Source organism: Streptomyces sp. NPDC001828, from assembly GCF_042892175.1.
Classification (GTDB): Bacteria; Actinomycetota; Actinomycetes; order Streptomycetales; family Streptomycetaceae; genus Streptomyces.
Genome location: NZ_JBIATV010000001.1, coordinates 55000 through 167893, shown reverse-complemented (window position 1 = coordinate 167893; position 112894 = coordinate 55000). Strand labels below are relative to the sequence as shown.

The following is a 112894-nucleotide window of genomic DNA, read 5'->3' as shown; positions in this document are numbered from 1 at the left end:
GGGAGGCGTCGGCCTGGATCGGCACCACCTTGGGCTTGCCCGTGGTGGAGTCGTAGACCAGCTCTCCGTCCGCATCGCGAACGAACTCCGGTGCCATGCCGCTGATCGTGCGGACCTTGAAGGAGCCGAACGTCTGGGAGACCAGGAGGTCAAAGACAGTTTGGTTGACCCTGTCCTGGATCGGGATCATGGGTTCCACGACGCCGGTAACCCGGCCCTCCAGGTCGATGTCCGGAGCGAACCGGACCACCGGGGGGCGCTCGAACCCGTGCGGGCGCGACCCGATGACCTTGGGGCCTTCCTTCCCGCCCACCATCACGTCGTAGACCGTGGTGGCGTCGAACAGCCAGGCGCGGGTCTCCACGCCGTCCTGGGTCGGGACGCTCTCCACCTGGAGGGCCCAGAGCGGAAGTTCGTCGGCGGCCGGATCGTCGTACGCCGCGTACATCAGGCGCGGGGACACGCCCTTGATGACCGTGCGGGCCGGGTCCGCGACGTCCGGCAGGACCGTAACGAACGACTGGCCATAGGTGAGCGCGGCCCGCATGATCGGGGCCTGACGGGCATCCATCCGGTTGCCCTGCCACGCTTCCCACTCCGCCGGAGTCTGGGTGACCGGGCCGTCCGACTGACGCCGGTAGCCCTCCACCGCCAGCGACTGGGCAGGCGTCTTCACCAGGAGCGGAAGCCAGTTGGTGATGGCCCGCTTGGCCAGGAGCTTGTACTCATCCGTGGCAGAGCGTGGGGTGTAGGGGCCGTCATGGTCGCCGCGTATATAGCGGTCGATGCGATCCAGGCGTTCCCGCTCGCTCTTCAGGCGGGTGAAACCCAGCTCCGCCAGGCCCTCCGGGGTGTTGGTGTCAGGCATGCCACCCCTCCCAGGGTCAGAAGAAATAGACCTGGCCGGAGCGGTCAGGCGCCCGGGACTTCCCGGATTCGATCAGTCGGTGGCGGGCCAGGTCCGCAAGCAGTGCGGCGGCGTAGGCGTCCACCTTCAAGCCGGACTCCCGGTTGGCCTTGCCGAAGCTGAGGCCGTAACGGTTGGGGCGTCGGCGGGTGTTGAGGACGTGGCGCCGCAGGGTCTTGCCCAGCGGGAAGTCCTGGCCCAGGTGGCGGACCTTGCCCGACTCGATCGCGGAGACCAGCCGTTCGTTTGCTGCGGTCAGCTCCTGGAGCCCGGCGCGCATGTCGCGGCCCACGGCGGACTGGGGGCCGGCCTTGACCACCAGGCGGTCCCGGTAGTCCTCCGACCATGTGTCGATGTAGGACTCCCACAGGGCAGTGTCCGCGAAGAACGCCTGGACGTCGTAGCGCTCCAAGGCGTTGCGGACGGCTCCGTCCACGGCCAGGCGGTCCACCTGCCAGCCGTCGCCGGCCGGGCCGTCCGGCTTCTCCCAGACGGCCAGGGGAACGATCAGGCGGTCCCGAACGCGGACAGCCACCAGGCAAGTTGCATCGTCCGACTTGCCTCCGTCGAACCCGAGCGTGATCGTGTCGCCGTCTTGGAGGGTGTCCTCCACGGCGCACGCGTCCCATTCGTCCGGCGCGATCAACTGGTCTTCTGCGGTCACCAGTTGGTTCAGGAATATGCGCTGGGACCGGGAGCGCGGCATGTGGCCGGAGTAGATGGTGGAGACGATCCACTCCACGTCCAGCCAGTCCGCATCCCCCCGGGCCGCGATGATCCCGGCGCGGAGTTGGTCGGGGTCCGCCAGGTCAACCGGCGGGGCCTCCACGGAGTCGTAATACATCCCGGAGTCCCGGGACTTGCCCTCCGCGAACTTGGACCAGGCGTGCCAAGTCTGTTCGGCCACGGAGTCTTCACCCGGCAAGGGGGCGTTAGTGATCTCCATGGTTCGGGCGCCGCCGCCACGGGACTTGCCGACGTTGCCCGCAATGGTCATGGCCATTTCGTGGCCGCCGTTGGCAGAGATCCAGTGATGGGTCTCGTTCATGATCACGAACGTGGACCGGTAATCGGCCGCCTTCCAGCGCACGGGGCGAACTGGTGACGGCCTCAATCACCCCGCCTCCGGCGGAGTAGATGATCTCTTTGCCCAGGTCGATGCCGAACTCCGCGACGGCCTCCGGGGAGAACATCCCAGGGAACAGGCGCATCGTGTTGCGGGTCTGGTCCTTGCTCACCGCGCATACCTGGACCCAGGGGGCCGGGTGTGGGACGGCCTTGGGAATACCGTCCTCCCGCCAGCCGCCGAAACGGCACGGGCCGACGAACTCCACGGCCGCCAGGGAGGCCAGGAAGGGGTCCTTGCCCCAACCCTTCAGGCGTCGGATGGTGCCCTGGCGGCGGACGAACTCCCCCGCGTCGTTGATCTCGAACCAACGCAGGACGATGCGGACTTGCTCCGGCGTGTACCGCCAGGGCGTCCCCGCGTCGGGGCCGTCCGGCTGGCGCAGGTAGCGGGCGGTCCACAGAAGGACGTCCCAGCCCAGGGTCCGTGTCACGTCGGGGACGGTGTCCGGCCAAGTGCGGACCGGCGCTATGTCAGTCACCGGCCGCCGCCTTCCGGTAGGCGTCCATCAGCGTCACGCGGGCCGCTTCCGCCGGGTCTTCCCCGCCGGCCTCCCGCTCCAGCTCCACCCGGGCCCGTCGCCGGGCGCCTTCCGTGGTCAGAAGGTCCGTCATCGCGGACATGACTGCCTGAAAGAGCTGGGCGGAGAACTTGGTGGAGGCCAGGTTCCGAGACATGGCCTCCGCCACGTACACGGCGGTAAGCCAGTCGCTCTGTTCGTAGAACCTGGCCTGGCCGGAGTCCTTCAGGGACTTGAACCAGCGCTGGGCGATTGGGTGCCACTCCCCGGACGCGCGCGGAATGGTCGGGGCCTTCCCGGCCTCCGCCGTCACCAGTCCGGGGCCGTCCGGGGTGTTGCGCCTACGGCGTTGGTCGGAGCGCTTCGGCACGGGTCCGGGCATGGCAGGCACCCCCCGGGCGCGTCAGAGCCCAGGAGGGCGGTTACGGTGAGTTCAAATCGAGACCGTGGAGCCCTCCAGAGGGCTATTTCCGCAGGTCAGATGGCTTACGTAATGCCGGTCCAGGGTCCTGACGGACCCTGGAACCCGTACAGGGATCGAGCTGCTATCACGCTTCGATGCCTGTCAGAGATCCAAAGGGGGTCACCCCCACCCAATTCGGACATTGGGTTCAACGTGATCGAATCGGACATTGATCACATTCAGTGATCAAGCCTCAAAGGATCATCAACCCAAGTCCCCAGGATGACGCCGCCCAGGCCGAGCCCTACCCGGCCCCCGCCTCTGGGCCCTGGCCGCTGCCGCTTCACGAGCGGTCTTACGCGAGTGGTGCCAGGCACACAGCGTCTGAAGGTTGATCAAGTCATGGTTGTCGCCAGGCTCGATGTGGTCTACATCAGTACCCGGCTCCGGGCACCGTGGCCCATCCACCAGCCTGGCCACGCACTGGTAGCCATCACGCCGCAGCACAACCGCACGTCGCTTAGGCCAGTCACTGGGCAAGCGCGAACGTCGATCACTGGTCTCCCACGCCACGACGCCCCCACGGTCCAGTTGTGGGGTCGGCCGTCGCCGGCGCCCCGGTAAGTCAATCCCCCATCACAGCCGCGTAAGCCGGTCAAGGGGTCCGCGTGGACGGTCGCTCGGGCCGTCTCACGGGGAGTGTTCCCGCGACCCGCGCCCGGGTCGGGTACTGATCCCCTGTGCACTTACACCACACACGGAAGCTCAGAAGCGCTCAACCCTCCCGCTCAACCCGGAGGAGAGTTTGGGGAGCGGGAGGGGAGCCTTAAAGCGGACCACTCTCACCTCCACGTCTCACGCTGGAGTGTGGAGTGGGGAGCCGCTACATACACATGAACTGAGAGGCGTTACAGCCTCGTTGAGGACACGCGCCCCTCTCTCCGCTGAGGGAAGCATCAATGCCGCTTCCCAGTCCTTCTTCTCTACACACACAGATAGAAAAGAAGGACTGGGAAGGTGTTTTCCTGCTTCCGAACCACCCACATCGTCACCCTCTGACGTGGAACGATCACGCAACGCGAGAGAGGGCCGCCTGTGGCTGCGTAACCCAAACCGGGGTGAGCCGCTTTTCAATTGGCGTCCGGTCCCCCTGGTGCTTGGCAGGAGCAATAGTGACGCTCTTCAGAGCACATCGGAGCAACATCCGACGCTCCTCCATTGAGGACGCCTCCCAGGCATCAGTCAGGGCGTCACCATCCTCAAAGAGGAGCGTCAAGTCCGCCTCCCTGGCGAGTTCTTCCGCTTCCTCTCGCAGTGCGGCCACGTGGGCCTCCTGGCGCTCGCGCAGTTCCTCGTAGCGGTCCTCTGAAAGCCTTCCGCGCACATAATGGTCGTGATCGAGCTTGGCCATTCGTCGCTCTGCAACGTCCAGCTCTGCACTGACTTCCCTGCGGCGCGCATCTCGCTCAGGATCTTGGAGCGTGATCCATCTGCGTGCGATCTCGTCCAAAGCGGGGTCTCCAGGGCTGAGTGTGGATACATGGCTGCGCCACATGGCCTCGACTGCCCGCTCTACACGGGGACGCCTTGTGATCACCCCCAGGCAAGCTTCCTTGCCCAATTGCGACCACTTACGGCAGTGATAGCGGCCTCCCACTGCATTCCCACCGCCGCCCTCTTCTGGACCTCCGCAGTGGCCGCAACGAAGGATTTCAGTAAGCAGACAGGTGGTGTCCCTCTTCCCTCTGCCATCGGGCCGCGTACGGGCCGCCATATAGGCCATGATGATGGTTCGTTCCCCCGGCGTGACGACGCCCTGCCCAACGCTGACCGTGTTCCCCTTCTCATCCAGGTATGGACGAGACGTCTGGGTCCAATGGCCCGTGGGGTTGCCGTGTTCGTCCATCACCCGTTCACGATCGGGCAGGAGTCCGGCCCACAGCGCTGACTGAGCCAGCTTGGCCACCGTTGTAGCGGTCCATAGAAACCCACCGCGCGTACGCTTACCGGCCGCGTTCAAAGAAAGGGCAACTTGACGTGCTGAGACACCTTTGAGTAGGGGCTCAGCAATCATCTTGCGTGCCGTGGGGTATTCCTTTGGACTCCGCCGGACTCTCCCCTTGGCATCGTCCCGTTCTACGCCGAAGGGAAGGATCCCGCCCTGCCACTCCCCAAGAGCCTTGTGGGAGTCCTTCCCTTCCTTCGTCCGCCAGGTGATGTCCGCAGCCTCTTCACGGGCACGCTCAGCCAACACCGCAAATATGATGCGATGGCCGGCCACTGAAGAGTCCAGCCCCTCTTTCACGACTCGTAGCCGCGCCCGCCGCCGGTCCAGCTCATCCAGCGTCCCGCCTACGGCCCCCATGCCGCGACGGTCGAACCGGTCCAACTTCCTGACGTACAAGGTCTTGGAGTGCCCGGTCAGGACCGCTCCTAGCGCTGACTCCAGTTCATTGCGGCGTACGTACGTCTTGGAGGCACTGCGCTGCTCCCACCACACGGCACGGACCTTGCGATCCTCCCTGTGGGCGGCCTCCACCATGTCCCACGCGTGTTTGATCAACGTGGCGATGTCCTCTGACGGCTTGGACCGCCGGACGTAGAGGTCCGCCAGGTCTTTCGGGTCCATGCCCTCCACGTCGTCCAGAAACTGAGTCAGGTCCACGCCCTTGACGTTTTCAGTTCCCCGTGTCCACGGAGCTACCTCAATAGCTGTGCTCACCAACGGGCCCTCCCCGGTCAGGGCCCCGTCAGTCAGGGGCCACTGACCGCATCTACTGATGCCAGTTGCACACCCCATGACGTGGCGTGCGGTACGAAGACGTTGAGCAGGCCGTCGCGGCCCGCCGCCCGCTGCCGCAGGAACTCCTCGCAGTCCCCGGTCAGATCGGTGACCGTCTCACGGGAGCCGGTCGTGAGGTTCAGGACGTGGGTGGTGAAGGTGTCGGACATGCCTCCCATCTTCCCGCCGGCCCACCGGGTACACGCGGCAGCCGCACCGTCCGGATGCCCAACGGGCAAGATCGGGCGTCCGAGTGGCGAGACACCGTTGACCTCGTCCGGAACGGGTCGCTACGTTCACGCCATGTTGCGTACAGCCCTGCTCACCACGCGCGGTCACATCGACCTGCTGCGGGTGGCGTCCGCCGCTTGTTGTTGTCGCGGCTGCTGACGTCCTCTTCCGCTCCTGCGGCGCCCGACGGCCCCTTCTCCGGCCGGTCGCGGTTCTGACGTCCTTCCCGGCACCCTCGTACGCCTTCTTCTCCTCCTGAGCCCCGCCGCCGTCCGCTGACGCGTGCGGCCGGCCGGCCACGCCCCGCACCACCGCCCCGCACGGCCCCGCTCCGGCGTGGGCCGGGGCCGAGGTGCGGCGGCCGACGCTGCCCGGGGCCCGGGTTCCCCTCTTCTTCCGACCATGGAGCCTCCATGACCGTCGACCATGCCCCGCCGGACATATCCGTCCCGTCCGGTGAAGCCGCGGTGGCCGCGCCCGCCGGTCCAGTCCTCGAACCGGTCCTTCCGGCCGCCTCCCGGCGCGGCCCGCTGCGCTCGGTGCCGCGCTGGCTGCGGCGCACCATCGGACCGGTGACCCTGCTCGTGCTGTGGCAAGTCCTCAGCGCCACCGGGGTGTTGAGCCCCGACACCCTCGCCTCGCCCGGCACCGTGGCCCGCGCCGGAGCCGACCTGATCTCGGACGGCACCCTGCCGTCGGCGATGGGCATCTCGCTCCAGCGGGTGGCCGTGGGCCTGCTCATCGGCGGCGTGGCCGGAATCGCGCTGGCCCTGGTGTCCGGGCTCTCACGGCTCGGTGAGGACCTGATCGACGCCACCGTGCAGATGCTGCGCACCGTGCCGTGGGTCGGCCTGATCCCCCTGTTCATCATCTGGCTCGGCATCGGCGAGGCCCCCAAGGTCGCGCTCATCGCGCTCGGCGTGGCCTTCCACCTCTATCTGAACGTCTACGCCGGGATCCGGGGCGTGGACGCCCAACTCGTCGAAGCGGGGCAGGCGTTGGGCCTCGGCCGCTGGGGCCTGGTGCGCCATGTCGTGCTGCCGGGCGCCCTGCCCGGCGCGATGACCGGGCTTCGCTACTCGCTCGCCACGGCCTGGCTCGCCCTGGTCTTCGGCGAGTCGATCAACGCGGACGCCGGCATCGGCTTCCTGATGAACCAGGCCCGCGAGTTCTTCCGCACCGACGTGATCGTCGTCTGCCTGGTGGTGTACGCCTTCCTCGGCCTGCTCGCCGACGCCGTCGTCCGCACTCTCGAAAGGCTGCTCCTCCAATGGCGACCGACCTTCACGGGCCAGTGACCACCACGGCCACCGCCGACGCCGTCAGGGTCGAGGGGCTCACCCGCGCCTTCGACGGGCGGCCGGTCATCGACGGGCTCGATCTCACCCTGCGGGCAGGGGAGTTCACCGCGCTGCTCGGGCGCAGCGGCTGCGGAAAGTCCACCCTGCTCAGGGTGCTCGCCGGGCTCGACCGGGAGATCGAGGGCACGGTCCTCGTGCCCAAGCGGCGGGCCGTCGCCTTCCAGGCGCCCCGGCTGATGCCGTGGAAGCGGGTGTGGCGCAACGTCCTGCTCGGGCTTCCCGGCAAGCCCGAACGGGCCGTGGCCGAGAGCGCGTTGGAGGAGGTGGGGCTCGGCCACCGGTCCGGTGCCTGGCCCAAGACGCTGTCCGGCGGCGAGGCCCAGCGCGCCTCGCTCGCCCGGGCGCTGGTGCGCGAGCCCGATCTGCTGCTGCTCGACGAGCCGTTCGGCGCCCTCGACGCGCTGACCCGGATCAAGGCACAGCAGTTGGTCGCCGAGCTGTGGCAGCGGCGCGGCTGCGCGGTCCTGCTCGTCACGCACGACGTGGACGAGGCCCTGCTGCTCGCCGACCGCGTCCTGGTGATGCGGGACGGCGCCATCGCCCACGACACGCCCGTCCCGCTGGACCGGCCCCGCTCGGTCGGCGCGCCCGGCTTCGCGGCGCTGCGCTCCCGCCTCCTGGGCGAACTGGGCGTGGAGCAGCCCGCCGCGCCTTCCGCCGCCTCCGCCTCCGCCTCCGCCGCCTGATCCGGGCGCCGGAACCCCCTAAGAACCCCGCAAACCCCGCGAACTCTGCGAACTCTGCGAACTCTGCGAACTCTGCGAACTCTGCGAAGAAAGAACGTACTCATGCGACGCCACACCCTGCCCGTCCTGATGCTTCTGCCGCTCACCGTGCTCCTGGCCGCTTGCGGCGGGAACTCGGCCGCCGACACCAAGGCCGGGTCCGGCTCGGGCTCCGGCGGCGTCACGCTCAACGTCGGTGACCAGAAAGGCGGTTCGGAGGCCATTCTGAAGGCGGCCGGTGAACTCGACCACCTCGACTACAAGATCAAGTGGTCCACCTTCACCTCCGGCCCGCCGCTGCTCGAAGCGGTCAACGCCAAGGCCGTCGACATCGGCGCGGTCGGCAACACTCCCCCGGTGTTCGCCGCGGGCGCCAACTCCAAGATCAAGGTCGTGGCGGCCGCCCACGGCTCCTCCGCCGGCGAGTCCATCCTCGTCCCCGACGACTCGCCGCTGAAGCAGCCGTCCGATCTGCGGGGCAGGTCGATCGCCGTCGCCCAGGGCAGCTCGGCCCACTACCAGCTGCTCGCCGCGCTCAAGAAGGCCGGGCTCGGCATCGGGGACGTCAAGCTCAACTACCTCCAGCCCGCCGACGCCCTGGCCGCCTTCAACCGCGGCAAGGTCGACGCCTGGGCGGTGTGGGACCCGTACACCTCGCAGGTCCTCGGCTCGAAGAAGGGGCGGATCCTGACGACCGGCGAGGGCCAGGTCAACGGCCTCAGCTTCCAGGTCGCCGCGCCCGACGCGCTGGGCGACCCGGTTAAGGCGAAGGCCATCGGCGACTACATCCAGCGCCTCAACCGCGCCCAGGACTGGGTGTTCAAGCACCCGGAGGCCTGGGCGAAGGTCTGGGCGAAGGAGACCGGGCTGCCCTACTCGGTCGCGCTCGACTCGGTGAAGCGCTCCAACGGCACCCGGGTCCCGGTCGCCCTGGACGACGCCGCCGTCTCCTCCGAGCAGCAGATCGCCGACACCTTCGCCGACCTGAAGCTGATCCCGCGCCGCTTCTCCTTCAAGGACTACGTGGACACCCGCTTCAACGGCTCGCTGCCCCCCTCCACCACCGCGCCCCGCTCGTACGGAAAGGCCTCTTCCTGATGACCGTCCATCTGCACTGGTTCCTGCCCACCGGCGGTGACGGCCGGACCCTGGTCGACCGGCACGCCTACACCGACGGCGGCATCAAGCGCTCGCGGATCACCCCGGTGACCGGGGTGCGGGCGCCCGACATCGAGTACCTGGCCCAAATCGCCAAGGCGGCCGAGCAGTTGGGCTTCGAGGCGGTCCTGACGCCGACGGGCACCTGGTGCGAGGACGCCTGGCTGACGACGGTCGCGCTCGCCCAGCACACCGAGCGGCTGAAGTTCCTGGTCGCCTTCCGGCCCGGCGTCATCTCCCCCACGCTCGCGGCCCAGATGGCGGCGACCTACCAGCGCATCACGCGCGGCCGGCTGCTGCTCAACGTGGTGACCGGCGGCGACTCGACCGAGCAGCGGCGCTTCGGCGACCACCTGGACCACGACCGGCGCTACGCGCGGACCTCGGAGTTCCTGTCCGTCGTCCGCGGGGTGTGGAGCGGACTGCCGTACGACTTCGACGGCGAGCACTACCAGGTGGAGGGCGGCCTGACCGCGCTGCCGCCGGACCCGCTGCCGGAGATCTTCTTCGGGGGCTCCTCGCCCGCCGCCGGGCCGGTGGCCGCCGATCACGCGGATGTCTATCTGACCTGGGGCGAGCCGCCCGCGCAGGTGAAGCAGAAGATCGACTGGATCCGGGGGCTGGCGGAGGAACGCGGCCGCACGGTGCGGTTCGGCATCCGGCTCCACACGATCTCGCGCGACTCCTCGCGGGAGGCGTGGGCCACGGCCGACCGGCTGCTCGGCGACCTCGACGCGGAGACCATCGCGGCGGCCCAGCAGGCGCTGGGCAAGAGCGAGTCGGTGGGCCAGCAGCGGATGCTCGCGCTGCACAACGGCTCGCGGGACGGCCTGGAGATCTCGCCGAACCTGTGGGCGGGCGTGGGCCTGGTGCGGGGCGGGGCGGGCACGGCGCTCGTCGGCAGCCACGCGGAGGTGGCCGACCGGATCGAGGAGTACCACGACCTCGGGGTCGAGCACTTCGTCCTGTCCGGCTATCCGCACCTGGAGGAGGCGTACTGGTTCGGCGAGGGCGTGACGCCCGACCTCGCCGCGCGCGGGCTGCTTCCGACGATCCCGGCCTCGCCGCTGCTCGGCGTGCCCGCGGCCAACGGGCGCCCGGCCTCCGCGCCCGGCGGAGCCCCGCTGCTCGTGGGCGGCGGCCGCTGAGCCACCCCGGGGAAGATCCCCGCACCCCGCACGGTTGGCAGAACCGTGAACGACTTCGGGGTGCGAGACGTGGACGTGGTGGTCATAGGCGCCGGGCAGGCGGGCCTGTCCGGCGCCTACCACCTGCGGCGGGCCGGCTTTGAGCCCGACCGGGACTTCGTGGTGCTCGACCACGCGCCGAAGCCGGGCGGCGCCTGGCAGTTCCGCTGGCCCTCGCTCACCTACGGCAAGGTGCACGGCATGCACGCCCTGCCCGGCATGGAGCTGACCGGGGCGGCCGCCGAGCGCCCGTCGTCCGAGGTGATCGGCGCGTACTTCACCGCGTACGAGGACGCCTTCGGCCTGCGGGTGCACCGCCCCGTGGACGTGCGCGCCGTACGGGAGGGCGCGGACGGACGGCTGCTCGTCGCGACGTCGGAGGGCGCCTACGCCACACGTGCGCTGATCAATGCCACCGGAACCTGGGACCGGCCGTTCTGGCCGCGCCATCCGGGTCAGGAGACGTTCCAGGGGCGGCAGTTGCACACGGCGGACTATCCGGGGCCCGAGGCGTTCGCCGGGCAGCGGGTGATCGTGGTGGGCGGCGGGGCCTCGGGCACCCAGCACCTGATGGAGATCGCCGAGGTCGCGGCGGACACGACCTGGGTGACGCGCAGGCCACCGGTCTTCCGCGAGGGGCCCTTCGACGAGGACGCCGGGCGCGAGGCCGTCGGAAAGGTCGAGGAGCGGGTGCGGCTCGGGCTGCCGCCGAGGAGCGTGGTGTCGGTGACGGGGCTGCCCCTGAACGACGCCGTCCGGGCGGCACGCGCCCGGGGTGTCCTGGACCGGCTGCCGATGTTCGACCGGATCACCGAGCACGGGGTGGTGTGGGACGACGGGCGCGCGGTCGAGGCCGACGTCATCCTGTGGGCCACCGGGTTCCGCCCGGTCATCGGCCATCTCGCCCCGCTGCGGCTGCGCGAGCCGGGCGGCGGCATCCGCCTCGACGGCACGAAGGCGGTCAGGGACGAGCGCGTCCATCTGGTCGGCTACGGCCCCTCGGCGTCGACGATCGGCGCGAACCGGGCCGGCCGGTCGGCGGTACGGGAGATCAAGCGGCTGCTCGATCGCGAGCGGAGTCCCGAGCTCAGCCTGCGCTAGCCGTCCTTCTGCTCTGGTTCTCGTTGAACTCCCTTACGTTCAGGCGCTGTTGGGCATAGCTGTCGGTGAAGCGCGTGTCCCCGGGGGCCACCGTCACGAAGTACAGCCAGTCGCCCGGGGTCGGATTGACGGCGGCCTCGACGGCTTCCTGGCCGGGGTTGGCGATGGGGGTGGGCGGCAGGCCCTTGTGCTCGTAGGTGTTGTACGGGCTGTCGATCCTGGTGTCACCCGTCGTGGTGGCCAGCGTGGAGCGGTTGAGCGCGTAGTTCAGGGTCGAGTCCATCTGGAGGGGCATGCCCCGGGCCAGGCGGTTGCGGATGACGCGGGAGACCTTGCCCATGTCGGCCGTGGTGTCGGCCTCGGCCTGCACGATCCCGGCGATGGTGACGGTCTGATAGACCGTCAGGCCGCCGCCCTTGGCGCCCGCCGTGATGCGGTCCTGCCCGAAGCGCTTGTTGGCGGTCTCGACCATGTAGGCGAGCAGACCGCCCGGCGTCGTGTCGTCCGTGACCGGGTAGGTCGCCGGGAACAGATAGCCCTCGGGGTTGCCCTTGGCCTCGGCCGGCAGCTTGAGGTCGGCCGTCGTCGCGGCCCGCTTGGTCGTGCCGGGCGGCACATCGAGGCGCTTGTCGACGGCCGCGTAGACCTGGCTCGCCCGCCACCCCTCCGGGACGAGGAGGGTACGGGCCGGGGCGCGGGTCCCGCGCAGCACCAGGACGAGCACCACACCGGCCACCAGGAGCAGCGCGAACAGCAGCAGGAGCAGTCGGCCCCGGCGGGTCAGGCGGGGGCGTCTGCGGTAGGCGGTCTCGCTCATGGCGGCACGCTACCCCCACAGATCAGACAAACCAGACATCCGACGGGCGTCGACACGCACGGCAGGCGCGCTCCGGGGAACACACGAACAGGGGATCGGGTGTTCGCCAGTACGCGTGATCGTCACCGGATTCGTTGCTCGACTCCCTTGTGGCGAACGATGCTTGTAGGGCGCAAGCGACGGTCTGGAGACCGGAGTTGCGCGGTCCCACAGCGGCGTCTTCCCAGCGCCGCATCACCCGTACAAGGAGAAAGCACCACCATGAACCTCATCACCGACCTGCTCGCCGGCGTCCTCCACTTCATCGGCTGGCTCGTCTGACGATCGTCACGCCCGGCGCCGTCGCTCCCCGTCCCACGGGAGCGGCGGCGTCGCCGTGTGCCCAGGGGGCTCAGCTTCGGGCGGGGGCCAGCTGGGCGTCCCTGCGGACCAGTGCCGCGTACCTGCCGTCCTGGTCGAGCAGCTCCTCGTGGGTGCCGCGCTCGGCGATCACGCCGCCGTCGAGGACGACGATCTGGTCCGCGTCCCGCACGGTGGAGAGCCGGTGGGCGATCGTGATGGTGGTGCGGCCCTCGGACAGTGCGTCGATGGCCTGCTGGACCGCCTGTTCCGTCCGGGTGTCGAGCGCGCTGGTGGCCTCGTCGAGGATGAGGACCGGCGGGTCGCGCAGGATCGTCCGGGCGATGGCCAGGCGCTGCTTCTCACCGCCCGAGAACCGGTAGCCGCGCTCGCCGACCAGGGTGTCGTAGCCGTCCGGCAGCGAGGCGATGTGGTCGTGGATCTGGGCGGCGCGGGCGGCCGCCTCCAGCTCCCCGTCGGTGGCTTCGGGCTTGGCGAAGCGCAGGTTCTCGGCGACCGAGGCGTGGAAGAGGTACGTCTCCTGGGAGACCACGCCGACCGAGCGGGCCAGGCTGTCGAAGTCGAGCTCGCGCACGTCCACGCCGTCGAGCGTGACGCGGCCACCGGTCACGTCGTACAGGCGCGGCACCAGGTAGCTGAGCGTGGACTTGCCCGAGCCGGTGGGGCCGACGACGGCGAGGCTGCCGCCCGCGGGCACGGTCAGGTCGATGCCGGAGAGGGTCGGCCGCTCCTGCTTGTCGTCGTAGTGGAAGTCGACGCCCTCGAAGCGGACCGCGCCGCGCGCCTGGGGAAGCCGTACGGGCTCGGCGGGTTCGGTGATGTCGACCGGCAGGTCGAGGTATTCGAAGATCCGCTGGAAGAGGGCGAGCGAGGTCTGCATCTGGACGCCCGTGGACAGCAGGCTCACGGCGGGCCGGAACAGGCCCTGCTGGAGCGAGACGAAGGCGACGAGGGTACCGATGGAGACCGAGGGGCCGCCGGTCTGGAGGGCGAGGCCGGCCGCCCAGTAGATGACGGCGGGCATGGCGGCCATGACGATGCCGATGGTGGACATGCGCCAGCGCCCGGCCATGTTGGAGCGCACTTCGAGGTCCACCAGGCGCTCGGACTCGGCGGCGAAGTTCTGGGTCAGCGAGTCGGCGCGGCCCATGGTGCGGCCGAGCAGGATGCCGCTGACGGACAGCGACTCGGTGACCTCGGCGGCCATCGCGGCCATCTGCTTCTGGCGCTGGGTGGTGATCTTCTTGCGTTCGCGGCCGACTCTGCGGCTGATCCACACGAACACGGGGAGCAGGAGCAGCGAGACGCAGGTCAGGCGCCAGTCGAGCGCCAGCATCGCGACGACGGAGGCGACGACGGCGGTGAGGTTGGAGACCAGCGAGGTGGCGGTGGAGGTCACGGTCGCCTGCATGCCACCGATGTCGTTGGCGATGCGGGACTGCACCTCACCGGTGCGCGTGCGCGTGAAGAACGCGAGCGGCATCCGCTGGAGCTGGGCGTAGACGCCGGTGCGCAGGTCGTGCATGACGCGCTGGCCGACGGTGGTGCTGATGAGCGTCTGGAGCACGCCGAAGACGCTGTTGACGACCGCGGTGGCGATCATGCCGAGGGCGAGCAGGCTCAGCAGGCCCGTGCGGTTCTGCGGAATGGCCACGTCGAGGATCTCGCGCAGCAGGAACGGCGAGGCGACCGAGACGAGCGAGGAGGCGGCGACGAGCAGGCCGACGACGGCGAGCCTGCCGCGGTAGGGCCGGAAGAGGCCGAGGATGCGGCGGATCTGCGCCGGCTCCTGCGGCTCGGAGCCACGGGGCGGGGGTGTCCAGGTGGATTGTTCGGGGCGCATGGGCTCCTTCGACAGGTGTGAGGGCGTCCGCCCGGGGGCGGCGCGGCGGTGACTTCGGGAGCATAGCTCATTGTTACCTATACTCACAATGAACCAGGTCCTGTTATTGTTCCCGTATGCAGCCACACATTTCCCGGGCCCCCGACGCCGACGGCCTGCTGGCCGAGCAGTTGCTGCGGCTGACCCGCCGACTGCACCGGATCCAGAAGCAGCACCTGGAGCCGGTGGGCATCACGCCCGCGCAGTCCCGGCTGCTGCGCACGCTCGCCCACTGGAGCGAGCCGCCGCGCATGGCCGACCTGGCCGCCCGCCTGGAGGTCGTGCCGCGCGCCGTGACCACCCTGGTCGACGCCCTGGAGGAGAGCGGGGACGTGCGGCGGGTGCCCGATCCCACCAACCGCCGGGTCATCCGGATCGAGCTCACCGAGGCGGGCCGCGCCACGCTGCGCGCGTTGCGCAGCGCGCGCCGGGGCGCCGCGGAGGAGATCCTGGCTCCATTGGACGCCGGCCAGCGCGAGGTGCTCGGCGGACTGCTGACGGCTCTGGTGGACGGATCCCCGGAGCACCGCTGCTGACGGACCCGAGGAGGCCGTGGTCATGCCGCTGCTGGAGCCCGATCCGCGAAGCCTGCGCCCCACCGGACGGCGCGAGCCCTCCCCCGACCGGGTCCCCGACCGCCTGGCCGCCGGCACCCCGGAGCCGCTGCGCTCGGAGCTGATCGCGCTGCTCGGCGCGGACAAGGTGTGCTGGAAGGTCTCCGACCTGGTGCGCTACGCCTCGGACGCCAGCCCGTACCGCTTCGTGCCGCGGGCCGTCGTCGTCGCCGAGGACATCGACGACGTCTCCGCGGTCCTGTCGTACGCCCACGGCAAGGGCCGCGAGGTCGTCTTCCGGGCGGCGGGCACCAGCCTGAACGGGCAGGCGCAGGGCGAGGACATCCTGGTGGACGTGCGCCGGCACTGGGCGGGCGTCGAGGTGCTCGACGACGGGCTGCGGGCGCGGGTCCGGCCGGGGACGACCGTCGCCCGCGCCAATGCCGCGCTCGCCCGGCACGGCCGCGTGCTCGGGCCCGATCCGGCCAGCGCCATCGCCTGCACGGTGGGCGGGGTGGTCGCCAACAACGCCTCGGGCATGACGGCCGGCACCACCCGCAACTCGTACCGCACCGTCTCCTCGCTCACCTTCGTGCTGCCGAGCGGCACGGTCGTCGACACCGGGGATCCACGCGCCGACGAGGACCTCGCTCATGCCGAACCCCGGCTCTGCGCGGCGCTGTTGGCGTTGAAGGGGGAGATCGAGGCGGACCCGGAGCTCACCGCCCGGATCCGCGCCAAGTACACGATCAAGAACACCAACGGCTACCGCCTCGACGCCTTCCTCGACGGGTCGACGCCGGTCGAGATCCTGCGCGGGCTCATGGTCGGCTCCGAGGGCACCTTCGGGTTCATCTCGGAGGTCGTCTTCGACACGCTGCCCCTGGACCGGCTCGTCTCCACGGCCCTGCTCTTCTTCCCCTCGCTGCCCGCCGCGGCGGCGGCCGTGCCGCTGTTCAACGAGGCGGGCGCGATCGCCGTGGAGCTGATGGACGGCAATACGCTGCGGGCCTCCGTCAGCGTCAAGGGGGTGCCCGCCGACTGGGCCGGCCTGCCCAAGGACACCACGGCGCTCCTGGTGGAGTTCCGGGCGCCCGCGCCGGCGGCCCAGGAGGCGTACGAGCGGGCCGCCGCCCAGGTGCTCGCGGGGCTCGAACTGGTCGCGCCCGCCGCCTCGGTGACCAATGAGTTCACCCGGGATCCGGGGACGATCGCCGGGTACTGGAAGGCGCGCAAGGCGTTCGTGACCGCCGTCGGCGGCACCCGCCCCTCCGGTACGACGCTGATCACCGAGGACTTCGCGGTGCCGCCGTCGAGCCTGTCCGAGGCGTGTGCGGCACTGCTCGAACTCCAGGCGCGGCACGGCTTCGACGCCGCCGTCGCCGGTCATGCCGCGCACGGCAACCTGCACTTCCTGCTGGCCTTCGACGCGTCGAAGCCGTCCGACGTGGACCGCTACGCCGCGTTCATGGACGAGTTCTGCCGCCTCACCGTGGAGCGCTTCGACGGATCCCTGAAGGCCGAGCACGCCACGGGCCGCAACATCGCGCCGTTCCTGGAGCTGGAGTGGGGACCCAGGGCGACCGAGCTGATGTGGCGCACCAAGCAGGCCATCGACCCGGACGGGGTGCTCGCGCCGCGCATCGTGCTGGACCGCGATCCACGGGCGCATCTGCGGGGCCTCAAGACCATCCCGAAGGTGGAGCTCGTCGCCGATCCCTGCATCGAGTGCGGCTTCTGCGAACCGAGCTGCCCCAGCCGCGATCTGACCACCACCCCGCGCCAACGGATCGTGCTGCGCCGGGAGATGACGCGCCAGCCGGCCGGCTCACCCGTCGAGTCCGCGCTCCTCGACTCCTACGGCTACGACGCGGTCGACACCTGCGCCGGGGACTCCACGTGCGCCCTGGACTGTCCGGTCGGCATCGACACGGGCGCCCTGATGAAGGGCTTCCGGCACCAACGGCACTCCGCGCGCGAGGAGCGGATCGCGGCCCTCGCCGCCCGGAACTTCAAGGCCGTCGAGGCGTCCGCCCGGCTCGCGGTGGCGGCGGCCGACAAGATCGGCGACCGGCTCGTGGAGCGCGTCACGGGCCTCGCCCGCAAGGCCGTACGCCCCGACCTCGTACCGGAGTGGCTGCCGCGGATCCCCGGCGCCGCGAGCTCCAGGCTCCCGCGTACCGAGCGCGTCGGCGCCTTTGCGGTCTACTACCCGGCGTGCGTCAACCGCATCTTCGGCGAGCCCGACGGCTTCCGCGGGCCCTCGCTCCCCGAGGCACTGGTGGCGGTCTCCGAGCGGGCCGGGCGGCCGGTGTGGATCCCGGAGAAGGTGGCGGGCACCTGCTGCGCCACGATCTGGCACTCCAAGGGGTACGCCGAGGGCAACGTGGTGATGGCCAACCGCATCGTCGAAGCCGCCTGGGGCTGGACCGCCGGCGGGCTCCTGCCACTGGTGGTCGACGCCTCGTCGTGCACACTCGGGATCGCGCACGAGGTGGTGCCCTACCTCAGCGACGACAACCGCGAGCTGCACCGCGAGCTGACGGTCGTCGACTCGGTCGTCTGGGCCGCCGAGGAACTCCTGCCCCGCCTCACCGTCCTGCGTACGGCGCGCTCGGCCGTCCTTCATCCCACTTGTTCCATGCGGCACTTGGGGGACGAGGCGCAGCTGCGGGCCGTCGCGGCGGCGTGCGCGGACGAGGTGGTCGTGCCCGACGACGCGGGGTGCTGCGCGTTCGCGGGCGACCGCGGGATGCTGCATCCGGAGCTGACGGAGTCGGCCACCGCCCGTGAGGCGGCCGAGGTGCGCGCCCGGCCGTACGAGGCGCATCTGTCGGCGAACCGGATGTGCGAGGTCGGCCTTGAGCACGGTACGGGGCGTCGGTACTACTCCGTGATCCTGGAGCTGGAGCGGGCCACGCGGCCCGGCCCCGCGTACCTCCGGCGCAGCTGAGCGCCGGTCTGAGGGGCGGGCTTCGACGGCGACACGTACGTCCCCGCCCCTGATGGAACGTCATCAAGCCTTCCTGGGCCGGTATCAAGAGACCGGCGGGGCTCTTGCGCGCAAGCCGGACCTTCCTTCAAGGTCGCTACCTAGGTTCGGCAAAGGTCGCGCAAATCTCAGCCCATGGAATTCCTGTCGATCACCAGGAGGCTCGATGAACGACGCGGTACCGGAGCACCAGGACGTCAGCCGGCGCTCCGTTCTGTGGACCACGGGGGCGGCCGGCGCCGGGCTCGGGCTCGGCGCCTTCGGCGGCACGGCCGAGGCGGCGCAGCGGCCGGAGGACCAGCCGTCGCACCAGCCGCCGGAGCGGGCCGCCGCCAAGGAGCCTCCGCGTCAGGGCCGCACGATGATCGGGGTGCCGTTCCAACGGCGCTCGACCGTGCGGGTCGCGATGATCGGCCTCGGCAACCGCGGCGCCGCGATGACCGAGCTGTATCTGGCCGTGCCGGGCGTCCAGGTGGTGGCGCTGTGCGACCCCGTGAAGGCGAAGGCCGAGCGGGTCGCCGCCAAGGTGACCGCCGCCGGGCAGCCGGCACCCGCCGTCTACGTCCACGGCGACCACGACTACGAGCAGCTCCTGCGGCGCGGCGACATCGACTTCGCGCATGTGGCGACGCCCTGGGACTCGCACTTCGAGATCGCCAGGTCGGCGCTCCTGAACGGGGTCCATGTCGGCGTGGAGTGCCCGGTCGCACTCCAACTGGACCAGCTGTGGGCCCTGGTGGACCTCTCCGAGCGCACCCGCAGGCACTGCATGCAGCTGGAGAACTGCTGCTACGGGCGCAACGAGATGCGGGTGCTGCGGATGGCGCACGCGGGCAAGTTCGGGGACCTGCTGCACGGCGCGGGCGCCTACAACCACGATCTGCGCTCGCTGATGTTCGACCCCGCCTACTACGAGGGCCCCTGGCGCAGGCTCTGGCACACGCGGCTGCGCGGCGACCTGTACCCCAACCACGGCTTCGGCCCGGTCGCCAACTACATGGACCTCAACCGGGGCGACCGGGCCGTCAGCATCGTCAGCGTCGGCTCGCCCTCGCTCGGGCTCTCCCAGTACCGTGCCGCCAACCTGCCTGCCGGCGACCCCAGTTGGAAGGAGTCGTACATCGGGAGCGACCGCACCATCAGCCTGGTGCAGACCGCGAAGGGACGGGTGATCCGCCTGGAGCACGACGTGTCGACGCCGCACCCCTACAGCCGGATCAACAGCCTCGGCGGCACCAAGGGCCTCTTCGAGGACTATCCGGAGCGGATCTACATCGAGCCGGACCACAAGAACGACGAGTGGGGCGACTTCTCGAAGTACGCCGAGTGGGACCACTGGCTGTGGAAGGAGCACGCCAACCCGCCCGGCGCGCACGGCGGAATGGACTACATGCTGGTGTTCCGCCTGACGCAGTGCATGCGTCTGGGCCTCGTGCCGGACTTCGACGTGTACGACGCGGCGACCTGGACCTCGCCGGTGCCGCTGAGCCACCTGTCGATCAAGCAGCGCGGACTGCCGCAGGAGATCCCGGACTTCACCCGGGGCGAGTGGCGCAAGGCGCGTCCCGGCATGGACTCCGAGAAGCCCGCCGGAGCGTGAGGACGCGGTACTCCCGGCCCGCCCTGGGGCCGGGAGCACCGGGCGGTTCAGCAGTGCCGGACGTCCTCGGTCAGGGTTCCCTGGGCCGTCTTCAGACTGCGGTCGTAGCAGCCGTCCGAGCCGTACAGCCGGTAGCGCTCGGCGGAGGTGCCGGTCGCGTGGCGCTGCTCGCGCGGCACGTTCATCGTCCAGGAGGCATCACCCCGGTAGGCGTCGTCGAGGTGCGAGAAGGCCGTGGGACGCGCGCCGCGCAGAGTCACGGAATCCGCGCGGTCGCCCAGGGTGATGGCGGTGCGCAGCCGGCTGTCCGTGCCGATGGTCGTGGTGCCGTCCATCGTGTACGTCCGGCTGTCGCGCACGGTCGCCGAGGGACCCCGGCCGGAGGTCGTCACGCTCTGGTCGTCACGCCAACTCCCCTTGAGCGCATCGGTGTTCTCGCCCTCGGTCCAGCGGTGCGCCGAGTCGGCCGACACCGAGCGGGCCACGGTCGTGGTGACGCGGCCGTGCGAGGTGTCGAGGTATCCGGCGGTGGTGAGCCGGTGCTCGCTCTTCGCGTCGAGCCGCAGCTCGGGTGAACCCGGCCGGTACGTCGTGGAGTTGACGGGCGTCGACTCGTCGTGGCGGGTCAGCGCGCCCGTGACGACCTTGCTCCCCTTGTCCTGCCAGATGAGCAGATTGGTGGGCGTGGACCAGCCGTCCTGGCCCACGGGCACCCCGGCGACCGACACCTCGACCCGGTGCGGGCGTCCGTCGTTGAGCAGCGCGGCGTACGGCGTCAGGTCGTACTCGACGGGCTTGACGTCGAAGGCGCGGGGCGCGGGGACGACGTACCAGAGGAAGGGGTTGGACCAGCCGCCCGTCCACACGGTCGGGAACGGCGCCGCTATGCCGGCGAGTCGACCGTCCACCTTGATCTGGACCTCGCGGTTGGGTCCGGCCGGGGCCTTGCAGGAGTACGGGGCGGGTTCGGGCACGGCGAGGTACCAGAACTCCTCGCAGCCACCGCCCGAGCCGGTCGCGTACACCTCGGCCACGACGCGTTCGGTGTTGCGCGGCGTGGTGACCCGCGCGGTGTCCAGCGGGAGCACCGTGTCGGGGGTCGCGGCGGGCGGGGTGCGGCGGTCGGCGGCGTAGAAGGTGAGGGTCACCTTGACGTCGATGACGCCGGTGTAGGTGTCGTCGACGGTGTTGCCGATGAGCATCTCGACGGGCTGCGCGGAGCGGAAGGTGGGGCTGTAGCGGGTGACGTCCTTCTCGACGTTCCAGGCGATGCCGTCCACCGAGGGTTCCGGTGTCGAGGTGCGCAGCACCTCCGTGCCGCCCACGTGGAGGTAGCCGAGCCGGTCGTACTGACGCCCCTTGACCTTGCCGTCGAGGCGGAGCACCACCTTGCTCCAGCGGTCGCCGCAGCCCTGGGGCGGGGTGTAACTCCCCTTGTACGGCGTGAAGTCACGGAACTGGGCCTCGGCCAGGGTGACTTGGCAGGACTTCGTGTGCGGTGCGGCCACCGGCGGCGCCGCGGTCAGCGGGTCGTGCCAGTCGGTGCCGAACTCGGCGGGTGGCGAGCCGGCCGCGTGGGCCGGCCCCGCGCCGAGCAGCAGGCCGGCGGCCAGGGTGAGGCAGCCGAGCATGGACATGATCCTTCGTCGTCTCATGGACCAGGAGTGAAGCGCGAGCGCGGCCGGGACGCCAGACCCGAAGGGCGGCCCATGGCGGGTTCTGGGCCCCAACGCGGAAAAATCGATTGAAATCAGCAGCATGGAAGGGCGAACCTTGCACGGCTTCCACCCCTCGATGCAAGGAATCCCGGACGCCATGCAGATTCGCGATCTTCCCTACACGGATCCAGGCGAACCGGACGTCCGCTCGGGTCCCCGCTTCCTCTACTGGCTGGGCCGCAACCAGCTCGGCGGCCAGCTCAAGGCCCTCGGCTGGGGGCTGCTCCAGCAGTGCGGCATCGCCGGACTGCCGCTGACCGTCGGCTTCGCCGTCCAGGCGGCCATCGACCGCTCGGGCAGCCGGCTCGCGCTCGCCGCGGGTCTGAACGTGCTGCTCGGCGTGGCCATCGCGGTCGGCGAGACGATGCTCCACCGCACGGCGGTCACCAACTGGATCACCGCCGCCGCCCGGGTGCAGCAGCTCCTCGCGCGCAAGACGGCCGAGCTCGGCTCGGTGCTCACGCGCCGGGTCGCGGCGGGCGAAGTGGTGGCCGTGTCGACCGGTGACGTGGAGAAGATCGGATGGTTCGTGGAGGCGCTCTCGCGGTTCGCCGCGGCCGCCGCCGCACTGGTGATCATCTGCGTGGGGCTGCTGATCTACGCGCCCGCGCTCGGCATCGTCGTCGCGATCGGCGTACCCGTGCTCGCCCTGGCCGTCCTGCCGCTGCTGCCGCGCGCCACCAAGCGTGCGGACATCCAGCGCGAAAAGGCGGGCCGGGCAACGGAGTTGGCGTCCGACACGGTCGCCGGCCTGCGGGTGCTGCGCGGCATCGGCGGCGAGGAGCTGTTCCTCGGCCGCTACCGCGAGGCCTCGCAGGAGGTCCGCAGGGCCGCCGTGCGCAGCGCCCGCATGTGGTCGCTGATCTCCGCCGTCCAGGTGCTGCTGCCCGGCCTTCTGCTCATCACGGTCGTCCTGTACGGCGCGCACCTGGCGCTCGCGGGGCGGATCTCGGTGGGCGAACTGGTCACCGTGTACAGCGCGGTGACGCTGATGATGTACCCCTTGCAGCACTTCGAGGAGATCGCGATGGCCTACTCGTTCTCGCGGCCCTCCGCGAAGCGGGCGGCGCGGGTGCTCGCACTCCAGCGCGTCACCGACCCGGCCGGGACGGACACGGGGGTGCCGTCCGGGCGGCCGGCGGCCCTGCCGTCGGGCGACCTGTACGACCCGGCGACCGGGCTGCTCGCCCCCGAGGGCCGGTTCACGGCCGTGGTGTGCGGCGACCCGGACGCGGCCGGACGGCTCGCGGACCGGCTCGGCGGACATCCCGCCGAATCGGCCGGGGAGTCCTCGGTGCTGCTCGGCGGGGTGGCCCTGGACGGGCTGCCGCTGGAGGGCGCCCGCACGGTCGTCCTCGTCCAGGACAAGGACCCGGTGCTGCTCTCGGGCACGCTGCGGGAGCTGCTCGACGTGCCGTCGTCGGGGCAGGTCGGGGCGGCGGACGCGCTGGCGGCGGCGCAGTGCGGTGACGTACTGGAGGCGCTCGCGCAGGCGTCGGTGGACCCCGGGCAGGATCCGATGGACACCCGGATCACCGAGCGCGGCCGCTCGCTCTCGGGCGGGCAGCGTCAACGCCTGGCGCTGGCAAGGTCGTTGGTGACCGACCCGGAGGTCCTGGTCCTCGACGAGCCGACCTCGGCGGTCGACTCGCACACCGAGGCGCGGGTCGCGGACGGCATCAAGCGGCTGCGGGCGGGCCGTACGACGGTCGTGTTCACGTCGTCACCGCTCCTGCTCGACCTCGCGGAACGGATCGTGTTCGTGCACGAGGGCGAGGTCGCGTCGGTGGGCGTGCACCGCGAACTGGTGCACGCCGACGCCCGCTACCGCGCGGTGGTCACCCGCGAGACGGACGGCGACGCGACGAACGCGATGCCGGGGACGCCGTCCTCGGCCAAGCCCCGGACGACGCCCGGGACGATGTCCCGGGCGATGGAGAAAGTGGAGGAGTCGGCATGATCGGCGTGGCAGCACCGGAGTACGACCCGGCGGCCCCGCAGTCGGCCACCACCCTGCCGGTGGGCACCCCGGCGACGGTCCGGACGTACGTACGCGAGCTCATGCGGCGCCACCGCGGGGCGTTCACGGTCCTGGTCGCGGTCAACGCCGTCGCCGTGATCGCGTCGATGGTCGGCCCCTACCTCCTCGGCGGCGTCGTGGAGGACCTGTCCAACGGGTCGCGCGACCTTCAACTCGGCCGCGTGGGCGCTCTGTTCGCGGCCGCGCTGGTCATCCAGACGGTGTTCGTGCGGATGGTGCGGCTGCGCGGCGGGATGCTCGGCGAGGAGATGCTGGCCGATCTGCGCGAGGACTTCCTGGTGCGGTCGGTGGGGCTGCCGCCGAGCGTCTTGGAGCGGGCCGGCACGGGCGACCTGCTGTCCCGGATCACCACGGACATCGACCGCCTGGCCAACGCGATGCGCGAGGCCGTGCCGCAGCTCGCCATCGGCGTGGTGTGGGCGGCGCTGCTGCTCGGCGCGCTCGGCGTCACGGCCCCTCCGCTGGCCCTCGCGGTGCTGATCGCGCTGCCCGTGCTCGTGGTGGGGTGCCGCTGGTACTTCCGGCGGGCCCCGGCGGCCTACCGCTCGGAGGCCGCCGGGTACGCGGCGGTCGCCTCCGCGCTGACCGAGACGGTCGACGCGGGGCGCACGGTCGAGGCGCACCGCCTGGGCGCGCGCCGCATCGCGCTCTCGGACCAGCGGGTCAAGGAGTGGACGGCGTGGGAGCGGTACACGCTGTGGCTGCGTTCGGTGCTCTTCCCCGTGGTCAGCGTCACCCACATGACGATCATGGTGTCGGTGCTCACGATCGGCGGGGTCTTCGTCCTCAAGGACTGGATCACGATCGGCCAGCTCACCACAGGCGCGCTGCTCGCCCAGATGCTGGTCGAGCCGGTCGGGCTCATCCTGCGCTGGTACGACGAGCTGCAGGTGGCCCAGGTGTCGATCGGGCGTCTGGTCGGCGTCCGGGACATCGAGCCGGACGCGGGGGATGCGGGGGTGCGTCCCGAGGGGCGGCACGTCGAGGCGGACGGGGTCCGCTTCGGCTACCGCGAGGGCGTGGACGTGCTGCACGAGGTGTCGCTCTCGGTGGCCCCGGGCACCCGGGTCGCCCTGGTCGGCCCGTCGGGCGCGGGCAAGTCGACCCTGGGGCGGCTGCTCGCCGGGATCTACGCACCGCGCGAGGGCCGGGTCACGCTGGGCGGGGCCGAGCTGTCGCGGATGCCGGCGGAGCGGGTGCGCGAGCATGTGGCCCTGGTCAACCAGGAGCACCACGTGTTCGTGGGCTCGCTGCGGGACAACCTGCTGCTCGCCCGCACGGGTGCGCGGGACGCCGAGCTGTGGGCGGCGCTCGGGGCGGTCGACGCGGACGGCTGGGCACGGGCCCTCGACGACGGCCTCGCCACCGAGGTCGGCTCGGGGGGCCTGGCCCTCACCCCGGCACAGGCCCAGCAGATCGCGCTGGCCCGCCTGGTCCTGGCGGACCCGCACACGCTGGTCCTGGACGAGGCGACCTCGCTCCTGGACCCACGCGCCGCCCGCCATCTGGAACGCTCGCTGGCCCGCGTCCTGGACGGCCGCACGGTGGTGGCGATCGCGCACCGCCTGCACACCGCGCATGACGCGGACGTCATCGCGGTGGTGGAACGGGGGCGGATCGCGGAGCTGGGCAGCCATGAGGAGCTGGTGGCTGCGGGGGGTGCGTACGCGGCGCTCTGGCGGTCCTGGCACGGGTAGCCTGCGGCGCGCGGCAGGGGGCTCGGCACCCGGCACCGGGCCGGGGCCCGGCCCTGGCCCACCGGGGCTGGGCCCCGGGTCCCCTGTTTCCCTGCGGGTCGTGCTGGGTTGATCGTGCTTTCCTGCGGGCCGTGCTGGGCTGACCGTGCTTTCCTGCGGGCCGTGCTGGGCTGGTCGCGCAGTTCCCCGCGCCCCTTAGCGGCATCTCCTTGCCGGCGCCCTCATCGCCGAGCCCCTCGTGCGCTGTTCGCCGCGGGCCGTGCTGGGCTGGTCGCGCAGTTCCCCGCGCCCCTTAGCGGCACTCTTCACCCCGGCGGGGATGGCCCCCGAGGCGGGCCCGGGGTCAGATGAAGTTCAGGGCCCCCGCCGCCCCCACGCCGCCCAGCACCATGAACGCCGGCATCAGGATCTTCAGCTCCACCCAGCTGCCCGCACGGAAGCGCATGCCCTTGGGCGGGCCGAGGGGGGCCCAGCGCTTGCGGCCGAGCGGGATCGGCCACAGGATCGGGCAGCCCGAGACCGTCAGGGCGTCGCCGATGTCGTGGACCAGGGCGCCGAGAACGATCGGCAGCCCGAGCCACAGGTACTCCTGCCCGGGGCCGGTGAACAGCCAGTCCGAGCCGTTGCCGGGCTTGTCGAGGACGCCGGCCAGGATCCACGCGCTGGTCGCGCCGAGCAGCCACACCAGTACGTCGCTGGAGACGCGGGCGGCCCGCCACAGCAGGCCTTCGACCGCGAGGACGAGGTGGACGAAGAGGATGCCCAGGACCGCCCAGCGCCCGCCGAAGACCGCCGCCGCCGAGGCGCCCGCCCCTATCAGGACGGCCCACAGCCAGGTGTGGGTCAGCGTGCGGTGACCGCCGTTGCGGCGGGGGTCGCCGGGGCCCCGGGTCGCCTTGTAGACGGCGTGCGAGAGGTCGTCGACGATGCCGCACAGCGCCTTGGACACCGGCCCGAACGCGCGCGAGATCGTCGCCGACTTGTGGTCGAGGTCGGGCGCGAGCGCCGCCCCGGCCGTGATCAGGGCGCCCACGACGAGCACCGGCCACGGCATGGCGTGCCCGGCGGCGGCCGCGGCCGCACCCACTCCGAGCCAGGCCGCGGCCCCCGACAGTGAGTGCGCTGGTCCCATCATGACCGTGCCCCGCCCCATTCCTCTTGCTCATCAACCCAGTTGACGGCCCGTCCGTGGACGGGCCGAGCTGGCAGCCTACCTGCGATGATCTTCGCGCCGGTGGCCGGTTCCCGCTTCCGGCCCCGGGCCAGGCAAGATGGGGGCGTGACCCTTATCGATCAGCTGCCGCCGAGTGCCGACCCCGATGCCCTCTTCGAGGCCTTCTCCACCTGGGCCGAGGGCCAGGGCATCAATCTGTACCCGGCCCAGGAGGAGGCGCTGATCGAGGTCGTGTCGGGGGCCAACGTGATCCTTTCCACCCCGACCGGCTCCGGAAAGAGCCTGGTGGCGGCGGGTGCGCACTTCGCGGCGCTGGCCCGGGACGAGGTCACCTTCTACACCGCGCCGATCAAGGCGCTGGTCTCGGAGAAGTTCTTCGACCTGTGCAAGCTCTTCGGCACCGAGAACGTCGGCATGCTGACCGGTGACGCCTCCGTCAACGCGGACGCGCCCGTCATCTGCTGCACCGCCGAGGTCCTCGCCTCGATCGCGCTGCGCGACGGCAAGCACGCCGACATCGGCCAGGTCGTCATGGACGAGTTCCACTTCTACGCCGAGGGCGACCGCGGCTGGGCCTGGCAGATCCCGATCCTGGAGCTGCCGCAGGCCCAGTTCGTCCTGATGTCGGCCACGCTGGGCGACGTCTCGATGTTCGAGAAGGACCTGACGCGCCGCACCGGCCGCGAGACCGCGGTCGTCCGCTCGGCCACCCGGCCCGTGCCGCTCTCGTACGAGTACGTGACGACGCCCATCACCGAGACGCTGACCGAGCTGCTCGAAACCCGGCAGGCGCCGGTCTACATCGTGCACTTCACACAGGCCCAGGCGGTCGAGCGGGCGCAGTCGCTGATGTCGATCAACATGTGTACGCGCGAGGAGAAGGACAAGATCGCCGACCTGATCGGCAACTTCCGCTTCACCACCAAGTTCGGCCAGAACCTGTCCCGTTACGTCCGGCACGGCATCGGCGTGCACCACGCGGGGATGCTGCCCAAGTACCGCCGTCTGGTCGAAAAGCTGGCGCAGGCAGGCCTGTTGAAGGTCATCTGCGGCACCGACACCCTCGGCGTGGGCGTCAACGTCCCTATTCGCACGGTGCTGTTCACGGCCCTGACGAAGTACGACGGCACGCGCGTACGCACCCTGCGGGCCCGCGAGTTCCACCAGATCGCGGGCCGCGCGGGCCGGGCCGGCTTCGACACGGCGGGCTATGTCGTGGCGCAGGCGCCCGAGCACGTCATCGAGAACGAGAAGGCGCTCGCCAAGGCGGGCGACGACCCGAAGAAGCGCCGCAAGGTGGTCCGCAAGAAGGCCCCCGAGGGCTTCGTGGGCTGGTCGGACACCACCTTCGAGAAGCTGATCGGCTCCGAGCCGGAGCCCCTGACCTCCCGCTTCCGGGTCACCAACATCATGCTGCTCTCGGTGATCGCCCGGCCGGGCAACGCGTTCGAGGCGATGCGCCACCTCCTGGAGGACAACCACGAGCCGCGCAAGGCGCAGCTGCGGCACATCCGCCGGGCCATCGCGATCTACCGCTCGCTGCTCGACGGCGGCGTGGTGGAGCAGCTGGAGACGCCGGACGCGGAGGGCCGCACGATCCGGCTCACCGTCGACCTCCAGCAGGACTTCGCGCTGAACCAGCCGCTCTCCACCTTCGCGCTCGCCGCCTTCGACCTGCTCGACCCGGAGTCGCCGTCGTACGCGCTCGACATGGTCTCGGTCGTCGAGTCGACCCTGGACGATCCGCGCCAGATCCTCGCCGCGATGCAGAACAAGGCGCGCGGCGAGGCCGTCGGGCAGATGAAGGCGGACGGCGTCGAGTACGAGGAGCGCATGGAGCGGCTCCAGGACATCTCGTACCCGAAGCCGCTGGAAGAGCTCCTGTGGCACGCCTACAACGTCTACAAGAAGTCGCACCCGTGGGTCGGCGACCACCCGGTGTCGCCGAAGTCCGTCATCCGCGACATGTACGAACGGGCGCTCACCTTCACGGAGTTCACCTCCTGGTACGAGCTGGCGCGCACCGAGGGCATCGTCCTTCGCTATCTGGCGAGCGCGTACAAGGCGCTCGACCACACCATCCCGGACGACCTCAAGACCGAGGACCTGGAGGATCTGATCGCCTGGCTCGGCGAGATGGTCCGCCAGGTCGACTCCTCGCTCCTGGACGAGTGGGAGCAGCTCGCCAACCCCGAGGTGCAGACCGCCGAGGAGGCCCAGGAGAAGGCCGACGAGGTCAAGCCGGTCACGGCCAACGCCCGTGCCTTCCGGGTGCTCGTGCGCAACGCGATGTTCCGCCGGGTGGAGCTGGCGGCCCTGGACAACCTCACCGCGCTCGGCGAGCTGGACGGGGAGTCCGGCTGGGACGCGGACGCGTGGGGCGAGGCGATGGACAAGTACTGGGACGAGTACGACGACCTCGGGACCGGCCCCGACGCGCGCGGCCCCAAGCTGCTCGCGATCGAGGAGGACGCGGCGCACGGCCTGTGGCGCGTCCGCCAGACGTTCGCCGACCCGAACGGCGACCATGGCTGGGGCATCAGCGCGGAGGTCGATCTGGCGGCCTCCGACGAAGAGGGCCGCGCGGTGCTGCGCGTCACCGACGTCGGCGAACTCTGACCCACACCCCCTGTTCCGGAAGGACCGCGACGACATGACCAACCCGGCGGAGAGACTCGTCGATCTGCTCGACCTGGAGCAGATCGAGGTCAACATCTTCCGCGGCCGCAGCCCCGAGGAGTCCCTCCAGCGGGTCTTCGGCGGCCAGGTCGCGGGCCAGGCCCTCGTCGCGGCCGGGCGCACCACGGACGGCGAGCGCCCGGTGCACTCGCTGCACGCCTACTTCCTGCGGCCGGGCCGGCCGGGCGTGCCGATCGTCTACCAGGTGGAGCGGGTCCGCGACGGGCGGTCCTTCACCACCCGGCGGGTCACGGCGGTGCAGCAGGGCCGCACGATCTTCAACCTGACGGCCTCCTTCCACCGCCCGGAGCCCGGCAGCATCGAGCACCAGCTCCCGCCGCGCCTGGACTTCCCCGAGCCGGAGTCGCTGCCCACGGTCACCGAGGAGATCCGCGAGCACCTGGGCGCGCTGCCGGAGGCCCTGGAGCGGATGGCGCGCCGCCAGCCGTTCGACATCCGGTACGTGGACCGGCTGCGCTGGACGCCCGAGGAGATCAAGGGCGCCGATCCGCGCAGCGCGGTCTGGATGCGGGCGGTGGGCCCGCTCGGCGACGACCCGCTGGTGCACACCTGCGCGCTGACGTACGCCAGCGACATGACGCTCCTGGACGCGGTGCGCATCCCGGTCGAGCCGCTGTGGGGGCCGCGCGGCTTCGACATGGCCTCCCTGGACCACGCGATGTGGTTCCACCGCCCCTTCCGGGCCGACGAGTGGTTCCTGTACGACCAGGAGTCCCCGGTCTCCACGGGCGGCCGGGGCCTGGCGCGCGGCCGCATCTACGACCGCGAGGGCCACTTGCTCGTGTCGGTGGTCCAGGAGGGCCTGTTCCGCCCTCTCACCCCGGCCGCCGACTGATCAACTCACCTTTTTTCAGAAGGAGTTACCGATGAGCCTGTACGACATCCCGCTGCGCACCCTGACCGGCGAGCCGACCTCGCTCGCCGACTACGAGGGCCGGGCCGTGCTCCTGGTGAACGTGGCGTCCAAGTGCGGCCTGACCCCGCAGTACGCGGGTCTTGAGCGGCTGCAGCAGCAGTACGGCGAGCGCGGTCTGACCGTGCTGGGCGTGCCGTGCAACCAGTTCGGCGGCCAGGAGCCCGGCACGGCCGAGGAGATCGGCACGTTCTGCTCGGCCACGTACGGCGTGACCTTCCCGCTCCTGGAGAAGACGGACGTGAACGGCGAGGGCCGCCACCCGCTCTACAGCGAGCTGACGAAGACCGCGGACGCCGACGGCGAGGCCGGCGACATCCAGTGGAACTTCGAGAAGTTCCTCATCTCCCCCACGGGCGAGGTGGCGGCCCGCATCCGTCCCCGCACGGAGCCCGAGGCCCCCGAGGTCGTCGCCCTCGTCGAGGCGAACCTGCCCGCCTGACCCCCCGCGCGCGAAGGCGCCCCGCCCTCGTCCGAGGGTGGGGCGCCTGGGCCTCGACCGGATCTTCGGTCCGCGCTCCGCGCGTCAGCGGATCGGCATGCCCGCCAGGGTGCGGGCGATGACGAGCCGCTGGATCTCGCTGGTGCCTTCGAAGATGGTGTAGATGGCGGCGTCCCTGTGCATGCGCTCCACCGGGTACTCGCGGGTGAAGCCGTTGCCGCCGAGGATCTGGATCGCCTGACCGGTGACCTTCTTGGCCGTCTCGCTCGCGTACAGCTTGGACATCGAGCCCTCGGCCGACTCGAACTTCTTGCCCGTGGTCGCCATCCAGGACGCGCGCCACACCAGGAGCCGGGCCGCGTCGATCTGGGTGCGCATGTCGGCGAGCTGGAAGGCGATGCCCTGGTTGTCGATGATCGGGCGGCCGAACTGCTCGCGGGTCTTGGCGTATTCGAGCGCGTAGTCGTACGCGGCCCGGGCGGTGCCGACCGCCATCGCGCCGACGGCGGGGCGGGATGCCTCGAAGGTGGCCATCGCGGCGTTCTTCACGCGCTCGCCGCCGCCCGCCTTCGCCCTCTCGCGGGAGCGGGCGAGCCGCTCGTCGAGCTTCTCCTTGCCGCCGAGCAGGCAGCTGCCCGGGACGCGTACGTCTTCGAGCACGACCTCGGCGGTGTGCGAGGCGCGGATGCCGTGCTTCTTGAACTTCTGCCCCTGCGTCAGGCCCGGGGTGTTCGGCGGCACTATGAAGGAGGCGTGGCCCTTGGAGCCGAGTTCGGGGTCGACGACGGCGACGACGACGTGCACGGCCGCGATGCCGCCGTTGGTCGCCCAGGTCTTGGTGCCGTTCAGGACCCACTCGTCCTTGGCCTCGTCGTACACGGCCCGGGTGCGCATCGAGGCGACGTCGGAGCCGGCGTCCGGCTCGGAGGAGCAGAAGGCGGCGACCTTGACGTCGTTCACGTCGCCGTACATCTGGGGTATCCAGGTGCCGATCTGCTCCTCGGTGCCGTTGGCGAGGACGCCGACGGCGGCGAGGCCGGTGCCGACGATGGAGAGCGCTATGCCCGCATCGCCCCAGAACAGCTCCTCCATGGCGACCGGGATGCCGAGGCCGGTCGGGTCGAAGAACTGCTGCGCGTAGAAGTCGAGGGAGTAGATTCCCACCTTGGCGGCTTCCTGGATCACCGGCCAGGGGGTCTCCTCACGCTCGTCCCACTCGGCGGCGGCGGGGCGGATCACGTCCTTGGCGAAGCCGTGCAGCCAGTCCCGGACCTGCTTCTGGTCGTCGTTGAGATCCATCGTGAACTCGGCCATGTCCCCTCCACCACTCCAAGCGTTACTTGCGGTAACCGCAGTCTGTTACCGACGGGTAGCCGCTGTCAACCGACCACCTGCCCCGCAGCACCGCGACCGGGCGGAGTGTTACGTTGCGCAAGGCTTCCGCGACCAGGAAACCCACGGAAGACGCAGCACGGGACGCAGTACGGGCGGGGAGAAGACACCCATGGAGACCAGGCACCAGGCCGAACAGCAGCGCACGGCGGCGGAGCGCCGGCGGCGCGAACTGCTGGAGGCGGCGGACCGGGTGGTGCTCCGGGACGGCCCGCAGGCCTCGATGAACGCGATCGCGGCGGAGGCGGGCATCACCAAGCCCATCCTCTACCGGCACTTCGGCGACAAGGGCGGCCTCTACCGGGCCCTGGCCAAGCGGCACACCGACGCGCTGCTCTCCGCGCTGCGGGCCGCGCTCGACGCGCCGGCCGAGCGGCGGGAGCGGGTCGAGGCGACCCTGGAGACCTATCTCACGGCGATCGAGGCGCGGCCGCAGGTGTACCGGTTCCTGATGCACCCCGCCGAGGACGCGCCGGCACCCGAGTCCGAGCAGGGCTTCGACGTGGGCCGGCACTCGGCGCCGCTGCTTCGCCGCATGGGCGAGGACCTGGGCGTGGTCATCGCGGAACGGATCGACCTCGGGCCGGGCAGCGAGGTGCTGGCGCGGGTCTGGGGGCACGGGATCGTCGGCATGATGCATGCGGCGGGCGACTGGTGGCTGGGCGAACGCCCTTGCTCCCGCGCGGAGTTGGTACAGGCCCTGGCCGACCTCCTGTGGGGGCGCCTCGCGGCGGCGGGCGACCGGGTGGGCGGCCCGGGGTTCTGATTCCCCACCCCGCCCCTTCCCGAGACCCTCCGGGGGTGACGACTCCGGCTGCGGACCGCAGGGGCCGTGCGCGCAGTTCCCCGCGCCCCTGACGGGGCAGACCTTGGCGGGGTGCCCAACAGAGGCAGCCTCAGCGCGTCCGGCGTTTGAGGACGAGCGCCGTTCGGGCGCGGACCGGGGGCTGGGGCGGAGCCCCAGGGAGGTCAGCTCCAGCCGGCTTTGCGGATCGCGCGCTGCAAGCGGCGCCCGTGGCGGCCCGTTACGCGGTCGGCGTACACCACACCCTCCAAGTGGTCGCACTCGTGCTGGAGGCAGCGGGCGAAGAACCCGGTCCCCTCGACGCGCACCGGCGCGCCGGAGAGATCCACCCCCTCCACCACCGCGCGGTCGAAGCGAGAGGTCGGCGCCTCCAGGCCCGGCAGCGAGAGGCAGCCCTCGGGGCCGCGCACCTCGATGCCGTCCGCCTCCACCAGACGGGGGTTGACGACGTACCCCAGATGCCGGACGTCCTCGTCGTCGGGGCAGTCGTACACGAACACCCGCTGGGCGACGCCGATCTGGTTGGCCGCCAGGCCGACGCCGTCGGCCGCGTACATCGTGGCGAACATGTCCTCGACCAGGCGGCGCAGGGCGGGCCCGAAGTCCGTGACGGGTTCGCAGGGGGCGTGCAGCGGTCCGTCGCCGAGGAGACTCATCTCTCGTACGGAGCCGGAACTGCCGGGAATGGGGCGGTGGCGCATGGGCGCAAGAGTACGTTCCGGTGACCGGATGGCATTCCGGATGGTGGCGCGGTTCGGGCCGCTGACCGGATCTCGATAGGCTGACACCCGACCCAGGCGCAAGGAGGATCAAGGACGATGTCAGGACACGTTGGAGGTGCCGGGCCCCTGTCACCGCGAGCCAAGCTGGCCGTGACCGCGGGCAAGGCCGCCGCGGCGGTGTCGCGCGCGGCGGGGCGGGGCAGTGGATCGGTGATCGGCGGGCGCGTCGCGCTCAAGCTCGACCCCGATCTGCTCGGGCGGCTCGCCACTCATCTGGACGTCGTCCTGGTGTCGGCGACGAACGGCAAGACGACCACGACCCGGCTGATCGCCGAGGCACTGCGGGCCAGCGGCCCGGTGGTGTCGAACGCGCTCGGCGCCAACATGCCGGCCGGCATCACGTCGGCGCTCGCGGGCGGTTCGGACGCGAAGTACGGCGTGATCGAGGTCGACGAGAAGTACCTGGCGGGAGTCGCGCGCGATGTGACGCCGAAGGCGATCGCGCTCCTCAACCTCTCCCGCGACCAGCTCGACCGCGCGGCCGAGACCCGGATGCTCGCGGAGAAGTGGCGCGAGGGACTGTCCGGCTCCAAGGCCGTGGTCATCGCCAACGCCGACGACCCGCTGGTCGTGTGGGCGGCGTCCTCCTCCCCCAACGTGGTGTGGGTGGCGGCCGGTCAGGAGTGGAAGGACGACGCCTGGTCGTGCCCCGCCTGCGGCGGTGTGATGCAGCGTCCGGGCGACGACTGGTTCTGCGGCGAGTGCGGTTTCCGCCGCCCGGCGCCCAGTTGGGTGCTCAACGGCGACTACGTGCTCGACCCGCACGGCTCGGCCTGGCCGATCCACCTCCAGCTGCCCGGCCGCGCCAACAAGGCCAACGCCGCCACCTCCGCCGCGGTCGCCGCGGTGTTCGGGGTGCCGCCGCAGGTCGCTCTGGAGCGCATGTACCAGGTGCAGGCGGTCGCGGGACGCTACGACGTGGTCAGCTTCCAGGGGCGCGAGGTGCGGCTGCTGCTCGCGAAGAACCCGGCGGGCTGGCTCGAAACGTTTTCCCTCATCGACCCGCCGCCGACCCCGGTCGTCCTGTCCGTCAACGCCCGTGGCGCCGACGGCACGGACACCTCGTGGCTGTGGGACGTCGACTACACCCGCCTCGCCGGACACCCGATCTTCGTGATCGGCGACCGCAAGCTGGACCTGGCGGTACGCCTCGAAGTCGCGAACCTCGACTTCCGGGTCTGCGAGAGCCTGGAGGAGTGCGCGCAGCTGGCGCCGCCCGGGCGGATCGAACTCATCGCCAACTACACCGCGTTCCAGGACGTACGCCGCGTCGTCGGCAACTGAGCAAGGCAGGAGCAGCAAGCGACATGGCAGACAACAGCCTGCGCCTCGTGTGGGTCTACCCCGACCTGCTGAGCACCTACGGCGACCAGGGCAACGCCCTGGTCGTGGAGCGCCGGGCGCGCCAGCGCGGCCTGGACGTGCACCGGCTCGACGTCCGCAGCGACCAGCCGATCCCGACCTCCGGTGACATCTACCTCATCGGCGGCGGCGAGGACCGGCCGCAGCGGCTCGCGGCCGAGCGGCTGCGCCGCGACACCGGGTTGAGCCGCGCCGCCTCCAACGGCGCGATCATCTTCTCGGTCTGTGCCGGGTACCAGATCCTCGGCCACGAGTTCATCAACGACCTCGGTGAGCGCGAGCCGGGCCTCGGACTGCTCGACGTCATCTCGACCCGCGGCGAGGGCGAGCGCTGTGTCGGCGACGTGCTCGGCGACATCGACGAGCGGCTCGGCCTGCCCCAGCTGACCGGGTTCGAGAACCACCAGGGCGTCACCCACCTCGGCCCGACGGCCCGCCCGTTCGCCCGGGTGCGCCTGGGCAAGGGCAACGGCACCGGCGACGGCACCGAGGGCGCGTACAACGACACCGTGTTCGGCACGTACATGCACGGCCCCGTCCTGGCGCGCAATCCGCAGATCGCGGACATGCTGCTCAAGCTGGCGCTCGACGTGAACGCGCTGCCGCCGACCGACGACCGCTGGTACGAGGCGCTGCGCGCGGAGCGCATCGCTTCGGCGACGCAGCCGGCCTGACGCGCACGCACCCCGGCTGACGCACAGGCAGCCGCGCAACGCGCGAATCGGGCAAGGGCGACACCTCGTTCCGGGCGGCCGACGGTTCGTACGTTCGTACTACGTCCATCAGTCGGACCTCCGATTCGGCCCCGTCACCCTGCGCCGGTAGGGTGACGGGGATCCAACCGGACGACGTGGTCCGGTCGTCGGCCCACGTTGCAAAGGTTCTCCGGGCAATGCGAATTGGTGTGCTCACCTCCGGCGGCGACTGCCCCGGCCTGAACGCCGTCATCCGATCCGTCGTGCACCGTGCGGTGGTCGACCACGGCGACGAGGTCATCGGTTTCCACGACGGCTGGCGGGGTCTGCTCGAGGCCGACTACCGCAAGCTCGACCTCGACGCGGTCGGCGGCATCCTCGCCCGTGGCGGCACCATCCTCGGCTCCTCCCGCGTCCAGCCCGCGCATCTGCGCGACGGCGTGGAGCGCGCCAAGGGCCATGTCGCCGAGCTGGGCCTCGACGCGATCATCCCGATCGGCGGCGAGGGCACTCTGAAGGCCGCGACCCTGCTGTCCGAGGCCGGGCTTCCCATCGTCGGCGTGCCGAAGACCATCGACAACGACATCGCCTCGACCGATGTCACCTTCGGCTTCGACACGGCTGTGGGCGTGGCGACCGAGGCCCTGGACCGTCTGAAGACCACCGCCGAATCGCACCAGCGCGTGCTGATCGTCGAGGTCATGGGCCGGCACACCGGCTGGATCGCCCTGCACTCGGGCATGGCCGCCGGCGCGCACGCCATCGTCGTGCCCGAGCGCCCCTTCGACATCGACGAGCTGACCGAACTGGTCGGCCGGCGCTTCTCGGCGGGCAAGAAGTTCGCGATCGTGGTCGTCGCCGAGGGCGCCAAGCCGCGCGAGGGCTCGATGCAGTTCGACGTGGGCGGCACCGACGTCTACGGCCACGAGCGCTTCGCCGGCGTCGCCCGTCAGCTCTCCATCGAGCTGGAGCAGCGCCTCGACAAGGAGGCCCGGCCGGTCATCCTCGGGCACGTCCAGCGCGGCGGCACGCCGACCGCCTACGACCGGGTGCTCGCCACCCGTTTCGGCTGGCACGCCGTAGAGGCCGTCCACCGCGGCGAGTTCGGGATGCTCACCGCGCTGCGCGGCACCGACATCGTCATGGTCCCGCTCGCCGAGGCGACGGCCACCCTGAAGACCGTCCCGGCCGAGCGGTACGCCGAAGCGGAGTGCGTCCTCTAGCCTCCGCCGCTCCGGTCGCTTCCGGATTGTTTTGTACGCAATGAACCGCCCCCGCCCGCATCGCCGGCCGGGGGCGGTTCTAGTCTGGTGCGGGACAACCGGTACGAATCAGGAGTCAGCGGATGGATCACAGCGGGCACGGCATGGACATGAATATGGACCTGCCGCCGTTCACGCTGGCGCGGGGCCTCGAATGGTCGGCGGACTCCTTCTTCCTCATCGGGTGCCTGCTCGGGCTCGCCCTGTACGCGTGGGGTGTGGTCCGGCTCCGCAGGCGCGGTGACAGCTGGCCGGTCAGCCGGATGGTCTTCTGGACCGTGGGCGTCCTGACCATCGCGTTCGTCATGTGCACCAAGCTGAACGACTACGGCATGGTCATGTTCAGCGTGCACATGGTGCAGCACATGGTGATCAGCATGCTGTCGCCCATCCTGCTGCTGCTCGGCGCACCGATCACCCTCGCGCTGCGCGCGCTGCCGGTGTCCGCGACGCGCGGCCGCAAGGGTCCGCGCGAGCTGCTCCTGATGCTGCTGCACAGCCGGTACATGAAGATCATCACGCACCCGGCGTTCACCATCCCGCTGTTCATCGCGAGCCTGTACGGGCTCTACTTCACGCCGATCTTCGACTTCCTGATGGAGTCCAGGACCGGGCACATCGCGATGATGGTCCACTTCCTCGCGGTCGGCCTCGTCTTCTTCTGGCCGATCATGGGCGTGGACCCCGGGCCGCACCGGCCCGGCTATGTGATGCGGATGCTGGAGCTCTTCGCCGGCATGCCCTTCCACGCCTTCTTCGGCATCGCCCTGATGATGGCCAGCGAGCCCATGATCGGCACGTACAAGAATCCGCCCTCCTCGCTGGGCATCGACGCGCTCACCGACCAGCAGGCGGCGGGCGGCATCGCCTGGGCGTTCAGCGAGATCCCCTCCGTGCTCGTCCTGATCGCCCTGGTCTTCCAGTGGTACGCCACGGAGAAGCGCCAGGCCCGGCGCACCGACCGCGCCGCCGACCGCGACGGCGACCGGGAACTTCAGGCCTACAACGCCTATCTCGCCTCGCTGAACACGCGCGGCCAGTAGCGCCGGGCCCCGTCGCGGGGGGACCATGGTCCTCACGGCACCTGCCGGGAGGAAGGGGACGCGATGCCCCGTTCGACGAAGTCGATGATGGTGCTCACCCTGGTGATGCTGGTGGTGGTCACGGCGTACACGGTGGCGCTCGGCAGCAGCGGCTGGCTGTGGTTCGGCTGGGTGGTGCTCGGGCTCACCGCGATCGGGACGGCCGCGACGTCACGCAGCACCTGAGCCGCCGCACGCGGCCGGGCGGGCCCCGCGCGGTCAGCCGAGCCGTACGACGGTCTGCTGGGTCGCTCCCCCGGTGCCGCTGAGGTCACCGAAGGTGAGGCCGAGCGACGCTCCGGTGGTCGCGCCGGTGAGGGTGGCCGGCCGCGCGACCACCGAGGCGACGGCCCGCCTCCAGGTGAGGGTGAGCGACGTCCGCGCGCGCATGGGGTCGCTGACACAGATCACGGCGGTCCCGTCGCCGCGCTCGCTGATCATCACCGCGCACGGGGCACTGGCGGTGAGCGCGCCGACGGTGCCGCCGAGCCAGAAGTTGACCCCGGTGAAGCCGAGCGCGGGCACCGCGACGCCCTGCTGGCTGTCGGTGTTGGCCAGGACGGTGGGCCAGCCCGCGGCGGCGGCGCGTGCCGCGGTCTGGGCCGCTGAGGCGCCCGGCATCAGGACGTAGGCGTATCCGGCGCCGGACGGGTCGGTGCCGTGGTCGGCCCACAGGGTGAGGTAGCGGCGGCTGACCGGTGTCGTGGCGCTGCCCTTGTTGAGGTCGCTCCAGTGTCCGGTGCGCTCCTCGCGGCTGGCCCGTACGGTCGCCCGGCCGGGGAAGACGTAGCCTGCGTGACCCGCGAGGTGGGCCCAGGAGGCGCCGGTCAGGGTCGCCGACCAGGGGTAGGCGGACGGCTGGACGACACCGTCGACGGTCAGGGCGGCGGCGCCGGTCGGGCCGAGGTTGCGGTTGTCGACGGTCGACTCGACGGCGGCGCCGTCCCGGCAGGTGATGCCCGCGCCGAGGCACACGATCGCGTCGTCGAGGCAGAACCAGGACTTCTTGGCGACGAGGGTGCTCTGGAGCCCCTTGAGGTACTGGCCGATCGAGGCCCGCTGCCCGTCGGTGGCGCCGCCCACCCAGTTCACATCGGGCCGGGACGCTCCCCAGTCGCCGCCCGCCGCGTCCGCGAGGGTTTTGCGCGAGGCGGTGGTGCCGGGCAGCCGGTAGGGGTCCACGGTGGGCCAGAAGGCGTCGCTGTACTGCCCGTTGGCGTAGGTGTCGCCCCACCAGTACAGCATTCCGGAGCCGGTGTGCCAGCCGTGCAGGTTCTCGCCGTTGCCGGTCTCGTAGTACGTGATCCGCTTGTCGGCCATGCTGATCGAGGCGGCCCAGGTGGGGCGGCGGTGGGTGGCCCGGGCCATCTGGGTGAAGAGCCGGTGGCCGACGGGTTCGGCGATCGCGGGGAGCGCGCTGTCGTCGTCAACTCCCTTGAGCAGAGCGAGGTTGGGGACGGTGAGAAAGCCGTCGCTCAGCGCGGGGCTGTAGTAGTCGCGCCGCAGCCAGCCCTTGACGAGCCCCCGCCAGCGCGCGTTCTCGGCGCTGGAGGCGCCTTGGCCGAGCAGCACGATCGAGGCGAGGATCGAGTGGCCGCGCACATGGTCGTCCTGCTGGCGGGCCGCCGGGTCGCCCGCCGAGACGCCCCGGCTGATGGCCCGCCCGGCGACGCCGTCCATCGCGAGTCCGTTGTAGAGGAAGGGGGCCCAGGCGTTCTCGACCGCGTCGAAGACGATCTGCCGGGCCGGGTCCGAGACCGCCCAGGCGGAACCGGCGAGCAGGGCGAACAGCATCCCGAGGCCGCCGAGCATCACCGAGCCGTAGGAGGCGGTGTACGGCACGTAGGTGTGCTGGACGAAGGAGCCGTCCGCGTAGAGCCCGTCTCCCCCGGTCACGTACGGGAAGACCGGTGACAGCGCGCTCGCGGCCAGGGAGAGCTTCGCGGAGCTCTTGCCGAGGGCGCCGCGCAGGGCGAGCACCCGGCAGAGGTCGACGCGGTTGGCGCCGGTGCTGGTGCCGGCGTAGACGGCGACCGCACTGTCCGGCACGAAGTGGTCAACTGCCTTGAGATAGCTGGCAAGTTGGGCCGAGGTGAGGTGGTCGTACAGCAGGACGCAGATGTCGAGCAGCGCCTGGGGGGCGCCGATCTGCCAGTTGTACCAGTTGCCGTAGGTGGCCCTGTTCTCGTTGTAGACGTCGGCGTGCAGGTGGTCGAGGCCGGTGACGATGGCCGTGGCGAGGCCGCCGTCGCCGGTCAGGCCGGTGCCCGGCTGGCTGTAGGCCTCGGCCATGGTGCGCAGCCGGTTGTAGCTGTCGTTCATCCTGGCCGAGTAGCCGAACGACTCCTGGTCGGTGTCCGGATCGGGGTCGGCGTACCCGGCGTCGGGCCACAGCGATCCGTTCGACGGGGCCATGGTGGCGTGGAGCGAGGCGGCCGAGGTGCCGAGGTCGGCGAGCCTGGACCTGAACGGCTCGGCGGTGGGGGCGAAGCCGGATCCGAGGATCAGCGTGCGCCAGGTGGCGCGCAGCGCGTCGTAGGCGTCGGCGGCGCCCGCCCGCGGGGCGCCGACGGTCCCCAGGGCGAGGGCCGAGGCGCCCGTCGCGTACAGAAAGCCACGGCGGGACCAGGGAGCGGTCATGGGGACTCCAGCCCGGAGAGGGGGAAGGGGAGGGAGGGTTCACACGGCGACGTGAACGGTTTGTACACGCCGCACTTCGTTCGCTCAAGAACTCGCGCACAAATGATCGATTGATCGATCCGCCGCCGGGCCGGTCGACGGTGGTTACAGCGGCCCGGACCTCGCCCTACACTGGCCACCCTTCTGCATGGTGAGGAGCTCGCGGGTGCTCTACTACATCCTCAAGTACGCAGTTCTGGGGCCCCTGTTGAGACTGCTGTTCCGGCCCCGGCTGGAAGGACTCGAGCACATCCCCGAGGAGGGCCCGGCGATCGTCGCCGGCAATCACCTCTCCTTCTCGGACCACTTCCTGATGCCGGTGATGCTGAAGCGGCGCATCACCTTCCTCGCCAAGCAGGAGTACTTCACCGGGCCCGGCATCAAGGGCCGGCTGACCGCCGCGTTCTTCCGGGCGGTCGGGCAGATCCCGGTGGACCGGTCCGGCAAGGAGGCGGGGAAGGCCGCGATCCGGGAGGGGCTCGGGGTGCTCGCCAAGGACGAGCTGCTCGGCATCTACCCGGAGGGCACCCGCTCGCCCGACGGGAAGCTGTACAAGGGCAAGGTGGGCGTCGCGGTGATGGCCATCCGGAGCGGGGCTCCGGTGATCCCGTGCGCCATGGTCGGCACCTTCGAGATCCAGCCGCCCGGCCAGGTGGTGCCGAAGATCAAGCGGGTCTCGATCCGCTTCGGCGAGCCGCTCGACTTCTCCCGCTACGCGGGGATGGAGGGCGAGAAGGCCATCCTGCGGGCGGTCACCGACGAAATCACGTACAAGGTCATGGAGTTGTCGGGCCAGGAGTACGTGGACCGGTACGCGGCCGATGTGAAGGCGGAGGAGTCGCGCCGGTTCAGGGGCCTCATCAGCTGAGGCCGGACGGGCCCGGAAGTTCCCCGGAGCGCTCGGCCGTGGGCGGATCCGCGCAGGGCGAAACGCTCTGGCCGCCGTGATCGGCGCGGGCGTAGCGTCCGGTCCATGAGCAAGGGAACAGCGTTCGTCATCGGCGCCACGGGACAGATCGGGCGGGTCGCCGTGCGCGCGCTCGCCGAGGACGGCTGGCAGGTGCGGGCCGCCTCACGAGGCGGCGGCGGGGACGACGGCTGGCCCGGGGAGGTGCGGCGGGTCCGGCTCGACCGCGAGGACGGCGCCGCGCTCGCCGCGGCCCTCGGGGACGGCGCCGACGTCGTGGTCGACATGGTGGCGTACGGGCAGGACCACGCACGGCAGCTGACCGCGCTCGCCGGCCGGATCGGGTCGGCGGTGGTGATCTCCAGCGGCGCGGTGTACGAGGACGACAGGGGCCGCAGCTTCGACACCCAGGGCGAGCCCGACGGCTCGCCCCGCTATCCGGTGCCGATCCCGGAGTCGCTGGCCACGGTCGCCCCCGGCGGGGCGACGTACGGCACCCGGAAGATCGCCCTCGAACAGGAGCTGCTCGGCTCCCCGATCCCCTCCACGCTGCTGCGCGCGGGGGCGGTCCACGGCCCGTACGGCCGGACACCGCGCGAACTGTACTTCGTGAAGAGGGCGTTGGACGGGCGCCCGGTGCGGGTGCTCGCGTACAACGGCGAGAGCCGGTTCCACCCCGCGCACGTGTCCAACATCGCGGAGCTGATCAGGCTGGCCGCACACCGCCCCGGCGACCGCGTTCTGAACGCGGCGGACGGCGAGGCCCCGACTGTCGCCGAGATCGCCACGGCCGTCGACGCGGTCCTCGGCGTGAGCGGCGAGCTCGTCCTCGTGGACGGGCCGGCACCGCAGGGCAGGATCGGCAGCACGCCGTGGAGCACCCCGCATCCGATCGTGTACGACATGACGGCGGCCGAGCGGGAGCTGGGCTACCGCCCGGTGACGGGGTACGTGGAGTCGCTGCCGGCCACGGTCGAGTGGCTGGCCGGGCAGTTGCGGGGCCGGGAGTGGAGCGAGGCGTTCCCGGCCATGGCCAGGAACTACGCCGCCGTCGGCCTGTTCGACTACGCGGCCGAGGACGCGTGGCTTGCGGGACGGGCGTAACGGCACCGCCGGGGCGTCCGCGACCGGACGCGAGGCGCGAGGGAAAGGGGCGGCCGGAGCACTCCCGGCCGCCCCCTCACTCAACCAGTGAGCTCAACTACCGCCTACGGAACGGGCGTCGCGTGCGGGGTGCACGTGTAGTCGGCCTTGTCGGTCTTGCCGGTGAGCAGGTAGTCGTCCACGCGCGAGTTGATGCACGGGTTGACGAGACCGGTCACACCGTGCGAACCGGCGCCCTTCTCGATGACGAGACGCGAGTTCTTGAAGGCCTTGTGCAGCTCGACGGCACCGTGGAACGGGGTGGCGGCGTCATTGGTGGACTGCACGATCAGGACCTGCGGGAGGCCCTTGCCGGTCTTGACCTCGATGGGGTTGTGCTGCTTGGTGGGCCAGGTGGCACACGGCAGGTTCATCCAGGCGTTGGACCAGGTCAGGAACGGATAGTCCTTGTTCAGACGGGTGTTGTCCCGGTCCCACTTGCGCCAGCTGGTCGGCCACTTGGCGTCCGCGCACTCGACGGCCGTGTAGACCGCGTTGCCGTTCTCGGAGGCGATGTTGCCCGCGATGTCCGTCATGTCGGACGCGGCGGCCGCGACGACCGGCTTGCTGTTACCGGCGGCGTAGGCGCTGAGCGCCTGGGCGACCGGCACCCAGTACGAGTCGTAGTAGGGGGCCTTCTGGAAGAACCCGAGCAGCTCGGCCGGGCCGACCTTGCCGTCGAGCGGGCTCTTCTTGGCGTCGGCGCGCAGCTTCAGCCACTGCGCCTCGACCTGCGCCCGGGTGGTGCCGAGGTGGAACTTGGCGTCGTACTTGGCGACCCAGTCCTCCCACTCGTTCCAGCGGGCCTGGAAGGCGACGTCCTGCTCCAGGTTGGCCTGGTACCAGATGTTGTCCTGGTCCGGGTTGACCACGCTGTCCACGATCATGCGGCGGACGTGCGAGGGGAACAGCGTGCCGTAGACCGCGCCCAGGTAGGTGCCGTAGGAGACGCCCAGGTAGTTGAGCTTCTTCTCACCGAGCGCGGCACGGATGACGTCCATGTCGCGGGCGGTGTTCGGCGTGGTCATGTACGGCAGCATCCAGCCGCTGCGCTCGGCACAGCCGTCCGCGTACTCGGCGGCGAGCTTGCGCTGGGCGCGCTTGTCGGCCTCGCTGCTCGGCACCGGGTCGGCCTTGGGGCCCTTGGCGTACTCCTGCGGGTCCACGCACGAGATCGGCGTGGAGTGGCCCACGCCGCGCGGGTCGAAGCCCACGAAGTCGTACGCCTTCGAGGTGTTCGTCCAGAGCGGGTTCTTCTTGGTCACCCGGGTGGGGAACTGCATGCCCGAGCCGCCGGGGCCGCCCGGGTTGTAGACGAGGGCACCCTGGCGCTCGGCCTTGGTGCCGGTGCTGCCGATGCGGTCGACGGCGAGCTTGATCTGCTTGCCGTTGGGCCGGCTGTAGTCGAGCGGAACGCTGACGTAGCCGCACTGGATGGGCTTGGCGATCGCCCAGTCCGTGGGACAGTCCGTCCAGTTGATGCCCTGCTTGGCCGCCCTGTCGGCAGCGACCTGCGCGCCACGCGCCTCGGACCAACCGTGGTCGCGGTTGTCGGCGTTGGCGACCGGAGCCGCTATCGCGCCCACCATCAGCGTGCCCGCGATCAGTGTGCCGGCCGAGCCGAGCACTGCGGTGCGTCTCAAGTGGTACCTCCCCCTGCTGAAGTGCGCTGTCAGTCTCAGCGCTCCGTTTGGGCCTGTCGGGGGATCCTTTCGTCTGTGAGCCCACTGTGCACAGGCCGTACAGGTGTTTTTTTACCGAACCGATAGCCGGTGCGCGGTGTTCCGCTGAGCGGTCAGCGTGTCGCGAGGTGGCTTCGCAGGGCGTCGTCGAGGGTGTGGCGCAGCAGCCGGGCGTCCGGCGCGACGGCCGTGACGAGCAGCGCGGGCCCGGCGAGCGGGGTCAGTACGGCGTGGTCGCCGAGCAGCCGCGGCTCGGCCGGACGGTCGGCGAACTCCGGGTCGACGACGAGCAGTTGGCCCGCCGCGCGGTGCCCGCCGAGCACCGCCGCCCCGTCCCAGCCGCCGGGCGCCCCCGGCCCGTGGGCCAGCTCCTGGTCGAGGAGCGGGCGGCCCGCGCGGTGCACGGTGAGGCGGCTGACGAGGGTGCCGGGCGGCTCGCCGTGCCGTCCGAGCACCTGCTCCTCGCGGAAGACCAGCCGGGCGCCGGGCGCGAGGTCGATGCGGGTGCGCAGGGCGAGGTCGCTGCCGCCCGCCGAGATGAGCTGCTCGGGCAGCCAGCGCAGTTCGGCGCCCTCGCCGACGGTGAGCCGTACGTCGTAGTGGGCGCGCTCGCCGTCCCGGCCGGGCAGCGCGATGGTGGCGGCCGCCGAGTCGACGTGCAGCCTCGCCCCGTCGCGCGCCTCGGCCTCGACGGCGATCCGGTCGCCGCCCAGCGGTGCGCTCATCGCGCCGACGACGGTGACCCGGTGGTAGGGGCCGCCGGCCCGGGTGCGGCGCAGCGCCAGCGGGCCCTCGCCCTCCAGTACGGGCAGGCCTTCGGGGGTGGCGACGATACGGGCGGTGGCGCGCACCCCGCGCGCGCCGAGGGTCAGGCCGCCCATGCCGCGAGCTGCTCCCGCACCCAGCCGGCGACCTGGGCGACGCCCTCGTCGGACCTCAACGACTGGAAGACGACGGGAAGTTCGTCCCGCTGCTCCTTCGCGTCCCGGGCCATCCGCGCCAGGTCGGAGCCGACGTAGGGCGCGAGGTCGGTCTTGTTGATCACCAGCAGATCGGCGGTGGTGACCCCCGGGCCGCCCTTGCGCGGGATGTCGTCACCGCCGGCCACGTCGATGACGAAGATCTGGGCGTCGACGAGACCCTTGGAGAAGGTGGCTGTGAGATTGTCGCCGCCGGACTCGACGAGGATCAGATCGAGCGGTCCGACCGTGTCCTCCAGGTCCTCGACGGCTTCGAGGTTGGCGGAGATGTCGTCCCGGATGGCGGTGTGCGGGCAGGCGCCCGTCTCCACGGCCTGGATCCGCTCGGGCGGCAGCACGGCGTTGCGCAGCAGGAACGCGGCGTCCTCGCGGGTGTAGATATCGTTGGTGACGACGGCGATGGAGAGCTGGTCGCGCAGGGCCCGGCAGAGTGCGGCGACGGTGGCGGTCTTCCCGGACCCGACGGGCCCCCCGAGTCCGACGCGCAACGCCCTGCGGCGGCCGTCGGGCCGGTGGGCGTCGGCGCTGACGGGGGCGGGGCCTTCGTGGGAGTGGTCGAGGTGCATGGGGTCTCCAGGTCGAGTGTGCGCCTTGGGGCGCGAACGGGGGTCGGGGGTCGGGGCTCCCTGACGGGGCCGCGCCTCCTAGGACGCGAACAGCCGTACCGGCCAGGCCGCATGTGCCTCGGCCATGACGTCCAGGAGCGGGGCCGACGCCGCGGGCAGCGCGTCGACCCCGTCGAGGACCGCCTCCGCCGCGGCGAGGGCGGCCTGGCGGGCCACCGCGTCCAGCTCCGGCGCGAGCCGGGCGAGGACGCCCGTCGCGTCGAACGGGTCGAGGCTCAGCAGCCGGACGACCGCCGTGGCCGGCCCGCTCACCGCCTCGTACGCCACGCAGTGCCCCGCGTCCTCGGGCCCGAGCCCGGCCGCACGGGCGGCGAGGCCGAGCACGATGGGCTGGTGGGCGCCGCGCGGCCGGGCCGCGGCCAGCGCGTCGAGTTCGGCGGACGGCCAGGTGGCACGGGCCGCCCGCATCATCTGGCGGCCGAGCTTGCGGGCGGTGGCCCGCAGGGCGGGAGACGGGGTGCGGGCGTCGGCCGCCTCGTCCAGGAGGAGGGGGTCGAGGCCCGCGGCGGCCGCCGCCGCGAGCCCGGCGGCGGTGCGGCCCGCGGTGTGCAGCCGGCCCCGGCAGAACTCCGCGAGGTCGGCGGCGGTGCGGATGCGGCCCGCCTTGACGGCCGCCTCGGCACCGCCGGAGTGGGCATGGCCCCCGGCGGGGAAGCGGCCGTCGGCGAGGACGAGCAGGGCAGCGCGACTCATGTGATGACAGCCCGTCAGAAGAGGAAGTACCGCTGGGCCATGGGCAGTTCGGCGGCCGGAGCGGGCTCCACCACGTCCCCGTCGATGGTCACGGTGAACGTGTCCGGGTCGACCCGGACGTCCGGCAGCGCGTCGTTCTCGCGCATGTCCGCCTTGCTCACCCGGCGGGTGTTCTCGATGGCCACGAACCGCTTGTCCAGACCGAGCCGTTCGGGCAGCCCGTCCTCCAGTGCCGCCTGCGACACGAAGTTGAGGGAGTTGGCGGCGGGCGCCTTGCCGAGCGCGCCGAACATGGGGCGCGGCAGGACCGGCTGCGGGGTGGGGATCGACGCGTTCGCGTCGCCCATCTGCGCGTACGCGATCTGGCCGCCCTTGATGACGAGCTGCGGCTTGACGCCGAAGAACGCGGGCTCCCACAGCACGAGGTCGGCGAGCTTGCCGGACTCGACCGAGCCGATCTCGCGGTCCAGGCCCTGGGCGACCGCCGGGTTGATCGTGTACTTGGCGACATAGCGCCGCACCCGGTGGTTGTCGGCCCGTCCGTCACCGGCGAGCGCGCCCCGGCGCACCTTCATGACGTGCGCGGTCTGCCAGGTGCGCAGCACGACCTCGCCGATCCGGCCCATCGCCTGGGAGTCGGAGGAGATGATCGAGATGGCGCCGAGGTCGTGCAGGTAGTCCTCGGCGGCGATGGTGGAGGGCCGGATGCGGGACTCGGCGAACGCCAGGTCCTCCGGCACCGCCGGGTTGAGGTGGTGGCACACCATCAGCATGTCGAGGTGTTCCTCGATGGTGTTGACGGTGTGCGGCCGGGTCGGGTTGGTGGAGCTGGGCAGCACGTTGGGCTGCGAGACGACGGTGATGATGTCGGGCGCGTGCCCGCCGCCCGCGCCCTCGGTGTGGTACGCGTGGATCGAGCGGCCCGCGATGGCGGCGAGGGTGTCGCCGACGAAGCCGGCCTCGTTCAACGTGTCGGTGTGGATGGCGAGTTGGGCGCCGGTCTCGTCGCAGACGCTCAGGCAGGCGTCGATGACGGCGGGGGTCGCGCCCCAGTCCTCGTGAATCTTGAACCCGAGTGCGCCGCCGCGCAGTTGGGAGTGCATGGCCTCGCGCGACATGGTGTTGCCCTTGCCGAGCAGCCCGATGTTGACGGGCGCGTTCTCCAGCGCGGCGAACATGCGGGCCAGGTGCCAGGGGCCCGGCGTGATGGTGGTGGCCTTGGTGCCCTCGGCGGGCCCGGTGCCGCCGCCGACCAGGGTGGTGATGCCCGAGGACAGCGCCTGGTCGATGAGGGTGGGCGAGATGAAGTGGACGTGGGTGTCGACGGCTCCCGCGGTGAGGATCTTCCCGTTGCCCGCGATGATCTCGGTCTCGGGGCCGATGACGAGGTCGGGGTGGACGCCGTCCATGGTGTCGGGGTTGCCGGCCTTGCCGATCCCGGTGATCCGTCCGTCACGGATGCCCACGTCCGCCTTGACGATGCCCCAGTGGTCGATGATCACGGCGCCGGTGACAACGGTGTCGGGCGCGCCTTCGGCGCGGGTGGTGCGCGCCTGCCCCATGGATTCGCGGATCACCTTGCCGCCGCCGAACACCGCCTCGTCGCCCGACCGTCCGGGACCGCCCGAGCGGTCCTCCTCGATCTCGACGAGGAGTGCGGTGTCGGCGAGCCGGATGCGGTCGCCGGTGGTGGGGCCGAAAAGGTCGGCGTAGACGGCACGGTCGAGGTCAGTCATCGAGGGAGCCTCCGGTCTCGCCGCGCAGCCCGGGCACGATGCGCCGGCCGGCCAGGGGGACGAGCTCTACGTCTACGGGAATGCCGGGTTCGAAGCGGACGGCGGTGCCCGCGGCGATGTTGAGTCGCTTGCCCCGGGCAACCGTACGGTCGAAGTCGAGGCCCGGATTGGCCTCGGCGAAGTGGTAGTGGGAGCCGACCTGGACGGGCCGGTCGGCGGCGTTGAGTACGGTCATCCGCACGATCGGGCGGCCCTCGTTGAGGGCGATGGGGTCCTCGGCGAAGAGGATCTCTCCGGGAATCACGGCGGTCTCCCCCGTCAGACGATCGGTTCGTGGACGGTGACGAGCTTGGTGCCGTCGGGGAAGGTCGCCTCGACCTGGACGTCGTGGATCATCTCCGGGATGCCCGGCATGACGTCGTCGCGGGAGAGCAACTTCCGTCCGGACGCCATGAGTTCGGCGACGGTGCGGCCGTCGCGAGCGCCTTCGAGGATGTGCGAGGTGATCAGTGCGACGGATTCGGGGTGGTTGAGCTTCACCCCGCGGGCCCTGCGCTTCTCTGCCACGTCCGCGGCTACATGGATGAGCAGCCGTTCCTGCTCGTGCGGCGTCAGTTGCACGCTTTCCACCTCACACTCGTGCCCTTCCCGCCACGGACAGCCGTGGACGGGCCCAGCGAGCGTCCGGGGCGGAGACCGACCGGACCGGCACCTTCCGCCCGAACGCAGCGGAACCGTATCCGACTTCAACATCCTGTTGAGGACCATCTCCCGGCCCCTTGGCCAGCCATTGCACGTTAGGGCGCAAGTTTTTCCGGCGCGTTAACTGACACTTTAGAAAGCCATGATCATTAAAAGGGCGCCGAAGCGGGGTCAGTGCGTGTATAGGGCACCCACACGCGCCTCATGCGCCCCTCGCACCCCGCACTCCCGTCCTCAGTCCCCGATGCGCGGGTCCCGGTGCTCCGCGGCGATCCCGAAGCGCCGGGGTTCGGCGGGCGGGGCGGCCGGCAGATGGCGCACGGAGGACAGGGACGTGATCACCTGCTCCTCCGGCTCGGCCTCCAGTTTCTCCAGGTCGGCGGCGGACACCAGGGCGACGAGCGGCTTTCCGTGCCGCGTCACCACGACCCGCTCCCCGCCGTACACCACGCGGTTGATCAGCTCCGCGAGCTCTGCGCGGGCTTGCGTCACCGGAATCTCGTAGGCCATGCCGTCCAGCTTAGACGCCGCCCGACGGGGCCGACGAGATCAGCGCGGGACGGCAAGTGCGCAGGTCAGAGGCGCATCTCCGGATCTTGCCGGTATCGCGCCGACAGGCGGGCCGCCACTCGGGGCCCGCCGTCCGGCGCGCGGGCCTCAGGCGGCCGCGGCGCCCGCTTCCCACGCCGTCCTGGCCTCGACCGCGTATACGTCCACGTACTCCTGCTCGGACAGCCTCTGCACCGCGTACATGATCTCGTCCGTCACGGCCCGCAGCACCAGGCGCTCGTCCTCCATCCCGGCGTAGCGCGAGAAGTCCAGGGGCTCCCCGAACCGGAGGGTGACCGGTACGCGCCGGGGCAGCCTGCGCCCCTTCGGCTGCGCCTCGAACGTACCGATGATCGCGACCGGCACCACCGGGGCGCCGGAGCGCAGCGCCATGGCCGCGACCCCGACCTTGCCCTTGTAGAGGCGCCCGTCGTGCGAGCGCGTCCCCTCCGGGAAGACCCCCAACACCCCTTCCCCGTCCAGGACTTGGAGCGCGGTGTCGATCGCCGCCCGGGCCGCGTCCTTGCCGGAGCGGTCGACCGGGATCTGGCCGAGCGCGCGGAAGAACGCGGCCGTCGCCCGGCCCGTGAGGCCCGGCGCGGTGAAGTACTCCTGCTTCGCCAGGAAGGTGAGCCGGCGCCGCAGCGTCACGCCGAGCAGGAACTGATCGGTGAACGACTGGTGATTCCCCGCGAGGATCACCGCACCTGCCTCGGGTACCCGCCCGGCCCCCTCGACGCTCGGGCGGAACAGCCACCGCAGCAGCGGCAGCAGCACGAGACGGAATGCGAAATAGAACACTTCAGTGAGCCCTCTCCCCAGGTGACCCCCGCGCCGACGCACGCTAGCCATCCGGGGGATGCGCGGGGAGAGCGCCTAATGAGCCAGCCCGGGTCGTCAGCCGGGCCCCGTAACGGCGCGAATCTCCCGCTCGCTCACAGCGAAACACCCTCCGACCTGCCCCTTCTCGCAAGAAGCGACGACGCCTCTATCTGTGCGTTCTGTACGTCCTGTACGTTTCTCAAGAGGCCTTCCGGTCCCCCGGTCGAGGAGAGGTACGTCATGAACCACCGCCCTGCCGCCCGCCATGTACTCCCGCAGTTCGAGGAGCGCACCGCCCTCGGCACCCGCACGCTCGATCCGTACTCCAAGCTCTTCGAGGAGCGGATCGTCTTTCTCGGCACCCCGGTCGACGACGCGTCGGCCAACGATGTGATGGCCCAGTTCATGCACCTGGAGCACGCGGACCCGGACCGGGACATCTCGCTGTACATCAACTCCCCCGGTGGCTCGCTCACCGCGATGACCGCGATCCACGACACGATGCGGTTCGTGGGCTGTGATGTGCAGACGTTCTGTCTGGGCCAGGTGAGCTCGGTTGCGGCGGTGCTGCTCGCGGCCGGGACCCCCGGCAAGCGGGCCGTGCAGCCCGCCTCCCGGGTGCTCCTCCAGCAGCCCTCCATCGAGGAGCCGATGCGCGGCCAGCCCTCCGACCTGGAGATCCACGCGGCCGAAATCCTGCGCGGCCGGGCCCTGTTGACGGAGCTGCTCGCCCAGTACACCGGCAAGGACCCCGAGCGGGTGGCCGCCGACATCGAGCGGGACGTGGTCTTCGACGCCGCGGGCGCCGTGGCGTACGGGCTGGCCGACCATGTGCTCGAAAGCCGCAAGACGTCGCTGCGCGGCAGGTGAAGTGCCGTGCTGCCACCGGAACTTCCGCCGCTGCCGGCGCTCACGCGCGCCGAGTCCGAGTTCATCGACTCCTATCTCGCGGTGGTCGACCTGCTCGGCCGGATCAACCCGGCGCACGGCCATGACACCTACGCGGCCCTGCGGGCGGCCCAGGCCCTGGTCGGCCGGGCGGCCTCGCTCAAGGACGCGCTCACGCTGATGCACGCGCGCGGCGAGTCGCGGGTGCACGCTCAGACGCTGACGCGGGCGCTGCGCGTGCTGGACGGTGAGCGACGCGCGGGCCGCCTCACGGTGCCCCCGCAGTCGACGATGTGAGGAGGCCGAGTGGCGCCGGGGGTACCCGACGCGCTCAAGTAACGGGCGAAACGAACCAAACGGGCTACCCCCGTTCGGCTCACCGGAGGCCCTTTTCACTGACCCTTATGAGTCGCTTATGGCCTGTGGCTCCTGTGCTGAAACGATCCTTCCGTCGCAGGTAAGAGGCTCGTCAACCCCGTTCGGAGGAGCGTCCATCCGCCCCTGTCCACCCGAATGGGGCACTCGTGAGGAGCCTCACAGAAACCCGTTTTGGGCGGTAAATCCGACAGTCGGTGCGTGAAGATCCCTGAGACGACAAGCCCCCGCCACCGCGGCGGGGCGGTCCGGGCGGACGCCGAGTCCTGCCGCCGTTCCGGACGTCTGGTCGACAGGAGTGGACCGGCAGGAGTGGAGGACCCGATTTCTTCGGGGCGGCCGGACCACGGCCGTCCCTCGGGGTGAAGCCGTTCGCGCGGCCGGGCATCTTCGCCAGTCCGAACCCGACAGGTCATCCTTCGCAGGCGGTTTGACGAAGGGTTGCGCATGACTGCGCAGACACACGTCCCGTCCCTGACGGTCCGGCTCGGCACCGTCTGTGCGCTCGCTCTCGCCGTCACGGGCGGGACGACGCTGGCCCCGGGCAGCACGTCCGAGGCCAACGCCGCGGCCGTGGCCGCCCGGGCGCTCCATGTGGCCGCCTCGAAGAAGGGATCGCCCTATCAGTTCGGCGCCTCGGGGCCCTCTCGCTTCGACTGCTCGGGGCTCACGCTGTACTCGTTCAAGCAGGCGGGCCGCAAGCTGCCCCGCTCGGCGCAGCAGCAGTACAACAGCTCCCGGCACGTCACCGCGTCCTCCCGCAAGGCCGGGGACCTGGTGTTCTTCCACTCCGGAGGCAGCGTCTACCACGTGGGGATCTACGCCGGGAACGGCCGGATCTGGCACTCCCCCAAGACCGGTGCCGTGGTCCGTCTGGAACGGATCTGGAGCAACACCGTCTGGTACGGGCGGGTGGGCTGACACCCCGTCGGCCCGTCCCCGGCACGCGTCCGACGCCCCGGGGAGGCTCAGGCGCGCCCCGTGGGCCTACTGGCCGCTCTGGACCGACGCGGTCCACGGCAGGGCGATCCAGACCGTCTTGCCGCCGTCCGCCGTGGGCGCGACCGAGAGCCGGCCGCCGGACTCGGCCGCGAGCCAGCGGATGATCACCATGCCCCGGCCGTTGTCCTGCTGGACGGCCGCGGGCAATCGTTTCGGCCAGCGCGGGTGGCTGTCGGTGACGCCGATCCGCAACTCCGCCTCGCGCTCCAGATGGATGTCGACGGTGAAGGTGGGCGACTGGCCGAAGGTGTGCTGAACCGCGTTGGTGGCGAGTTCCGACACGATGAGCCGGACCGTGTCGGCGGCCTCGGCATCGGAGGGCAGGCCCCAGTCCGTGAGGATCCCGGCGACGTACCGCCGTGCCGCGGAGACCGAGGCGGGAGCGCTCGGCAGAGTGACGGTTGCTTCGAGGTGGTCTGCCATGGCGACGCTTTCCCTTTCCCACCCGGGCCGATTGTTGACTCGTGGCGGATGAGCGCTCGCGAAGACGACTACGGCCTCGGATTGTGCTTCGCGCCAGAGTGCCACTCATCGTGCCGGTCTCGGGTGCGATCCACCAAGATATGCATATATCTGTCGCTCAAAGCGGTGAACTGTCCGACGGCAGAGCGTATTTGGGCTCACACTTACCCATCGCCGGAGGCGAAGGAGGCGGCCATGGGGCATGGACCGGCGGTGCGCAGGCGCAAGCTCGGCGAGGAACTGCGCAAGCTGCGGGACGGCACGGGGCTCACGAGCGGGGCGGCGGCGTCCCTGGTCGGCTGGCACCAGTCGAAGGTGAGCCGGATCGAGACCGGACGCAGCGGTGCGAAGCCCGCGGACGTGGCCCGGCTGCTCGACGCGTACGGGGTCGGCGACCCCCAACTCCGGGCGCTCCTTGAGGCATTGGCCGACTCGGCGGGCAGCGGCGGGGTCGACTGGGCGCACGCGTACCGGGGTCTGCTGCCGCCGCAGTACCGCGACTTCATCAGCCTGGAGTCGCAGGCGCGTTCGGCGCGCACCCTGGAGACCTCGGTGGTGCCCGGCCTGTTGCAGACACCGGCGTACGCGCGGGCGGTGACGCGGGCCGCGCTCGGCGGACTTCCGCCGGACAAGGTGGACACGCTCGTGGAGGTGCGGATCGCGCGCCAGGAGGTGCTGCGCGGGGATCCGCCGCTGATGCTCAGCGCGGTCCTGGACGAGGCGGTGCTGCGCCGGCGGGTGGGCGGCCGGGAGGCCATGCGGGAGCAGTTGTGGCACCTGCTGGAGGTGGCCTCGCTGCCGCACGTGCGGTTACAGGTCATCCCCTTCCAGCACGGCGGCTATGTCGGCCTCACCGGGCCTTTCATTATGTTTTCCTTTCCGGCCATTTCCGATCTGGATGTGGTTGTTATCGACCACTTGACGAGTAGCCTCTATCTCGAGCGGAGAGAAGACCTTGAGGCGTACAGTGCCGCGTTCAAGACCGTCCAGGCACTCGCGCTTTCCTCCGAGGAATCGTCGGATCTCATCGCCAGAACGGCCCGGGAAGGACCGGGCTAGTTCCCGGCGAGTGGGGAGGCATGATGTCCGCACGCCCTGCGCAAGTTCCTTCCAGTACGTCCCTCACCGGTGCCACCTGGCGGCGCAGCAGCCGCAGCGTGGGCATGAACAACTGTGTCGAGACGGCCCGGCTCAATGGCGAGCTGCTTGCCGTACGCGACTCCCAACGGATCGACGGGCCCGCGCTGCTCTTCGGCGCACCCGCCTGGCAACGCTTCATCTCCACTGTCACGCAGTCGAGTTGACGGTTCGTCACGCCGTGGGCGCGGTCCTGAGGACCGTGCCCACCGCCATGTCGATCTGGCTTTCCGTCAGATCCGCCCGGGCGGTCAGCCTGATCCGCGAGATGCCGTCCGGCACCGACGGCGGACGGAAGCAGCCCACCACGAGCCCGGCCGCCCGGCAGTCGGCGGCCCAGGCCACCGCGGCCTCGGGTGAGGGAGCCCGCACGGAGACCACCGCGGCGTCGGGGCGTACCGCCAGGTGTCCGGCGGCGGTGATCCTGGCGTGCAGCTCGGCCGCGACGGCACGGGCCCGGCCCGCCAACTCCGGCTCCCGGCGCAGCAGTCGAAGGGCCGCCAGCGCCCCGCCGGCGGCCGCCGGGGCGAGGCCCGTGTCGAAGATGAAGGTGCGGGCCGCGTTCACCAGGTGACGGATGACCCGGGCCGGGCCGAGGACCGCGCCGCCCTGGCTGCCGAGGGACTTGGACAGGGTGACGGTGGCGACCGTGTCGCCGGCGCCCGCGAGCCCGGCGGCATGCGGCGCGCCGCGTCCGCCCTCGCCGAGGACACCGAGCCCGTGTGCGTCGTCCACGACCAGCGCGGCCCCGAACTCCCGGCAGAAGGCGGCCAGTTGGAGCAGCGGCGCGGCGTCCCCGTCCACCGAGAACACCGAGTCCGATACGACGAGCCCGGGCCCGCCGTGGGCGTCCAGGGCCTTGCGGACGGCCTCGGGTTCGGCGTGCGGGACGACCTCGGTGCGGGCCCGGGCGAGACGGCAGCCGTCCACGATGGAGGCGTGGTTGCCCGCGTCGGAGACGATCAGCGAGCCGTGCGGACCGAGCGCGGTGAGGGCCGCCAGGTTCGCCGCGTACCCGGAGGAGAAGACGAGGGCGGCCTCGAAGCCGCAGAAATCGGCCAGTTCGCGCTCCAGTTCCGCGTGCAGCGCGGTGGTGCCCGTGACCAGGCGCGAGCCGGTGGCGCCCGCGCCCCAGCGCTGGGCGGCGCCGGCCGCGCCCGCGATGACCTCGGGGTGCCGGGTGAGGCCCAGGTAGTCGTTGCTCGCCAGGTCCAGGAGGTCCTGGCCGGCGGCGCGCGGCCGCAGCGTGCGGACCAGACCGGCGCGCTCGCGGCGCTCCGATTCTGCGTCGATCCAGTCGAACGGCGCTCGCGGCATGGTGGAGTCCCTTTTTGTAGGCTGCCGACAGACCCTAGCCGGTGCCATGCCCGGTCATGGTGTGGCGATACACACACCTCAAACGGGCTGTGTTGTGGGATCCCTACCTTGGCCAGGGGCGGTGCCGTGCGCGAAGATCGGCGCCATGGACCTGCTGAACACGCTGGTGGACAAGGGGTTGCGGCGCGAACTGCCGACCCGCGAAGAGGCACTCGCCGTACTGGCGACCTCCGACGACGAACTGCTCGATGTGGTGGCCGCGGCCGGCAAGGTGCGCCGCCAGTGGTTCGGCCGCCGGGTGAAGCTGAACTATCTGGTCAACCTGAAGTCGGGCCTGTGCCCCGAGGACTGTTCGTACTGCTCCCAGCGGCTCGGCTCCAAGGCCGACATCCTCAAGTACACCTGGCTCAAGCCCGACGAGGCCTCGAAGGCGGCGGCCGCGGGCGTGGCGGGCGGCGCGAAGCGGGTCTGCCTGGTGGCCAGCGGCCGCGGCCCCACGGACCGCGACATCGCCCGGGTCTCCGAGACCATCGAGGCGATCAAGGAGCAGAACGAGGGCGTCGAGGTCTGCGCGTGCCTCGGGCTGCTCTCCGACGGCCAGGCCGAGCGGCTGCGGGCGGCCGGCGCGGACGCGTACAACCACAACCTGAACACGTCCGAGGCGACGTACGGGGACATCACGACCACGCACACCTACCAGGACCGCGTGGACACCGTGACCAAGGCGCACGACGCGGGTCTTTCGGCCTGCTCGGGGCTGATCGCGGGCATGGGCGAGTCCGACGAGGACCTGGTGGACGTCGTCTTCTCGCTGCGCGAGCTGGACCCGGACTCGGTGCCGGTGAACTTCCTGATCCCGTTCGAGGGCACTCCGCTCGCCAAGGAGTGGAACCTCACCCCGCAGCGCTGCCTGCGCATCCTCGCCATGACCCGGTTCGTGTGCCCGGACGTCGAGGTGCGGCTCGCCGGCGGCCGCGAGGTGCATCTGCGCTCGATGCAGCCGCTCGCCCTGAACCTGGTCAACTCGATCTTCCTGGGCGACTACCTCACCAGTGAGGGCCAGGCCGGACAGGCCGACCTCGACATGATCGCGGACGCCGGGTTCGAGGTGGAGGGCGCCGGCACCACGACCCTGCCGCGCCACCGCGCCGACGCGCTCGCCGCCTCGGGCTGCGGCACGGGCCCGGCGGGCTGCGGCTCGCACGAGGACAGCGGCTGCGGCTCCCACGAGGGCGGCGGCTGCGGGCCCTGCGGCGGCCACGGCGCGCCCGAGGTGCCCGAGGTGCCCGAGCAGGTGCCCGCCGACCAGGCGCGCACGGACCTGGTCGCGGTGCGCCGCCGGGGTGCCGGAACGGACCTCGCGCCCAATGCCTGAGCACTCCCCCGCGGACCTGCTCGAACTGGACCGCCGGCACGTCTGGCACCCGTACGGCCCGATGCCCAACCGGCAGGAGCAGCTCCTGGTCGAGTCGGCGTCGGGCGTGCGGCTCCGGCTCGCCGAACCGGCACACGGGCAGCGCGAGTTGATCGACGGGATGGCGTCCTGGTGGTCGGCCGTGCACGGCTACAACCACCCGGTGCTCAACGAGGCGGTGCGTGCCCAGCTGGACCGGATGAGCCACGTCATGTTCGGCGGGCTCACGCACGAGCCCGCCGTCCGGCTCGCCGCCCGGCTCGTCGAGATCACTCCCGAACCGCTCCAGCACGTCTTCCTCAGCGACTCGGGTTCGGTCTCGGTCGAGGTGGCCGTGAAGATGTGCCTGCAGTACTGGCGCTCGGTCGGACAGCCGCGCAAGCAGCGCCTGCTCACCTGGCGCGGCGGCTACCACGGCGACACCTGGCAGCCGATGTCGGTGTGCGACCCCGAGGGCGGGATGCACGAGCTGTGGCAGGGCGCGCTGCCCAAGCAGGTGTTCGTGGACGCCCCGCCGGCCGTGTTCGACGAGGCGTACGCGCGCGAGCTGCGCGAGGCGGTCGCACGGCACGCCGACGAGGTGGCCGCGGTGATCGTGGAGCCGGTCGTGCAGGGCGCGGGCGGTATGCGCTTCCACGCGCCGGAGTATCTGCGGGTGCTGCGCGAGGCCTGTGACGAGTACGGCGTGCTGCTCGTGTTCGACGAGATCGCCTCCGGCTTCGGCCGCACCGGTGCGCTGTTCGCGGCGGACCACGCGGCGCTCTCACCGGACGTCATGTGCGTCGGCAAGGCGCTGACCGGCGGCTATCTGTCGATGGCGGCGACGCTGTGCACCAGCCGGGTCGCCGAGGGCATCTCCTCGGGCGAGGTCCCGGTGCTCGCGCACGGGCCGACGTTCATGGGCAATCCGCTGGCCGCCTCGGTGGCGCTCGCCTCGATCGATCTGCTGCTCGGCCAGGACTGGCTGGGCGAGGTCAGGCGCATCGAGGCCGGGCTGCTCGACGGGCTCGGCGCGGCCCGGGCGATCGAGGGCGTACGGGAGGTGCGGGTGCTCGGCGCGATCGGCGTCGTGCAGCTGGACCACGAGGTGGACGTGAAGGCGGCGACCGCGGCGGCCGTGCGCGAGGGCGTGTGGCTGCGCCCGTTCCGGGACCTGGTCTACACGATGCCGCCCTATGTGACGGGCGACGACGATCTGGCGCGCATCTGCCGAGCGGTGTGCGCGGCGGCGCGGGAGGGCTGAGATGACGATTCTGGTAGTGAGCGGTACGGGCACCGAGATCGGCAAGACGATCACCACGGCGGCGGTCGCCGCCCTGGCGCTCGCCGGTGGCCGATCGGTGGCCGTCCTGAAACCGGCCCAGACCGGGGTCGCACCGGGCGAGCCCGGTGACGTGGCCGAGGTGCGGCGGCTCGCCGGCGAGGCGGTGACCGGGGCCGAACTGGCCCGGTTCCCCGAGCCGTTGGCGCCCAACACCTCGGCCCGCCGGGCGGGCATGACACCCGTCGGACCCCAGGAGGTGGCCGAGGCCGCGGCGAAGCTGGCCACCGAGCACGACCTGGTTCTGGTCGAGGGTGCGGGCGGGCTCCTGGTCCGGTTCGACGACGAGGGCGGCACCCTCGCGGACGCGGCCCGGCTGCTCGGTGCCCCCGTCCTGGTGGTGACGCCCGCCGGACTGGGCACACTCAACTCGACGGCCCTGACCGGCGAGGCCCTGCGGGCCCGGGACATCGAGTTCGCCGGGGTCGTCGTGGGCAGCTGGCCTGCCGAGCCGGACCTGGCCTCGCGGTGCAATCTCGCGGACCTCCCGGAGTCGGCCGGCGCGCCCTTGCTCGGCACCGTGCCCGAGGGCGCCGGACGGCTGGCGCCCGCCGACTTCCGTACCCGAGCGGCCGGTTGGCTCGCCCCGGCGCTCGGCGGCGTTTGGAGTATCTGATGGCTGTGTTACGGGCCCGCCTCGGGCAGCTCGTCGTGGACTGCGCCGACCCGGGGCGGCTCGCCCGCTTCTGGGCCGGGCTGCTCGGCGGGCGCCCGGTGGTGCGGGACGCCTCGTGGGCGTACGTCGATCCGCCGGGCGCCCCGCGCCTCGCCTTCCAGAAGGTGCCGGAGGCCAAGGCGGCCAAGAACCGGCTGCACCTCGACCTCGCGGTCGAGGACGTGCGCCGGGCGCGGGCGGCGGCCGTGCGGCGCGGGGCGGCGCCGGTGGGCGCGACGGTGACCGACGCCCAGGGGTCCTTCCAGGTGATGCGCGATCCCGAGGGCAACGAGTTCTGCTTCGTGGAGGGCGCCGACGGGTGAGCGGGCCGGGCGCGGGGACAATGCGGGTAGGGGCCGGTGCGGCGGCGTTGTCCGGGACGCGCGGCCCCGACCGGCCGCCCCACAGGCTCAGGAGGTCCGACATGGCGCAGCGCACCAAGATCGCCCCGGATGCCGTGCACCACCCCGTCTTCGCCCGCTTCTACGCGCGCTACAGCGAGGCCGTCGACCTGAGGGCCGGGATCTCCGCGTACCGCCGCGAACTGCTCGACGGGCTCTCGGGGCGCGTCATCGAGATCGGCGCCGGGAACGGGCTCAACTTCGCGCACTATCCGGCGGCCGTCTCCGAGGTGGTGGCCCTCGAACCGGAGCGCACGCTACGGCAGTTGGCGGTCCGCGCGGCGCTGCGTGCGGAGGTCCCGGTGGATGTGGTGCCGGGCTCGGCGGAGGCCCTTCCGGTCAAGAGCGAGGGCTTCGACGCGGCGGTCGCCTCGCTGGTGCTGTGCTCGGTGCGGGATCTACCGCGGGCGCTCGGCGAGATCCGGCGGGTGCTGCGCCCGGGCGGCGAGCTGCGGTTCTTCGAGCACGGCCGGGCCGAGGGCCGGGCGCTCGCGTCGGTGCAGCGGGGTCTGGACCGCACGGTGTGGCCGAGGCTGTTCGGCGGCTGCCACACGGCGCGCGATCCGCTGGGCGCGATCGAGGCGGCGGGGTTCGAGATCGTGGGCCACCGCCATCTGCGGGTTCCCGAGAAGGGCATCGCGATGCCTTCCTCGCCGTGTGTGCTCGGGGTGGCGCGGCGCCCGGCGCTCGGCCCGGACGAATGAGCCTGGTTTTTTTGCGCGGCAAGGGAGTTGGAACACCCTTATGCGGTAAGGGAGTTGGCACGGCCCGATGCCACACCACGGAGGCGGCCATGTCCACACCCGCGACGGCACACACCTACGGCAGCGAGCCCGCGGCGCCGGTCGCCGCACGGGCGCGCGGGCTCACCAAGGCGTACGGCAGTGGTGAGACCACCGTCCTCGCCCTGGACGCGGTCGACGTGGACATCGCGCGGGGCGTCTTCACCGCGGTGATGGGCCCGTCGGGCTCGGGCAAGTCGACTCTGATGCACTGTCTGGCCGGGCTCGACACCGTCTCGGCGGGCCAGGTGTGGGTCGGGGACACCGAGATCACCGGCCTCAGGGACCGGGAGCTGACCCGGCTGCGGCGGGACCGGATCGGGTTCATGTTCCAGTCGTTCAACCTGCTGCCCACGCTCACCGCCGCCGAGAACATCACGCTGCCCATGGACATCGCGGGCCGCACCCCGGACCCCGCCTGGGTCGACCGGGTCATCGACGCCCTAGGCCTGCGCGACCGGCTCGGACACCGCCCCGCGCAGCTGTCCGGGGGTCAGCAGCAGCGGGTGGCGTGTGCCAGGGCGCTCGCCTCGCGGCCCGAGCTGATCTTCGCCGACGAGCCGACCGGCAACCTGGACTCCCGGGCCGGCGCCGAGGTCCTGTCGTTCCTGCGGGAGGCGGTGGACGCGCTCGGCCAGACCGTCGTCATGGTGACGCACGACCCGGGCGCCGCGGGCCACGCCGATCTGGTGCTCTTCCTCGGGGACGGCCGCATCGTGGACCGGATGGAGCGGCCCACCGCGGCGGCCGTCCTGGAGCGGATGCGGCTGTTGTCCGCCCCGCCCGCCAAAACGGTTCGCCGCGCGCCGGGCGACGGTGATGGGATGAGGCCATGACCGAGTTGCGCATCCGGGCCGCCGGGCCCGAGGACCTGGACGCGGTGCTGGCCTTCTGGAAGACCGCCGCCGAGGGCACCAGCATCAGCGACGACCGGGCGGGCATCGAGCGCCTCGTCGCCCGCGACCCCGACGCCCTGATCCTCGCGGAGCGGGACGGCGAGCTGGCCGGCACTGTGATCGCCGGGTTCGACGGCTGGCGCTGCCATCTGTACCGGCTCGCGGTCCACCCCGGCCACCGCCGGGGCGGCATCGGCGGGGCGCTCCTGGCCGCGGCCGAGGACCGGTTCACCGCGCTGGGAGGGCGCCGGGCGGACGCGATGGTGCTGGTGCGCAACGAGCCGGCCCAGCACGCCTGGGCGGCCGCGGGCTACGGGCCCGAGGAGCGGTGGCGCCGCTGGGTGAAGCTGCTGGCCTGAGCGATCGGCCCCGGCTCTTCCTTTTGCCAGTGCTTTACCATGGGTGCATCTCCACCCACCGACTGAAAGGTGTGAGCGTCCGCCCATGGGCGAGCCTCCCAGTACCAGTACCGCCGCGCGACACCGCGCGCACCGCCTCCCTCTGCCCGATCATGGGACGGAGGTGACCCGATGACCGAAGTGCTCCTGCTCCTGGCGGCCGTACTGCTCTCGCTGGTGTGCGCGGTCTTCGTGGCGGCCGAGTTCTCCCTCACCACCGCCGAGCGCAGCGACCTGGAACGGGCCGTCGAGCGCGGCGAACGAGGTGCCTCCAGCGCCCTCAAGGCCGTACGCAGCCTCACCTTCCAGCTGTCCGGCGCCCAGCTCGGCATCACCGTCACCGGTCTCGTCATCGGCATGATCGCCAAGCCGTCGATCGCCAAGCTGCTCACCGGGCCGCTCGAATCGCTGGGCCTGTCCGGGACGACCGCGAGCTCGGTCGGCCTGGTGCTCGGCATGGTGCTCTCCACCGTTTTCCTGATGGTCGTCGGCGAGCTGGTCCCCAAGAACTGGGCCATCTCGTCGCCGGTCGCCGTCGCGAAGGTCGTCTCGGCCCCGCAGCGCGCCTTCAGCGCGGCCTTCCGCCCGTTGATCAGTCACCTCAACACCTCGGCGAACCACCTGGTACGCCGCTTCGGCCTGGAGCCCGCCGAGGAGCTGGCCTCCGCCCGCAGCCCCCAGGAACTGGTCGCCCTCGCCCGGCACTCGGCCAAGGAGGGCGCCCTGGAGGCGGACACCGCCGAGCTGTTCGTGCGGACGCTCAGCCTCGCCGAGCTCAACGCCGAGAACGTGATGACGCCCCGCGTGCAGGTCACCGCGCTCGACATCCAGGCCACCGCCGAGGACGTCGCGAACGCGACCCGCGCCACCGGCCTGTCCCGCTTTCCCGTCTACCGGGGCAGCCTGGACTCGGTCGTCGGCATCGCCCACATCAAGGACGTCCTGGCCGTCCCGGCCGAGCGCAGGCGGCTGCACCCGGTGACCGCGCTGCTGCGCGAGCCGCTGCTCGTCCCCGAGACGCTCACCGTGGACCGCCTCCTGGACCAGCTGTACGGCAAGCGCACCATGGCCGTCGTCATCGACGAGTACGGCGGTACCGCCGGCGTCGTGACCCTTGAGGACATCGTGGAGGAGGTCGTCGGCGAGGTCCGCGACGAGCACGATCCGCACGAGACCCCCGACCTCGCGCCGGCGGGCCAGGACGCGGACGGCCGCACCCTGTACTCCGCGGACGGCGCCGCCCGTGACGACCAGCTCGCCGTCATCGGCCTGCGCGTCCCGGACGGGCCGTACGAGACCCTCGCCGGTCTGGTGGCGACCGAGCTCGGCCGGATTCCACGGGTCGGCGACCGCGTGGAGCTCGCCGGCTGGCGCATGGACGTGGTCGACGCCGCCGGGCGGCGCGCGGCCCGCGTCCTGCTGCACGCGCCGCCGCAGACCGAGGGCGACGAGGACGACGAGGAGGCCGGCCGATGACCGCGATCCAGATTCTGATCGGCCTGGCCACCCTGGTCGTCAACGCCTTCTTCGTCGGCGCCGAGTTCGCCCTGATCTCGGTGCGCCGCAGCCAGATCGAACCCCTCGCCGAGGACGGCAACCGCCGCGCCCGCAGTGTCATTTGGGGCCTGGAACACGTCTCGGCCCTGATGGCCGCGGCGCAGCTCGGCATCACGCTGTGCACCCTGGTGCTCGGTGTGGTCGCCGAACCCGCCATCGCGCACCTGGTCGCGCCCGTCTTCGAGGCGGTGGGCGTGCCGGACGGGCTCATCCACCCGGTGTCGTTCGTGATCGCCCTGGCGGTCGCCACGTATCTGCACATGCTGCTCGGCGAGATGGTGCCGAAGAACATCGCGCTCGCCGAGCCCGCGCGCACCGCGCTGCTGCTCGGCCCGCCCCTGGTGACGCTGGCCCGGGCGCTGCGCCCGGTGATCTTCGCGATCAACGCCTTCGCCAACGCCATCCTGAAGCTGCTCAAGGTGGACGCCAAGGACCATGTCGCGGCGACCTTCTCGGACGACGAACTGGCCCGTCTGGTGACGGACGCGGGCGATGCGGGGCTGCTGGACGACCGGGCGGCCGAGCGCCTGCACGACGCCCTGGAACTGGGGCGCCGGCCGGTGCGGGACGTGGTGGTGCCGCTGGACGAGGTGGTGCGGGCCGCGGTCGGCACCACCCCGGAGGAGCTGGAGCGGCTCGCCGCGAGCTCCGGGTTCTCGCGCTTCCCGGTCGTCGACGAGGACAGCCGCATCCTCGGCTATCTGCACGTCAAGGACGCCCTGGACGCGGCGCCCCGGGAGGTGGCCTTCCCGGTCGCGGCGCTGCGCCCGATCGCCCGGGTCCGCGCGGCGAGCCCGCTGGACGACGTGCTGACCGCGATGCGGCGCAGCCGTACGCACCTGGCGGCCGTGCTCGACGAGGACGGCAAGCTGGCCGGTCTCGTCACCATGGAGGACGTGCTCCGCGAGCTGGTGGGCCCCCCGGCGGCCGCCGGCTGACCGGCCCCGCTCGACGGGTGCGGCTACTTGACGGGGTCGGCCGGGCCGGCCGGGTTCGTGGTCTCGGTGAGGCCAGGGCCCGGCAGGCCCAGCTGCGAGGAGCCGACCGCCATCAGGACGGCGAGCAGCGCGGCCATGCCGGCGGTCGCGAACGCCGCTGTCCAGTGGACGTCGAGCAGATTCGTCGCGCCCGCCGTGAGCACGGCGGCGAGCGCCTGGGCGAAGGTGCGGATGGCACGCTCGGCGGTGGCCTTCCAGAAGGCAGCGGTGAACAACATCGCACGCTCGCTCTCTCACCGGCCTCGTCCCGGCCGGGGTCGTAAAAGTTGATGTGCTCCTGGCATACCGCGTAACGCGCCCCGCCGACAGGGCCTCACCGGCCTCTTTGTGATCACGGTCCCGGCCAGGGGTTCCCATCGCCCCGAGCCGTTCGGCTACCGCGCGGTAGGATCGCTCCGCCATGGAGATGAATGCCTCATACACCAGCTTTGCCGCGATCGGCGACTCCTTCACGGAGGGCATGTCCGACCGGCTTCCCGACGGGTCCTACCGCGGCTGGGCCGATGTGCTCGCCACCCGCCTCGCGGCCCGCGCCCCCGGCTTCCGCTACGCGAACCTGGCGGTGCGCGGCAAGCTCATCGGGCAGATCGTCGAAGAGCAGGTGGCCGCCGCGGCCGCCCTGCGCCCGGACGTCATCACCCTGGTGGGCGGCCTCAACGACACCCTGCGCCCCAAGTGCGACATGGGCCGGGTACGCAGACTCCTGACGGAGGCGGTCGAGCAGCTCGCCCCGTCCTGCAAGCAGCTGGTGCTGATGCGCAGCCCGGGGCGCAACGGCCCGGTACTCGACCGCTTCCGGCCGCGCATGGAGGAGCTCTTCACGCACGTCGACGAACTCGCCGAACGGCATGGCGCGTTGGTGGTCGACCTCTACGGCGCTCCGGCGCTCGCCGAGCAGCACATGTGGGACTTCGACCGGCTGCATCTGACGGCGGAGGGGCACCGCAGGGTGGCCGAGGCCGTCTGGCAGACGCTGGGCCTGGACGCCGAGGACGACTGGCGCTCGCCGCTGGCGCCCCCCGCCCGCCCCGGCTGGGCCGCGAGCCGCACCGCCGACCTGCGCTTCGCCCGGCAGCACCTGGGGCCGTGGATAGGGCGCCGGCTGACCGGCCGCTCCACCGGCGACGGCCGCCACGGCGCGCACTACAGCGTCGCCGAGGGCCGGGCGTTCTGGGTCACTCCGCCGGAAGGGAAGCCGGTGGGACCGGTGTCGGAGTGGGTGCGGGTCGAGGACTGAGGGCGCCCGCCCAGGTCCGGTCCCGCCGCCAACTCGCGCTTACGACAAGGACACTGACGGGTCCTCAGGAACCCGGGCGCCGACGAACCGCGCGTCGCGGCGGACGCGGAAGCCGAGGGACTCGTACAGCCTGATGGCGCCGGTGTTGGCGGCCGCGGTGTGCAGGAAGGGGGTCTCGTCCCGCTCCCTGATCCCGGCGGCGACCGCGCGGATCAGGCGGGTGCCCAGGCCCTGGCCGCGGAAGTCCTCGTCCGTGCAGACCGCGCTGATCTCGGTCCAGCCCGGCGGGTGCAGCCGCTCCCCCGCCATCGCGATCAGCCGGCCCTCGCGGCGGATGCCGAGATAGGTGCCGAGCTCCACGGTGCGGGCCAGGAACGGGCCGGGCCGGGTGCGCTCCACGAGGGCGAGCATCTCGGGCACGTCGGCCGCGCCGAGCGGCACCGCCTCCTCGTCGTGGCGTGCGTCGAGGGACTCGTCGACGAGCTGAACCCCCGGCACGTCGAAGGTGATCTCCCAGCTCTCGGGCAGCGTGGCCCGCACCCCGGGCAGCGCCACCTCGGCGCCGGGCCCGACGAGGGCCGCGAGGTCCGCCCAGTCGGCGGCGTCCGGTTCCACGGGCAGTCCGAGCCAGGGCGAGACGTCGGTCTCGTAGCGCAGGACCCGGCCGCGCCCCTCGGCGAACCGCGCGTGCGGGCCGGCCAGCGCGGCGTAGGCGGGGTTGTCCAGGGGATGCGCCGGGATCTCGGTGCGGACGGACGCGTGGGACATGTTCTCCTCGCTCGGTGTTCGGGATGGGGCGGCCGGGGCTGCGCGTACCGCTCCGTGCGCGCCCCTAAGGGAAAGTTCCGGCTTCGCTCGCGCATTCCCGCGAGGCCGGATTGTTCACGCGGCCGACATGGCCCCGCGTGTTCGCCGAGTGATCGTTCTTGGCATGCTGTGCACATGTCGTCCTCCTCGCTCTCCGACCTCGTCGACGAACTCCTCGCCGTATCCGGCCCGCTGCCGATCGTCTCCGCCGGCGCCCCGGTCCTGCGGCGGCCCACCGAGCCGCTGGACGGACGCCTCGACGGCAAGCGCCTCGGCCGGCTGATCGAGGCCATGCGCGAGACGATGCTCGCCGCCCCGGGCGTGGGCCTCGCCGCACCGCAGGTGGGTCTGCCCCTGCGGCTCGCCGTCATCGAGGACGCGGCGGAGGTCTCGGAGGAGATCCGCGAGGTCAGGGGGCGTGTGCCACAGCCGTTCCGGGTCCTGGTCGATCCGTCGTACGAGCCCGTGGGGACCGGCCGGGCCGCGTTCTTCGAAGGCTGCCTGAGCGTGCCGGGCTGGGGCGCGGTCGTGGCCCGGCACGAGGCCGTTCGCCTGCGCGGGCTCGACGAGCGGGGCCGCCCGGTGGACGAGGTGTTCACGGGCTGGCCGGCCCGCATCGTCCAGCACGAGACGGACCACCTCGACGGCGTGCTGTACCTGGACCGCGCGGAGTTGCGCTCGCTGTCGTCGCGGGAGGCCATGGCCGGGCTATGGACCCAGCCCACCCCGGCCGCCGCGGCCGAGGCCCTCGGCTTCGAACTGGACAGCGGCCCCGAGGCGTGAGCCCCCGCGTCACCGGGAGCCGACCGCCCGTCGCGCTCCGTACGCCGCCCGCCCTCTCGTAGCAAGGCACAAACCGGGGTGGGGCGCTGGCCTGCAGAAATCGCCAGTAGACTCTGGACACGTGACTGCTGTGTCTGCGAAGCCTCGCATCCCGAACGTCCTGGCCGGCCGCTACGCCTCCGCGGAGCTCGCCGTCCTCTGGTCCCCCGAGCAGAAGGTCAAGCTGGAGCGCCAGCTGTGGCTCGCCGTGCTGCGCGCCCAGAAGGACCTGGGGATCGAGGTGCCCGAGGCAGCGCTCGCCGACTACGAGCGCGTCGTCGACCAGGTCGACCTCGCCTCCATCGCCGAGCGCGAGAAGGTCACCCGGCACGATGTGAAGGCCCGCATCGAGGAGTTCAACGCGCTGGCCGGCCACGAGCAGGTCCACAAGGGCATGACCTCGCGCGACCTGACCGAGAACGTCGAGCAGCTCCAGATCCGCCTCTCCCTCGAACTGATGCGGGACCGCACGGTGGCGGTCCTCGCCCGTCTGGGCAAGCTGTCCGGCGAGTACGCCGAGCTGGTCATGGCCGGGCGCTCGCACAACGTGGCCGCGCAGGCCACCACCCTCGGCAAGCGTTTCGCGACCGCCGCCGACGAGCTGCTCGTGGCCTACGGCCGCCTCGAGGACCTGCTCGCCCGCTACCCGCTGCGCGGGATCAAGGGCCCGGTCGGCACCGCCCAGGACATGCTGGACCTCCTCGGCGGCGACGCCTCGAAGCTGGCCGATCTGGAGCAGCGCATCGCGGGCCACCTCGGCTTCGCCCACGCGTTCACCTCCGTCGGGCAGGTCTACCCGCGCTCCCTCGACTACGACGTGGTCACCGCCCTGGTGCAACTGGCCGCCGCGCCGTCCTCGGTCGCCAAGACGATCCGGCTGATGGCCGGGCACGAGCTGGTCACCGAGGGCTTCAAGCCCGGCCAGGTCGGCTCGTCCGCGATGCCGCACAAGATGAACACCCGCTCCTGCGAGCGCGTGAACGGCCTGATGGTGATCCTGCGCGGCTACGCCTCGATGACCGGCGAGCTCGCGGGCGACCAGTGGAACGAGGGCGACGTCTCCTGCTCGGTGGTCCGCCGGGTCGCCCTGCCCGACGCGTTCTTCGCCTTCGACGGTCTGCTCGAGACGTTCCTTACGGTGCTCGACGAGTTCGGCGCGTTCCCGGCCGTCGTCGCCCGTGAGCTGGACCGCTACCTGCCGTTCCTGGCGACGACGAAGGTCCTGATGGCCGCCGTCCGGGCCGGAGTCGGCCGGGAGGCCGCGCACGAGGTCATCAAGGAGCACGCCGTGGCCTCCGCCCTCGCCATGCGCGAGCAGGGTGCCGAGCGCAACGAGCTCCTCGACAAGCTGGCCGCCGACGAGCGCATGCCGCTCGACCGGGCCCAGCTGGACGCGCTGATGGCGGACAAGCTGTCCTTCACCGGCGCGGCCGGTGACCAGGTGGGCACCGTCGTCTCGCGCATCGAGGAGATCATCAAGCAGCACCCCGCGGCGGCCGGTTACACCCCGGGCTCGATCCTGTGAGCCTGCCCCCGTGCTGACTCCCGAGGAACTCCAGGCCGCTCGCGACACCGTCATCCCCGACGTGATCGCGGGCGGTCTGTCCGTACTGTTCTGCGGCATCAACCCGGGCCTGATGTCGGGTGCCACCGGCCACCACTTCGCCCGCCCCGGCAACCGCTTCTGGCCGGTACTGCATATGTCCGGCTTCACACCACGGCAGTTGAAGCCCGCCGAGCAGGACGAACTCCTCTCCTACGGCCTCGGCATCACCAATGTGGTGGCCCGGGCCACCGCGCGGGCGGACGAGATCGACGCCGATGAGTTCCGCGAGGGCGGCCGGCTCCTGACGGCCAAGGTCGAGCGGTTGCGCCCCCGGTGGCTGGCCGTCGTCGGAGTGACCGCGTACCGCACCGCCTTCGGCGACCGCAAGGCCCGGATCGGCCCGCAGGAGCACATGATCGGCGCGACCAGAGTGTGGGCGCTGCCCAATCCCAGCGGGCTCAACGCTCATTGGACCGCCCAGACCATGGCCGAGGAGTACGCACGGCTGCGCCTCGCGGCGGAAGCCGGCCTCGACTAGCGGCTGCCCGGCACATCCTGCCGCCGCCGGGGCGCCCGGACCCTGCCGAGCCGGTGGACCCTTGCGGGGGCCGGTGAACCCTTGCCGGGGCGAACGGGAGAGGGCCGTGAACTCCCCTGCCGTGCCCGTGAGTTGAGGCCGAGCGAGCACTACGGCGGGTCCACCTCCGTCACCGCTACGCTCAGGTCCCAGCCCGGGCCCTCCGCCTCCAGATCGAGTCCTATCGCGATCCAGCGGCCGTCCAGCCGCCACAGGTGCAGGAAGTCGAACCCCACGGCGAACTCGGCCCAGGGCTCCGGTATCGCCTCGCCCGCGACCAGGCGGGCCTGAGCGCTCCAGAGGCTGATCCACTGCGGCTCCTCCCAGCGTCGGGTGAGCTCCGCCACCAGGGCGTCATGGTCGGCTACGCACTGGGCCCGCTTCTCCAGGCGTTCCGTCAGGTCCTCCCATTCCTCCTCGTCGGCGCTCAGGCACGAGCAGTGGTATCCCGGCCCGCTCACATCCGAGCCGCTTCGGCTGCGCTCCGCGGGAAAGTCCCGGGAGCGCAACCAGTCGATGTGCTGGAGATACAGAGCGGTGGTCATGCCGTCAGTAAAGCGCCAGGCACTGACAATTGGCGCGCCGTCAGGCTCGGCGGCGATGCCATTCGGTCAGGCGTCGCGCCGGCGCAGCGCCCACCAGCCGGCCCCCACCGCCAGCGCCGTCCACGCCACCAGGACCGCCATCCCGCTCCACGGCCCGAGTGCCCCGGAGGGGTGCTGGAGCAGAATCCGCTGTCCGGCCCGGTCGGGCAGGAAGTCGGCCGCTCCGCCTCCCTGCGACACGTCTCCCACCACGAACGAGACGATGAGGAACAGCGGCACGAGCACGCTGAGGGCGCCGGTGACACTGCGCAGCGCGGCGGCGACTCCGGCTGCCAGCAGGCTGATCAGGGCCAGGTAGAGGGCACAGCCGATGATCGCGCGCAGCGCGCCCGGATCGGCGATGCCTATGCCGAAGCCCCGATCCATCAGGGCCTGGCCGCCCAGGAAGCTGATCAAGCTGGCCACCAGGCCGACCACGAGAACAGAGCCGCCGACCGTCGCGAGCTTGGCCGCGTAGAACCGCGTTCTGTCGGGCACGGCCGCCAGGGATATCCGGATCCCGGCGTTCTTGTATTCCCCCGCCATCGCGATGACGCCGAAGATGATCGCGGCCAACTGGCCGAAGCTCAGGCCGTAGTAGGAGAACAGCACCGGATCGAAGTCCGTGCTGTCGGGCACCGGGCGGCCGAGCGTGCCGCAGAGGAGGAGGGACAGGCCCGCCGTCACCAGGAGGACCGCCAGCAGGGAGCCGACCAGGGAGCGCAGCGAGCGTATTTTGATCCACTCGGTGTGAAGGGCCGCGGAGAATGACATGGTTCAGGCCTCCTGGTTCAGGGGCGCGGGGACGGAGGTGTACTCCGCCTCGCCGGCGGTCAGATCGAGGTAGGCCTGCTCCAACGTGGCCTCCTCCTGGGCGAGTTCGAGGATCGGGATGCCCTCGCGGGCGGCGATCGGGCCGATGTCCTCGACCCGTGCGCCGTCCACCTCCCAGAGCCCGTCCTCCCTCTGGATCGGGGCGAAGCCCGTGCCGAGCAGGAGGGTCCGCAGCCGGCCGGCCTCGGTGGTGCGCAGCCGGACCTTGGGCCGGATCCGGGAGTCGATGAAGTCGCGCATCGGGGTGTCGGCGAGGAGCCGGCCACGACCGAGGACGACCAGGTGGTCGGCGAACGACGCGGTCTCGTTCATGAGATGGCTGGAGACGAGCACCGCCCTGCCCTCGCGGGCCAGGGAGCGCATCAACTCCCTTGTCCAGATGATCCCTTCGGGGTCCAGGCCGTTGGACGGCTCGTCCAGGATCACGACCGCCGGGTCACCGAGCAGGGCGGCCGCTATGCCGAGCCGCTGCCGCATCCCGAGGGAGAACGTCTTGATCCTGCGGCCCGCGACCGCCGCGAGCCCCGCTTCCTCAAGGACCTCGGCCACGCGGCCCGCCGGTATGCGGTTGCTCGCGGCGAGGGCCTGTAGATGGGCTCGGGCCGTGCGGGAGCCGTGCGCCGCCTGGGCGTCGAGGAGGGCGCCCACTTCACGCAGCGGCTCCGCCAGGTCCGCGTACCGGCGGCCGCCGATCAGGGCGGAGCCGGACGTCGGCCGGTCGAGGCCGAGCAGAATGCGCATCGTGGTGGACTTGCCCGCCCCGTTGGGGCCGAGGAAGCCGGTCACCCGGCCCGGCTCGACCGCGAAGGTGAGCCCGTCCAGCGCTCGGGTGCTGCCGTACTCCTTGCGGAGGTCTTGGACGTCGATCCGTGTCATGCCCCAAGCGTGGCCGTTCACGCAGGTCAGACGCCTCCCCCGGCAGAGGGGAGCTTCTCCCCCGCGCGGGGGAGCCGCCTGGATCATCGCGCTGGGACGATGGGCGAATGCACCGCACACTTCGCCCGCTGGCCCGTCCGGTCACCTACACACGATGGCTGCATCTGCTCATCCCCGTCGCGTTCGTGGCCATCTGGCTGTTCATCGACATGGATCACCCGTGGGTGGTCGGGCTGCTCGTCGTGCCGCTCGGGCTGATACCGGCGGTGCGGCTCGAAGAAGGCACACAGGCCCAGCTGCTGCTCACGCCCGGCGAGCGCGGCAGGCCCGACGCGTCGATCGCGGTCACGCCCTCGACCACCTGGCGCGACCGCTGGCGGACCGTGCTGTGGCTGGAGGCGCGGCTCGCGCTTTCGGCGGTGGCGATCGCGGGGACGATCTGGCTTCCGTCGGTGTCCGTGGACCTCGTCGCGCGGGGCTTCGGCGGCCGGCCGGTCGTCTTCGGGTGGCTGGCGCCCTGGCTGCCGCCCAGCGCCTGGCTCATACCCCTGGCGCTGGTGCCGCTCGCGGTCATGCTGGCGTGCCTGGTGCTGGCCGGAAAGCTCATCACCGTCATCGCCCGCACGTTGCTCGCGCCCTCGGCGACCGAGCGGCTCACCGCGCTGGAGGAGCGGACCGAGCTGCTTCTTGAGCGCAACCGCATCGCCCGCGAGATCCACGACTCCATCGGCCACGCGCTGACCGTCGCCGTGGTGCAGGCGGGTGCCGCGCGCGCCGCCGGGGACCCGGCGTTCACCGACCGGGCCCTCGCGGCGATCGAGGAGACCGGCCGGGCCGCGCTTGAGGACCTGGAGCGGGTGCTGCTCGTGCTGCGCGAGACGACCCTTCCGGCCAGCCAGCGTCCGACGCTCCTGGAGGCCGATCGGCTCATCGAGTCGGCCCGCGGCTCCGGTGCCGAGGTCGCCTCGGAGTTCTCCGGGCCCCTGGAGCTGGTCCCCGGTCCGGTGTCGCGGGAGGGGTACCGCATCCTCCAGGAAGCGCTCACCAATGTGCTGCGGCACTCGGGGCCGGTGCCCGTGCGGATCCGAATGGCCGTGCTGGGCAACCGACTTGAGATGGACGTGACCAATCCGCTGACCGGAGCGGCACCCGGCGGAAAGGGCGGCAGCGGTCTGCGCGGGATGCGGGAGCGGGCCGCGCTGCTCGGAGGGGAGGCGGAGACGGGGCCGTACGAAGGTGAGTGGCGGGTGCGGGTGCGGCTGCCGCTCGACACTCTGATCTGACGCGGACCCGACCACCCCGATACCGGCCCCGGCTCGGCTCCCCGGCGGGCGTTGTCCACAGGCCGTCCGGCTGCCTGCGGGCCTGCCACTAGGCTGGCCGGATGCCGGTAACCGTACTTCTGGTCGACGACGAACCCCTGGTCCGCGCGGGTCTGCGGGCCGTGCTCGAGGCGCAGCCCGACATCGAGGTGGTGGGTGAGGCGGCCGACGGCGCGGCGGTGATCCCGCTGGTGCGGCAACTGCGGCCGGACGTGGTCGCGATGGATGTGCGGATGCCGCTCCTGGACGGCATAGAGGCGACCCGGGCGGTACTGCGCACGGTCGAGGATCCGCCGAAGATCCTGGTCGTGACGACCTTCGAGAACGACGAGTACGTGTACGAGGCGCTGCGTGCCGGGGCCGACGGCTTTCTGCTCAAGCGCGCCCGGCCCGCCGAGATCGTCAACGCGGTCCGGCTGGTCGCGGAGGGCGACTCACTGCTGTTTCCGGCCGCGGTGCGGGCGCTCGCCTCCGAGTACGGCAACGGTGCCGCGCGCACCGCCCTGGCCGAGGTAGCACTCACCGAGCGGGAGGCCGCGGTGCTCCGCTTGATGGCGCGCGGGCTTTCCAACGCGGAGATCGCCGGCCAGTTGATCGTCGGCACGGAGACCGTGAAGACCCATGTCAGCGCGGTGCTCGCGAAGTTGGGCGCCCGGGACCGCACCCAGGCGGTCATCGCCGCGTACGAGTCCGGTTTCGTGGCTCCGAGCTGATGCGCCTCCGTTACCGGCCGCCGCTCGCCGTACACCTGACCAGCGAGTACGATCCGGCAGACACGCGCACGAGCTGGGAGGACACACGTTGGGGCGGCTGACCGGCGGGGACCCCTCTCTGCTGCGGAGGATCAACTCCGCGGTGGTGTTGCACGCCCTCAGGGGCGCGGAATCTCCCACACTGACCGATCTGACCCGGATCACCGGTCTGTCCCGGCCCACGGTCGAAGGCGTGGTCGACGGCCTGATGGAGGCGGGGCTCGTCGTCGAGTCCGCGCCCGAGGAGGGCGAGGCCCGGCGTCAGGGGCGGCCCGCGCGGCGCTTCCGGTTCCGTGCCGAGGCGGGGCATCTGCTCGGCATAGAGATCGGCCCGCACCGGGTGGCCGCGCTGCTCTCGGGGCTCGACGGCCGGATCTTCGGCGCGGGCTCCCGTGAGGTGCCCGAGACCGCTTCGGCCGACGAGCGCCTGGAGCGGGTCCGGATGACCGTCGCCGATGTGCTGCGCCGGGCCGGAGTGGCGCGAAGTTCGCTGCGGGCGGTCGGGGTCGGCAGTCCCGGGATCGTCGAGGCCGACGGCACCGTACGGCTGGGCACCGCGTTGCCCGAGTGGACGGGGCTGCCGCTGGGCGAGCGGCTGCGGCGGTCCTTCCGTTGCCCGGTCCTGGTCGAGAACGACGCGAACGCGGCGGCGGTGGCCGAGCACTGGAAGGGCGCGGCGGCCGATTCCGACGACATCGTCTTCGTCATGGCAGGCCTGAGCCCGGGGGCGGGTTCGCTGATCGGCGGCCGACTGCACCGCGGCTTCGGCGGCGCGGCGGGCGAGATCGGCGCGCTGCATCTGCTCGGCCGCGACGTCACCCCGGAGAGGCTGCTCTCGACGACGGGCGAGCCGCTGCACCCGCTGGACGAGCAGGCCGTCGCCGATGTGTTCGCGCTGGCCCGGCAGGGCGACGAGCGGGCGCAGGCCGCGGTGGAGCGGTTCCTTCAGCGCCTGGTCCACGATGTGGCCGCGCTGGTGCTGGCCCTCGATCCGGAGCTCGTCGTCGTGGGCGGCTGGGCGGCCGGGATCGACGGCGTACTGGAGCCGCTGCGCAGGGAGTTGGCCCGTTACTGCCTGCGGCCGCCCCGCGTGGTCCAGTCCATGCTGGGCGAGGCGGTCGTGGCGACGGGAGCGCTGCGGCTCGCCCTGGACCACGTGGAGGAAGAGCTGTTCGCCGTCGAGGGCACGGTGACCGCCCGGCGCTGAGGCGCCCCGCACCCGGGGCGCCCGCACAGCACGACGGCCCGCGGCTCCACCAGGAGCCGCGGGCCTACGGTTTCGGGGCCGGGGTGTCCGGTCAGGAGGCCCGGCGCTGCTGGCCGGGGTGGCTGATCTCCACGTCGCCCGAGTCGCCGAAGGTGAGGCGGCAGGTGTCGGCGCGGTAGGTGGCGACGGAGACGGCCATGGTGCGGCCCTCGGCGAAGTACCGGGTGGTCACGACGAGGACGGGGGCGCCGGGAAGCCGGTCCAGTTCCTTGGCGTCATCGGCGCGGGCCGAGCCCAACTCGACGGCCCGGTCCTGGCCTTCGAGGTCAAGGCGCTGGAGTTCGCGCAGTACGGCGCGGCCTCGGGCCGGGCTCGGGGGCACGTCGATAGCGGAGAGCTCGGGCACCGAGGCGGCCGGTACGTACAGGAGCTCGGCGGCGACGGCCTGGCCGTGGGCGACCCGGGTCCGGCGGACGATGTGCATCTCCTCGCCGCCGGCGGCATCGAAGAGGCTCCGCACCGCGGTGGGCGGCACGGCGGTCGTCGCGTCGGCGGTCTGCCAGTCGTCGCCGGGCGCACCGGGCCAGTCGTGCTGTGCGGTGGAGACCGAGACGGCCGTACGCGGCGGGGCGACCGTGGTGCCGACGCCCCGGCGGCGCTGGAGCCTGCCTTCGAGTTCGAGTTGCTCCAGGGCCTGGCGGAGCGTGGCGCGTGCGACGCCGAACCGGGCCGCGAGATCACGCTCGTTGGGCAGGATCTCACCCACCGCGAAGTCCGAGTCGAGCGCCTCGCTGAGTACCGTCTTGAGGTGCCAGTACTTCGGTTCCGGCACCGATTCCAGCTGCGTGGTCCCCACCCTGATCCTCCGCAATCGCCGTGTCCGCGGCGGCTTTCCGTGCCCTTGTTTATTAAAGGTTCCTGCACTAACTCTGCGACCATAGGGCGGCCCAACCCCTTGGTCAAGACCAATCCTCGTTCCGTTACGGAGCGCACACGAGAGTTGCCACAGGGTGTTCACACGACGTTCGCGCCGCCGTGCGGGCCGCGCGACAAAGGGCCCACTTCGGAAACTTCCGCGGTCCGGGCCGCGAACGGGAAAACCCGCCGGGCCGTCCCGCCGTCCGGTATGTCTCTTGAACTCCAAGCTACCGAGCGGTAGTTGTTGCTGACAGGACGTCTAATCGCGGATCGCAGGACAGGGAGCAGCCCCATGACCGCAGAGGTCTCGTTCACCATCGACACTCCCCTGGGGAGCCGCTCCACCTCGGTGGCCTATCGGCGCGAGGGCAGCGGCGAGCCGTTGCTGCTGCTCCACGGCATCGGCCATCACCACCAGGCCTGGGACCCGGTCTTCGAGCTGCTGACCGCCGACCGCGATGTGATCGCGATCGATCTGCCGGGCTTCGGCACCTCCCCCGCGCTGCCGGACGGCGTCTCCTACGGTCTGTCCACCGTCGTGCCGGTCCTCGCCGCGCTGTGCGAGGCCCTGGACATCGACCGGCCGCATGTCGCGGGCAATTCGCTGGGCGGTCTGCTCGCCCTGGAGCTGGGGCGCGAGAAGCTCGTACGCTCCGTTACGGCCCTGTCGCCCGCGGGTTTCTGGACGCCGTCCGAGCGGCAGTACGCGTTCTCCGTGCTGCGCACCATGCGGCAGGTGGCGAAGGCGCTGCCGCTCCCGGTCATCGAGCGGATGTCCCGCACGGCCGCCGGGCGCACCGCGCTGACCAGCACGATCTATGCCCGGCCGGCCCGGCGCTCCCCGGCGGCCGTGGTGGCCGAGACGCTGGCCCTGCGCAACGCGCCCGGCTTCCGGCAGACCCTGGCCGCCGGGCAGGGCGTCCAGTTCACGGACGATGTGCCCGGCGTGCCCGTGACCGTCGCCTGGGGCAGCAAGGACCGGCTGCTGCTGCGCCGCCAGGGCGTGCGTGCCAAGCTCACCGTCCCGGGCGCCCGGCTCGTACGCCTGCCGGGCTGCGGCCATGTGCCGATGAACGACGACCCGGCCCTGGTCGCCCGCGTCATCCTCGACGGAAGCCGCCCGGTCGGCGCGGGACCGGTCCGTCCGACGATCCAGCTCGCCTGATCGAGAGCGCTCCCGGCCCGGCCCCCGGGGGTCCGGGCCGGTTGTTCACCCGGTGTTCGCACCCGCGCCGCAGGCGCCCACTAGGCATGGCAGGGCAGCCAGCGACCACCCTCCCCAGGAGGCGACACCGATGCCCAACCGCCGTTCCGTACTGAAGGGTTCCCTCGCCGCCTCGGCGGGTCTCGCCCTGCCCACCGGGCTCGCCGCCGCGCCCGCGTTCGCCCGCTCCGGCCGCCCGAGCGCCTCCTGGGGCGTGCAGGCCGGCGACATCACGGGCTCGTCCGGGCTGATCTGGACGCGCTCGGACCGGCCGGCCCGGATGGTCGTGGAGACGTCCGCGACCGAGTCCTTCCGGCGCGCCCGCAGATGGCGGGGCCCACTGCTCGGCACGGGTACGGACTTCACCGGCACGACCGCGCTGCACGGGCTGCCGGCCGGCGAGCAGATCCACTACCGGGTCACCCTGTCCGACCCCGACGACCCGGACCGCACGAGCCGCCCGGTCACCGGCACCTTCCGCACCGCGCCCGACGGCCGGCGCGACGACGTGCGCTTCCTGTGGTCCGGGGACATCGCGGGGCAGGGCTGGGGCATCAACCCGGATCTGGGCGGCTACCGCGTCTACGACGAGATGCGGCGCCTGGACCCCGACTTCTTCCTGAGCAGCGGCGACAACATCTATGCCGACGGCGTGATCCTGCCGAGCGTCACGCTGCCGGACGGCCGGATCTGGCGCAATGTCACCACCGAGGAGAAGTCGAAGGTGGCCGAGACCCTCGCCGAGTACCGGGGGAACTTCCGCTACAACCTCCTCGACGAGAACGTCCGCGCCTTCAACGCCCAGGTGCCGTCCATCGTGCAGTGGGACGACCACGAGGTACGCAACAACTGGTACCCCGGGCAGATCCTGGACGACGTCCGCTACACCGAGAAGAACATCGACGTCCTCGCGGCCCGTTCGCGGCGGGCGTTCAGCGAGTACTTCCCGATCTCGACGCTCGGCACCGGTGACCGCGCGGGCCGGGTGCAGCGGGTGCTGCGGCACGGTCCGCTCCTGGACGTGTTCGTGCTCGACATGCGGACGTACCGCGACGCCAACTCCCCCGACCGGCAGCCCGACGACCGGGTCGGGATCCTTGGAGCCGAGCAACTCCAGTGGCTGAAGCGGGAGTTGGCGCGCTCGCGCGCGGTGTGGAAGGTCATCGCCGCCGACATGCCGCTCGGCATCGTCGTGGCGGACGGCGCCACCGACTTCGAGGCCGTCTCCCAGGGCGACCCGGGAGCCCCGCTCGGGCGGGAGCTGCAGATCGCGGAACTGCTGCGGTTCATCAAGCACCGCCGGATCACGGGCACGCTGTGGCTGACGGCGGACGTGCACTACACGGCCGCCACGCACTACGAGCCCGAGCGCGCGGCGTTCCAGGACTTCGCGCCCTTCTGGGAGTTCGTCTCGGGGCCGCTCGCCGCGGGCGGCTTCCCCGCGAACAGGCTGGACGGCACCTTCGGCCCGCGCCCGGTCTTCACGCACGCCCCGGCCGCGGCCAACGCCTCGCCCATGGAGACCCCGCCGAACTTCGGCGAGATCGAGATCGACGGGGCGTCGGGCGACCTCACCGTGCGGCTGAGGGCCCAGGGAGGTTCGGTACTCTTCACCCAGGTGCTGCGGCCGGGCCTCGTCGGCCAGTGAGGTCAACGGCCCGGGTGGGCAGGCCAGGAGGCGGAGGCGAACACTCCAGGCCACACCCCAGAGAAAACCGCCAAAAGAGCATCAGAAGCACACTTAACCCGTCAGTCACAAAACGTTCGTGATCACGCAACACCGCTGCGTCACAGTGATGCCATGACTGATATGCAAGGACAGATCTCCCCCAAGCCCGCCCGCCGCCACCACTGGCGGCGGGACCTCGTCGAACTGGCCGCGCTCTTCACGGCCGTGGCCGTCGCCGACGGACTCGCGAACCTGGTCGCGCACGGCCCCGACGGGCCCTTCATGCTGGGCGCTTCGGCCGTGGCACTCATCGCCACGGCCGCCTTCCACACCTGGTGGGCACGCCGCAACAGCCACTCACCCCCGCTTCCGGGCGCCGGCGATACGGGCGATACCGACGCCACGGCGGCCGACGGCGAGGGCGGGAGCGCGCCCCGCGAGACGGCGCTGTGGCGGATGCGGACGACCGTTCGGGACGCACCCGGCAGCCTCGCCGCGCTGTGCACCGTCCTCGCCGAGCAGCGCGTGGACATCCTCACGCTCCAGACCCACCCGCTCGCCGACGGCACCGTGGACGAGTTCCTGCTGCGCACCCCGGCCCAGCTGTCGGCCGCCGACCTGTCCCGGGCCGTCGCCGCGGCCGGCGGCGCCGACACCTGGACCGAGCGCGCCGACGCCCACGACCTGGTGGACGCGCCGACCCGGGTGCTCGGCCTCGCGACCAGGACCGCCCTGGATGCGGCCGAACTCCCGCTCGCGCTGCGCCAGTTGCTCGGGCGCTGCACCATCCACTCGCTGCCCGCGGTCTCCCTGACCGGCCGGGCCACCGGCGAGAGCGCCCCGGTCGAGGGCGTACTGGAGTCCACCGTCATGCGGCTGCGCGACCCCGGCGGCGGGGCCATCACCATCGAGCGGCCCCATCTGCCGTTCACCCCGACCGAGTTCGCCAGGGCTCGCGCGCTGGTCGAGCTGGACGCCCGGCTCGGCCCCCGCGTTCCGCGCGGCGAGGACGTCCTGACGCTGCCGGAGGGCAACGAGATCACCGTGCGGCGCGCCGCTCCGAGCGACCTCGAAGCGGCCAAGGCCATGCACGAGCGCTGCTCGGACCGCACCCTCGGCCTGCGCTACCACGGGCCGGTGGCCGACGCGGACCGCTATCTCGGGCATCTGCTCAGCCCGCGCTACGGCCGCACCCTGGCGGTGCAGACCGCCTCGGGGCGCCTGGTCGCGCTCGGGCATCTGCTGTGGGACGGCGACGAGACTGAGGTCGCCCTGCTCGTCGAGGACTCCTGGCAGCGCCGCGGCATCGGCGCCGAGCTGCTGCGCCGCCTCGTCGAGCTCGCCGTCGAGGCCCGCTGCGACAGCGTGTACGCCGTCACCCAGTCGTCCAACACCGCGATGGTCGCGGCGATGCGCGGGCTCGGGCTGCCCCTGGACTACCAGATCGAGGAGGGCACCCTGGTGGTCACGGCCCGCCTCGGCACGAGCACGCCGGTGGGCTCCGCCGCCCGGCACGGGCAGTTCGGGCAGGGCTGAGCCCCGCCCCGCGACGGCCCGCCGGGCCTTCGGCGCGACGTGGAAGTGCGGCCGGTCGCGGCCGGCCGCAACGCCACCCGGGAACTCCGGTCAGGTGTCCCGTCACGACAGGTGGTGACGCGGAGCCCTCCCTCGGAGAGGATGTCCGCATGTCAGTCACTTCCAGCAGCGCGCTGCCCCGCCAGGTCGCCGACGCCTATGTCGACGCACTCATCGAACTCGACCCGATCACCGGGAGCTATCTGGGCGTCCGGGCGAGCCACGCCCTCCTGCCCGACTTCTCCCCCGCAGGACAGTCGGCCCTGGCCGACCTGGCGCGCACCACGCTCGCCCGTCTGGACAAGGCCGAGCGCCTGCCCGGCGCCGACAGCGACGCCGAGCGGCGCTGCGGCAGGCTGCTGCGGGAGCGCCTGACCTCCGAACTCGGCGTGCACGAGGCCGACGAGGGCCTGCGCAAGGTGAGCAACCTCAGCTCCCCGGTGCACGAGGTCCGGATGGCGTTCACGATGACCCCGACCGAGACCGAGGAGGACTGGCGCGCCCTCGCCTCCCGGCTGCGTGCGGTGCCCGCCGCCATCGAGGGCTACCGCGCCTCGCTCGAACTGGGCCTCGAACGCAAGCTGTTCGGCGGACCGCAGGCCACCGAGACCGTCATCGGCCAGCTCGGCGAGTGGGTCGACACCGGCTTCTTCGAGGGACTCGCCGCCCCGGGCCCCGAGTCCCTTCGGGCCGAACTCGACGCGGCCGCCACCGGGGCTTCCGCCGCCCTCGCAGCCCTGCGCGACTGGCTGCGCGACGTGTACGCGCCCGGCATCGAGGGCGCCTTGGACACGGTGGGCCGCGAGCGCTACCAGCGCTGGTCGCAGTACTACAACGGCACCGCGCTCGACCTCGACGAGGCGTACGCCTACGGCTGGTCCGAGTACCACCGGCTGCTCGGCGAGATGAAGACCGAGGCCGCCAAGATCCTGCCCGACGCCGGGCCCTGGGAGGCGCTGGCGCACCTCGACGAGCACGGGGCGCACATCGAGGGCGTCGACGAGGTCCGCGACTGGCTGCAGTCCCTGATGGACGAGGCCATCGAGGCGCTCGACGGCACCCACTTCGAACTCGCCGAGCGGGTACGGAAGGTGGAGTCCCGCATCGCGCCGCCCGGCGGCGCCGCGGCCCCGTACTACACGGGCCCCTCCGAGGACTTCTCGCGCCCGGGCCGCACCTGGCTGCCCACCATGGGCGAGACCCGCTTCCCGGTGTACGACCTGGTGTCGACCTGGTACCACGAGGGCGTGCCGGGCCACCACCTCCAGATCGCGCAGTGGGTGCACGTCGCCGACCAGCTCTCGCGCTACCAGGCGACCGTCGGCCATGTCAGCGCCAACGCCGAGGGCTGGGCCCTCTATGCGGAGCGCCTGATGGACGAGCTGGGCTTCCTCACCGACCCCGAGCGCCGGCTCGGCTACCTGGACGCGCAGATGATGCGCGCCTGCCGGGTGATCATCGACATCGGCATGCACCTGGAGCTGGAGATCCCGGCGGACTCGCCGTTCCACCCGGGCGAGCGCTGGACGCCGGAGCTGGCCCACGCGTTCTTCAGCGCCCACAGCAGCCGGCCCGCCGACTTCGTACAGAGCGAGCTGATCCGCTATCTGTCGATGCCGGGGCAGGCCATCGGCTACAAGCTGGGCGAGCGCGCCTGGCTGCTAGGCCGGGCGAACGCCCGGGCCCGCCACGGTGACGCCTTCGACCCGAAGGCCTGGCACATGGCGGCCCTCTCGCAGGGGTCGCTCGGCCTCGACGACCTGGTCGACGAGCTCTCCAAGCTCTGAGGTTCCGGCGGGGGCGGCGCACTCGACGGGCCGCCCCCGCACGGGAGTTCAGCAACCGCAGTCGTCGGCGCCGACCGGGGCGGTCAGCGGGTCGGCGGCACGCCGTTCGCTGCCCTCCCACGTCTCGAAGGCGAAGCCCTCGCGCGCCCAGTACTCGAAGCCGCCCAGCATCTCCTTGACCCGGAAGCCGAGTTCGGCGAGGGCGAGGGCCGCGCGGGTGCCGCCGTTGCAGCCGGGGCCCCAGCAGTAGGTGACCACGGGCACGGACTTGTCCAGGAGCCGCTCGGCCTGTTCGGCGATCAGCGCGGTCGGCAGGTGGACGGCGCCGGGCACATGGCCCTGGTCCCAGGACTCGGTGGAGCGGGAGTCCAGGACGACGAAGCCGGGATCACCTCCGTCGGAGAGGGCCGCGGCCACGTCGGAGACGTCCGCGTGGAAGACGAGGGAGGCCCGGAAGTAGGCGGCGGCGTCGGCGGGAGCGGCCGGGGCCACCCGCAGGACCGGGTTGGCGGGGGCGGTGTGCTGTGTCGTCATGGCTGAAAATCTAGGTGCCGGTGATCCACTCCGGGAAGGAACGATCCCCGGGACAACCCTTGATCCACCGGGGATTTCACGGTTGTCTTGGCGGCATGAACGCGTATTCCCCGGACGCCACCGACTGGCGCATTCTGGAAGCCCTGCAGGCGCGGGGACGGGCCACCTTCGCCGAGCTGGCCCGGACCGTCTCGATGTCGGCGAGCGCCGTCACCGAGCGGGTGCGCCGCCTGGAGGAGGCCGGGGTGATAGCGGGCTACACGGCCGTGGTCGACCAGGAACGCCTCGGCCGGCCCATCCTCGCCTTCGTGCGGCTGCGCTATCCGAACGGGAACTACAAGCCGTTCCACGATCTGGTGGAGGCGACGCCGGAGATCATGGAGGCCCACCATGTGACGGGCGACGACTGCTTCGTCATCAAGGTCAACGCCCGCTCGATGAGCCACCTGGAGGAGATCTCCGGAAGGATCGGCACGCTGGGTTCCGTCACGACGAGCGTGGTGTACTCATCCCCGCTGCCCCGGCGCGCGATCGGCCACTGAGGCCGTCCCCTCGGTCCCGCGCAGCCGCACCGAGGAACCCGTGCGGTCCTTCACCACTTCCAGCTGGGCGGGGATGCGGCGACGCAGGTCTCCCACATGGCTCACGATGCCCACGCTGCGGTCGCGTTCGCGCAGCGAGTCCAGTACGTCGAGGACCTCGTCGAGGGTCTGGTCGTCGAGGCTGCCGAAGCCCTCGTCGATGAAGAGGGTGTCCAGGCGCGCGCCGCCCGCCTCGTCCGTGACGACGTCGGCGAGGCCGAGGGCCAGGGCGAGGGAGGCGAAGAACGTCTCTCCGCCGGACAGGGTCGCGGTGTCCCGCTCCCGGCCGGTCCAGGCGTCCACCACGTGCAGCCCGAGGCCCGAGCGGCCCCTGCCGCCCCGGGCGTCGGAGTGGACCAGGGTGTAGCGGCCGCCCGACATGCGCTGGAGTCTGGCCGTGGCGGCGGCCGCCACCTGTTCCAGGCGGGCGGCGAGTACGTACGACTCCAGGCGCATCTTGCGCTCGTTGTCGGCGGAGGTGCCCGCGGTGAGCCCGGCGAGCGAGGCCACCCGCTCGTACTCCTCGCGCAGCGGGCCGATGCCACGGGTCTCCTCGACGGCCCGGGCGCTCAGGGCGCGCAGTTCCGTACAGCGGGCCCGGGCCGCCGTGAGGGCCGACGCCGCGTCCCGCAGGGCGCGTTCGGCGGCGGCGGACTCGGCTGCCGCCTCCTCGGTGCGGGCGGGCGGGGCCAGCCCGGCCGCGGCCGTCTCCGGCTCGGCGAGGCGCGCGCCGACGGTCGCCTGCTGGTTCTGCCACGCGTCGAGCCGGTGCTGGATGTCCCGCTGGCCGCGCTCGTCGATCAGGGCGGCCGACGCCGCGGCGGGGGTGTCGAAGCCGGCCCGGAACGCCGCCTCGGAGAGCCGTCCGTCGGCCTCCTTGAGCCGCTGGGCGCTGTCCTCGACGGCGCGGACCGCCTCCGCCGCCTCGGCGAGGATGGCCGCGCGGTGTTCGAGCAGACCGGCCTGCTCCGCGACGCTGGCGGCACCCGCCCGCGCCTCGCTCAACTCGGCTTCCAGCGCGGCCTGTTCACGGTCGAGGGCCTCGCGGCTCGCGGTGCGGGCGGCGCTGGTCTCCTGTGCGGTGCGCTGAGCGGCCAGGCGCTGCTCGTACTCGCGCTCCGCCGAGGCGAGCGCGAGCCGGGCCTCGTGCAGCCCTCCCGCCGCCGCCCGCGCGGCACTGTGCTCCTGCTCCAACTCGCCTGCCGCTGCGGCCAGTTCGGCCGCACTCGCCGCGCCCGCCTCGGCCCGGGCGCCCGCGATCTCCTCGCGTACCGAGGAGAGGGCCGCCTCGGCCTCGTCCCGGACGCGCTCCGCCTGGCGGTACGCCCGCTGTGCGGTGTCCTCGGTGGCGCGGTCGACCTGGCCGGTGCCGGGGCGCGCGGGCGCGGGGTGCTCGGCCGAGCCGCACACCGTGCAGGGCTCGCCCTCCTTCAGGCGGGCCGCCAGCTCGGCCGCGATGCCGCGCAGCCGCTCCTCACGGAGCGTCAGCCATCGCTCGTGGGCGGCGTTGGCGCCTTCACGGGCGCTCTCGTGCCGCCTCTCGGCCTCGCTCAGGCGGCCTTGGAGCGCGTCGCGTTCGCGGGCGGCCGCGAGGCGGCGGCGGGCCGGTTCGAGCTGTCCGGCGAGGTGTTCCGCGCGGGCGGCGGCCTCGTGGGCGGCGTCGATCCGGGTCTGGTGGCCGAGCCGGGCGGTCTCCCAGCCCGTGAGCCAGGCCGCGGTGTCGGCGAGGACCTCCTCGTCGGCACGGGCCTGCCGGTCCAGGCGCGAGCGCTCCTCGTCGATCTCGGCGCTGCGCCGCTCGGCCCGGCGGGCGGACTCCAGGGCGCCGAGGTCCTGGCGCATCCGCCGCTCCAGGGCGGCGAGTTGATCGGCTCCGGCGTCCGCCAGGTCGGGGTGCAGCCGTTCCCGCGAGCGGTCCCGCTCGGCCGTCGCGGTGCGGTGGGACCGCTGGGCCTGCCCCTGCCATTCCAGGGCGGGCGCGACCCGTTCGGCCCTGCGGGCCGTGTCCAGGCGGGCCTTCAGCTCCTCCTGCTCGGGGCGGCGGGCCGCCAACTCCTCGGCGCCGGCGCGCGCTTCGGCGTACCGCGCCTGCAGGGCGGCCAGCTGCCGGGCCTCTTCGGCGAGCCGTCGGGCGGCCGCCTGCCTGCTCTCGGCGGCGTCCAGCGCGGCCGAGGTGATGTCGAGGCGTTCCTGGGCCCCGCTGCGCGCGACGGCCGCCCACTGCAGGACGGCGGAGGCGAGGCCGGGGTCTCCGGGCCGGGCGTCGGGCAGCGGCCAGGCGCGCGCCTCAGCGCTGTCGCCCGCGGCCTGCGCCATCCGCTGGGCGAGGGCGAGCAGCCGCTCGTCGCCCTCCTTGACCTGGCGTTCGGCGGTCTTGCGCAGCTCGGCGAGGCGGCCCTCCACGGCGGCGAACCTGCGGGTGTCGAAGAGCCGGCCGAGCAGCTTTCCGCGCGCCTCGGCGTCCGACCTGAGGAACTTGGCGAACTCGCCCTGCGGCAGCAGCACGACCTGGCAGAACTGCTCGCGGCTCATCCCGAGGAGCTGTCCGAGCTCCTCGCCGATCTCCTGGTGGGAGCGGCTGAGCGCCTGCCAGGCGCCGTCCGCCGGGTCGTACTCGCGCAGCCAGGTCTGCGCCTTCTCGGTGGTGAAGCCGCTGCCGCGCTTCTTGGGCCGGTCCTGCTGCGGGCGGCGGGTGACCTCCAACCGCCGTCCGCCGACGGTCAGTTCGAGCAGCACCTCGGTGAAGACGTCCGGTGCGGCGTGGTCGCTGCGCAGCGGCGTGCCGGGGGTCTGGCGGGCGCCGGGAACGGCTCCGTACAGGGCGAAGCAGACCGCGTCGAGCACCGAGGTCTTGCCCGCGCCGGTCGGGCCGTGCAGCAGGAAGAGGCCCGCCGTGGACAGCGCGTCGAAGTCGACCTCCTGGCTGCCCGCGAAGGGGCCGAAGGCGGTGACGCGCATGCGGTGCAGCCTCATCGGGCCACCTCGCGCACGCCGTCGTCCACCCGCACGGCGTCGAACGCCCCTTGCAGAACGGTCCGTTCGCGGGCGTCGGGGCCGCTGCCGCCGCGCACGTGAGCCACGAAGTCCTCCGCGATCTGCTGGTCGCTGCGGCCGCTGAGCCGTTGCGCGTACGAGGCCAGCGGGTCGACGTCGGCCCGTTCGGGGTCGAAGACGAGGCTGAGGGCGTGCGGAAAGCGCGCGCCGATCCTGGCCATGGCGTCGGCGGGGCGCACCGGGTCGGTCAACGTGGCCTCCACCCAGGCCTGTTCGTGCCGGGCCAGGGCCGGGTCTTCGAGGAGCTCCTCCAGGTGGCCGCGGATGCGGGCGAGCGGACGGGGCACCGGGCAGTCGATCCGCTCGGCCGTGACGGCGCCGTCGGCGGCGAGGTCGACCAGCCACATGGACTTGCGGTGGGTGGTCTCGGAGAAGGAGTAGGCGAGCGGCGAGCCCGAGTAGCGCACCCGCTCGGTGATCGTCTGGCTGCCGTGGAGGTGGCCGAGGGCCACGTAGTCCACGCCGTCGAAGACCCCGGCGGGCACGGCGGCCACTCCGCCCACGGTGATGTCCCGCTCGCTGTCGCTCGGCTCGCCGCCGGCCACGAAGGCGTGCGCGAGGACGACGGAGCGGGTGCCCTCGGGGCGGGTCGCGAGGTCGGCCCGTACGCGCGCCATGGCCGCGGCGAGCACCGCCTCGTGCCCGGCCTTGGGCGCGGCCAGCTCGTCGCGGACCAGGGCGGGCTCCAGGTAGGGCAGGCCGTAGCAGGCCACGTCGCCGATCATGACCGGTGTGCCGCAGCCGGCCGGGTCGGTGCGCAGATGGATGCCGGCCCGCTCGATCAGGCCGGCCCCGACGCCGAGCCTGCGCGCCGAGTCGTGGTTGCCGGAGATCATCACCGTGGGCACCCCGAGGCCGGCCAGGCGGTGCAGCGCCCGGTCGAAGAGGTCGACGGCGGCGAGCGGCGGCACCGCGCGGTCGTACACGTCCCCCGCGACCAGGACCGCGTCCACACCTCGGTCACGCACCGTCGCCACCACGTGGTCGACGAACGCGGCCTGGGCGACGAGCAGGTCGACCCGGTGGAAGGACCGGCCCAGGTGCCAGTCCGAGGTGTGCAGGAATCTCATGTTCCTCGAGGGTAACGGTGGGGTACGACAACACGGGCGGCAACGGGGACGTCCACCCTTCCCGGGAGCCTCACACGCCTACCCCTTTTGTCCCTGAAGTCCCTTTCCGAGGGCGCCACATGAGGTTTCCCTTTTGTCCTGGACGTCCCTTTCCTCGCACCTCAGTCGTCCCCGTACGCCTCTCCGCCGAGCTCCAGCGTCGCCGTGCCGGCGGTGGCGTCCGCGAGCCAGGCGCGGAAGGCCTCGACGTCGGCCTCGGGAAGCCCGATGTCGATGGTGACGGCCTCGGCGTACCGCACCTCGCGCACCGCGCGCCCGGACGCTCTCAGGTCGTTCTCCAGCTTGCCCGCGCGCTGGTGGTCGACGGTGACCGTGGCCAGGCGGAACCGACGGCGCACGATCGTGCCGAGCGCGTCCAGAGCCTCGCCGACGACACCTCCGTACGCCCTGATCAGACCACCCGCGCCCAGCTTGACGCCGCCGTAGTAACGGGTGACGACAGCGACGACGTAGCGCATCTCGCGCCGGGTCAGCATCTGGAGCATGGGCACTCCCGCGGTGCCGCCGGGCTCGCCGTCGTCGCTCGCCTTCTGCACGGAGGCGTCGGCGCCGATGACGTACGCGAAGCAGTTGTGGCTGGCCGTCGGGTGCTCCTTGCGGACGCGGGCCACGAAGTCCTGCGCTTCCTGTTCGGTGGCGGCGGGCGCGAGCGCGCACAGGAAGCGCGACCTGTTGATCTCGCTCTCGTGCACGCCCTCTCGGGCGATGGTCCGGTACTGCTCCTGCATTCGACCAGCCTAAGCGCCCCGCGCACCCGGCCCGCCCCGGCGGACCGGGGCAGGCCGGGGCGGGCCGGGTGGTGAAGGTGCCCCGGCCCTGCGTGCGGCCGCGCAGCTTCACCGTGATCGCCACCCACCCGCACCCTGCGGTGGACTCCACGTCGCCGGGTCCTCCGGGGCGGGGCCACCCACACGTTCACGACGGACTGACCGGACGCGCCGGCGTGCCGTCGTGATCAACTGGGGCCCGGCATCCGCACCCCGGGGAGAGGTCATCGATGAGCGCGTGGAACCAGGCACTCGACGCCGCGGGCATCCGCGACCCCGGGCTGCGCGACGACTACACGCGTCAGCGCGAACTGGTCGCCCGCTTCAAGCGCAGCGCCTATCTGGCCGCCCGACTGCTGCTGCCCCGGCCGCTGTTCCCGCACGTGGTGGCCATGACCGCCTTCATGCACCACAGCGACAACCTGCTCGACAGCGGCCCGAAGGAGGGCCGGGCGGCGGCGTACGACGCCTGGGAGCGCCGGGTCCGCGACGCTCTCGCCACCGGCGCCGCCGACCACCCGGTGATCCGCCCCGTCCTCAACACCCTGGCGGCGCATCCCGAACTGCGCGGCCACGTCGAGGAGTACCTCGTGACCGCCCGCGCCGACCTGGACTTCGCCGGGTTCGATACGGAGGCGGACCATCAGGCGTACATCGACGCGTACTCGCTGCCCGCGTTCATGCTCGTGGCCGGTCTGCTCGCCCCGCAGGGCGACAGCACGGAGTTCCGCGCGGCCTGCCGTACCTTCATCGACGCTAGCCAGCGCCTCGACTTCGTCAACGACCTGGCGGAGGACCTCGCCGACGGACGCCTCACCGTCCCGCGCGAGACGCTGGAGCGCCACGGGGTGACCCGCGAGGACCTGGAACAGGCCCGCGATCTCCCCGGCACCCGCGAGCTGATCGCCGCCGTCCTCGGGCAGGCCCGTGCCACTCTCGCGGCCAGCCGGCCGCTGGTCACGATCGTCCCGGCACCCGGAAGGCCCCTCGTGCGCGCGCTCATCTCGTTCGACGAGCTCACCAGCGCGGCCGCCGCCCGCAAGGGCGTGGAACTCCTGAAGGCACCGGCCCGCCCCTCGGCGACGGGGGCCGCGCGGGTGCTGCTGCGGGAGTACGCGCAGGCCCGGAGGCTGCGCCGGGGGCGCACCTCAGGGGCGCCGCAGGGAGCGGCGTCGCGCGGGTGACGGGAAGGCGGACGACGACCCAGCGGCGGCGCACCGCACACCCGGGCCGCACACCCGGGGCCGCTCGCCCGCACCGAACACCCCGGGCCGCACACCCGAACCGCTCGCCCCGGCATGGCGAGTCGGCCAGGACTGCCGCACGGCCGTGCGCGCACGGGCTTACGATCGGCGTCGGCCGCGCCGGTAACGCGTGCGCGGCGCCTGCTCCTGCTCCCGCCCTCGCCCCACTCCATGACCACCAGTCCCCCGAGGTAGCCACGTGACGCCGCTCCCGTCCCCGACCCGGCGCTCCGGCGGCGGGGAGCGGCCCAGCGGCGGCCGGGACCCGTACTACGACAACGCCAAGCTCCTCGCCGTGGTGCTGGTGGTCTGCGGTCACTTCTGGGAGCCGCTCGTCGAGCAGCCGGGGCAGCGCCATCTCAAGGCCCTCTACCTCCTTGTCTACGCGTTCCACATGCCCGCCTTCATCTTCATCTCGGGCTTCTTCTCACGGTCCTTCGACGCCCGGCCGCGGCAGATGCGGCGCCTGGCGACCGGGGTGCTCCTGCCGTTCGTCCTGTGGGGCGCCCTGCTCACGCTCTTCGACAACGCGCTGTCCGGCGCGCACGCGAAGATCCAGCCGCTCACCCCGGTGTGGATCACCTGGTTCCTGATCGCCCTCTGCCTGTGGCGCCTGAGCGCCCCGCTGTGGCGGACCCTGCGCGCTCCGGTGACCGTCGCCACCGTCCTCTTCCTGGCGAGCGGCGCGTTCTCGCTCGGCGCGCAGCTCTCCATCACGCGGGTCCTGCAGTTCCTCCCGGTCTTCGTCATCGGGCTCACCCTGCGCCCCGCTCACCTCAAGTGGCTGCGCGAGACCCGATGGGTGAAGGCGGCGGCCGTGGCGGTGTTCGCCCTGGCCGGCGCGGCGGCGTACTGGCTGGCCCCACGGCTGGGAGCGGGCTGGCTGTACCGCAGCGGCGGTGCGGCCGAGCTCCATGTCTCCTACGTCCACTGGGCCGCCCAGTCCCTCGCCGTCCATGCCACCGGGCTCCTCCTCACCGCGGCCTTCCTCGCCCTGGTCCCCAACCGCCGCACCTGGTACACCGCGCTCGGCGCCGGCACCATGAGCGCCTTCCTCCTGCACGCCTTCGCACGCCAGGCCCTGGTCCACACCCGGAGTTACGACCACCCCGTCCTGCACCACGCGGCCGGCCAGGCCGTCCTCACCGTGTTCTCCGTCGCCCTGGCCCTGCTGCTCTGCACCCGTCCCGTGGCCCGGCTCACCAGGCCGCTCGTCGAGCCGCGCCTCGACTGGCTCTTCGTGCGGGCGCAACCGGCCGAGACCTCCGGCGACGCACCACATGAGGGCGGGCGCACAGCGCCGCCGCACCAGGCGGACGTCGTGGGGCAAGCCCGCCGGAATGACACCGCCGACCCCGCGCGTTGACACCTCAGGACATCCCCGCCACACCCAGGAGAGCGCCGTGTACGCCGATCAGGACACCATCCGCAAGATCCTCACCGACACCGGCGACACCTGGGCCGTGGTCGGGCTCTCCAACAATCGAAGCCGTGCCGCCCACGGGGTCGCGGAGGTCCTTCAGCGTTTCGGCAAGCGAATCGTGCCCGTCCACCCCAAGGCGGAGACCGTCCACGGCGAGCAGGGCTACGCCTCGCTCGACGCGATCCCCTTCCCGGTCGACGTCGTGGACGTCTTCGTCAACAGCGAGCTGGCCGGGGCCGTCGCCGACCAGGCCGTGGCGATCGGCGCCAAGGCGGTCTGGTTCCAGCTCGGGGTGATCGACGAGGGCGCCCTGGAGCGCACCCGGGCAGCGGGTCTCGACATGGTCATGGACCGGTGCCCGGCGATCGAGATCCCGCGCCTGGGGTGAGTTGGACCGGGGCCCGCCCGCATTCGACGAGTGCGGGTATGTACCACTGAATGGCACACGCTCATACTGGCGCCAACCAGACCTAGGGGGAGGCACCAGTTGGGGGAGCTGATTCGTACCCGGGACGGGCGGGACTTAGCGGTTGAGAACTATGGGAACCCGAAGGGCAGACCGGTGTTCCTGCTGCACGGCACCCCGGGGAGCCGGCTGGGCCCGGCACCCCGCAGTGCGGTGCTCTATCGCCTCGGCGTCCGTCTGATCACGTTCGACCGGCCGGGCTACGGCGATTCGGACCGGCTGCCGGGGCGCCGGGTGGCGGACGCGGCAGCCGATGTGGAGGCCATCGCGGACGCCCTGGACCTCGACGAGTTCGCCGTCGTCGGGCGCTCCGGCGGCGCCCCGCACGCGCTCGCCTGCGCGGCGCTGCTTCCGGACCGCACGGCGCGGGCCGCGGCCCTGGTGGGGCTCGCGCCGCGCGACGCACAGGGGCTCGACTGGTTCGAGGGGATGACCGAGTCCAATGTCCGCGAGTACATCAACGCGGCTGCCGGGAAAGGGCAGTTGACCACGGCCCTGGAGATGCGGTCGATCACCATCCGGTCCGATCCGCGGCGCTCGGTGGACGACATGCGGCACGGGCTTCCCAAGCCGGACCGCGGCATCGTCGCGGACGCGGGCATCCGGGCGATGCTGGAGCGCAACTTCGAGGAGGGGCTGCGCAGTTCGGCCGACGGCTGGGTCGACGACGTGATGGCGTTCAGCACCGACTGGGACTTCCGCCTGGAGGCCATCACCGCGCCGGTGCTCCTGTGGCACGGCGAGCAGGACGTGTTCGCGCCCGTCCAGCACACCCGCTGGCTGGCCGAGCGGATCCCGGGCGCCCAGCTGATCGTCGAGCGCGGCGCTGCCCACTTCGGGGCGCTGCGGGTGCTCACCCGCGTGCTGAGCTGGGCCACTTGGTGAGTTCCTGAGGACAGGTGAGCCGGGGAGTGTCCGGGCCGTTGGGCCCGGGCACTCCCCCGCCCGTGTCCGTCACACCGGCTGCGGCTCCAGGTCCCGGTTGATCCGGCGCCAGGCGCGGGCCGCCTCGGCGATGGGGTGGTCCACGCCCAGCTGCTTGGCGGCCGGTTCCAGGATGGAGGCCCGCAGTCGCTGGGCCTCTTCCTCACGGCCCGCCGCGCGCAGGGTGATCGCCAGGTTGGAGCGGCAGGCGAGCACATCGGGATGGGCGGGCCCGAACCGTTCCAACAGGCCCTTGAGCGCGGTCCGTTCCCAGCGCTCGGCCAGGTCGGGCCGGCCCAGGTCGCCGTACGCGTTGGCGAGGTTGATCGCCGCGCACAGCGTGAACGGGTGCCGCGAGCCGAGGACTTCCTCCAGGGCCGCCCGCACGTCCTCGCCGCCCCGCGCCGCCTCCTCCGCGGCGCCGAGGCCCCGCTGGTAGATGTACAGGTTGTTGCGGCAGGCCAGGGTGAAGGGGTGCTCCTCGCCCAGGGTGCTCTGGTAGCCCTCGTAGGCCTGGAGGGCGAGGTCGAGGGCGGCCTGCTTGTCGCCGGTCGCCGAGAAGTCGGCGGCGAGGTTCAGACAGCAGGCGAGGGCGTCCGGCGCCTTGGTCCCGTAGCGGCCGCGGTAGCGGTTGTACGTTTCCTCGGTCAGCCGCTTCGCCTCGTGCGGATGCCCCGCCTTGCGCAGGGACACCGCGAGGCTCTTGGCGGTGCGCAGCGCCTCGGGCACGTCCGCGTTCAGGACGCGCTCGAACGCCGACACCACCGTGCGCAGCACCTGGATGGAGGCGGCGTACTCGCCGCTCTCGCGCAGATCCCTCGCGAGGTGGCCCTTGGTGGTGAGGGTGAAGGGGTGCTCCTCGCCCAGCAGGGCGCTGCGCCGCTCCACCGTCTCCTCGTCCAGCCGGCGGGCCGCCTCGCTGTCGCCGCTGAGCCGGTAGTCGATTGCGAGGTTGTTGGCCGCGATGAGGGTGCGGGGATGGTTCTCGCCGAAGATCTGGCGCAGCCCGTGGTAGATCCTCAGGTCCCGGGTGAGGGCCTCGTCGAACCGGCCGAGCGCGCGCAGGTCGGCGGCGAGGCTGCCGGTGGTGATGAGGATGCTGGGGTGGTCGTCGCCCGGGTGGTCCTTGTGCAGGACGCTGATCTGACGGGCGAGGGTGTCCTCGTCCATCGCCCGGGCCTCCTGGTACTTGCCCTGGGCGCGCAGCGCGTTGGCCAGCTCGAAGCGGATGTTGAGGGTCTGGAGGTCGTTCTCGCCGAGTTCGCGCGTCCAGACCTTGTTGAGCTGGGTGCCGAGCACCCGGGCGCTTTCGAGTTCGCCGCGCTTGAGCAGATAGCGGATGCGGTCGACCATGAGCTGGCGGACCTTCTCCTCGTCGCAGTCGGCGATGCCGGAGGCGCTCAGGTGCGGCCAGATCAGTTCGAAACTGGGCCAGCTCTTGGGGTCGTTGACGGGGTTGTCGCGGTCGACGCCCTCGACCGGGCGGGCCTCGGCGAGGATGCGGTGCACCTCGTGCTTGGCGGTGTCCACCTCTTCCTCGCTGAGCCCGGCCCGCACCGCCGCCTGGACGAGCCGGTGCACCTGGATGCTGCTGTCCGCCGGGTCGACCTTGGCCAGCGCGAAACGGTTCAGCGTCTGGATGACCTTGCCCAGCATGTACCGCTCGCGCAGGTCCGGGTCGTACGGCAGGAGCGACTCGAACATCGAGTCGCTGCCGATGAGCCGCATCGAGATGGGCTCGGCCGAGAAGAACGAGCAGAGCTCCAACAGGCGTACCGCCGCCTTGGATTCGTCGCGCAGGCGGCTGATCGAGATGTTCCAGGTGGCGCCGATCTGCTCCGAGTAGTCCTCGGGCTTGCCGAGCGAGAGGACCTTGGTGCTCTGCTCCCTGAGCTGTTCCACATAGGCGTCGACCGGGGTCGCGGTCTCGGCGAGCCAGGCGGCCGCGACCTCGACGGCGAGCGGCAGGTCGCCGACCGCGTCGGCGACCCGGTCGGCGTCGGCGACGGGCAGCTTGGTGACCCGGCGGCACAGGTGCTCGACGCTCTCGGGCCGGGTGAAGACCTCGACCTCGATGGCCTCCACATGGGTCGAGGCCGGCTTGTTGCGGCAGGTGGCGAGTATGTGTCCGTAGGTCTCGCCCGCGATGGGCTCCACCTCGTCCGGGAGCAGTTTCAGGGCCCGGTCGAGGTCCTCGACGTTGTCGAAGATCAGCAGCCAGCGGGAGTAGGGCGCGCCGCGCCGCAGCGCCTGGAGGGCGGCCGTCGCGGCCTCGGCGACCACGTCGCCGGCCCTGAGGTCCATCTCGGCGGCGAGCTCGGCGAGCGAGGACACCACCCGGTCGGGCTGTTCCGCCTCGATCCACCACACGAGGTCGTAGTCGGCGCGGAAGCGGTGGGCGTACTCGCGGGCCACCTGCGTCTTGCCGACGCCGCCGAGGCCGTAGAGGACCTGCGGGAAGCGCTGGGCGGAGCGGCTGTCCCCGCGCAGTTGGTCGCGCAGCCTCTCCAGGACGGAGGTGCGTCCGGTGAACCAGGCGTGCCGGGGCCGTACGTTCCAGATCTTGGGCACGCTGCCCGGATAGCGCGGCCCCACGGGCGCGGACGCGAGACCCGCGACCGCCTCGGCCCGGTCGAGCGCGTTGAGCACGGCTGCCGCCGCGTCGTTCTCGTCCAGGCGGACGAGGTCGATGACGCCGCGGTTGCTGAGCGGCGGGCTGAGCCGTACGTCGCCGACGCGCACCGGCAGGATGTGGCGGCGCACGCCCGCCTGGTCGAGGCCGCTTCCGGTCTCCCAGGAGCTCCTGGCGCGCTCGGAGTTGAGGTAGGCCTGCGAGACGACGGGCAGGACGCGGTAGCCGACCCCGGAGGTGAACTCGACCTCGGGGGTGCCCGTTTGGGGGGCGCGGACGTCGACCGGCACGACGTGGAAGCCCGCCGTGGTCAGCACGTGCACCAGCCAGTCCGCCCACATCTGGTCCTCGGCGACATGGGTGAGGACCAGGTTGGAGGGCGGCATGGGCCGGCGCCGGGTGTAGGCGGCGACATGGGTGAGCCGGTCGGCCTCGTCGATGGGCGGCAGCGAGTTGACCAGGCCCCCGGTGAGCACGGAGGTCAGGCGTTCGCAGGCGCTGAGCATGGAGCTGCTGACGTTGGGGGCGTCGCCGAAGGTGGCGAGGATCTCCTCGTACGCGTAGAAGGGGCGGTAGGGGACCTCCACCGTGCCCCAGTAGTTGCCGAGCTCCTCGGGGCTCAGGCCGCTGGGGAAGCCGGGGAAGCTCTCGCGGGCCAGCGCGCGGCCGGCGTCCGCCTTCTCCTTCTCGCCGTCGTCGATGCGCATCGGGACGGGCAGGATGCGGATGCGCCGCTCGTGGTAGCGCTCCTCGATGTCACGGGCCACCGCCGAGGCGCCGTCGATGCTCTGGTCGCTCAACGTGAAGCAGACGACGAGGACTTCGGGCATCTGGACGGTGCAGATGTCGGCGATGTCGCTGAGGCCGGTGCGGCTGTCGATCAGGGTGTAGTCGTAGTGCCGCTGCATGTCGTCGCGCATCGCGTCGAAGAACTGGCCGCCGCCGAACCGCTCGTGGAAGTCGTCCCAGTCCATCTTGCCGACGATGGAGGGGTAGTCGCGGTTGCGCCGGCCCGCCGAGAGGAAGTCCAGGCTGCCGCCCTGGGGGAAGTTCCAGTTCAGGGAGGTGGCGTGCGGGCGCACCCGGGCGTAGTCGCGGTGCCAGTCGGGTTCGCGGTCGGCGGGGCGCCGGGCCTCGTCCTGGTAGTCGGTGATCAGGTTGATCAGACCGGGGGTCGCCTCCAGGTCGGCGAGGTCGAGGAAGGGGTGGAAGAACCGGTGCAGGCCGGGCGCCTCCAGGTCCCAGTCCACCGCCAGTACCCGGTACCCGTTGGCCGCCAGGATCCAGGCGCAGTTGGCCAGCGCCATGGTCCGTCCGGTGCCGCCCTTGTACGAGTAGAACGTGACGACGGTCCCGTTGCGGTTCTCAGTCATCTGATGAGCCCTCCGCCTTATCACCGTGGTTCTTGTCCTGGTCCGTGCTCTGACCGCGGCCACTGGGGCCACCCGCGCCGTAGCCGATGCCGCCCGGCAGCACCCGGGGCATCGGCCCACCGCTTCCGGGCGGTGGATAGGTCGGCGCGTTGGCCTCGTAGTGTTTGACCGCCGCCTTCACGGCCCCCGGGATCGCCTTGCTGAAGGCCTCCAGTGTGGGCAGTCCGGCGCTCGGTGTGCGGTGCCCGTCGCTCTCGTCGACCCGGGTGGCGAGCGCTGTGTCGGTCTGCTGCGACAACTCCTCGTTGCTGGCGCGGGTCTGGGGGTCCGCCACGTTGCCGGGGACCATGACGCTGATCCAGGGCCGGCGGCTCGCGCCCAGCTGGTCGAGGAGTTCGCGGCGGCGCCGGGCGTCGAGGGCCCAGCGGTCCAGGAGCAGCAGACCGGGCGCGGGTGGGCCGGAGGCGAGGAGCCGCTGGGGCTCGGCCTCGAAGTCGCTGAGGTGCACGGTGTAGTTCAGGTTGCGTACGACGTCGACGGTGTGGTCGGCGAGCGGTCTGGAGGACGCCGGATGGTAGGGGTTCCAGTCGAGGGCCTCGGTGCCGTAGCAGTCCGGACTGCGTCCGGTGGGGAGGCTGGAGCGCGAGCAGGCGAGGACGGAGACCTCCATTTCCCGGGCGGGCCCGCCGGCCGGACCGAAGGCGGGCGGCACCTTGGCGTAGTCCTGGTGCGGGTCGCCGGGTTCCAGCTGGGTCTGCTGGGCCACGCTCACGATGCGTTTGGCCAGCCGGTAGACGGCGCGTTCGTACTGGTCCCGCAGGTAGTTGAGTTTGATGAGCCCGTAGAAGCCCTCGTCGGCGTACTCGTCGCCGAAGGTGGCGTGGTTGAACTGGAGCCGCTCGGCGGGCTGCGGCAGCCCTCGCGTCGGCACGGGCACCCATAGCGCGGGCACTATTCCGGTGACGGGGTTGCTGTTGTTGTTGCTGCTGCGCGCGTTCTGCGCGGCGGCGCGGCTGGAGAAGGCGAACCACTCCCGGCCGCACTGTTCGCTGAGGAAATAGCGCGGCGAATAGAGCGGTACGAACACCTTGCAGAAGGCCAGCGCCTCCGAGAGCCGTTCCTGCCAGCCCTCGCCGGGCTGCATCTGCTGATCCATGAAGCCGGCGCTGCCGGCCGGGAGGGGCGTCAGCTGCATCACATGGGCGCAGAGGTCCCGGAAGAAACGCTGGACCCACAGGTTGGGGTCCTTGTCCTTGGGGTCGCTCTTCGGCGTGTGCGCGTAGCTGAGGAAGAAGTATGGCTTCTGCTCGTCTCCCCCGGCCCCCACTGATCCCTGCACCACTGTCTCCCCCGGTCCAAGTGGATGGGACCTCAGTGTAGGAACGGAGGATTCTCCGGCGGAACAGAACGAACAAACCCATTGGCCGATCCACTCGCCGGGTTTCGATCAGATCATGACCGGAATCATGCGGAGCGCGGCGAGTGGATCAATCAAATGGGGGGAGAATTCGCTCAATTCGCAGGTGAATTCACTCGGCGCCGCCTTCGGCACGGGCCTTCCAGGCCGTGCGATGACGCCGTGCGGAGTCCTCCGCGGCGGTGAGCGCGCCCGCCGAGACGGCTTCGTCGCGCCAGCCCGACACGGTCTCGCCCATGCGTCCGACGAAACGTTGCCCCAGGTCGGTGAGGGATCCCGAGCCGAGCAGCACCTCGACGGCCTCCGCCGTCTGCTGCCGCCAGCGGGCGAACTCGGCCTCGGCGGCGCCGCGTTCGGCCGCGAGCCCGGCCGTCTCGCGGCGCACCCGCCAGAAGTCGGTCACCGCGATGTGGGCGTACGTTCCCTGGAGCAAGCCGCCGATCGGCCGGGGATCCTCGCGCCAGGGGGCGTAGTAGCGGTCGCGGTCGGCCTTGTCGTACAGGTCGACCGCGTCGAGGACGGCGGCGAGCTTCACATGCTGGAACTCGTGGACGATCAGCAGGGCGAGCTGTTCGGGCGAGGCGGGCCGGGCCACCCCGATCGCGCCCCAGGCGTCCTTGCAGGCGGCGCTGACATCGCTGCCGTCCGGCGCGTGCAGCGGCGTGATCAGGCGCAGCCCGGCGGCCACTCCGTCGGCGTAGGCGGGCAGTTCACGCCGGATCAGCGACCAGGCGCCGGTCAGGTCCTCGGACCACAGCTTCGCCTCGTCGGCCGCGAGCCGCTCGGCGACGGGCCACTCGTGGCAGTCGCGCAGCGGGTCGGTGTCCTCGATGGCCACGCTCCAGCCCTCGCCCGCGAAGAGGCGTACGGGGTGCCAGTGCGGAGTCAGGCCGTCCACGCCCTCGTGCCATCCGATGTCGAGCCGGCGCGCACCGGCCCGCACGGTGAACCCCTCGGCCCCCGCGCTCACTTCGGCGTGGTGAGCGGAGGTGCCGAGCCGTACGCTGCCGAACCCGGGCAGCCTCAGCGTGCCGGCGCGCAGCGGCACCGTGACGCTCCGGCCGAGCCGGGCGCGCAGAGCGGCGGTGGCCGCGATCTCGGCGAGGCCCGCGGCGGGTGCCACGCGGCCTTCGAGCACGCCGAGCGCCCAGGGCCGGGTGTAGGGGTGGGCGAGGACGCCGGCGAGTTCGTCGGGCACCTCGGCGTCGAGCTGGGTCAACAGCTCCCAGGCGGCGGCGGCTTCGCGGTCGGACGGGGCGATGCGCTGCTCGCTGACGGCGGCGAGCAGCTCCTGGTTGATGTCGAGCTGGGCGGCCGCCAGCCGCGTCACGGTGTCCGCGCCGCCGAACCCGGCGGCCAGCGCGTCGAAGTCGCCCTGGTCCAGCGGGAGTTCGGCCGGTGTCGGCGTCGGTGCGGGCACGGCCGCCTCCCGGTCCCGGATGGTGGTGACCAGGGCGAGCAGGTCGGGGCAGAACACGGAGGGATTGTCGAACCCGTCGCCGGTGCGGTAGCGGTGGGCATAGAGGCCGCCGCCGCAGGACTGGACGACCGGGCAGTCGCGGCACTGCTCGCAGAGCTGCTCGACGCCTTGCTGGCGGGCGAGCATGCCGGGGTGCTGGAGGACGTCGTCGAGCGAGTGCGTAAAGACGTCCATGCCGGTGGCCGGGGCCCCGTCGTACGACGTCTTGAGGCTGTCGGCCTGCTCGAAGGTGCCGTCGGTCTCGATCACGACGAGGTCGGCGGGCGCGAGGCCGAGCGACTCGGTGAGGCTGCTCTCGCCGCGCAGGGTGCGCAGCACGGAGTCGAAGATGCGGACCGGCACGGGGCGCCCGGCCGCGTCCCAGCGTCGGTAGACCGCGTCCAGCCAGTCGGCGTAGGGGGTGGCCGCGCCGCCGGGCCGGGGCGGCGGGGTGTCCCAAGTGGCGTGCGGCAGAAGGAAGTCGATGCGCGGGGGCGAGAGTGCGACGAGGGCGTCGTAGACGGCGACCGGGTCGTTCTCTACGTCGATGGTGCACAGCAGTCCGGCGAACAGGCGCCGGTAGCGCGGGCGGTTGAGGAGTTCGACGGCCCGGACGACCTTGGCGTGGCTGCTGCGGCCGTCCGCGTAGCGGCGGTGGCGGTCGTTGGCGGCCTTGTCGCCGTCGAGGGAGACGCCGACCTTGATGCCGAGTTCCAGGAAGAGTTCGCAGAACGTCTCGTCGAGCAGCACGCCGTTGGTGTGCATGCGCAGGTCCAGGGCACTCACTCCGCGCAGGGCCCGCTGGAGTTCCTCGGCGGCGCGGCGCAGCCGCTCGGGGCCGGCGAGCAGGGGCTCGCCGCCGTGCAGAACGACGTGAACGGTGGGGAGTCGATGGTGTCGGGCGTGCTCGGCGATACGGTTCGCCACCTGGGCGAGGATCTCCTCCGAGACGGCGCGGGGCTTGCCCCGCCAACTGGTGTCCGCGTGCTCGTAGACGTAACAGTGATCGCACGCCAGGTCGCATCGGCTGTGCACCTTCAGCACGAACTGCGACAGGGCAGGCGGAATCGGCCGGTCCATGGGTTGAGTCGTTCCGCCCGTCAGAGCGCCGACTGGAAGGCGGACGCGGCGGGGACCGTGGGGTTCCCGTACGCCGCCATCACCCGGGCCAGATTCACCGGAGCCCGGCCGGCGCCCTGCGCCGCCGCCCGCTGCACCAGGGTGAGCCACTGAGGGGCCGGCCTGTGGGGGGCGGGGCCGGGCCGTTCGGCCGCCGAGACGAGAGCGTCCACGTGAGCGCCTTTCGGGTCGTCGCGCCGTTCTCGCAGCGGGGTCTTTCTGGATCACTGCGGAGACACGGCTCGGAGAACGTGCATGGGTTCTGGTACGTCGCGCAATTCGGCCGCACGCCGTGCCCATGTGCGCTCAAGCGCCACGAGCGACTGGTCCGGCCACTGCCGCCTCCCCGGGACACCACAACTGCCTTGGCCCGTGCCCAGGTTCGGCGTTGGCGCGGAATCCACTCGCACGAGTGGTTTCGTCCAAGGTGAACTCCGCTTTTCGTCGCCCCCCGGAGTCGCGAGAGTGACGATAGCCAGCCTCCACCCGACGCGGCCCCCATTACCAGATACAGGGCCAAAATCGTCCAGAAGGTGATGTTGAACCGGTCAGGGTCCACCATCAACGCTAACAGGCCCTCGGGGAAAGGCCGTTGAGGCTCTCAGCGTTCGAACGGGACCGAGATGGCCATCGTCATGCTGACCGGCTCCGAGCCCGCATTGCGGTACGTGTGCGCGGCGTTGGCCTCGAAGGAGGCCGAATGTCCGGCGGGGACCGCGTAGTCGACGCCGTCGACGGCGAGGGTGAGCGTGCCCTCGGTGACGTGGAGCAGCTCGACGGTGCCCGCCGGATGCGGGTCCGAGTTGCTGCCGTCGCCCGGCATCAGGTGCCAGTGCCACATTTCGAGCGGGCCCGGCGCCTCGGTCCCGGCGAGCAGCGTGTTGTAGCTCCCCCGCTCGGTGGACCAGAGCCGGACGGCCTGGTCGGGCGGGACGATGCGCACCTTGGGGCCGCTCTCGTAGTCGAGCAGCGTGGTGATGCTCACGCCGAGCGCGTCACCGATCTTCACCACGGTGCCCACGCTGGGATTCGTCCGGGCCTGCTCGATCTGGATGAGCATGCCGCGGCTGACTCCGGCCCTGGTCGCGAGCGCGTCGAGGGTGAAGCCGCGCTCGGTGCGCCAGCGCTTGACGTTGCGGCCCAGTGACTGGGTCAGCAGTTCGAGGTCCGACACGTTCCGTCCATGAGGTGGGCCCCAGCGAGGCCGTCCAATATTTTTGATGACAGAGTTCAATACAGCGCACTATGGTGCGGTGCAAGCCATTGATCTCCTGTGCCACCGCACTGTACTGCGAGGCCCCCATGACAGCACTGTTCGCCCTGGCCACCAGCCTCCTGTGGGGCCTGGCCGACTTCGGCGGCGGGCTGCTCACCCGGCGGATGCCCGCGCTGACCGTCGTGGTCGCCTCGCAGACGCTGGCCGTGGTGGTCCTCGGCGCGGTCGTCGCCGCCACCGGCGGATGGCACGAGGCGGGCCCGCAGCTCTGGTTCGCGGTGGCGGCGGGCGCCGTCGGCCCGGTCGCCATGCTCAGCTTCTACAAGGCCCTCGCGCTCGGCCCCATGGGCGTCGTCTCGCCGCTCGGCTCGCTCGGCGTGGCGGTGCCGGTCGGGGTCGGGATCGTCCTCGGCGAACGTCCGGGCCTCCTGCGGTTCGCCGGGATCGCGGTGGCGGTGATCGGCATTCTGCTCGCGGGCGGCCCGGAGTTCCGCGGCACCGCGGTGCGCCGCCAGGCCGTGCTGCTCACCCTGCTCGCCGCCTTCGGCTTCGGCACGGTGATGGCCCTGATCTCCGAGGCGTCCACCACCGTGACCGGCCTCTTCCTCGCCCTCTTCGTGCAGCGCGTCACCAACGTGGCGGTCGGCGGCACCGCCCTGTTCGTCTCGGTACGGCGCGGCGCCCGGGCGCTGCCCGAGGAGGGCGGGTCCCGCGCGGTGTGGCTCGCGCTGCCCGCGCTCGCCTTCGTCGGCCTCGCCGACGTGGCCGCCAACGGGACGTACTCGATCGCCGCCCAGCACGGCCCGGTCACCATCGCGGCGGTGCTCGCCTCGCTCTACCCGGTGGTCACCGCGCTTGCCGCGCGCGGGGTCCTCAAGGAGCGGCTGCGCGCGGTGCAGGCGGCGGGCGCCGGGCTCGCGCTGGTCGGCACCGTGCTGCTCGCGAGCGGCTGATCAGGCCTCTTCGGGCGCCAACTCCGCGATGGCGAGGAGCTGTTCGGGGGTGACGCCCTCCGGGATGGGCACCGGCGCCGGCGTGCGCAGCGGCGGCTGCCAGCCGTTCTCCTCGTCCCAGGTCCGTACGATCCGCGCGGGCGCCCCGGCCACCACCGCGTGGTCGGGCACCTCGCCGCGCACCACCGCGCCCGCCGCCACGACCACGTTGCGGCCGAGCCGGGCGCCGGGCAGCACCACGGCTCCGGTGCCGAGCCAGCAGCCCGGCCCGATCTCCACCGGCTCCATGCGCGGCCACTGCTTGCCCACGGGCTGGCGCGGATCGTCGTAGCTGTGATTGGTCGAGGTGATGTAGACGTACGGGCCGCAGTACGTGTCCGAGCCGATGCTGACCGTCGTGTCGGCGATGACGTGGCTGCCCCGCCCGAGTACGACACCGTTGCCCAGGGTCAGGATCGGCTCGGCGCCGAGGTCGAGGCCGGGCATCATCCCGGCGGTGAGAGTGACCTGTTCGCCGATGATGCAGTGGTCGCCCAGCTCGATCCAGGGCTCGCCGAAGACCGTGCCCTGCGGGAAGGCGAGGCGGGTCCCGGAGCCGATCCTGCGGAAGCGCAGCCTCCCCGGGTGCTCGGCGGTGACCGCGCCCGCCTCCTTGAGCAGGGCCCAGCCGCCGTGCACCGCGCGGGAGGCGATGCGGCGCCGCCAGGCGGTCAGCGACGAGAACGTGTTTCTGTTCTTGGGCACCCGCTCACGGTACTCACCGCCGACCCGGCCGATCAGGGCCGACGCCTGTGATCTTCCGCTCAGCCCGGGACCCGCCGGGGCTCAGGCGCCGTGCGCCTTGCGGTGGTCCTCGGCCAGGCCCAGGTACATCAGCGCGTTCACCTTGATGCCCTCGCGCTCCTCCTCGGTCAGCTCGCGCCGCACCTTGGCCGGTACGCCCGCGACCAGCGAGCCGGGCGGCACGACCATGCCCTGCGGCACCAGGGCGTGCGCCGCGATCAGCGAACCCGCCCCGACATGGGCGCCGTTGAGGACGGTGGCGCCCATGCCGACCAGGACGTCGTCCTCGACGGTGCAGCCGTGCAGCACCGCGTTGTGCCCGACCGTGACCCGCTCGCCGAGCGAGACCGGGAAGCCCGGGTCCACGTGCACGGTGCAGTTGTCCTGGATGTTGCTCTCGGCGCCGATCACGATCGGCCCGCAGTCGGCCCGCAGGACCGCGTGGTACCAGACGCTCGCCCCCGCGCCCAGGGTCACCTCGCCGAGCACCACCGAGGTGGGTGCGGTGAATGCGGTCGGGGCGATCTCGGGCGTCTTGCCACCCACTGCCACGACCAACGCCTGCTCTGCCATGCGCCACTCCTTGTACGGATTCCATCGCGGTACGGATTCCATCGCGCCGGGAGTCACGCTAAGCGACCGCGCCTGGGCCCGCGCGGCCGGGGGCCCGCTTACGATCACGCGATGGCACTGTTCCGGATCGTCCGACGCACCCCGCTCGCCCCCGCCGAGGCCTGGCGGCGGCTCACCGACTGGCAACGGCACGCCGAGGGCGTGCCGTTGACCCGGATCACCGTGGAGACCCCGCCGCCGAGCGGGCCGGGCACGGTCTTCGTGGCCCGCACCGGTCTGGGCCGGCTGGGCTTCGACGACCGGATGGAGATCACCCGCTGGGAGCCGCCGGTCCCGGGCAGTCCGGGCGTGTGCCGCCTGGAGAAGCGCGCCCGGACCATCACGGGCTGGGCCGAGATCGAAGTGGGCGAAGTAGGGGAAACGGCGTCCGGGGAAGGTGAGCCCGGGCGGGGTGCGCCCGCGCCGGGCGCGTATCTGATCTGGCGCGAGGACCTGCGCGTACGCGGACTGCCGCGCGCCCTCGACCCGTTGACCGCCTACGCGGGGCGGCTCCTGTTCGGGCACGCCGTGAAGGTGCTCCTGAAGGACCGGGCACGCTGACCGGCCGCCCCGCCCACGGGGGCGATCAGTCGGCGGCGGGCACGTTCTCCGGCGTCGAGTTCGCCGCCTCGGCCTCCGCCATGGACTTCTTCGCCCGGTTCTTGACGACCAGCATCGAGGCGACGCCGATGAGGAGCGCGGCCACCAGGCCGAGGTAGGAGAAGTTCTTCAGCCAGGACTCGGCGACGATGCCGAGGTAGTAGATGACGGCCGTCGTACCGCCCGCCCAGCAGATGCCGCCGAGGACGTTGGCGATGAGGAACTTCCAGTACGGCATGTGCAGGACGCCCGCGAGCGGGCCCGCGAAGATGCGCAGCAGTGCGATGAAGCGGCCGAAGAAGACGGCCCACATGCCCCACTTCTGGAAGGACCGCTCCGCCATGGCGACATGGCCCTCGCTGAAGTGCTTGGGGAATTTGCGGCCGAGCCAGGCGAGCAGCGGCCTGCCGCCCTTGCGGCCGATCGCGTAACCGATGGAGTCGCCGATGACCGCGCCGGCCGTGGCGCAGGCGCCGAGCACGAGCGGGTTGATGTGACCCTGTTGCGAGGCGAGCAGTGCCGAACTGACCAGGACGATCTCACCGGGCAGCGGGATCCCGAGGCTTTCGACCCCGATGACCAGCGCCACCAGAAGATAGACACTGACGGCGGGGATGTTCTCCAGCCACTCCTGGATGTGCAACGCCGCATTCCTCCCGCTCGCCCCGGGCCGGAGCCCGGCATGCGCCCCCCTGGCGCACGCCGGGAAGCCTACCCGCTCAGCCTCGGCCGCCGGCCGGCGCCGATCCGACCCGGCCATGGCCCGTCAGGCGCGGCTCGCCCGCCGAGACACCCACGCTCACCTCGCGCGTTCCGGTGCCGAGCACCCAGGCGTGCCGGCCGCTGTCCCACGAGGAGAGCGAGCGCCGGGAGATCCTGACGGTCACCTCCTGGGCGCGGCCCGGCTCCAGGCGCAGCCTGCGGTAGCCGGCCAGGGCGCGGCGGGCCTGGTCGAGACGGAGGTCGGGCGAGGGGCCGAGGTAGACCTGGGCGACGGTGATGCCGGTGCGGGCGCCGGTGTTGCGCACGGTGAAGCGGACCGCGAGCCCGTCTCCGTCGGGCCGCACGCTCAGGTCCGTGTACGCGAAGGTGGTGTAGGAGAGGCCGTGCCCGAAGGGGAACAGCGGGGCCACGCCCTCGGCCTCGTACCAGCGGTAGCCGAGGTGGATGCCCTCGGAGTACTCCTCGGTGCCGTCCACACCGGGGTAGCGGCGCGGGTTCCCGGCCATGGGGTGGCGGTCCTCGGAGACCGGGAAGGTCTGGGTGAGCCGGCCGCCGGGGTCGCAGTCCCCGAACAGGACGGCCGCGGTGGCCTCGGCGCCCTCCTGGCCCGGGTAGTACATCTGCAGTACGGCGCCGACGCCGTCGAGCCACGGCATGGTGGTGCAGGACGAGGTGTTGAGCACCACCGCGGTGCGGGGGTTGGCGGCGGCGACCGCCTCGATCAGCTCGTTCTGGTGGCCCGGCAGGGCGAGGCCGGTGCGGTCGGCGCCCTCGGTGGCGTCCTCGTACGCGAACACGACCACGCCCGCGGCCGCGCGGGCGACGCGTACCGCCTCGGCGACATCGGCGGCGCGGGTGGCTCCGGTGGTGCGGCGCAGCCGGAACAGCTGGCCCTGGTCGCGGCCCTTGGCGGTGATGGCGAGCCGGTGGGCCCCGGCGGTCAGGCGCAGCGGTTTGCTGCGGCGGACCGCGAGCCCGTCGGGCGCGGTGCCGACAAGGCCGCCCGAGAAGAATTCGCCGAGGCCGGGGGCGGGCGGGAAGAGGTCGGTGCCGTCGAGCAGCACCTTGGGCCGGTCCCCCGAGTAGTGGATGACGAAGGTCCACTCGTCGTCGTCGGCCACGGTGAGCGTGCCGTCGTACGTCCAGGTGGCGCCGGGTTCGACGTGCTGGCCCTCGAAGTCGGCGCCGGGCGACGTGCCGGGCAGCGGCTTGCCGAAGAGGTCCTCGCCGAGCGCGTACGTGACGCGGGCGCCGTCGCCGGCCCGGGAGCGCAGCGCGTCGAGCGGGCTCTCGGCATGGTCCGGCACGACGTGCGCGCTGCCGCCGCCGCTGACGAACGGGATGCTTCCGGTGGGCCCGACGACCGCGATGGAGCGGGTGGCCGGCCCGGTCAGGGGCAGGGTGCTGTGCCGGTTGTGGAGCAGGGTGGCGCCGGCCCGCGCGACCTTGAGCGCGGTGCGCGCGCCGCGCCCGGCGTCGCGGTCCGGACGGGCGGGAGCGCTCCCGTCGAGCAGCGAGAAGCGTTCCATGACGGACAGGACGCGGCGCACCGACCGGTCGACCAGCGCCTGCGGAACGCGGCCGTCGCGCACGGCGGCCTTGAGGGCGTCACCGAAGTAGTCGCCGCTGGGCATCTCCATGTCGAGCCCGGCGCTGAGGGCCGCGACCGTGCTGTGGGCGGCGCCCCAGTCGGTCATCACCCAGCCCTCGAAGCCCCAGTCGCCCCGCAGGACGTCGGTGAGAATTGGCTTGTTCTCACAGGCGAAAGCCCCGTTGACCTTGTTGTACGCGCCCATCACGGCGCCCGCTCCGGCGGCCGCGGCCGCCTCGAAGCCGCGCAGTTCGAGCTCGCGCAGCGGCTGTTCGGCGATCCGCACGTCGATGGTCAGGCGGTCCTTCTCCTGGTTGTTCAGGGCGAAGTGCTTGACGGTGGCGATGAGCCCCTGGCCCTGGATCCCGCGGACCTCCTCGGCGACGAGGTCGGCGCTGAGCAGGGGGTCCTCAGAGAGGGTCTCGAAGTTGCGTCCGGCGTACGGGGTTCTGATGAGGTTGACCATGGGCGACAGGAGGACGTCCTGGCCCAGCGCGCGGCCCTCACGGCCGATGACCTCGCCGTACTCGCGGGCGAGCGCCGGGTCGAAGGCGGAGGCGAGCATGACCGGCGCGGGCAGGGCGGTCGCGTGCGCGGTGACGCGGACACCGGCGGGGCCGTCGGCGAGTCTGAGCGGGCAGATGCCGAGGCGGGGCACGCCGGGGACGTAACCGGCCTGGCCACGGCTGTTGGGATCGGCGGCGCCGTGCAGCAGGCTGATCTTCTCGTCCAGGGTCAGCCGGGCGAGCAGGGACTCCACCTTGCGGGAGGCCGGGGCCGGGGCGAGCGCGTGGGCGGAGACGGCGAGGGGGCCGGTCACGGCGGCCGCGACCATGGCGGCGCCGCCGAGCAGACGCAGTGCTGACCTTCGGGAAACGGTGTCGGACATGGACCGTCACTCCTTTGTGTGCGGGCACGACGTGGTGGACCGCGGCACAGCGGGCGGCGGGCCGACGTTCGAGGTGTGAACGCACTATGCGTCACGACCGAGTTGACAACCCGTCAGGCGCCACGAGGCGCCGGGAAACGTAGGACCGTCCGGCGGAAGAGTCAATGCGGGGACGGCGGGCTTGGGACACGACGAAGGCGCCCCGGCCGGAGCCGGGACGCCTTCGGGTCGCGCGGTCCGCGCGGAGGGGGTCAGGAGTTGGGGCGCAGGGTCCAGACGACGGTCATCTCGCCGGTCACGGCCTCGTCCGCGCGCTGGATCTCGATGTGGACCGGGAACTCGGGGCGCTGCCCGGCGTCCAGCTCGGCCACCACGTCGGCGATCGGGCGGCCCAGCGTGGCGGTCGCGGTGACGACGCCCTTGGCGAGCTTCTTGTAGCCGATTTCCGCCTTGACGGCGAGCGGCACGGCGCGGTGCATCTGGTCGCCGAAGGCGGCGATGACGATGGCCCCGCTGGCGGACTCGGCGAGCGTGAACATCGCTCCGGCGTGCGGTCCGCCCACGTGGTTGTGGTAGTCGGCCTGGTCCGGCAGCCGCACGACGGCTCGCTCGGGGGTGGTCTCCAGGAACTCCAGGTTCAGGGTGCGGGCCATGGGAACGGTCGCGGTGAGCATCTCGCCCACGGACATCTGATCAGCGCTCATGGGACCCGATGTTACCCATGGGTAGCCACCGTTGGCCATCCCCGGCGGGGGCGGCCGTAGCCGGAGCCGGGGCGCACCTCTATGGTTACTGGCCATGTGGCCAGGACAGCAGCCGCCCGGGGGCGAGCAGAACCCGCAGGATCCGAATCAGAACCCGTACCAGCAGCCGGGGTACCAGCAGCCGAACCCCTATCAGCAGCCGGGGCAGCAGCCGGCGCAGCCCGGGTACGGCTATCCGCAGCAGCAGCCCGCGCAGCCCGGATACCCGCAGCAGGGTTACCAGACGCCCAACCCGTACCAGCAGCCGACGGTGCCGCAGTATCCGGTGGGCGGCCCTCCCGGGCCGCCGCAGCCGCCGCAGAACAATGACAAGAAGAAGACCACGGTCATCGCCATCGTGGCCGCCACGGCCGTGGTCGTGGCCGCCGCCGTGACCGGCTTCGTGGTCCTCAAGGACGACGGCAAGTCCAGCACCCAGGCCGACGGCAAGGGCACGAAGTCGCCGTCGCCGTCGGGTTCCTCGGCCGCGCCCTCCTCCCCCGCGCCCAACCCGCGCGGCGCCGGCACCGACGTCAAGCCGGTCATCGCGGGCTGGAAGGTCGTGGTGAACCCCGCCAGGGGCGACGCCTTCGACGTACCGCCGGAGTGGGAGGTCGACAGCCCCACCATGAGCGTGGGCTGGTCGGACAAGGCGGACCCCAACGGGTTCGGCGGCATGATGATGTCCGCTCCCGCCTACTTCAAGTCCAAGTGGTGCACCGTCCAGAAGCCCGGCAGCCGCGACGAGAACACCGCTCTCGCCAGCGTCGGCACCAAGGGCGCCAACGGTGCCAAGTCGACCGGCGACGCGGCCGAGCAGGCCGACGACTGGCTGTACTACGCCTACACCCAGCCGGACAAGAACCACATCACCTCCGAGAAGCCGGTCCCGTACACCACCAAGTCCGGCCTCCAGGGCAGCGTGGTCCGCGCCAAGACCACCGGCGTGAAGAAGACGGACAAGTGCTCCACCGAGGGCCAGTCCGTGCTGTTCGGCTTCAAGACGCCCAAGGGCGACCTGGCCGCCTGGAGCCTCATCGCCAACACGGGCGTGCCCGGCGCGGTCGACGAGGACACCATCCAGAAGATCCTCAGCACCATCCGTCTGGTGCCGGTCACCACCTCCTGACACGGGCCGGCGGCAAACCGTTTGGCGGGCGGGGCCGGTGGCGGCGATAGTCCTTGGGTGACCTCCGCCGCCCTCCCCTCGCCCGCCCGGCGCCCGTCGTGGGCCGGCCGCAACTACAGCCTGCTGACCGCCGCCTCGGTGGTGACGAACCTGGGCAGCCAGGGCGCACTGATCGCGGCGGCGTTCGCGGTGCTGCAGTCCGGCGGCGGCGCGGGCGACGTGGGCCTGGTCGCGGCGGCCCGCACGCTGCCGCTGGTGCTCTTCCTGCTGATCGGCGGCGCACTGGCCGACCGGTTGCCGCGGCACCGGGTGATGGTCGCCGCCAACACCCTCAACTTCCTTTCCCAGGGCGCCTTCGCGCTCCTCGTGCTCACCGGCGACCCCCGGCTCTGGCAGATGATGGCGCTCACCGCGCTCGGCGGTGTGGGCCAGGCGTTCTTCGGCCCCGCGTCCGAAGGCATGCTGATGTCCAGCGTGAACGGCACGGACGCCGGGCGCGCGTTCGCGTTCTACCGGATGGCGATGCACGGCGCGGGCATCGGCGGGGCCGCGCTCGGCGGCGCCCTGATCGCCGCGTTCGGCGCGGGCTGGGTGCTCGCGATCGACGCGGCCGCGTTCGCGGTCGCGGGCGCGCTGCGGGCCTTCCTCGACGTGAGCCACATCCCGCCGCGCGAGGCGGGCGGCGGCATGGTCTCCGACCTCCGCGAGGGCTGGCGGGAGTTCGTCTCACGGCCGTGGCTGTGGTCGATCGTGGTGCAGTTCGCGGTGGTCAACGCCGTGGTCGCGGCGGCCGAGGCGGTGTACGGGCCGCTGGTGGCCCGCGACGAACTGGGCGGTCCCGGACCCTGGGGACTCGCGCTCGCCGCGTTCGGCGCCGGCACGGTCGGCGGGGCGTTCCTGATGATGCGCTGGAAGCCGCGCCGGCTGCTGCTCGCGGGCAGCCTGTGCGTGTTCCCGCTCGCCCTGCCCTCGGCGGCGCTGGCGGTGCCGCTGCCGGTCACCGCGCTCGCCGCGGTCATGCTCCTGACCGGCGTCTCCATCGAGGTCTTCGGCGTCTCGTGGATGACCGCCCTCAACCAGGAGATCCCGGAGGACAAGCTGTCCCGGGTGTCCGCCTACGACTGGCTCGGCTCGATCGCGATGGTGCCGCTCGCCACCGCCCTCGCCGGGCCGGCGCAGAGCGCGGTCGGCCGCACCAGCGCGCTGTGGGGCTGCTCGGCACTCGTCGTCCTGCTGACCGCCGCCGTGCTGTGCGTGCCCGACGTACGCCGTCTGACCCGGCGCGCCGAGCCGGCCGCCGTGGCCGGGTGCGAGGTGTCAGCCGATGCTGAAGGCGCCGTCGGGCGGCTCGGGTGAGGGCTGTGCCGCCGCGTCGTCGACCACACCGGCGTTCCCGATGAAGCGGCGCAGCGAGTCGCCGTGCTCGACCCGGGCCGGGAAGGCGTCCCCCGCCGTGCGCCGGGCGAGCGCCGCCACGTCCAGCGGCCGCGCCGAGGCGAGCAGCACGGCGTTGCCGAACCGCCGCCCGCGCAGCACGGACGGCTCGGCGATCAGGGCGACCTCCGCGAACACCGCCCGGAACGTGGCGAGTTGGGAGCGCAGGAAGACGAACGGAGCGCCGTCCGCGAGGTTGGCCGCGTAGATCCCGCCGGGCCTGAGGACCCGCTGGGCGATGCGCGCGTACTCGACCGAGGTCAGGTGGGCCGGCACGCGGGAGCCGCCGAAGACGTCCGCGACCAGCAGGTCCGCCGAGGCGGCGGGTGCCGCTTCGGCCCAGGCCCTGGCGTCCGCGGCGTGCGGCTCGATCCCGGTGTCCGGGGGCAACGGCAGGTGCTCGCGGACGAGTTGGAGGAGCGCGCGGTCGGCGTCGACGACGACCTGCCGCGAGCCCGGCCGGGTCGCCGCGACATAGCGGGGCAGGGTGAGCGCCCCGCCGCCGAGGTGCAGCACGTCCAGGGGGACGCCTTCGGCGGCCGCGCAGTCCACGACGTGGGCGAGGCGCCGCACGTACTCGAACTCGATGAAGGTGGGATCGTCGAGGTCCACGTACGACTGCGGGGCGCCGTCGACCGTGAGGAGCCAGGCGCGCTCGCGGTCGACGTCGGGCAGCAGTTTCGCGGTACCCCGGTCGACCTCCCGGATGACGGGTATCGGCTCGGCACTCGGGTCGTCGTTCACCCTCCCATTGTGCGCCCGGCCGCCGGATGCGGGCCGCCGGGCCCGGGCCGGTCCGGCGGACCCGGTCGCACCGCGCGTCCCGGGCGGGATCCGCGCGGACAGGGCCTAGGCGTCGGTCCACAGCGCCTTGACGGCCCGGACGTGCGAGGCGGCCTGCGCGCGGCCCGCCCGGGCGGCCGGGGCCCGGCGCGCGGGGTCGAGGCTGTTGCGCCCGAAGGCCCTTTTCGCCGCCGCGTCCGGAGTGATCAGCACGACCCGCGCACCCTCGGCGGCGAGGGCCGCGGCCTGGGTGGCGGGGGAGGCGAGCGGTCCGCCGCCGGCCGGGTTCGGCGCGATGATGACGACCCGCTCGCGGCCGGCGGCGAGGTGGGCGTTGCACGGGGAGTGCAGCCCGCCGTCGATCCACTTGCGCCCCTCGATGGTGACCGGCGGCCACACCAGCGGGACCGCGCAGCTCGCGGCGACCGCGTCGACGAGCGATACGCCGCCGTCCCGGTCGAAGACCCGGAACTCGCCGGTGTCCGCCGCGACCGCGGTGAGCTTCAGGGCGCGCTCGGGCCACTCGTGGGTGAGCAGCCGGCCGGCGATCACCGCCCGCCGGTCGGCCTCGCCCGGGGTGTCGGCGACGAGCGCCATCCGGCCCATCCTCACCCCGTACTCCTCGGGGGTGGCGGAGGAGAGCGCGGCCCGCGCGTAGCGGAAGAGCTTGCCGGGCCCCAGGTGTCCGGGTATCTCGCCTGCGGGCTGGGCGAGTTGACGTTCGTACAGCGCGGCGAGGGTGGCGCGGCGCGCGCTGAGGTTCACGGCGACGACCGCGCCCGCCGAGCTCCCGACGACGAGGCGGGCGTCGGTCAGGTCCACGCCCGCCTCGGCGAGGCCGCGCAGGATGCCGATCTCCCAGCCCACTCCGGTGAGGCCGCCCGATCCGAGTACCAGTGCCGTGTCCGTCATGATCGCAGTGTGCCCGAACGCCAACGGCCCGCCTCCCCCGGGGTGTTGGGGAGGCGGGCCGGCCGGTCAGAGGAGCGCGCCTACCGTTCCGGCGCCGACCGTGCGGCCGCCCTCGCGGATGGCGAAGCCGAGCCCCGGCTCCAGGGGCGTGTCGCGGCCGAGCTCGACGGTCATGGTGACCGTGTCGCCGGGCCGCGCCACCGCGAGCTCGCCGAGGTCGACGTCGCCGACCACGTCCGCGGTGCGGATGTAGAACTGCGGCCGGTAACCGGTGGCGATCGGCGTGGAGCGGCCGCCCTCGCGCGTGGACAGGACGTACACCTGGGCGGTGAACCTCCGGCTCGGTGTGACGCTGCCCGGCTCGGCGACCACGTGGCCGCGGCGGACCGCGTCGCGTGGCACCCCGCGCAGGAGCAGCGCGACGTTGTCGCCGGCCTGCGCCGAGTCCATCGGCTTGCCGAACGTCTCCAGGCCGGTGATCACCGACTCGACGTCCGCGCCCAGGACTTGGACCCGGTCACCGACGCGCACGGTGCCGCGCTCGACGGCTCCGGTGACGACGGTGCCGCGGCCCGTGATGGTGAGCACGTTCTCCACCGGCAGCAGGAACGGCGCGTCCACGTAGCGCTCGGGCATCGGCACATAGGTGTCCACGGCGTCGAGCAGCGCGCCGATCGCCTCGGTCCAACGCGGCTCGCCCTCAAGGGCCTTGAGGCCGGAGACCCGCACGACGGGCACGGAGTCTCCCCCGTATCCGTGCGCGGACAGCAGCTCGCGGACCTCCAGCTCGACC

The 112894-nt window shown here is 72.0% G+C and carries 101 protein-coding genes, 1 pseudogene and 1 riboswitch (2 of these 103 running past the window's edge); of the genes and pseudogenes, 55 read left to right on the top strand and 47 right to left on the bottom strand.

Annotated features, from left to right (window positions below):
- The 6 genes and pseudogenes from ACFYZA_RS00790 to ACFYZA_RS00765 all read right to left on the bottom strand — a co-directional run.
- Positions 1-868: the 5' portion of a phage portal protein gene (locus ACFYZA_RS00790; protein WP_388485998.1), read on the bottom strand. The gene continues 539 nt to the left of window position 1, outside the view; the window shows 868 of its 1407 coding nt (coding positions 1-868); its start codon is at positions 866-868; its stop codon lies beyond the left edge, outside the window.
- Between the two features lie 16 nt (positions 869-884).
- Positions 885-1814, bottom strand: coding sequence for a hypothetical protein (locus ACFYZA_RS00785; RefSeq protein ID WP_388485996.1), 930 nt, complete (start codon positions 1812-1814; stop codon positions 885-887).
- Between the two features lie 25 nt (positions 1815-1839).
- On the bottom strand, positions 1840-2466 hold the full coding sequence (locus ACFYZA_RS00780) for a hypothetical protein (protein WP_388485994.1): 627 nt from the start codon (positions 2464-2466) through the stop codon (positions 1840-1842).
- Positions 2467-2506: 40 nt separating this feature from the next.
- Complete coding sequence (locus tag ACFYZA_RS00775; protein WP_376207678.1) at positions 2507-2935, bottom strand: hypothetical protein; 429 nt, start codon at positions 2933-2935, stop codon at positions 2507-2509.
- Between the two features lie 1090 nt (positions 2936-4025).
- Positions 4026-5621, bottom strand: a complete 1596-nt coding sequence (locus tag ACFYZA_RS00770) for a recombinase family protein (RefSeq protein ID WP_388485992.1) — start codon at positions 5619-5621, stop codon at positions 4026-4028.
- A 134-nt stretch (positions 5622-5755) separates the two neighbouring features.
- Positions 5756-5908, bottom strand: a pseudogene (locus ACFYZA_RS00765) (YjbQ family protein); the annotation flags it as partial.
- A 474-nt stretch (positions 5909-6382) separates the two neighbouring features.
- Here ACFYZA_RS00765 and ACFYZA_RS00760 point away from each other — a divergent pair.
- From ACFYZA_RS00760 to ACFYZA_RS00740, 5 genes are all read left to right on the top strand, one after another.
- Positions 6383-7267 (top strand): ABC transporter permease, encoded by an 885-nt coding sequence (locus ACFYZA_RS00760; RefSeq protein WP_388485990.1) that lies wholly within the window; start codon positions 6383-6385, stop codon positions 7265-7267.
- Positions 7240-8016 carry an ABC transporter ATP-binding protein gene (locus ACFYZA_RS00755; protein WP_388485988.1) on the top strand — a complete coding sequence of 259 codons (777 nt, stop codon included), beginning with the start codon at positions 7240-7242 and terminating at the stop codon, positions 8014-8016. The genes ACFYZA_RS00760 and ACFYZA_RS00755 overlap by 28 nt, the downstream gene beginning before the upstream one ends.
- 102 nt (positions 8017-8118) lie before the next feature.
- Positions 8119-9153: an ABC transporter substrate-binding protein gene (locus ACFYZA_RS00750; RefSeq protein ID WP_382587899.1), complete on the top strand. Its 1035-nt coding sequence runs from the start codon at positions 8119-8121 to the stop codon at positions 9151-9153.
- On the top strand, positions 9153-10361 hold the full coding sequence (locus tag ACFYZA_RS00745) for an LLM class flavin-dependent oxidoreductase (RefSeq protein WP_388485986.1): 1209 nt from the start codon (positions 9153-9155) through the stop codon (positions 10359-10361). The genes ACFYZA_RS00750 and ACFYZA_RS00745 overlap by 1 nt, the downstream gene beginning before the upstream one ends.
- Positions 10362-10406: 45 nt before the next feature.
- Positions 10407-11501 (top strand): NAD(P)-binding domain-containing protein, encoded by a 1095-nt coding sequence (locus tag ACFYZA_RS00740; protein ID WP_388485984.1) that lies wholly within the window; start codon positions 10407-10409, stop codon positions 11499-11501.
- Here ACFYZA_RS00740 and mltG read toward each other — a convergent pair.
- Both mltG and ACFYZA_RS00730 read right to left on the bottom strand, forming a co-directional pair.
- Positions 11488-12318: an endolytic transglycosylase MltG gene (gene mltG / locus ACFYZA_RS00735; RefSeq protein ID WP_388485981.1), complete on the bottom strand. Its 831-nt coding sequence runs from the start codon at positions 12316-12318 to the stop codon at positions 11488-11490. The genes ACFYZA_RS00740 and mltG overlap by 14 nt on opposite strands.
- 391 nt (positions 12319-12709) lie before the next feature.
- Positions 12710-14521 carry an ABC transporter ATP-binding protein gene (locus ACFYZA_RS00730; RefSeq protein WP_388485979.1) on the bottom strand — a complete coding sequence of 604 codons (1812 nt, stop codon included), beginning with the start codon at positions 14519-14521 and terminating at the stop codon, positions 12710-12712.
- 116 nt (positions 14522-14637) lie between these two features.
- Between ACFYZA_RS00730 and ACFYZA_RS00725 the strand changes: the two genes are divergently transcribed.
- The 3 genes from ACFYZA_RS00725 to ACFYZA_RS00715 all read left to right on the top strand — a co-directional run bounded on the left by ACFYZA_RS00725 (position 14638) and on the right by ACFYZA_RS00715 (position 19706).
- Positions 14638-15096 carry a MarR family winged helix-turn-helix transcriptional regulator gene (locus ACFYZA_RS00725; RefSeq protein ID WP_382587909.1) on the top strand — a complete coding sequence of 153 codons (459 nt, stop codon included), beginning with the start codon at positions 14638-14640 and terminating at the stop codon, positions 15094-15096.
- A 22-nt stretch (positions 15097-15118) separates the two neighbouring features.
- Positions 15119-18067 carry an FAD-binding and (Fe-S)-binding domain-containing protein gene (locus ACFYZA_RS00720; protein WP_388485977.1) on the top strand — a complete coding sequence of 983 codons (2949 nt, stop codon included), beginning with the start codon at positions 15119-15121 and terminating at the stop codon, positions 18065-18067.
- A 205-nt stretch (positions 18068-18272) separates the two neighbouring features.
- Entirely contained in the window at positions 18273-19706 is a 1434-nt protein-coding gene (locus ACFYZA_RS00715) for a Gfo/Idh/MocA family protein (RefSeq protein WP_388485976.1), read from the top strand.
- 47 nt (positions 19707-19753) lie between these two features.
- Here the strand turns inward: ACFYZA_RS00715 and ACFYZA_RS00710 are convergent, their stop codons facing one another.
- On the bottom strand, positions 19754-21361 hold the full coding sequence (locus ACFYZA_RS00710) for a peptide-N4-asparagine amidase (protein WP_388485974.1): 1608 nt from the start codon (positions 21359-21361) through the stop codon (positions 19754-19756).
- 160 nt (positions 21362-21521) lie between these two features.
- Here ACFYZA_RS00710 and ACFYZA_RS00705 point away from each other — a divergent pair, with 160 nt between their 5' ends.
- Both ACFYZA_RS00705 and ACFYZA_RS00700 read left to right on the top strand, forming a co-directional pair.
- Positions 21522-23384: an ABC transporter transmembrane domain-containing protein gene (locus ACFYZA_RS00705; protein ID WP_388485972.1), complete on the top strand. Its 1863-nt coding sequence runs from the start codon at positions 21522-21524 to the stop codon at positions 23382-23384.
- Positions 23381-25162, top strand: coding sequence for an ABC transporter ATP-binding protein (locus tag ACFYZA_RS00700; protein ID WP_388485969.1), 1782 nt, complete (start codon positions 23381-23383; stop codon positions 25160-25162). Before ACFYZA_RS00705 ends, ACFYZA_RS00700 begins: the two co-directional genes overlap by 4 nt.
- Positions 25163-25505: 343 nt before the next feature.
- Here the strand turns inward: ACFYZA_RS00700 and ACFYZA_RS00695 are convergent, their stop codons facing one another.
- Positions 25506-26297 carry a metal-dependent hydrolase gene (locus tag ACFYZA_RS00695; protein WP_382587443.1) on the bottom strand — a complete coding sequence of 264 codons (792 nt, stop codon included), beginning with the start codon at positions 26295-26297 and terminating at the stop codon, positions 25506-25508.
- A gap of 84 nt (positions 26298-26381) precedes the next feature.
- Between ACFYZA_RS00695 and ACFYZA_RS00690 the strand changes: the two genes are divergently transcribed.
- From ACFYZA_RS00690 to ACFYZA_RS00680, 3 genes are read left to right on the top strand one after another with little or no spacing between them, the layout of a single operon-like run.
- Positions 26382-28955 carry a DEAD/DEAH box helicase gene (locus ACFYZA_RS00690; protein ID WP_382587440.1) on the top strand — a complete coding sequence of 858 codons (2574 nt, stop codon included), beginning with the start codon at positions 26382-26384 and terminating at the stop codon, positions 28953-28955.
- 34 nt (positions 28956-28989) lie between these two features.
- Complete coding sequence (locus ACFYZA_RS00685; RefSeq protein ID WP_382587437.1) at positions 28990-29871, top strand: acyl-CoA thioesterase; 882 nt, start codon at positions 28990-28992, stop codon at positions 29869-29871.
- A 31-nt stretch (positions 29872-29902) separates the two neighbouring features.
- Positions 29903-30391 carry a glutathione peroxidase gene (locus tag ACFYZA_RS00680; protein WP_382587434.1) on the top strand — a complete coding sequence of 163 codons (489 nt, stop codon included), beginning with the start codon at positions 29903-29905 and terminating at the stop codon, positions 30389-30391.
- An 84-nt stretch (positions 30392-30475) separates the two neighbouring features.
- Here the strand turns inward: ACFYZA_RS00680 and ACFYZA_RS00675 are convergent, their stop codons facing one another.
- The gene (locus ACFYZA_RS00675) at positions 30476-31705 is read right to left on the bottom strand and encodes an acyl-CoA dehydrogenase family protein (protein WP_382587431.1); all 1230 of its coding nucleotides are present in this window, start codon (positions 31703-31705) and stop codon (positions 30476-30478) included.
- Positions 31706-31895: 190 nt separating this feature from the next.
- Here ACFYZA_RS00675 and ACFYZA_RS00670 point away from each other — a divergent pair, with 190 nt between their 5' ends.
- On the top strand, positions 31896-32549 hold the full coding sequence (locus tag ACFYZA_RS00670; protein WP_382587428.1) for a TetR family transcriptional regulator: 654 nt from the start codon (positions 31896-31898) through the stop codon (positions 32547-32549).
- A 203-nt stretch (positions 32550-32752) separates the two neighbouring features.
- Here ACFYZA_RS00670 and def read toward each other — a convergent pair whose 3' ends face one another.
- The gene (gene def, locus ACFYZA_RS00665; protein WP_382587425.1) at positions 32753-33289 is read right to left on the bottom strand and encodes a peptide deformylase; all 537 of its coding nucleotides are present in this window, start codon (positions 33287-33289) and stop codon (positions 32753-32755) included.
- Positions 33290-33406: 117 nt separating this feature from the next.
- Between def and ACFYZA_RS00660 the strand changes: the two genes are divergently transcribed.
- The 5 genes from ACFYZA_RS00660 (at position 33407) to ACFYZA_RS00640 (ending at position 37957) form a co-directional block, all read left to right on the top strand.
- On the top strand, positions 33407-34654 hold the full coding sequence (locus tag ACFYZA_RS00660; protein WP_382587422.1) for a MurT ligase domain-containing protein: 1248 nt from the start codon (positions 33407-33409) through the stop codon (positions 34652-34654).
- Between the two features lie 23 nt (positions 34655-34677).
- Positions 34678-35406: a type 1 glutamine amidotransferase gene (locus tag ACFYZA_RS00655; protein WP_053724188.1), complete on the top strand. Its 729-nt coding sequence runs from the start codon at positions 34678-34680 to the stop codon at positions 35404-35406.
- Between the two features lie 218 nt (positions 35407-35624).
- Positions 35625-36650: a 6-phosphofructokinase gene (locus tag ACFYZA_RS00650; protein WP_382587418.1), complete on the top strand. Its 1026-nt coding sequence runs from the start codon at positions 35625-35627 to the stop codon at positions 36648-36650.
- A gap of 122 nt (positions 36651-36772) precedes the next feature.
- Positions 36773-37732: a cytochrome c oxidase assembly protein gene (locus tag ACFYZA_RS00645; protein ID WP_388485962.1), complete on the top strand. Its 960-nt coding sequence runs from the start codon at positions 36773-36775 to the stop codon at positions 37730-37732.
- A gap of 63 nt (positions 37733-37795) precedes the next feature.
- The gene (locus tag ACFYZA_RS00640; RefSeq protein WP_382587412.1) at positions 37796-37957 is read left to right on the top strand and encodes a hypothetical protein; all 162 of its coding nucleotides are present in this window, start codon (positions 37796-37798) and stop codon (positions 37955-37957) included.
- Between the two features lie 33 nt (positions 37958-37990).
- Here ACFYZA_RS00640 and ACFYZA_RS00635 read toward each other — a convergent pair whose 3' ends face one another.
- Positions 37991-40411 (bottom strand): polysaccharide lyase 8 family protein, encoded by a 2421-nt coding sequence (locus tag ACFYZA_RS00635; RefSeq protein ID WP_388485961.1) that lies wholly within the window; start codon positions 40409-40411, stop codon positions 37991-37993.
- Positions 40412-40616: 205 nt separating this feature from the next.
- On the opposite strand from ACFYZA_RS00635, the gene ACFYZA_RS00630 reads away from it, so the two are divergent.
- Together ACFYZA_RS00630 and ACFYZA_RS00625 are read left to right on the top strand one after the other, a co-directional pair.
- Positions 40617-41318, top strand: coding sequence for a lysophospholipid acyltransferase family protein (locus ACFYZA_RS00630; RefSeq protein ID WP_382587474.1), 702 nt, complete (start codon positions 40617-40619; stop codon positions 41316-41318).
- Positions 41319-41423: 105 nt separating this feature from the next.
- Positions 41424-42461, top strand: coding sequence for an NAD-dependent epimerase/dehydratase family protein (locus tag ACFYZA_RS00625; protein ID WP_382587406.1), 1038 nt, complete (start codon positions 41424-41426; stop codon positions 42459-42461).
- 104 nt (positions 42462-42565) lie between these two features.
- Here ACFYZA_RS00625 and ACFYZA_RS00620 read toward each other — a convergent pair whose 3' ends face one another.
- From ACFYZA_RS00620 to ACFYZA_RS00580, 9 genes are all read right to left on the bottom strand, one after another.
- Positions 42566-44089 carry an alpha/beta hydrolase gene (locus ACFYZA_RS00620; RefSeq protein ID WP_382587471.1) on the bottom strand — a complete coding sequence of 508 codons (1524 nt, stop codon included), beginning with the start codon at positions 44087-44089 and terminating at the stop codon, positions 42566-42568.
- A 206-nt stretch (positions 44090-44295) separates the two neighbouring features.
- Positions 44296-45063 carry an urease accessory protein UreD gene (locus ACFYZA_RS00615; RefSeq protein ID WP_388485959.1) on the bottom strand — a complete coding sequence of 256 codons (768 nt, stop codon included), beginning with the start codon at positions 45061-45063 and terminating at the stop codon, positions 44296-44298.
- Positions 45051-45728: an urease accessory protein UreG gene (gene ureG / locus ACFYZA_RS00610; protein WP_388485957.1), complete on the bottom strand. Its 678-nt coding sequence runs from the start codon at positions 45726-45728 to the stop codon at positions 45051-45053. Before ureG ends, ACFYZA_RS00615 begins: the two co-directional genes overlap by 13 nt.
- Before the next feature lie 78 nt (positions 45729-45806).
- Positions 45807-46481: an urease accessory protein UreF gene (locus ACFYZA_RS00605; protein WP_382587396.1), complete on the bottom strand. Its 675-nt coding sequence runs from the start codon at positions 46479-46481 to the stop codon at positions 45807-45809.
- Positions 46482-46495: 14 nt separating this feature from the next.
- Complete coding sequence (locus ACFYZA_RS00600; protein WP_382587393.1) at positions 46496-48217, bottom strand: urease subunit alpha; 1722 nt, start codon at positions 48215-48217, stop codon at positions 46496-46498.
- Entirely contained in the window at positions 48210-48521 is a 312-nt protein-coding gene (locus tag ACFYZA_RS00595) for an urease subunit beta (protein WP_382587390.1), read from the bottom strand. The genes ACFYZA_RS00600 and ACFYZA_RS00595 overlap by 8 nt, the downstream gene beginning before the upstream one ends.
- A 14-nt stretch (positions 48522-48535) precedes the next feature.
- Positions 48536-48838, bottom strand: a complete 303-nt coding sequence (locus tag ACFYZA_RS00590) for an urease subunit gamma (protein ID WP_328314175.1) — start codon at positions 48836-48838, stop codon at positions 48536-48538.
- 315 nt (positions 48839-49153) lie between these two features.
- On the bottom strand, positions 49154-49429 hold the full coding sequence (locus ACFYZA_RS00585; RefSeq protein ID WP_382587386.1) for a type II toxin-antitoxin system Phd/YefM family antitoxin: 276 nt from the start codon (positions 49427-49429) through the stop codon (positions 49154-49156).
- A 147-nt stretch (positions 49430-49576) separates the two neighbouring features.
- Positions 49577-50269: a lysophospholipid acyltransferase family protein gene (locus ACFYZA_RS00580; protein WP_382587383.1), complete on the bottom strand. Its 693-nt coding sequence runs from the start codon at positions 50267-50269 to the stop codon at positions 49577-49579.
- 261 nt (positions 50270-50530) lie between these two features.
- Here ACFYZA_RS00580 and ACFYZA_RS00575 point away from each other — a divergent pair, with 261 nt between their 5' ends.
- From ACFYZA_RS00575 to ACFYZA_RS00565, 3 genes are all read left to right on the top strand, one after another.
- Positions 50531-51160, top strand: coding sequence for an ATP-dependent Clp protease proteolytic subunit (locus tag ACFYZA_RS00575; RefSeq protein ID WP_382587380.1), 630 nt, complete (start codon positions 50531-50533; stop codon positions 51158-51160).
- 6 nt (positions 51161-51166) lie between these two features.
- Entirely contained in the window at positions 51167-51475 is a 309-nt protein-coding gene (locus ACFYZA_RS00570; protein WP_382587377.1) for a hypothetical protein, read from the top strand.
- A 325-nt stretch (positions 51476-51800) separates the two neighbouring features.
- A riboswitch (cyclic di-AMP (ydaO/yuaA leader) is annotated at positions 51801-51996 on the top strand.
- 4 nt (positions 51997-52000) lie between these two features.
- The gene (locus tag ACFYZA_RS00565; RefSeq protein ID WP_388485953.1) at positions 52001-52474 is read left to right on the top strand and encodes a C40 family peptidase; all 474 of its coding nucleotides are present in this window, start codon (positions 52001-52003) and stop codon (positions 52472-52474) included.
- Between the two features lie 66 nt (positions 52475-52540).
- On the opposite strand, the gene ACFYZA_RS00560 is transcribed toward ACFYZA_RS00565, so the two are convergent.
- Positions 52541-52978, bottom strand: a complete 438-nt coding sequence (locus tag ACFYZA_RS00560; protein WP_382587370.1) for an ATP-binding protein — start codon at positions 52976-52978, stop codon at positions 52541-52543.
- A 234-nt stretch (positions 52979-53212) separates the two neighbouring features.
- Here ACFYZA_RS00560 and ACFYZA_RS00555 point away from each other — a divergent pair, with 234 nt between their 5' ends.
- Both ACFYZA_RS00555 and ACFYZA_RS00550 read left to right on the top strand, forming a co-directional pair.
- A complete protein-coding gene (locus ACFYZA_RS00555) occupies positions 53213-54076 on the top strand; it encodes a helix-turn-helix domain-containing protein (protein ID WP_388485950.1) in 864 nt (287 codons plus the stop codon).
- 20 nt (positions 54077-54096) lie between these two features.
- A complete protein-coding gene (locus tag ACFYZA_RS00550) occupies positions 54097-54321 on the top strand; it encodes a DUF397 domain-containing protein (RefSeq protein ID WP_388485948.1) in 225 nt (74 codons plus the stop codon).
- A 7-nt stretch (positions 54322-54328) separates the two neighbouring features.
- Here the strand turns inward: ACFYZA_RS00550 and ACFYZA_RS00545 are convergent, their stop codons facing one another.
- Positions 54329-55471, bottom strand: a complete 1143-nt coding sequence (locus ACFYZA_RS00545) for an 8-amino-7-oxononanoate synthase (protein ID WP_388485945.1) — start codon at positions 55469-55471, stop codon at positions 54329-54331.
- 145 nt (positions 55472-55616) lie between these two features.
- Between ACFYZA_RS00545 and bioB the strand changes: the two genes are divergently transcribed.
- From bioB to ACFYZA_RS00500, 9 genes are all read left to right on the top strand, one after another.
- On the top strand, positions 55617-56846 hold the full coding sequence (gene bioB / locus ACFYZA_RS00540) for a biotin synthase BioB (protein ID WP_388485943.1): 1230 nt from the start codon (positions 55617-55619) through the stop codon (positions 56844-56846).
- Positions 56839-58128 (top strand): adenosylmethionine--8-amino-7-oxononanoate transaminase, encoded by a 1290-nt coding sequence (locus tag ACFYZA_RS00535; protein ID WP_382587356.1) that lies wholly within the window; start codon positions 56839-56841, stop codon positions 58126-58128. Before bioB ends, ACFYZA_RS00535 begins: the two co-directional genes overlap by 8 nt.
- A gap of 1 nt (position 58129) precedes the next feature.
- The gene (bioD, locus tag ACFYZA_RS00530) at positions 58130-58822 is read left to right on the top strand and encodes a dethiobiotin synthase (RefSeq protein ID WP_388485941.1); all 693 of its coding nucleotides are present in this window, start codon (positions 58130-58132) and stop codon (positions 58820-58822) included.
- Positions 58822-59184, top strand: a complete 363-nt coding sequence (locus ACFYZA_RS00525; RefSeq protein ID WP_388485939.1) for a VOC family protein — start codon at positions 58822-58824, stop codon at positions 59182-59184. The genes bioD and ACFYZA_RS00525 overlap by 1 nt, the downstream gene beginning before the upstream one ends.
- A gap of 101 nt (positions 59185-59285) precedes the next feature.
- Entirely contained in the window at positions 59286-59966 is a 681-nt protein-coding gene (locus ACFYZA_RS00520) for a class I SAM-dependent methyltransferase (protein ID WP_382587348.1), read from the top strand.
- Positions 59967-60055: 89 nt separating this feature from the next.
- Complete coding sequence (locus ACFYZA_RS00515) at positions 60056-60880, top strand: ABC transporter ATP-binding protein (protein ID WP_388485936.1); 825 nt, start codon at positions 60056-60058, stop codon at positions 60878-60880.
- Entirely contained in the window at positions 60877-61299 is a 423-nt protein-coding gene (locus tag ACFYZA_RS00510; protein WP_388485934.1) for a GNAT family N-acetyltransferase, read from the top strand. Before ACFYZA_RS00515 ends, ACFYZA_RS00510 begins: the two co-directional genes overlap by 4 nt.
- A gap of 171 nt (positions 61300-61470) precedes the next feature.
- The gene (locus ACFYZA_RS00505) at positions 61471-62814 is read left to right on the top strand and encodes a hemolysin family protein (protein WP_382587339.1); all 1344 of its coding nucleotides are present in this window, start codon (positions 61471-61473) and stop codon (positions 62812-62814) included.
- Positions 62811-63833, top strand: a complete 1023-nt coding sequence (locus ACFYZA_RS00500) for a hemolysin family protein (RefSeq protein WP_382587336.1) — start codon at positions 62811-62813, stop codon at positions 63831-63833. The genes ACFYZA_RS00505 and ACFYZA_RS00500 overlap by 4 nt, the downstream gene beginning before the upstream one ends.
- Before the next feature lie 23 nt (positions 63834-63856).
- Here ACFYZA_RS00500 and ACFYZA_RS00495 read toward each other — a convergent pair whose 3' ends face one another.
- Positions 63857-64111, bottom strand: coding sequence for a holin (locus ACFYZA_RS00495; RefSeq protein ID WP_388485930.1), 255 nt, complete (start codon positions 64109-64111; stop codon positions 63857-63859).
- Positions 64112-64293: 182 nt separating this feature from the next.
- Here ACFYZA_RS00495 and ACFYZA_RS00490 point away from each other — a divergent pair, with 182 nt between their 5' ends.
- Positions 64294-65130 (top strand): SGNH/GDSL hydrolase family protein, encoded by an 837-nt coding sequence (locus tag ACFYZA_RS00490; RefSeq protein ID WP_388485928.1) that lies wholly within the window; start codon positions 64294-64296, stop codon positions 65128-65130.
- A gap of 39 nt (positions 65131-65169) precedes the next feature.
- On the opposite strand, the gene ACFYZA_RS00485 is transcribed toward ACFYZA_RS00490, so the two are convergent.
- Positions 65170-65898, bottom strand: a complete 729-nt coding sequence (locus tag ACFYZA_RS00485; protein WP_388485926.1) for a GNAT family N-acetyltransferase — start codon at positions 65896-65898, stop codon at positions 65170-65172.
- A 174-nt stretch (positions 65899-66072) separates the two neighbouring features.
- Between ACFYZA_RS00485 and ACFYZA_RS00480 the strand changes: the two genes are divergently transcribed.
- The 3 genes from ACFYZA_RS00480 (at position 66073) to mug (ending at position 68843) form a co-directional block, all read left to right on the top strand.
- Positions 66073-66720 (top strand): peptide deformylase, encoded by a 648-nt coding sequence (locus tag ACFYZA_RS00480; protein WP_388485925.1) that lies wholly within the window; start codon positions 66073-66075, stop codon positions 66718-66720.
- Between the two features lie 121 nt (positions 66721-66841).
- Positions 66842-68284, top strand: a complete 1443-nt coding sequence (purB, locus tag ACFYZA_RS00475) for an adenylosuccinate lyase (protein WP_382587321.1) — start codon at positions 66842-66844, stop codon at positions 68282-68284.
- Positions 68285-68297: 13 nt separating this feature from the next.
- The gene (gene mug / locus ACFYZA_RS00470) at positions 68298-68843 is read left to right on the top strand and encodes a G/U mismatch-specific DNA glycosylase (protein ID WP_388487936.1); all 546 of its coding nucleotides are present in this window, start codon (positions 68298-68300) and stop codon (positions 68841-68843) included.
- Between the two features lie 149 nt (positions 68844-68992).
- Here mug and ACFYZA_RS00465 read toward each other — a convergent pair whose 3' ends face one another.
- From ACFYZA_RS00465 to ACFYZA_RS00455, 3 genes are all read right to left on the bottom strand, one after another.
- Positions 68993-69427: a hypothetical protein gene (locus ACFYZA_RS00465; protein WP_382587318.1), complete on the bottom strand. Its 435-nt coding sequence runs from the start codon at positions 69425-69427 to the stop codon at positions 68993-68995.
- Between the two features lie 66 nt (positions 69428-69493).
- Positions 69494-70240 carry an ABC transporter permease gene (locus tag ACFYZA_RS00460; RefSeq protein ID WP_388485922.1) on the bottom strand — a complete coding sequence of 249 codons (747 nt, stop codon included), beginning with the start codon at positions 70238-70240 and terminating at the stop codon, positions 69494-69496.
- 3 nt (positions 70241-70243) lie between these two features.
- On the bottom strand, positions 70244-71176 hold the full coding sequence (locus ACFYZA_RS00455; protein WP_388485919.1) for an ABC transporter ATP-binding protein: 933 nt from the start codon (positions 71174-71176) through the stop codon (positions 70244-70246).
- 107 nt (positions 71177-71283) lie between these two features.
- On the opposite strand from ACFYZA_RS00455, the gene ACFYZA_RS00450 reads away from it, so the two are divergent.
- The 3 genes from ACFYZA_RS00450 to ACFYZA_RS00440 all read left to right on the top strand — a co-directional run bounded on the left by ACFYZA_RS00450 (position 71284) and on the right by ACFYZA_RS00440 (position 74457).
- Entirely contained in the window at positions 71284-72459 is a 1176-nt protein-coding gene (locus ACFYZA_RS00450; protein WP_388485916.1) for a sensor histidine kinase, read from the top strand.
- A gap of 101 nt (positions 72460-72560) precedes the next feature.
- Complete coding sequence (locus tag ACFYZA_RS00445) at positions 72561-73211, top strand: response regulator (protein ID WP_388485913.1); 651 nt, start codon at positions 72561-72563, stop codon at positions 73209-73211.
- Positions 73212-73299: 88 nt separating this feature from the next.
- Positions 73300-74457 (top strand): ROK family transcriptional regulator, encoded by a 1158-nt coding sequence (locus ACFYZA_RS00440; protein WP_382587304.1) that lies wholly within the window; start codon positions 73300-73302, stop codon positions 74455-74457.
- Between the two features lie 91 nt (positions 74458-74548).
- Here the strand turns inward: ACFYZA_RS00440 and ACFYZA_RS00435 are convergent, their stop codons facing one another.
- Positions 74549-75313: a GntR family transcriptional regulator gene (locus ACFYZA_RS00435; RefSeq protein ID WP_382587301.1), complete on the bottom strand. Its 765-nt coding sequence runs from the start codon at positions 75311-75313 to the stop codon at positions 74549-74551.
- A 354-nt stretch (positions 75314-75667) separates the two neighbouring features.
- Here ACFYZA_RS00435 and ACFYZA_RS00430 point away from each other — a divergent pair, with 354 nt between their 5' ends.
- The 4 genes from ACFYZA_RS00430 to ACFYZA_RS00415 all read left to right on the top strand — a co-directional run bounded on the left by ACFYZA_RS00430 (position 75668) and on the right by ACFYZA_RS00415 (position 81610).
- Entirely contained in the window at positions 75668-76540 is an 873-nt protein-coding gene (locus ACFYZA_RS00430; RefSeq protein WP_382587298.1) for an alpha/beta fold hydrolase, read from the top strand.
- A gap of 130 nt (positions 76541-76670) precedes the next feature.
- On the top strand, positions 76671-78227 hold the full coding sequence (locus ACFYZA_RS00425; protein ID WP_388485911.1) for an alkaline phosphatase D family protein: 1557 nt from the start codon (positions 76671-76673) through the stop codon (positions 78225-78227).
- 153 nt (positions 78228-78380) lie between these two features.
- Positions 78381-79784: a GNAT family N-acetyltransferase gene (locus tag ACFYZA_RS00420; RefSeq protein WP_382587291.1), complete on the top strand. Its 1404-nt coding sequence runs from the start codon at positions 78381-78383 to the stop codon at positions 79782-79784.
- A gap of 149 nt (positions 79785-79933) precedes the next feature.
- Positions 79934-81610, top strand: a complete 1677-nt coding sequence (locus ACFYZA_RS00415; RefSeq protein WP_388485909.1) for a DUF885 domain-containing protein — start codon at positions 79934-79936, stop codon at positions 81608-81610.
- A 48-nt stretch (positions 81611-81658) separates the two neighbouring features.
- Here ACFYZA_RS00415 and ACFYZA_RS00410 read toward each other — a convergent pair whose 3' ends face one another.
- A complete protein-coding gene (locus ACFYZA_RS00410) occupies positions 81659-82144 on the bottom strand; it encodes a rhodanese-like domain-containing protein (protein ID WP_382587285.1) in 486 nt (161 codons plus the stop codon).
- A gap of 95 nt (positions 82145-82239) precedes the next feature.
- On the opposite strand from ACFYZA_RS00410, the gene ACFYZA_RS00405 reads away from it, so the two are divergent.
- Positions 82240-82686 (top strand): Lrp/AsnC family transcriptional regulator, encoded by a 447-nt coding sequence (locus tag ACFYZA_RS00405; RefSeq protein WP_382587282.1) that lies wholly within the window; start codon positions 82240-82242, stop codon positions 82684-82686.
- Here the strand turns inward: ACFYZA_RS00405 and ACFYZA_RS00400 are convergent.
- The 3 genes from ACFYZA_RS00400 to ACFYZA_RS00390 form a co-directional block, all read right to left on the bottom strand.
- A complete protein-coding gene (locus tag ACFYZA_RS00400) occupies positions 82651-85698 on the bottom strand; it encodes an AAA family ATPase (RefSeq protein WP_388485906.1) in 3048 nt (1015 codons plus the stop codon). The genes ACFYZA_RS00405 and ACFYZA_RS00400 overlap by 36 nt on opposite strands.
- A complete protein-coding gene (locus ACFYZA_RS00395) occupies positions 85695-86849 on the bottom strand; it encodes an exonuclease SbcCD subunit D (protein ID WP_388485904.1) in 1155 nt (384 codons plus the stop codon). The genes ACFYZA_RS00400 and ACFYZA_RS00395 overlap by 4 nt, the downstream gene beginning before the upstream one ends.
- A gap of 161 nt (positions 86850-87010) precedes the next feature.
- Positions 87011-87637, bottom strand: coding sequence for a YigZ family protein (locus tag ACFYZA_RS00390; RefSeq protein WP_388485902.1), 627 nt, complete (start codon positions 87635-87637; stop codon positions 87011-87013).
- A 269-nt stretch (positions 87638-87906) separates the two neighbouring features.
- Here ACFYZA_RS00390 and ACFYZA_RS00385 point away from each other — a divergent pair, with 269 nt between their 5' ends.
- The 4 genes from ACFYZA_RS00385 (at position 87907) to ACFYZA_RS00370 (ending at position 91694) form a co-directional block, all read left to right on the top strand.
- Entirely contained in the window at positions 87907-88860 is a 954-nt protein-coding gene (locus ACFYZA_RS00385; protein WP_388485900.1) for a squalene/phytoene synthase family protein, read from the top strand.
- Positions 88861-89119: 259 nt separating this feature from the next.
- Positions 89120-90286, top strand: a complete 1167-nt coding sequence (locus ACFYZA_RS00380; RefSeq protein ID WP_388485898.1) for an acyltransferase family protein — start codon at positions 89120-89122, stop codon at positions 90284-90286.
- Positions 90287-90323: 37 nt separating this feature from the next.
- Complete coding sequence (locus ACFYZA_RS00375) at positions 90324-90731, top strand: CoA-binding protein (RefSeq protein ID WP_388485895.1); 408 nt, start codon at positions 90324-90326, stop codon at positions 90729-90731.
- Between the two features lie 99 nt (positions 90732-90830).
- On the top strand, positions 90831-91694 hold the full coding sequence (locus ACFYZA_RS00370; protein WP_388485892.1) for an alpha/beta fold hydrolase: 864 nt from the start codon (positions 90831-90833) through the stop codon (positions 91692-91694).
- A gap of 69 nt (positions 91695-91763) precedes the next feature.
- Here ACFYZA_RS00370 and fxsT read toward each other — a convergent pair whose 3' ends face one another.
- From fxsT to ACFYZA_RS00345, 5 genes are all read right to left on the bottom strand, one after another.
- The gene (fxsT, locus tag ACFYZA_RS00365; protein WP_388485890.1) at positions 91764-95738 is read right to left on the bottom strand and encodes an FxSxx-COOH system tetratricopeptide repeat protein; all 3975 of its coding nucleotides are present in this window, start codon (positions 95736-95738) and stop codon (positions 91764-91766) included.
- On the bottom strand, positions 95731-97077 hold the full coding sequence (locus tag ACFYZA_RS00360) for a TIR-like protein FxsC (protein ID WP_382587147.1): 1347 nt from the start codon (positions 97075-97077) through the stop codon (positions 95731-95733). The genes fxsT and ACFYZA_RS00360 overlap by 8 nt, the downstream gene beginning before the upstream one ends.
- Before the next feature lie 190 nt (positions 97078-97267).
- Positions 97268-99694 carry an FxsB family cyclophane-forming radical SAM/SPASM peptide maturase gene (locus ACFYZA_RS00355; protein WP_388485888.1) on the bottom strand — a complete coding sequence of 809 codons (2427 nt, stop codon included), beginning with the start codon at positions 99692-99694 and terminating at the stop codon, positions 97268-97270.
- 20 nt (positions 99695-99714) lie between these two features.
- Positions 99715-99906, bottom strand: a complete 192-nt coding sequence (locus tag ACFYZA_RS00350) for a hypothetical protein (RefSeq protein ID WP_388485886.1) — start codon at positions 99904-99906, stop codon at positions 99715-99717.
- Between the two features lie 428 nt (positions 99907-100334).
- On the bottom strand, positions 100335-100907 hold the full coding sequence (locus ACFYZA_RS00345) for a helix-turn-helix domain-containing protein (RefSeq protein ID WP_382587139.1): 573 nt from the start codon (positions 100905-100907) through the stop codon (positions 100335-100337).
- A gap of 128 nt (positions 100908-101035) precedes the next feature.
- On the opposite strand from ACFYZA_RS00345, the gene ACFYZA_RS00340 reads away from it, so the two are divergent.
- Positions 101036-101902 (top strand): EamA family transporter, encoded by an 867-nt coding sequence (locus ACFYZA_RS00340; RefSeq protein ID WP_388485884.1) that lies wholly within the window; start codon positions 101036-101038, stop codon positions 101900-101902.
- On the opposite strand, the gene ACFYZA_RS00335 is transcribed toward ACFYZA_RS00340, so the two are convergent.
- Positions 101903-102646, bottom strand: a complete 744-nt coding sequence (locus ACFYZA_RS00335) for an acyltransferase (RefSeq protein ID WP_382587133.1) — start codon at positions 102644-102646, stop codon at positions 101903-101905.
- 81 nt (positions 102647-102727) lie between these two features.
- Positions 102728-103258: a gamma carbonic anhydrase family protein gene (locus ACFYZA_RS00330; protein WP_382587130.1), complete on the bottom strand. Its 531-nt coding sequence runs from the start codon at positions 103256-103258 to the stop codon at positions 102728-102730.
- A gap of 111 nt (positions 103259-103369) precedes the next feature.
- Between ACFYZA_RS00330 and ACFYZA_RS00325 the strand changes: the two genes are divergently transcribed.
- A complete protein-coding gene (locus ACFYZA_RS00325) occupies positions 103370-103858 on the top strand; it encodes an SRPBCC family protein (protein WP_388485881.1) in 489 nt (162 codons plus the stop codon).
- 25 nt (positions 103859-103883) lie between these two features.
- Here the strand turns inward: ACFYZA_RS00325 and ACFYZA_RS00320 are convergent, their stop codons facing one another.
- The 3 genes from ACFYZA_RS00320 to ACFYZA_RS00310 form a co-directional block, all read right to left on the bottom strand.
- Positions 103884-104540, bottom strand: a complete 657-nt coding sequence (locus ACFYZA_RS00320) for a DedA family protein (protein WP_388485879.1) — start codon at positions 104538-104540, stop codon at positions 103884-103886.
- Between the two features lie 76 nt (positions 104541-104616).
- On the bottom strand, positions 104617-107100 hold the full coding sequence (locus tag ACFYZA_RS00315; RefSeq protein ID WP_388485877.1) for a glycoside hydrolase family 3 C-terminal domain-containing protein: 2484 nt from the start codon (positions 107098-107100) through the stop codon (positions 104617-104619).
- Between the two features lie 251 nt (positions 107101-107351).
- Positions 107352-107789: a DUF4442 domain-containing protein gene (locus ACFYZA_RS00310; RefSeq protein WP_388487934.1), complete on the bottom strand. Its 438-nt coding sequence runs from the start codon at positions 107787-107789 to the stop codon at positions 107352-107354.
- 109 nt (positions 107790-107898) lie between these two features.
- On the opposite strand from ACFYZA_RS00310, the gene ACFYZA_RS00305 reads away from it, so the two are divergent.
- Positions 107899-108972, top strand: a complete 1074-nt coding sequence (locus ACFYZA_RS00305) for a hypothetical protein (protein ID WP_382587117.1) — start codon at positions 107899-107901, stop codon at positions 108970-108972.
- Positions 108973-109029: 57 nt separating this feature from the next.
- Complete coding sequence (locus tag ACFYZA_RS00300) at positions 109030-110328, top strand: MFS transporter (protein ID WP_388485875.1); 1299 nt, start codon at positions 109030-109032, stop codon at positions 110326-110328.
- Here ACFYZA_RS00300 and ACFYZA_RS00295 read toward each other — a convergent pair.
- The 3 genes from ACFYZA_RS00295 to tuf all read right to left on the bottom strand — a co-directional run.
- Complete coding sequence (locus ACFYZA_RS00295) at positions 110290-111150, bottom strand: spermidine synthase (protein ID WP_382587109.1); 861 nt, start codon at positions 111148-111150, stop codon at positions 110290-110292. The genes ACFYZA_RS00300 and ACFYZA_RS00295 overlap by 39 nt on opposite strands.
- Before the next feature lie 105 nt (positions 111151-111255).
- Positions 111256-112101, bottom strand: a complete 846-nt coding sequence (locus ACFYZA_RS00290) for a patatin-like phospholipase family protein (protein WP_388485872.1) — start codon at positions 112099-112101, stop codon at positions 111256-111258.
- A gap of 66 nt (positions 112102-112167) precedes the next feature.
- A protein-coding gene (tuf, locus tag ACFYZA_RS00285; RefSeq protein WP_382587103.1) for an elongation factor Tu crosses the window boundary here: on the bottom strand, positions 112168-112894 show its 3' portion. 455 nt of this gene lie beyond the right edge of the window; only the last 727 of its 1182 coding nucleotides appear in the window; its start codon lies beyond the right edge, outside the window; it ends in the stop codon at positions 112168-112170.

Coding starts and splice junctions, on each gene's coding strand:
- ACFYZA_RS00775 (WP_376207678.1), bottom strand. CDS start 2,935: ATGCCCGGACCCGTGCCGAAGCGCTCCGACCAACGCCGTAGGCGCAAC.
- ACFYZA_RS00760 (WP_388485990.1), top strand. CDS start 6,383: ATGACCGTCGACCATGCCCCGCCGGACATATCCGTCCCGTCCGGTGAA.
- ACFYZA_RS00755 (WP_388485988.1), top strand. CDS start 7,240: ATGGCGACCGACCTTCACGGGCCAGTGACCACCACGGCCACCGCCGAC.
- ACFYZA_RS00750 (WP_382587899.1), top strand. CDS start 8,119: ATGCGACGCCACACCCTGCCCGTCCTGATGCTTCTGCCGCTCACCGTG.
- ACFYZA_RS00745 (WP_388485986.1), top strand. CDS start 9,153: ATGACCGTCCATCTGCACTGGTTCCTGCCCACCGGCGGTGACGGCCGG.
- mltG (WP_388485981.1), bottom strand. CDS start 12,318: ATGAGCGAGACCGCCTACCGCAGACGCCCCCGCCTGACCCGCCGGGGC.
- ACFYZA_RS00730 (WP_388485979.1), bottom strand. CDS start 14,521: ATGCGCCCCGAACAATCCACCTGGACACCCCCGCCCCGTGGCTCCGAG.
- ACFYZA_RS00725 (WP_382587909.1), top strand. CDS start 14,638: ATGCAGCCACACATTTCCCGGGCCCCCGACGCCGACGGCCTGCTGGCC.
- ACFYZA_RS00720 (WP_388485977.1), top strand. CDS start 15,119: ATGCCGCTGCTGGAGCCCGATCCGCGAAGCCTGCGCCCCACCGGACGG.
- ACFYZA_RS00715 (WP_388485976.1), top strand. CDS start 18,273: ATGAACGACGCGGTACCGGAGCACCAGGACGTCAGCCGGCGCTCCGTT.
- ACFYZA_RS00710 (WP_388485974.1), bottom strand. CDS start 21,361: ATGAGACGACGAAGGATCATGTCCATGCTCGGCTGCCTCACCCTGGCC.
- ACFYZA_RS00705 (WP_388485972.1), top strand. CDS start 21,522: ATGCAGATTCGCGATCTTCCCTACACGGATCCAGGCGAACCGGACGTC.
- ACFYZA_RS00700 (WP_388485969.1), top strand. CDS start 23,381: ATGATCGGCGTGGCAGCACCGGAGTACGACCCGGCGGCCCCGCAGTCG.
- ACFYZA_RS00695 (WP_382587443.1), bottom strand. CDS start 26,297: ATGATGGGACCAGCGCACTCACTGTCGGGGGCCGCGGCCTGGCTCGGA.
- ACFYZA_RS00690 (WP_382587440.1), top strand. CDS start 26,382: ATGATCTTCGCGCCGGTGGCCGGTTCCCGCTTCCGGCCCCGGGCCAGG.
- ACFYZA_RS00685 (WP_382587437.1), top strand. CDS start 28,990: ATGACCAACCCGGCGGAGAGACTCGTCGATCTGCTCGACCTGGAGCAG.
- ACFYZA_RS00680 (WP_382587434.1), top strand. CDS start 29,903: ATGAGCCTGTACGACATCCCGCTGCGCACCCTGACCGGCGAGCCGACC.
- ACFYZA_RS00675 (WP_382587431.1), bottom strand. CDS start 31,705: ATGGCCGAGTTCACGATGGATCTCAACGACGACCAGAAGCAGGTCCGG.
- ACFYZA_RS00670 (WP_382587428.1), top strand. CDS start 31,896: ATGGAGACCAGGCACCAGGCCGAACAGCAGCGCACGGCGGCGGAGCGC.
- def (WP_382587425.1), bottom strand. CDS start 33,289: ATGCGCCACCGCCCCATTCCCGGCAGTTCCGGCTCCGTACGAGAGATG.
- ACFYZA_RS00660 (WP_382587422.1), top strand. CDS start 33,407: ATGTCAGGACACGTTGGAGGTGCCGGGCCCCTGTCACCGCGAGCCAAG.
- ACFYZA_RS00655 (WP_053724188.1), top strand. CDS start 34,678: ATGGCAGACAACAGCCTGCGCCTCGTGTGGGTCTACCCCGACCTGCTG.
- ACFYZA_RS00650 (WP_382587418.1), top strand. CDS start 35,625: ATGCGAATTGGTGTGCTCACCTCCGGCGGCGACTGCCCCGGCCTGAAC.
- ACFYZA_RS00645 (WP_388485962.1), top strand. CDS start 36,773: ATGGATCACAGCGGGCACGGCATGGACATGAATATGGACCTGCCGCCG.
- ACFYZA_RS00640 (WP_382587412.1), top strand. CDS start 37,796: ATGCCCCGTTCGACGAAGTCGATGATGGTGCTCACCCTGGTGATGCTG.
- ACFYZA_RS00635 (WP_388485961.1), bottom strand. CDS start 40,411: ATGACCGCTCCCTGGTCCCGCCGTGGCTTTCTGTACGCGACGGGCGCC.
- ACFYZA_RS00625 (WP_382587406.1), top strand. CDS start 41,424: ATGAGCAAGGGAACAGCGTTCGTCATCGGCGCCACGGGACAGATCGGG.
- ACFYZA_RS00620 (WP_382587471.1), bottom strand. CDS start 44,089: ATGGTGGGCGCGATAGCGGCTCCGGTCGCCAACGCCGACAACCGCGAC.
- ACFYZA_RS00615 (WP_388485959.1), bottom strand. CDS start 45,063: ATGGGCGGCCTGACCCTCGGCGCGCGCGGGGTGCGCGCCACCGCCCGT.
- ureG (WP_388485957.1), bottom strand. CDS start 45,728: ATGCACCTCGACCACTCCCACGAAGGCCCCGCCCCCGTCAGCGCCGAC.
- ACFYZA_RS00605 (WP_382587396.1), bottom strand. CDS start 46,481: ATGAGTCGCGCTGCCCTGCTCGTCCTCGCCGACGGCCGCTTCCCCGCC.
- ACFYZA_RS00600 (WP_382587393.1), bottom strand. CDS start 48,217: ATGACTGACCTCGACCGTGCCGTCTACGCCGACCTTTTCGGCCCCACC.
- ACFYZA_RS00585 (WP_382587386.1), bottom strand. CDS start 49,429: ATGGCCTACGAGATTCCGGTGACGCAAGCCCGCGCAGAGCTCGCGGAG.
- ACFYZA_RS00575 (WP_382587380.1), top strand. CDS start 50,531: ATGAACCACCGCCCTGCCGCCCGCCATGTACTCCCGCAGTTCGAGGAG.
- ACFYZA_RS00565 (WP_388485953.1), top strand. CDS start 52,001: ATGACTGCGCAGACACACGTCCCGTCCCTGACGGTCCGGCTCGGCACC.
- ACFYZA_RS00560 (WP_382587370.1), bottom strand. CDS start 52,978: ATGGCAGACCACCTCGAAGCAACCGTCACTCTGCCGAGCGCTCCCGCC.
- ACFYZA_RS00555 (WP_388485950.1), top strand. CDS start 53,213: ATGGGGCATGGACCGGCGGTGCGCAGGCGCAAGCTCGGCGAGGAACTG.
- ACFYZA_RS00550 (WP_388485948.1), top strand. CDS start 54,097: ATGATGTCCGCACGCCCTGCGCAAGTTCCTTCCAGTACGTCCCTCACC.
- ACFYZA_RS00545 (WP_388485945.1), bottom strand. CDS start 55,471: ATGCCGCGAGCGCCGTTCGACTGGATCGACGCAGAATCGGAGCGCCGC.
- bioB (WP_388485943.1), top strand. CDS start 55,617: ATGGACCTGCTGAACACGCTGGTGGACAAGGGGTTGCGGCGCGAACTG.
- ACFYZA_RS00535 (WP_382587356.1), top strand. CDS start 56,839: ATGCCTGAGCACTCCCCCGCGGACCTGCTCGAACTGGACCGCCGGCAC.
- bioD (WP_388485941.1), top strand. CDS start 58,130: ATGACGATTCTGGTAGTGAGCGGTACGGGCACCGAGATCGGCAAGACG.
- ACFYZA_RS00525 (WP_388485939.1), top strand. CDS start 58,822: ATGGCTGTGTTACGGGCCCGCCTCGGGCAGCTCGTCGTGGACTGCGCC.
- ACFYZA_RS00520 (WP_382587348.1), top strand. CDS start 59,286: ATGGCGCAGCGCACCAAGATCGCCCCGGATGCCGTGCACCACCCCGTC.
- ACFYZA_RS00515 (WP_388485936.1), top strand. CDS start 60,056: ATGTCCACACCCGCGACGGCACACACCTACGGCAGCGAGCCCGCGGCG.
- ACFYZA_RS00510 (WP_388485934.1), top strand. CDS start 60,877: ATGACCGAGTTGCGCATCCGGGCCGCCGGGCCCGAGGACCTGGACGCG.
- ACFYZA_RS00505 (WP_382587339.1), top strand. CDS start 61,471: ATGACCGAAGTGCTCCTGCTCCTGGCGGCCGTACTGCTCTCGCTGGTG.
- ACFYZA_RS00500 (WP_382587336.1), top strand. CDS start 62,811: ATGACCGCGATCCAGATTCTGATCGGCCTGGCCACCCTGGTCGTCAAC.
- ACFYZA_RS00495 (WP_388485930.1), bottom strand. CDS start 64,111: ATGTTGTTCACCGCTGCCTTCTGGAAGGCCACCGCCGAGCGTGCCATC.
- ACFYZA_RS00490 (WP_388485928.1), top strand. CDS start 64,294: ATGGAGATGAATGCCTCATACACCAGCTTTGCCGCGATCGGCGACTCC.
- ACFYZA_RS00485 (WP_388485926.1), bottom strand. CDS start 65,898: ATGTCCCACGCGTCCGTCCGCACCGAGATCCCGGCGCATCCCCTGGAC.
- ACFYZA_RS00480 (WP_388485925.1), top strand. CDS start 66,073: ATGTCGTCCTCCTCGCTCTCCGACCTCGTCGACGAACTCCTCGCCGTA.
- ACFYZA_RS00465 (WP_382587318.1), bottom strand. CDS start 69,427: ATGACCACCGCTCTGTATCTCCAGCACATCGACTGGTTGCGCTCCCGG.
- ACFYZA_RS00460 (WP_388485922.1), bottom strand. CDS start 70,240: ATGTCATTCTCCGCGGCCCTTCACACCGAGTGGATCAAAATACGCTCG.
- ACFYZA_RS00455 (WP_388485919.1), bottom strand. CDS start 71,176: ATGACACGGATCGACGTCCAAGACCTCCGCAAGGAGTACGGCAGCACC.
- ACFYZA_RS00450 (WP_388485916.1), top strand. CDS start 71,284: ATGCACCGCACACTTCGCCCGCTGGCCCGTCCGGTCACCTACACACGA.
- ACFYZA_RS00445 (WP_388485913.1), top strand. CDS start 72,561: ATGCCGGTAACCGTACTTCTGGTCGACGACGAACCCCTGGTCCGCGCG.
- ACFYZA_RS00430 (WP_382587298.1), top strand. CDS start 75,668: ATGACCGCAGAGGTCTCGTTCACCATCGACACTCCCCTGGGGAGCCGC.
- ACFYZA_RS00425 (WP_388485911.1), top strand. CDS start 76,671: ATGCCCAACCGCCGTTCCGTACTGAAGGGTTCCCTCGCCGCCTCGGCG.
- ACFYZA_RS00420 (WP_382587291.1), top strand. CDS start 78,381: ATGACTGATATGCAAGGACAGATCTCCCCCAAGCCCGCCCGCCGCCAC.
- ACFYZA_RS00415 (WP_388485909.1), top strand. CDS start 79,934: ATGTCAGTCACTTCCAGCAGCGCGCTGCCCCGCCAGGTCGCCGACGCC.
- ACFYZA_RS00410 (WP_382587285.1), bottom strand. CDS start 82,144: ATGACGACACAGCACACCGCCCCCGCCAACCCGGTCCTGCGGGTGGCC.
- ACFYZA_RS00405 (WP_382587282.1), top strand. CDS start 82,240: ATGAACGCGTATTCCCCGGACGCCACCGACTGGCGCATTCTGGAAGCC.
- ACFYZA_RS00400 (WP_388485906.1), bottom strand. CDS start 85,698: ATGAGGCTGCACCGCATGCGCGTCACCGCCTTCGGCCCCTTCGCGGGC.
- ACFYZA_RS00395 (WP_388485904.1), bottom strand. CDS start 86,849: ATGAGATTCCTGCACACCTCGGACTGGCACCTGGGCCGGTCCTTCCAC.
- ACFYZA_RS00390 (WP_388485902.1), bottom strand. CDS start 87,637: ATGCAGGAGCAGTACCGGACCATCGCCCGAGAGGGCGTGCACGAGAGC.
- ACFYZA_RS00385 (WP_388485900.1), top strand. CDS start 87,907: ATGAGCGCGTGGAACCAGGCACTCGACGCCGCGGGCATCCGCGACCCC.
- fxsT (WP_388485890.1), bottom strand. CDS start 95,738: ATGACTGAGAACCGCAACGGGACCGTCGTCACGTTCTACTCGTACAAG.
- ACFYZA_RS00355 (WP_388485888.1), bottom strand. CDS start 99,694: ATGGACCGGCCGATTCCGCCTGCCCTGTCGCAGTTCGTGCTGAAGGTG.
- ACFYZA_RS00340 (WP_388485884.1), top strand. CDS start 101,036: ATGACAGCACTGTTCGCCCTGGCCACCAGCCTCCTGTGGGGCCTGGCC.
- ACFYZA_RS00330 (WP_382587130.1), bottom strand. CDS start 103,258: ATGGCAGAGCAGGCGTTGGTCGTGGCAGTGGGTGGCAAGACGCCCGAG.
- ACFYZA_RS00325 (WP_388485881.1), top strand. CDS start 103,370: ATGGCACTGTTCCGGATCGTCCGACGCACCCCGCTCGCCCCCGCCGAG.
- ACFYZA_RS00315 (WP_388485877.1), bottom strand. CDS start 107,100: ATGTCCGACACCGTTTCCCGAAGGTCAGCACTGCGTCTGCTCGGCGGC.
- ACFYZA_RS00310 (WP_388487934.1), bottom strand. CDS start 107,789: ATGTCCGTGGGCGAGATGCTCACCGCGACCGTTCCCATGGCCCGCACC.
- ACFYZA_RS00305 (WP_382587117.1), top strand. CDS start 107,899: ATGTGGCCAGGACAGCAGCCGCCCGGGGGCGAGCAGAACCCGCAGGAT.
- ACFYZA_RS00290 (WP_388485872.1), bottom strand. CDS start 112,101: ATGACGGACACGGCACTGGTACTCGGATCGGGCGGCCTCACCGGAGTG.